102 protein-coding genes, 1 rRNA gene and 1 pseudogene (1 of these 104 running past the window's edge) are annotated in these 113,717 nt (G+C 72.7%); 64 read left to right on the plus strand and 40 right to left on the minus strand.

Translation table 11 applies throughout. The features are described from left to right. The first annotated feature begins 178 nt into the window (after nt 1-178). The 3 genes from rrf to ACIRPX_RS18790 all read left to right on the plus strand — a co-directional run bounded on the left by rrf (nt 179) and on the right by ACIRPX_RS18790 (nt 2,356). A 5S ribosomal RNA gene (rrf, locus tag ACIRPX_RS18780) occupies nt 179-295 on the plus strand. A gap of 169 nt (nt 296-464) precedes the next feature. Further along, nucleotides 465-1,637: a hypothetical protein gene (locus ACIRPX_RS18785; protein ID WP_404195955.1), complete on the plus strand. Its 1,173-nt coding sequence runs from the start codon at nt 465-467 to the stop codon at nt 1,635-1,637. Beyond that, a complete protein-coding gene (locus tag ACIRPX_RS18790) occupies nt 1,529-2,356 on the plus strand; it encodes a hypothetical protein (protein ID WP_404195932.1) in 828 nt (275 codons plus the stop codon). The genes ACIRPX_RS18785 and ACIRPX_RS18790 overlap by 109 nt, the downstream gene beginning before the upstream one ends. 87 nt (nt 2,357-2,443) lie before the next feature. Here the strand turns inward: ACIRPX_RS18790 and ACIRPX_RS18795 are convergent, their stop codons facing one another. Next, complete coding sequence (locus ACIRPX_RS18795) at nt 2,444-3,736, minus strand: DUF1015 domain-containing protein (RefSeq protein ID WP_404195424.1); 1,293 nt, start codon at nt 3,734-3,736, stop codon at nt 2,444-2,446. Nucleotides 3,737-3,808: 72 nt separating this feature from the next. Between ACIRPX_RS18795 and ACIRPX_RS18800 the strand changes: the two genes are divergently transcribed. The 4 genes from ACIRPX_RS18800 to ACIRPX_RS18815 are packed head-to-tail and all read left to right on the plus strand — an operon-like array spanning nt 3,809 to nt 7,894. Beyond that, complete coding sequence (locus ACIRPX_RS18800; protein ID WP_404195427.1) at nt 3,809-4,837, plus strand: HAD-IIA family hydrolase; 1,029 nt, start codon at nt 3,809-3,811, stop codon at nt 4,835-4,837. Between the two features lie 59 nt (nt 4,838-4,896). Continuing rightward, complete coding sequence (locus ACIRPX_RS18805) at nt 4,897-5,940, plus strand: FecCD family ABC transporter permease (RefSeq protein ID WP_404195430.1); 1,044 nt, start codon at nt 4,897-4,899, stop codon at nt 5,938-5,940. Then, nucleotides 5,937-6,974 (plus strand): FecCD family ABC transporter permease, encoded by a 1,038-nt coding sequence (locus tag ACIRPX_RS18810; RefSeq protein WP_404195432.1) that lies wholly within the window; start codon nt 5,937-5,939, stop codon nt 6,972-6,974. The genes ACIRPX_RS18805 and ACIRPX_RS18810 overlap by 4 nt, the downstream gene beginning before the upstream one ends. Further along, entirely contained in the window at nt 6,935-7,894 is a 960-nt protein-coding gene (locus ACIRPX_RS18815; protein ID WP_404195435.1) for an ABC transporter ATP-binding protein, read from the plus strand. Before ACIRPX_RS18810 ends, ACIRPX_RS18815 begins: the two co-directional genes overlap by 40 nt. Here the strand turns inward: ACIRPX_RS18815 and ACIRPX_RS18820 are convergent. Beyond that, entirely contained in the window at nt 7,878-8,225 is a 348-nt protein-coding gene (locus ACIRPX_RS18820) for a sterol-binding protein (RefSeq protein ID WP_404195438.1), read from the minus strand. The genes ACIRPX_RS18815 and ACIRPX_RS18820 overlap by 17 nt on opposite strands. Nucleotides 8,226-8,267: 42 nt before the next feature. Between ACIRPX_RS18820 and ACIRPX_RS18825 the strand changes: the two genes are divergently transcribed. The 6 genes from ACIRPX_RS18825 (at nt 8,268) to ACIRPX_RS18850 (ending at nt 14,335) form a co-directional block, all read left to right on the plus strand. Further along, nucleotides 8,268-8,555, plus strand: coding sequence for a hypothetical protein (locus ACIRPX_RS18825; protein ID WP_404195441.1), 288 nt, complete (start codon nt 8,268-8,270; stop codon nt 8,553-8,555). A 7-nt stretch (nt 8,556-8,562) separates the two neighbouring features. Then, the gene (locus ACIRPX_RS18830; RefSeq protein ID WP_404195443.1) at nt 8,563-9,378 is read left to right on the plus strand and encodes a TlyA family RNA methyltransferase; all 816 of its coding nucleotides are present in this window, start codon (nt 8,563-8,565) and stop codon (nt 9,376-9,378) included. After that, nucleotides 9,375-10,280: an NAD kinase gene (locus tag ACIRPX_RS18835; RefSeq protein WP_404195446.1), complete on the plus strand. Its 906-nt coding sequence runs from the start codon at nt 9,375-9,377 to the stop codon at nt 10,278-10,280. Before ACIRPX_RS18830 ends, ACIRPX_RS18835 begins: the two co-directional genes overlap by 4 nt. 144 nt (nt 10,281-10,424) lie before the next feature. Continuing rightward, complete coding sequence (gene recN / locus ACIRPX_RS18840; protein ID WP_404195935.1) at nt 10,425-12,143, plus strand: DNA repair protein RecN; 1,719 nt, start codon at nt 10,425-10,427, stop codon at nt 12,141-12,143. Nucleotides 12,144-12,199: 56 nt separating this feature from the next. Then, nucleotides 12,200-12,964, plus strand: coding sequence for a hypothetical protein (locus ACIRPX_RS18845; RefSeq protein ID WP_404195449.1), 765 nt, complete (start codon nt 12,200-12,202; stop codon nt 12,962-12,964). A 234-nt stretch (nt 12,965-13,198) separates the two neighbouring features. Continuing rightward, entirely contained in the window at nt 13,199-14,335 is a 1,137-nt protein-coding gene (locus tag ACIRPX_RS18850) for a glycosyltransferase family 4 protein (RefSeq protein ID WP_404195452.1), read from the plus strand. A 61-nt stretch (nt 14,336-14,396) separates the two neighbouring features. Here the strand turns inward: ACIRPX_RS18850 and ACIRPX_RS18855 are convergent, their stop codons facing one another. The 3 genes from ACIRPX_RS18855 to ACIRPX_RS18865 form a co-directional block, all read right to left on the minus strand. Beyond that, nucleotides 14,397-16,040: a PucR family transcriptional regulator gene (locus tag ACIRPX_RS18855; RefSeq protein WP_404195454.1), complete on the minus strand. Its 1,644-nt coding sequence runs from the start codon at nt 16,038-16,040 to the stop codon at nt 14,397-14,399. A 236-nt stretch (nt 16,041-16,276) separates the two neighbouring features. Then, nucleotides 16,277-17,659: an FAD-binding oxidoreductase gene (locus ACIRPX_RS18860; RefSeq protein ID WP_404195457.1), complete on the minus strand. Its 1,383-nt coding sequence runs from the start codon at nt 17,657-17,659 to the stop codon at nt 16,277-16,279. 100 nt (nt 17,660-17,759) lie between these two features. Further along, nucleotides 17,760-19,562: a glycoside hydrolase family 15 protein gene (locus tag ACIRPX_RS18865; RefSeq protein ID WP_404195938.1), complete on the minus strand. Its 1,803-nt coding sequence runs from the start codon at nt 19,560-19,562 to the stop codon at nt 17,760-17,762. Nucleotides 19,563-20,025: 463 nt separating this feature from the next. On the opposite strand from ACIRPX_RS18865, the gene ACIRPX_RS18870 reads away from it, so the two are divergent. The 13 genes from ACIRPX_RS18870 (at nt 20,026) to ACIRPX_RS18930 (ending at nt 34,076) form a co-directional block, all read left to right on the plus strand. Further along, complete coding sequence (locus tag ACIRPX_RS18870) at nt 20,026-21,687, plus strand: CTP synthase (protein ID WP_404195460.1); 1,662 nt, start codon at nt 20,026-20,028, stop codon at nt 21,685-21,687. A gap of 84 nt (nt 21,688-21,771) precedes the next feature. Continuing rightward, nucleotides 21,772-22,398 (plus strand): NUDIX domain-containing protein, encoded by a 627-nt coding sequence (locus ACIRPX_RS18875; protein WP_404195463.1) that lies wholly within the window; start codon nt 21,772-21,774, stop codon nt 22,396-22,398. Nucleotides 22,399-22,600: 202 nt separating this feature from the next. Then, nucleotides 22,601-24,670 carry a tetratricopeptide repeat protein gene (locus tag ACIRPX_RS18880; protein ID WP_404195466.1) on the plus strand — a complete coding sequence of 690 codons (2,070 nt, stop codon included), beginning with the start codon at nt 22,601-22,603 and terminating at the stop codon, nt 24,668-24,670. A 141-nt stretch (nt 24,671-24,811) separates the two neighbouring features. Beyond that, nucleotides 24,812-25,927, plus strand: coding sequence for an alanine dehydrogenase (ald, locus tag ACIRPX_RS18885; protein ID WP_404195941.1), 1,116 nt, complete (start codon nt 24,812-24,814; stop codon nt 25,925-25,927). Between the two features lie 368 nt (nt 25,928-26,295). Continuing rightward, nucleotides 26,296-27,471 carry a ParA family protein gene (locus ACIRPX_RS18890; protein WP_404195469.1) on the plus strand — a complete coding sequence of 392 codons (1,176 nt, stop codon included), beginning with the start codon at nt 26,296-26,298 and terminating at the stop codon, nt 27,469-27,471. Next, entirely contained in the window at nt 27,456-28,043 is a 588-nt protein-coding gene (locus ACIRPX_RS18895) for a hypothetical protein (protein WP_404195472.1), read from the plus strand. The genes ACIRPX_RS18890 and ACIRPX_RS18895 overlap by 16 nt, the downstream gene beginning before the upstream one ends. 18 nt (nt 28,044-28,061) lie before the next feature. Further along, a complete protein-coding gene (locus ACIRPX_RS18900) occupies nt 28,062-29,207 on the plus strand; it encodes a segregation and condensation protein A (protein ID WP_404195475.1) in 1,146 nt (381 codons plus the stop codon). Continuing rightward, the gene (gene scpB / locus ACIRPX_RS18905; protein ID WP_404195478.1) at nt 29,204-29,878 is read left to right on the plus strand and encodes an SMC-Scp complex subunit ScpB; all 675 of its coding nucleotides are present in this window, start codon (nt 29,204-29,206) and stop codon (nt 29,876-29,878) included. The genes ACIRPX_RS18900 and scpB overlap by 4 nt, the downstream gene beginning before the upstream one ends. Further along, nucleotides 29,878-30,963, plus strand: a complete 1,086-nt coding sequence (locus ACIRPX_RS18910) for a pseudouridine synthase (RefSeq protein ID WP_404195481.1) — start codon at nt 29,878-29,880, stop codon at nt 30,961-30,963. The genes scpB and ACIRPX_RS18910 overlap by 1 nt, the downstream gene beginning before the upstream one ends. Before the next feature lie 247 nt (nt 30,964-31,210). Further along, complete coding sequence (locus ACIRPX_RS18915; RefSeq protein WP_404195484.1) at nt 31,211-31,768, plus strand: TIGR03086 family metal-binding protein; 558 nt, start codon at nt 31,211-31,213, stop codon at nt 31,766-31,768. A 407-nt stretch (nt 31,769-32,175) separates the two neighbouring features. Next, nucleotides 32,176-32,922 (plus strand): NUDIX hydrolase, encoded by a 747-nt coding sequence (locus tag ACIRPX_RS18920; RefSeq protein ID WP_404195487.1) that lies wholly within the window; start codon nt 32,176-32,178, stop codon nt 32,920-32,922. After that, complete coding sequence (locus ACIRPX_RS18925; protein ID WP_404195490.1) at nt 32,919-33,938, plus strand: ADP-ribosylglycohydrolase family protein; 1,020 nt, start codon at nt 32,919-32,921, stop codon at nt 33,936-33,938. The genes ACIRPX_RS18920 and ACIRPX_RS18925 overlap by 4 nt, the downstream gene beginning before the upstream one ends. Before the next feature lie 3 nt (nt 33,939-33,941). Continuing rightward, nucleotides 33,942-34,076: a hypothetical protein gene (locus tag ACIRPX_RS18930; RefSeq protein WP_404195493.1), complete on the plus strand. Its 135-nt coding sequence runs from the start codon at nt 33,942-33,944 to the stop codon at nt 34,074-34,076. 109 nt (nt 34,077-34,185) lie between these two features. Here the strand turns inward: ACIRPX_RS18930 and ACIRPX_RS18935 are convergent, their stop codons facing one another. Genes ACIRPX_RS18935 through ACIRPX_RS18950 form a run of 4 tightly spaced genes read right to left on the minus strand, consistent with a single transcriptional unit; the run spans nt 34,186 to nt 36,636 of the window. After that, entirely contained in the window at nt 34,186-34,923 is a 738-nt protein-coding gene (locus tag ACIRPX_RS18935) for a DNA polymerase beta superfamily protein (protein WP_404195496.1), read from the minus strand. A gap of 21 nt (nt 34,924-34,944) precedes the next feature. Further along, nucleotides 34,945-35,355, minus strand: coding sequence for a Rieske (2Fe-2S) protein (locus ACIRPX_RS18940; protein ID WP_404195499.1), 411 nt, complete (start codon nt 35,353-35,355; stop codon nt 34,945-34,947). Further along, entirely contained in the window at nt 35,352-35,936 is a 585-nt protein-coding gene (locus ACIRPX_RS18945) for a DUF6529 family protein (RefSeq protein ID WP_404195502.1), read from the minus strand. The genes ACIRPX_RS18940 and ACIRPX_RS18945 overlap by 4 nt, the downstream gene beginning before the upstream one ends. A 28-nt stretch (nt 35,937-35,964) precedes the next feature. Further along, nucleotides 35,965-36,636, minus strand: a complete 672-nt coding sequence (locus tag ACIRPX_RS18950) for a hypothetical protein (RefSeq protein WP_404195505.1) — start codon at nt 36,634-36,636, stop codon at nt 35,965-35,967. Between the two features lie 259 nt (nt 36,637-36,895). On the opposite strand from ACIRPX_RS18950, the gene aroH reads away from it, so the two are divergent. From aroH to der, 5 genes are all read left to right on the plus strand, one after another. Continuing rightward, complete coding sequence (gene aroH, locus ACIRPX_RS18955) at nt 36,896-37,258, plus strand: chorismate mutase (protein WP_404195507.1); 363 nt, start codon at nt 36,896-36,898, stop codon at nt 37,256-37,258. After that, a complete protein-coding gene (locus ACIRPX_RS18960) occupies nt 37,255-38,340 on the plus strand; it encodes a prephenate dehydrogenase (protein ID WP_404195509.1) in 1,086 nt (361 codons plus the stop codon). The genes aroH and ACIRPX_RS18960 overlap by 4 nt, the downstream gene beginning before the upstream one ends. A gap of 135 nt (nt 38,341-38,475) precedes the next feature. Continuing rightward, the gene (gene cmk / locus ACIRPX_RS18965) at nt 38,476-39,162 is read left to right on the plus strand and encodes a (d)CMP kinase (protein WP_404195512.1); all 687 of its coding nucleotides are present in this window, start codon (nt 38,476-38,478) and stop codon (nt 39,160-39,162) included. A 53-nt stretch (nt 39,163-39,215) separates the two neighbouring features. Continuing rightward, on the plus strand, nt 39,216-39,803 hold the full coding sequence (locus tag ACIRPX_RS18970; RefSeq protein WP_404195943.1) for a lysophospholipid acyltransferase family protein: 588 nt from the start codon (nt 39,216-39,218) through the stop codon (nt 39,801-39,803). Nucleotides 39,804-39,883: 80 nt separating this feature from the next. Then, nucleotides 39,884-41,362, plus strand: coding sequence for a ribosome biogenesis GTPase Der (der, locus tag ACIRPX_RS18975; protein ID WP_404195514.1), 1,479 nt, complete (start codon nt 39,884-39,886; stop codon nt 41,360-41,362). Between the two features lie 57 nt (nt 41,363-41,419). Here der and ACIRPX_RS18980 read toward each other — a convergent pair whose 3' ends face one another. Together ACIRPX_RS18980 and ACIRPX_RS18985 are read right to left on the minus strand one after the other, a co-directional pair. Then, nucleotides 41,420-41,809, minus strand: coding sequence for a hypothetical protein (locus ACIRPX_RS18980; RefSeq protein WP_404195516.1), 390 nt, complete (start codon nt 41,807-41,809; stop codon nt 41,420-41,422). Nucleotides 41,810-41,883: 74 nt separating this feature from the next. Continuing rightward, entirely contained in the window at nt 41,884-42,663 is a 780-nt protein-coding gene (locus ACIRPX_RS18985) for a hypothetical protein (protein WP_404195518.1), read from the minus strand. 535 nt (nt 42,664-43,198) lie between these two features. On the opposite strand from ACIRPX_RS18985, the gene ACIRPX_RS18990 reads away from it, so the two are divergent. Then, nucleotides 43,199-43,879 carry a transglycosylase family protein gene (locus ACIRPX_RS18990; protein WP_404195520.1) on the plus strand — a complete coding sequence of 227 codons (681 nt, stop codon included), beginning with the start codon at nt 43,199-43,201 and terminating at the stop codon, nt 43,877-43,879. 113 nt (nt 43,880-43,992) lie between these two features. Further along, nucleotides 43,993-44,676: a transglycosylase family protein gene (locus tag ACIRPX_RS18995; protein ID WP_404195522.1), complete on the plus strand. Its 684-nt coding sequence runs from the start codon at nt 43,993-43,995 to the stop codon at nt 44,674-44,676. Here ACIRPX_RS18995 and ACIRPX_RS19000 read toward each other — a convergent pair. Genes ACIRPX_RS19000 through ACIRPX_RS19010 form a run of 3 tightly spaced genes read right to left on the minus strand, consistent with a single transcriptional unit; the run spans nt 44,576 to nt 48,431 of the window. Beyond that, nucleotides 44,576-45,286, minus strand: a complete 711-nt coding sequence (locus ACIRPX_RS19000) for an ATP-binding cassette domain-containing protein (protein ID WP_404195524.1) — start codon at nt 45,284-45,286, stop codon at nt 44,576-44,578. The genes ACIRPX_RS18995 and ACIRPX_RS19000 overlap by 101 nt on opposite strands. Further along, nucleotides 45,283-47,952, minus strand: coding sequence for a branched-chain amino acid ABC transporter permease/ATP-binding protein (locus ACIRPX_RS19005; RefSeq protein ID WP_404195527.1), 2,670 nt, complete (start codon nt 47,950-47,952; stop codon nt 45,283-45,285). Before ACIRPX_RS19005 ends, ACIRPX_RS19000 begins: the two co-directional genes overlap by 4 nt. Beyond that, a complete protein-coding gene (locus ACIRPX_RS19010; protein WP_404195530.1) occupies nt 47,952-48,431 on the minus strand; it encodes a hypothetical protein in 480 nt (159 codons plus the stop codon). Before ACIRPX_RS19010 ends, ACIRPX_RS19005 begins: the two co-directional genes overlap by 1 nt. 135 nt (nt 48,432-48,566) lie before the next feature. Between ACIRPX_RS19010 and ACIRPX_RS19015 the strand changes: the two genes are divergently transcribed. The 3 genes from ACIRPX_RS19015 to ACIRPX_RS19025 all read left to right on the plus strand — a co-directional run bounded on the left by ACIRPX_RS19015 (nt 48,567) and on the right by ACIRPX_RS19025 (nt 51,315). Then, nucleotides 48,567-49,157 (plus strand): hypothetical protein, encoded by a 591-nt coding sequence (locus ACIRPX_RS19015; RefSeq protein WP_404195532.1) that lies wholly within the window; start codon nt 48,567-48,569, stop codon nt 49,155-49,157. After that, entirely contained in the window at nt 49,126-50,424 is a 1,299-nt protein-coding gene (locus tag ACIRPX_RS19020; protein WP_404195535.1) for an ABC transporter substrate-binding protein, read from the plus strand. The genes ACIRPX_RS19015 and ACIRPX_RS19020 overlap by 32 nt, the downstream gene beginning before the upstream one ends. Nucleotides 50,425-50,505: 81 nt before the next feature. Then, nucleotides 50,506-51,315: a hypothetical protein gene (locus ACIRPX_RS19025; RefSeq protein ID WP_404195537.1), complete on the plus strand. Its 810-nt coding sequence runs from the start codon at nt 50,506-50,508 to the stop codon at nt 51,313-51,315. A 2-nt stretch (nt 51,316-51,317) separates the two neighbouring features. Here the strand turns inward: ACIRPX_RS19025 and ACIRPX_RS19030 are convergent, their stop codons facing one another. Continuing rightward, a complete protein-coding gene (locus tag ACIRPX_RS19030) occupies nt 51,318-52,451 on the minus strand; it encodes an epoxide hydrolase family protein (protein WP_404195539.1) in 1,134 nt (377 codons plus the stop codon). A gap of 63 nt (nt 52,452-52,514) precedes the next feature. Between ACIRPX_RS19030 and ACIRPX_RS19035 the strand changes: the two genes are divergently transcribed. After that, complete coding sequence (locus ACIRPX_RS19035) at nt 52,515-53,555, plus strand: helix-turn-helix transcriptional regulator (RefSeq protein WP_404195541.1); 1,041 nt, start codon at nt 52,515-52,517, stop codon at nt 53,553-53,555. Here the strand turns inward: ACIRPX_RS19035 and ctaD are convergent. Further along, nucleotides 53,461-55,128 (minus strand): annotated as a pseudogene (ctaD, locus tag ACIRPX_RS19040) (cytochrome c oxidase subunit I); the annotation flags it as partial. The gene ACIRPX_RS19035 and the pseudogene ctaD overlap by 95 nt on opposite strands. Nucleotides 55,129-55,554: 426 nt before the next feature. On the opposite strand from ctaD, the gene ACIRPX_RS19045 reads away from it, so the two are divergent. After that, nucleotides 55,555-55,770 (plus strand): I78 family peptidase inhibitor, encoded by a 216-nt coding sequence (locus ACIRPX_RS19045; RefSeq protein ID WP_404195544.1) that lies wholly within the window; start codon nt 55,555-55,557, stop codon nt 55,768-55,770. A gap of 100 nt (nt 55,771-55,870) precedes the next feature. Here the strand turns inward: ACIRPX_RS19045 and ACIRPX_RS19050 are convergent, their stop codons facing one another. Then, nucleotides 55,871-56,896 carry a phosphatase PAP2 family protein gene (locus ACIRPX_RS19050; RefSeq protein WP_404195546.1) on the minus strand — a complete coding sequence of 342 codons (1,026 nt, stop codon included), beginning with the start codon at nt 56,894-56,896 and terminating at the stop codon, nt 55,871-55,873. Nucleotides 56,897-57,135: 239 nt separating this feature from the next. Then, the gene (locus ACIRPX_RS19055; protein ID WP_404195548.1) at nt 57,136-58,395 is read right to left on the minus strand and encodes a hypothetical protein; all 1,260 of its coding nucleotides are present in this window, start codon (nt 58,393-58,395) and stop codon (nt 57,136-57,138) included. A 260-nt stretch (nt 58,396-58,655) separates the two neighbouring features. Between ACIRPX_RS19055 and ACIRPX_RS19060 the strand changes: the two genes are divergently transcribed. Further along, nucleotides 58,656-60,266, plus strand: a complete 1,611-nt coding sequence (locus ACIRPX_RS19060) for an MFS transporter (protein ID WP_404195550.1) — start codon at nt 58,656-58,658, stop codon at nt 60,264-60,266. A 96-nt stretch (nt 60,267-60,362) separates the two neighbouring features. Next, the gene (locus ACIRPX_RS19065) at nt 60,363-61,553 is read left to right on the plus strand and encodes an acyl-CoA dehydrogenase family protein (RefSeq protein WP_404195553.1); all 1,191 of its coding nucleotides are present in this window, start codon (nt 60,363-60,365) and stop codon (nt 61,551-61,553) included. A gap of 43 nt (nt 61,554-61,596) precedes the next feature. Here the strand turns inward: ACIRPX_RS19065 and ACIRPX_RS19070 are convergent, their stop codons facing one another. Further along, the gene (locus tag ACIRPX_RS19070) at nt 61,597-62,037 is read right to left on the minus strand and encodes a cell division protein SepF (RefSeq protein WP_016434536.1); all 441 of its coding nucleotides are present in this window, start codon (nt 62,035-62,037) and stop codon (nt 61,597-61,599) included. A 329-nt stretch (nt 62,038-62,366) separates the two neighbouring features. On the opposite strand from ACIRPX_RS19070, the gene ACIRPX_RS19075 reads away from it, so the two are divergent. The 4 genes from ACIRPX_RS19075 to ACIRPX_RS19090 all read left to right on the plus strand — a co-directional run bounded on the left by ACIRPX_RS19075 (nt 62,367) and on the right by ACIRPX_RS19090 (nt 66,959). Continuing rightward, the gene (locus ACIRPX_RS19075; RefSeq protein WP_404195556.1) at nt 62,367-63,542 is read left to right on the plus strand and encodes a DUF5685 family protein; all 1,176 of its coding nucleotides are present in this window, start codon (nt 62,367-62,369) and stop codon (nt 63,540-63,542) included. Nucleotides 63,543-63,640: 98 nt separating this feature from the next. Continuing rightward, nucleotides 63,641-64,276, plus strand: a complete 636-nt coding sequence (locus ACIRPX_RS19080) for a GTP-binding protein (RefSeq protein WP_404195558.1) — start codon at nt 63,641-63,643, stop codon at nt 64,274-64,276. Between the two features lie 670 nt (nt 64,277-64,946). Next, nucleotides 64,947-65,846, plus strand: a complete 900-nt coding sequence (locus ACIRPX_RS19085) for a S1 family peptidase (protein ID WP_404195561.1) — start codon at nt 64,947-64,949, stop codon at nt 65,844-65,846. A 180-nt stretch (nt 65,847-66,026) separates the two neighbouring features. Then, nucleotides 66,027-66,959 (plus strand): slipin family protein, encoded by a 933-nt coding sequence (locus ACIRPX_RS19090; protein WP_404195563.1) that lies wholly within the window; start codon nt 66,027-66,029, stop codon nt 66,957-66,959. Between the two features lie 171 nt (nt 66,960-67,130). On the opposite strand, the gene ACIRPX_RS19095 is transcribed toward ACIRPX_RS19090, so the two are convergent. Continuing rightward, nucleotides 67,131-68,159, minus strand: a complete 1,029-nt coding sequence (locus ACIRPX_RS19095; RefSeq protein ID WP_404195565.1) for a DUF3533 domain-containing protein — start codon at nt 68,157-68,159, stop codon at nt 67,131-67,133. Nucleotides 68,160-68,293: 134 nt separating this feature from the next. On the opposite strand from ACIRPX_RS19095, the gene ACIRPX_RS19100 reads away from it, so the two are divergent. Both ACIRPX_RS19100 and ACIRPX_RS19105 read left to right on the plus strand, forming a co-directional pair. Next, nucleotides 68,294-71,728, plus strand: a complete 3,435-nt coding sequence (locus tag ACIRPX_RS19100; protein WP_404195568.1) for a DNA polymerase III subunit alpha — start codon at nt 68,294-68,296, stop codon at nt 71,726-71,728. Next, nucleotides 71,725-72,699 (plus strand): DNA polymerase thumb domain-containing protein, encoded by a 975-nt coding sequence (locus tag ACIRPX_RS19105; RefSeq protein ID WP_404195571.1) that lies wholly within the window; start codon nt 71,725-71,727, stop codon nt 72,697-72,699. Before ACIRPX_RS19100 ends, ACIRPX_RS19105 begins: the two co-directional genes overlap by 4 nt. A gap of 3 nt (nt 72,700-72,702) precedes the next feature. On the opposite strand, the gene ACIRPX_RS19110 is transcribed toward ACIRPX_RS19105, so the two are convergent. Further along, nucleotides 72,703-73,077: a cupin domain-containing protein gene (locus ACIRPX_RS19110; protein ID WP_404195575.1), complete on the minus strand. Its 375-nt coding sequence runs from the start codon at nt 73,075-73,077 to the stop codon at nt 72,703-72,705. A 106-nt stretch (nt 73,078-73,183) separates the two neighbouring features. Here ACIRPX_RS19110 and ACIRPX_RS19115 point away from each other — a divergent pair, with 106 nt between their 5' ends. After that, a complete protein-coding gene (locus ACIRPX_RS19115; protein ID WP_404195578.1) occupies nt 73,184-73,630 on the plus strand; it encodes a MarR family winged helix-turn-helix transcriptional regulator in 447 nt (148 codons plus the stop codon). Between the two features lie 172 nt (nt 73,631-73,802). Continuing rightward, entirely contained in the window at nt 73,803-74,666 is an 864-nt protein-coding gene (locus ACIRPX_RS19120) for an esterase/lipase family protein (protein ID WP_404195580.1), read from the plus strand. A 61-nt stretch (nt 74,667-74,727) separates the two neighbouring features. On the opposite strand, the gene ACIRPX_RS19125 is transcribed toward ACIRPX_RS19120, so the two are convergent. Continuing rightward, on the minus strand, nt 74,728-75,765 hold the full coding sequence (locus tag ACIRPX_RS19125; RefSeq protein ID WP_404195583.1) for a lytic polysaccharide monooxygenase: 1,038 nt from the start codon (nt 75,763-75,765) through the stop codon (nt 74,728-74,730). Nucleotides 75,766-75,979: 214 nt separating this feature from the next. Between ACIRPX_RS19125 and ACIRPX_RS19130 the strand changes: the two genes are divergently transcribed. Next, nucleotides 75,980-76,429 (plus strand): GNAT family N-acetyltransferase, encoded by a 450-nt coding sequence (locus tag ACIRPX_RS19130; RefSeq protein WP_404195586.1) that lies wholly within the window; start codon nt 75,980-75,982, stop codon nt 76,427-76,429. Between the two features lie 6 nt (nt 76,430-76,435). Here ACIRPX_RS19130 and ACIRPX_RS19135 read toward each other — a convergent pair whose 3' ends face one another. Further along, the gene (locus tag ACIRPX_RS19135) at nt 76,436-76,570 is read right to left on the minus strand and encodes a hypothetical protein (RefSeq protein WP_384252941.1); all 135 of its coding nucleotides are present in this window, start codon (nt 76,568-76,570) and stop codon (nt 76,436-76,438) included. A gap of 139 nt (nt 76,571-76,709) precedes the next feature. Between ACIRPX_RS19135 and ACIRPX_RS19140 the strand changes: the two genes are divergently transcribed. After that, a complete protein-coding gene (locus ACIRPX_RS19140) occupies nt 76,710-77,327 on the plus strand; it encodes a class I SAM-dependent methyltransferase (RefSeq protein WP_404195590.1) in 618 nt (205 codons plus the stop codon). A gap of 39 nt (nt 77,328-77,366) precedes the next feature. Here ACIRPX_RS19140 and ACIRPX_RS19145 read toward each other — a convergent pair whose 3' ends face one another. Then, complete coding sequence (locus tag ACIRPX_RS19145) at nt 77,367-77,867, minus strand: DUF402 domain-containing protein (RefSeq protein WP_404195593.1); 501 nt, start codon at nt 77,865-77,867, stop codon at nt 77,367-77,369. Next, the gene (locus tag ACIRPX_RS19150) at nt 77,848-78,780 is read right to left on the minus strand and encodes a GNAT family N-acetyltransferase (protein ID WP_404195595.1); all 933 of its coding nucleotides are present in this window, start codon (nt 78,778-78,780) and stop codon (nt 77,848-77,850) included. The genes ACIRPX_RS19145 and ACIRPX_RS19150 overlap by 20 nt, the downstream gene beginning before the upstream one ends. Nucleotides 78,781-78,851: 71 nt before the next feature. Here ACIRPX_RS19150 and ACIRPX_RS19155 point away from each other — a divergent pair, with 71 nt between their 5' ends. Then, nucleotides 78,852-79,223: a GntR family transcriptional regulator gene (locus ACIRPX_RS19155; protein ID WP_404195598.1), complete on the plus strand. Its 372-nt coding sequence runs from the start codon at nt 78,852-78,854 to the stop codon at nt 79,221-79,223. 98 nt (nt 79,224-79,321) lie between these two features. Here the strand turns inward: ACIRPX_RS19155 and ACIRPX_RS19160 are convergent, their stop codons facing one another. Continuing rightward, nucleotides 79,322-80,416: a DUF5925 domain-containing protein gene (locus ACIRPX_RS19160; protein ID WP_404195601.1), complete on the minus strand. Its 1,095-nt coding sequence runs from the start codon at nt 80,414-80,416 to the stop codon at nt 79,322-79,324. 176 nt (nt 80,417-80,592) lie between these two features. Here ACIRPX_RS19160 and ACIRPX_RS19165 point away from each other — a divergent pair, with 176 nt between their 5' ends. Continuing rightward, nucleotides 80,593-82,023, plus strand: a complete 1,431-nt coding sequence (locus ACIRPX_RS19165) for a xylan 1,4-beta-xylosidase (protein WP_404195604.1) — start codon at nt 80,593-80,595, stop codon at nt 82,021-82,023. 39 nt (nt 82,024-82,062) lie between these two features. Here the strand turns inward: ACIRPX_RS19165 and ACIRPX_RS19170 are convergent, their stop codons facing one another. The 5 genes from ACIRPX_RS19170 to ACIRPX_RS19190 all read right to left on the minus strand — a co-directional run bounded on the left by ACIRPX_RS19170 (nt 82,063) and on the right by ACIRPX_RS19190 (nt 89,241). After that, on the minus strand, nt 82,063-85,869 hold the full coding sequence (locus tag ACIRPX_RS19170) for a lipopolysaccharide biosynthesis protein (protein ID WP_404195607.1): 3,807 nt from the start codon (nt 85,867-85,869) through the stop codon (nt 82,063-82,065). After that, nucleotides 85,862-86,662, minus strand: coding sequence for a polysaccharide deacetylase family protein (locus tag ACIRPX_RS19175; protein ID WP_404195610.1), 801 nt, complete (start codon nt 86,660-86,662; stop codon nt 85,862-85,864). Before ACIRPX_RS19175 ends, ACIRPX_RS19170 begins: the two co-directional genes overlap by 8 nt. Further along, complete coding sequence (locus ACIRPX_RS19180) at nt 86,655-87,644, minus strand: glycosyltransferase family 2 protein (protein WP_404195613.1); 990 nt, start codon at nt 87,642-87,644, stop codon at nt 86,655-86,657. Before ACIRPX_RS19180 ends, ACIRPX_RS19175 begins: the two co-directional genes overlap by 8 nt. After that, the gene (locus tag ACIRPX_RS19185) at nt 87,641-88,492 is read right to left on the minus strand and encodes a glycosyltransferase family 2 protein (protein ID WP_404195616.1); all 852 of its coding nucleotides are present in this window, start codon (nt 88,490-88,492) and stop codon (nt 87,641-87,643) included. Before ACIRPX_RS19185 ends, ACIRPX_RS19180 begins: the two co-directional genes overlap by 4 nt. A 344-nt stretch (nt 88,493-88,836) precedes the next feature. After that, on the minus strand, nt 88,837-89,241 hold the full coding sequence (locus tag ACIRPX_RS19190) for a hypothetical protein (protein WP_404195618.1): 405 nt from the start codon (nt 89,239-89,241) through the stop codon (nt 88,837-88,839). A gap of 252 nt (nt 89,242-89,493) precedes the next feature. On the opposite strand from ACIRPX_RS19190, the gene ACIRPX_RS19195 reads away from it, so the two are divergent. Then, a complete protein-coding gene (locus ACIRPX_RS19195) occupies nt 89,494-90,300 on the plus strand; it encodes an SGNH/GDSL hydrolase family protein (protein WP_404195620.1) in 807 nt (268 codons plus the stop codon). Here the strand turns inward: ACIRPX_RS19195 and ACIRPX_RS19200 are convergent, their stop codons facing one another. The 4 genes from ACIRPX_RS19200 to ACIRPX_RS19215 all read right to left on the minus strand — a co-directional run bounded on the left by ACIRPX_RS19200 (nt 90,301) and on the right by ACIRPX_RS19215 (nt 97,032). Continuing rightward, on the minus strand, nt 90,301-91,890 hold the full coding sequence (locus tag ACIRPX_RS19200) for a protein kinase (RefSeq protein WP_404195622.1): 1,590 nt from the start codon (nt 91,888-91,890) through the stop codon (nt 90,301-90,303). It lies immediately after the preceding gene. A 63-nt stretch (nt 91,891-91,953) separates the two neighbouring features. Then, nucleotides 91,954-93,645 carry a sulfite exporter TauE/SafE family protein gene (locus tag ACIRPX_RS19205; RefSeq protein WP_404195625.1) on the minus strand — a complete coding sequence of 564 codons (1,692 nt, stop codon included), beginning with the start codon at nt 93,643-93,645 and terminating at the stop codon, nt 91,954-91,956. Continuing rightward, the gene (locus ACIRPX_RS19210; protein ID WP_404195627.1) at nt 93,642-95,306 is read right to left on the minus strand and encodes a tetratricopeptide repeat protein; all 1,665 of its coding nucleotides are present in this window, start codon (nt 95,304-95,306) and stop codon (nt 93,642-93,644) included. Before ACIRPX_RS19210 ends, ACIRPX_RS19205 begins: the two co-directional genes overlap by 4 nt. 190 nt (nt 95,307-95,496) lie before the next feature. Then, on the minus strand, nt 95,497-97,032 hold the full coding sequence (locus ACIRPX_RS19215; RefSeq protein ID WP_404195630.1) for a DUF4331 domain-containing protein: 1,536 nt from the start codon (nt 97,030-97,032) through the stop codon (nt 95,497-95,499). A gap of 229 nt (nt 97,033-97,261) precedes the next feature. Between ACIRPX_RS19215 and ACIRPX_RS19220 the strand changes: the two genes are divergently transcribed. The 3 genes from ACIRPX_RS19220 (at nt 97,262) to ACIRPX_RS19230 (ending at nt 99,009) form a co-directional block, all read left to right on the plus strand. Beyond that, nucleotides 97,262-97,804, plus strand: coding sequence for a sigma-70 family RNA polymerase sigma factor (locus ACIRPX_RS19220; RefSeq protein ID WP_404195632.1), 543 nt, complete (start codon nt 97,262-97,264; stop codon nt 97,802-97,804). After that, nucleotides 97,801-98,613, plus strand: a complete 813-nt coding sequence (locus ACIRPX_RS19225; RefSeq protein WP_404195634.1) for an anti-sigma factor domain-containing protein — start codon at nt 97,801-97,803, stop codon at nt 98,611-98,613. Before ACIRPX_RS19220 ends, ACIRPX_RS19225 begins: the two co-directional genes overlap by 4 nt. A 126-nt stretch (nt 98,614-98,739) precedes the next feature. After that, the gene (locus ACIRPX_RS19230; RefSeq protein ID WP_404195637.1) at nt 98,740-99,009 is read left to right on the plus strand and encodes a hypothetical protein; all 270 of its coding nucleotides are present in this window, start codon (nt 98,740-98,742) and stop codon (nt 99,007-99,009) included. Between the two features lie 226 nt (nt 99,010-99,235). Here ACIRPX_RS19230 and ACIRPX_RS19235 read toward each other — a convergent pair whose 3' ends face one another. The 3 genes from ACIRPX_RS19235 to hmgA all read right to left on the minus strand — a co-directional run bounded on the left by ACIRPX_RS19235 (nt 99,236) and on the right by hmgA (nt 102,601). Further along, nucleotides 99,236-100,396, minus strand: a complete 1,161-nt coding sequence (locus tag ACIRPX_RS19235) for a type ISP restriction/modification enzyme (RefSeq protein WP_404195640.1) — start codon at nt 100,394-100,396, stop codon at nt 99,236-99,238. Nucleotides 100,397-100,422: 26 nt separating this feature from the next. Further along, nucleotides 100,423-101,172 carry a GntR family transcriptional regulator gene (locus tag ACIRPX_RS19240; protein WP_404195643.1) on the minus strand — a complete coding sequence of 250 codons (750 nt, stop codon included), beginning with the start codon at nt 101,170-101,172 and terminating at the stop codon, nt 100,423-100,425. Between the two features lie 82 nt (nt 101,173-101,254). Then, nucleotides 101,255-102,601 (minus strand): homogentisate 1,2-dioxygenase, encoded by a 1,347-nt coding sequence (gene hmgA, locus ACIRPX_RS19245; protein WP_404195646.1) that lies wholly within the window; start codon nt 102,599-102,601, stop codon nt 101,255-101,257. Between the two features lie 185 nt (nt 102,602-102,786). Here hmgA and ACIRPX_RS19250 point away from each other — a divergent pair, with 185 nt between their 5' ends. The 8 genes from ACIRPX_RS19250 (at nt 102,787) to ACIRPX_RS19285 (ending at nt 112,174) form a co-directional block, all read left to right on the plus strand. Further along, nucleotides 102,787-103,392: a hypothetical protein gene (locus ACIRPX_RS19250; RefSeq protein WP_404195649.1), complete on the plus strand. Its 606-nt coding sequence runs from the start codon at nt 102,787-102,789 to the stop codon at nt 103,390-103,392. Further along, nucleotides 103,389-104,006 carry a TetR family transcriptional regulator gene (locus ACIRPX_RS19255; protein WP_404195651.1) on the plus strand — a complete coding sequence of 206 codons (618 nt, stop codon included), beginning with the start codon at nt 103,389-103,391 and terminating at the stop codon, nt 104,004-104,006. The genes ACIRPX_RS19250 and ACIRPX_RS19255 overlap by 4 nt, the downstream gene beginning before the upstream one ends. Before the next feature lie 157 nt (nt 104,007-104,163). Next, entirely contained in the window at nt 104,164-106,416 is a 2,253-nt protein-coding gene (locus ACIRPX_RS19260; RefSeq protein ID WP_404195654.1) for a molybdopterin oxidoreductase family protein, read from the plus strand. 218 nt (nt 106,417-106,634) lie between these two features. Continuing rightward, entirely contained in the window at nt 106,635-107,306 is a 672-nt protein-coding gene (locus ACIRPX_RS19265) for a hypothetical protein (RefSeq protein ID WP_404195657.1), read from the plus strand. A 55-nt stretch (nt 107,307-107,361) separates the two neighbouring features. Beyond that, entirely contained in the window at nt 107,362-108,003 is a 642-nt protein-coding gene (locus tag ACIRPX_RS19270) for a class F sortase (RefSeq protein ID WP_404195946.1), read from the plus strand. A 181-nt stretch (nt 108,004-108,184) separates the two neighbouring features. Next, nucleotides 108,185-109,528 (plus strand): ABC transporter ATP-binding protein, encoded by a 1,344-nt coding sequence (locus ACIRPX_RS19275; RefSeq protein WP_404195660.1) that lies wholly within the window; start codon nt 108,185-108,187, stop codon nt 109,526-109,528. Nucleotides 109,529-109,681: 153 nt separating this feature from the next. Beyond that, entirely contained in the window at nt 109,682-111,070 is a 1,389-nt protein-coding gene (locus ACIRPX_RS19280) for an aldehyde dehydrogenase family protein (protein ID WP_404195663.1), read from the plus strand. A gap of 12 nt (nt 111,071-111,082) precedes the next feature. Then, nucleotides 111,083-112,174, plus strand: coding sequence for a zinc-binding dehydrogenase (locus tag ACIRPX_RS19285; RefSeq protein WP_404195666.1), 1,092 nt, complete (start codon nt 111,083-111,085; stop codon nt 112,172-112,174). Between the two features lie 75 nt (nt 112,175-112,249). On the opposite strand, the gene ACIRPX_RS19290 is transcribed toward ACIRPX_RS19285, so the two are convergent. Together ACIRPX_RS19290 and ACIRPX_RS19295 are read right to left on the minus strand one after the other, a co-directional pair. Then, entirely contained in the window at nt 112,250-113,200 is a 951-nt protein-coding gene (locus ACIRPX_RS19290; RefSeq protein WP_404195949.1) for a DMT family transporter, read from the minus strand. Nucleotides 113,201-113,301: 101 nt separating this feature from the next. Next, nucleotides 113,302-113,717 carry the 3' portion of an ArsR/SmtB family transcription factor gene (locus tag ACIRPX_RS19295; RefSeq protein ID WP_404195669.1) on the minus strand. 298 nt of this gene lie beyond the right edge of the window, so only the last 416 of its 714 coding nucleotides appear in the window; its start codon lies beyond the right edge, outside the window; the stop codon is at nt 113,302-113,304.

Genomic DNA, 113,717 nt, shown 5'->3' on the forward strand with positions numbered 1-113,717 from the left:
GTTGATAGGCCGGATCTGGAAGCCAGGTGACTGGTGGAGGTGACCGGTACTAATAGGCCGAGGGCTTGTCCTCAGTTGCTCGCGTCCACTGTGTTAGTTCTGAGACAACGACCGTTGTCGGCTTTTGAGCAGAACACATAACTGAAGAGTGTGCTTGTTCGCTCGAAACCATTAGGGTTTCGGTGGTTATAGCGTGAGGGAAACGCCCGGTTACATTTCGAACCCGGAAGCTAAGCCTTACAGCGCCGATGGTACTGCAGGGGGGACCCTGTGGGAGAGTAGGACGCCGCCGAACAATCTTTGGGAAGGACCCCTGGTCACCAGCGTTCAGCTGGGACCAGGGGTCCTTTCGTTTTTACAATGCTTGCGGTACCGAAGACAGGAGTCACCGATGTCCACCAACTCTCCCGACGATCGACCGGAGCGCGACCAGCGGCGACGGGACAGTGGGGACCGCGGCGAGCGTGGCGGCTACCGCGGCAATCGCGGTGGTTTCCGACGCGACGACCGCCGTGACGACCGTGACAACCGCCGCGACGACAACCGCGGTGGTGGCTACGGTCGGCGTGACGACCGCCGTGAGGGCGACCGCGGTGGCCGTCCGGCGTTCCAGCGGGACGACCGTGACCGCGGTTCGCGTCGCGACGATCGTGGTGACCGTCCGTCCTTCCGTCGGGATGACCGCCGCGACGACCGCCGCGACGACCGGCGGGACGACCGAGGGGATCGCCCGTCCTTCCGTCGGGACGACCGCCCGACGTACCGTCGGGACGACCGCGGCGAGCGTCGCGACAACGACCGTGGTGGTTTCCGGCGTGACGACAACCGCGGTGGTGGCTACGGCCGTAGGGACGACCGCAGGGGCGCGCCCGATCGTGGTGGTTACGGCCGGCGCGATGACCGTGACCGTGGCTTCCGCGGCGACGACCGGGGTGACCGCGGTCCGCGTCGCGACGATCGTGGTGACCGTCCGTCCTTCCGTCGGGATGACCGCCGCGACGACCGGCGCGAGGACCGCCGTGACGATCGTGATCGTGGCTTCCGTCGTGACGACCGGCGTGACGATCGTGGTGACCGTCCGTCCTTCCGTCGCGATGACCGTCGCGATGACCGCCCGACATACCGGCGTGACGACCGTCGCGATGACCGCCCGACCTACCGCCGTGACGACCGCCCGACCTACCGCCGTGACGACCGCCCGACGTACCGGCGTGACGACCGTCGTGATGACCGGCGTGACGATCGGCGTGACGACCGCCCGACCTACCGCCGTGACGACCGTGGTGAGCGTCGTGACGGTGACCGTGGTGGCTTCCGGCGTGATGACAATCGGGGCGAGCGCGGTGGGTTCCGTGGTCGTGACGACCGGGGCGGGCGCGGTGGTCCTCGCCGCGACGACCGCGGTGGGCGTCCCGGTGGCTTCCGGGGGCGCGACGACCGGCGCGGTGGAGGCGGCGGCCGGTTCCGCGACGATCGGCCGCGGGACCGTGACCGCGACAGGGACCGGGACCGGGAGCCCATCAAGCGGCTGCCGATCCCCGAGGACGTCACCGGCGAGGAGATCGACAAGGACGTACGGCAGGAGCTCCAGAGCCTGCCAAAGACGCTCGCGGAGGACGTCGCCAAGAACCTGGTGATGGTCGCCCGGCTCATCGACGAGGACCCCGAGGGCGCCTACGCCTACTCCCGGATCGCTCTGCGGCTGGCGTCTCGCGTCGCCGCCGTGCGCGAGGCGGCCGGGTTCGCGGCGTACGCGAACCAGAAGTACGCCGAGGCGCTGGCCGAGTTCCGTGCGGCGCGGCGTATGACCGGCACCGTGGAGCTGTGGCCCGTGATGGCCGACTGCGAGCGTGGGCTCGGGCGGCCGGAGAAGGCGCTGGACATGGCCGGGGCGCCCGAGGTGCAGAAGCTGGACAAGGCCGGGCAGGTCGAGATGCGGCTCGTCGCGGCCGGCGCCCGGCGCGACATGGAGCAGCTCGACGCGGCCATCGTGACGCTGCAGAGCCCGGAGCTCGCCTCCAACTCGGTCCAGCCGTGGACCGCGCGGCTGCGGTACGCGTACGCCGACGCCCTGCTCGCCGCCGGCCGTGAGGGCGAAGCCCGTGACTGGTTCGCCAAGGCCGTAGAGGCGGACCGGGACGGCAGCACGGACGCCTCGGACCGGCTTGCCGAGCTGGACGGCGTGGAGTTCGTCGATGTTTTCGACGCGAGCGATGCGAGCGACGCGGGCGACGAGGGCGAGGACGGCGAGGACGGCGACAGCGCGAAGGCCGAGGCGGACACCGGCACCGCTGTCGGCACCGACGCCGACGCCGATGCCGACATCGAGATCGAGGTCGACGACGACAAGGACTGAGGAGACATGCGCAGGGGGCGGGACCGTGCGGTCCCGCCCCCTGCGCATGTCCGGGCCCTTTGTCCGAGGCCCGCAGCAGCCGCCCGGTCAGCCGTCCAGCGTGCGCAGTACCAGTCCCGACGCCGGCTTCGGGCCGAACGACGTCGACTTGCGGGGCATCGTCACCCCCTGCCGGGCCAGGTCGCGGACGACGTCCTCGCGGACCGGGTGCAGCAGGACGGCCGTGCCGCCGTCGCGTTCGGCCTTCTCGACGGTGGCCGCCGTGTCGTGGATGTAGGCGATGCGGGCCGGGTCGTCCTCGGGGATGCCCCAGACGTGGTCGAGCAGCGCGGCGTGCAGGACCGTCGCGTCCAGGGTGCGCCAGGCGACGGGCCGGTCGACGGGGATCGTACGGGCCAGGAGATCCGGGTCCGGGCGGTCGACCAGGTGGAAGGCGCCGTCACCCGCCAGCAGGAACGCGTTGCCCGCGCACGCGCTGTCCGCCAGAGCCTCCAGGGCTTGCGGGAGGGAGACCGGCAGGCGCCGTATACGGAACCGGCCGTGCAGCGCGGCGAGTGCGTCGGCCACCGGCAGGCCGTGCAGGAGGCGATGGATGGCGCGGACGCGCAGCGGGTAGCGGGCGGTGTCGACGAGCAGCACGAGGCCGTAGTCCCACGGGCTCGGGGAGCCGTGTTCCGAGCGCAGGCGGCGATACGTCGCCCAGCGGTGGTGGCCGTCGGCGATCAGCGCCTGGTGCTGGGCCAGGTCGGACTGGACGCGGGCGAGGTCGGCCGGGTCGGTGACCGACCACAGGCGGTGGCTGTAGCCGTCCTCGGTCTTGGTGGCGAGGAGCGGCGGGTGGTCGGCGACCCGCTCCACGAGCTCGGCCGCGGACGACGCCGAGCCGTTGCCGCGGTAGGTCAGGAGCAGGGGTTCGAGGTTCGCGGAGGTGGCGCGCATCAGGTCGGCGCGGTCGGCGACCACGTGCGGCATGACGTCCTCGTGCGGCAGCACCACGCCCTCCGCCGGGTCCGAGACGCGCAGGGCGCCGATGATGCCGCGCTGGAGCATGCCGTCGCCGTCGCTCTGCTCGTAGACGTACAGGCCGGGTTCGGGATCGGCGGCCAGGACTCCCTCGGCGAGCCAGCGGCGCAGGGTGTCGGACGCCTGCTCGTTGCGGGCGACGGCCGTCGGGGCCTGCGGCAGGATCAGACGGACGATGTTGTACGGGTCGGCGGACTGGAGGTGGTGCAGGCCGTCGGGGCGTACGACGACGTCGTACGGCGGCGATGTCACGGCGGCGAGGCTGCCGACCCGGTCCGGGTCGTAACGAAGGCCGCGGAACGGGGTGAGTTCCAGGCCCCGGCGCGCCGTTGCTTCCGAGTGACCTGCTGTGTTCATCCCGGCATCGTACGTGTGCCGGAGGCGTGCGGGATGATCGGGGGAAAGCCGTCGAACGAGGAGCGATGTGGAATGAGCCAGAGCGTCAGGACGAGGCCCGAGGGCAGTGGCCAGGCCCTGAGCGAGGCGTACGACACGGCGCTGCTCGATCTCGACGGGGTGGTGTACGCGGGAGGGCAGGCCATCGCGCACGCCGTCGAGTCGCTGGAGACGGCCAGGGCGGGCGGGATGCATCTCGCATATGTCACCAACAACGCCCTGCGGACGCCGGACACGGTGGCGGAACACCTGACCGAGCTGGGGATACCGACCGGTGCCCAGGACGTCATCACCTCCGCGCAGGCGGTCGCGCGGCTGATCAGCGAGCAGGTGCCGGCGGGGTCGCGGGTGCTGGTCATCGGCGGCGAGGGGCTGCGGGTCGCGCTGCGGGAGCGCGGGCTGGAGCCCGTCGAGTCGGCGGAGGACGATCCGGCGGCGGTCGTGCAGGGATTCGGCGGGCCCGACCTGCCGTGGGGGCGGTTCGCCGAGGCGAGCTACGCGGTCGCGCGCGGGGTGCCGTGGTACGCGTCCAACACCGACCTGACGATTCCCAGCGGCCGTGGGATCGCCCCGGGCAACGGCGCCGCGGTGGAGGTCGTGCGGATCGCGACGGGTGCCGAACCCCAGGTCGCGGGCAAGCCGTTGCCGCCCATGCACCGGGAGACGATCCTGCGCACGGGTGCCGAGCGGCCGTTGGTGGTCGGGGACCGGCTGGACACGGACATCGAGGGGGCGTTCAACGGCGAGGTGGACTCGCTGCTCGTCCTGACCGGCGTGACCGACGGCGCGCAGCTGCTCACCGCGCCGCCGCAGCACCGGCCGACGTACGTCGACGCCGACCTGCGCGGCCTGCTCACGGGCCAGCCCGCGGTCGAGGAGGCGGGGGACGGCTTCCGGTGCGGCGGCTGGACGGCCACGGCGGCCTCCGACCGGCTGGAACTGGAGGGTGACGGCGCGGCCGTGGACGGTCTGCGGGCACTGTGCGCGGCGGCCTGGACGGCGGCCGGGGACGGCGTGTGCGCGCTGGACGCGGGGAAGGCGCTGGCGCGGCTGGAGTGGTGAGCCGTGGGGCGGGCGGCGCCCCATCCAAGCGGCATGCGAGGGTAGGCTAACCTAACTACGTGTTGGTCGACAGTCCTCCCGAACAGCGCGCGGAGACCGCCCCCGCGCCCCCGACCCGCCGGGCGATACGTGCCTTCGGGCTCCTCCTCGCGCTCGCCGTCCTGGTGCTCGTCGCCTCGGCGAGCATCGCGATCGGCGCGAAGCCGCTCTCCCTGGAACAGGTCTGGCACGGCCTGTTCCAGGACACGGGGACCTACGGCGACGTCGTCGTGGACGCGCGGCTGGCACGGACCGTCCTCGGGCTGCTCGCCGGCGCCGCGCTGGGACTTTCCGGCGCGGTGCTCCAGGCGCTGACCCGCAACCCGCTGGCCGATCCGGGCCTCCTCGGCATCAACGCCGGCGCCTCGGCCGCCGTCGTCACCGCCATCACGTACCTCGGCGTCACGAGCCTCGACGACTATGTGTGGTTCGCCTTCGCCGGAGCGGCCGCCGTCGGAGCCCTGGTGTGGTTCCTCGGCGGCAGCCGGAGCGCCACGCCGGTGCGGCTCGCGCTGGCCGGCACCGCCGTCAGCGCCGCGCTCTACGGCTATCTGCAGGCCGTGATGATCACGGACCAGGCGGCGCTCAACAAGATGCGCTTCTGGACGGTCGGTTCGCTCGCCTCGGCGACCGACTCGACCACCCTGCAGGTGCTGCCGTTCATCGCGGTCGGCACGGTCCTCTCCCTCGTGCTGGCCCGGCCGCTCAACGCCGTGGCCATGGGCGACGACACCGCCAAGGCGCTCGGCGCCCACCTGAACCGCACCCGGGCGCTGTCCATGCTCGCCGCGACCGTGCTGTGCGGCGCGGCGACGGCCGCCTGCGGGCCGATCGCCTTCGTCGGGCTGATGGTCCCGCACGTCGTACGGTCCTTCACCGGCCCCGACCTGCGCTGGATCCTGCCGTACGCCGCGATTTTGTCGCCCGTGCTGCTGCTCGGTGCGGACGTGCTCGGCCGGATCGTGGCCCGCCCCTCGGAGCTTCAGGTCGGCATCGTCACCGCGGTCGTCGGCGGGCCGGTCTTCATCTTCCTGGTACGACGGCGAAGGACGGCGCAGCTGTGAGGAGCAACCGTGTGGTGAGGACCCCGGGCGGGCTCTCCGTGCGCCTGGACGTGCGGGCCGCCGTCGTGGTCGCGGTGCTGCTGCTGGCCGCGCTCGCCGCGAGCGTCCTGCTGATCGGCACCGGCGACTTCCCGATCTCGGCCGGGGACGTGCTCAGGACCCTGGCGGGGAACGGCGACGCGGGGCAGGAGTTCATCATCGACGAGCTGCGTCTGCCGCGCGTCCTGGTCGGGCTGCTGGTCGGCGCCTCGCTCGGGCTCGGCGGCGCGCTGTTCCAGGCCGTCACCCGCAATCCGCTGGGCAGCCCGGACGTGCTCGGCCTCGGGCAGGGGGCGACGGCCGGGGCGCTCGTGATGATCGTGCTGTTCTCCGGCAGCGCCGCCCAGGTCACCATGGGCGCGCTGGTGGGCGGGCTGGCGACCGGGCTCGCCATCTATCTGCTCGCCTGGAAGCGGGGTGTGCACGGCTACCGGCTGGTGCTGGTCGGCATCGGCGTCTCCGCGATCGTCACGGCGGTCAACGGCTATCTCCTCACGGTGTCCGACCTCGTCGACGCGGCCCGCGCGGTCGTCTGGATGACCGGCTCCCTCAGCGGTCGTGACTGGGACCAGGTCTGGCCGCTGCTCGCGCTGTGCGCCGTGCTCGTCCCGCTCGTCCTCGCCCGCGCGCGCGAGCTGCGGCTGATGGAGATGGGCGACGACGTGTCGAACGCGCTCGGCGTGCGCGTGGAGCGGGTGCGGGCGCTGCTGATGGTGGCCGCCGTCCTGCTCACCGCGACCGCCACCGCCGCGGCGGGCCCCGTCGGCTTCGTGGCGCTCACCGCGCCGCAGCTCGCCCGCCGCCTGACCCGCTCGCCGGGTCCCAATCTGCTGTCGTCCCTGTGCATGGGTGCCGCCCTGCTGGTCACCGCCGACTGGGTCTCGCAGCGGATCTTCGGCGCCGACCAGCTGCCCGTCGGTGTGGTCACCGGAGTCCTCGGCGGCGCCTATCTGCTGTGGCTGCTGGTCGCCGAGCGCCGGGCGGGCCGGATATGAGCGCCGCCGCGAAGCCACCCACGCGCCGCTCCCCGAAGCCGCGCACGGACCGTTCCGTGAAGCCCCCCACGGACCGTTCCGTGAAGCCCCCCACGAACACCCGAAGGAGCAGCGTGAATCGCCTGTCCGCCGAGAACGTCACCCTCGCCTACGACCAGCGGGTCATCGCCGAGCAGCTCTCGGTGGAGATCCCGGACAACTCCTTCACCGTGATCGTCGGCCCCAACGCGTGCGGCAAGTCGACCTTGCTGCGGGCGCTTTCGCGCATGCTGAAGCCGAGCCGGGGCCGGGTGCTGCTGGACGGACAGGTCATCCAGTCGATGCCGGCGAAGAAGGCCGCGCGGACGCTGGGCCTGCTGCCGCAGTCGTCGATCGCGCCCGACGGCATCACCGTCGCCGACCTGGTCGGCCGCGGCCGGTACCCGCACCAGGGCGTCCTGCGCCAGTGGTCGGGCGAGGACGAGCGGGTCGTCCGGGAGTCGATGGCGCGGACCGGGGTCGCCGAACTCGCCGATCGCCATGTCGACGAACTGTCCGGCGGTCAGCGGCAGCGCGTGTGGATCGCCATGGCGCTCGCCCAGCAGACGCCGCTGCTGCTGCTCGACGAGCCGACGACGTACCTCGACATCCACCACCAGATCGACGTCCTCGACCTCTGCGCCGAACTGCACGAGGAACAGGGCCGCACGCTGGTCGCCGTCCTGCACGACCTCAACCACGCCGCGCGGTACGCCACCCACCTCGTCGCGCTGCGCGAGGGGCGGGTCGTCGCCGAAGGCGCACCGAAGGACATCGTCACGGCCGGGCTGGTCGAGGAGGTGTTCGGGCTGCGCTGCCAGATCATCGACGACCCGGAGACGGGGACGCCGCTGGTCGTGCCGGCGGCCCGCCGGGCGCGAGCCGCTACAGCAGCTTCCTGAGCAGGAACAGGTCGCGCAGGCCGGCCTCCAGCTTCACCCGGCCCGAGCCCCAGGCCCGGGCGAAGTGCAGCTGGCCGTCGACCATGGCGACCAGGTCGTCGCCCTTCATGGCCAGCCGGATCTGGGCCTTCTCCCGCGGAGGGCCCTGGACGGTGTCCTGCACCACGATCCGGCCACCGGTCATCCTGCCGACGAACGAGACGTCCAGGTCGGTGATCAGGCAGCTCACCGAGCGGTCCAGGGAGGCGGCCGAACGGACGTCCCCTTCGGCGCGGTTCATGTTGTCCGAGAGCTGTTCCAGCGCGGCGCGGCATTCTTCGATCGTGGCCATCGAGATCGACGGTACCCCAGGCCTTCGGGGTAGCGTCTGGGCATGAGCGACACTGTGCCCGAGGCCATGGCGGGGGACGGGACGGCCGAGGCCGGGCCCGACCACGATCCCGCCGCCCCGGCCCCGCTGAACGTGCCCCGCACCCCGACCGGCAACGCCGAGGTCGACGCGCGGCTGGAACGGCTGGGCGACGCCGACCACCTCGCCACCGACGGACACGTCGAGGTGTACGAGGATGTACACCGGGGGCTGCGCGACACGCTCACCGCGCTCGACGCCCGTCCGGGCCCTTCGGCCCCCTCACCGTCGTACGGACAACACAGGAGCTGAACCGAACGTGGCAGGAGTCGCACGCCGCCGTCTCGACGCGGAGCTGGTGCGCCGCAAGCTCGCGCGCTCGCGTGAGCACGCGAGCCAGCTGATCGCCGCCGGGCGGGTCAAAGTCGGCAAGACCGTGGCGACCAAGCCGGCCACGCAGGTGGAGACCGCGGCGGCGATCGTCGTCTCCTCCGACGACGGCGATCCCGACTACGTCTCGCGCGGCGGCCACAAGCTCGCGGGCGCGCTCGCGGCCTTCGCGCCGCGGGGGCTCGTCGTCGAGGGGCGGCGGGCGCTCGACGCCGGCGCCTCGACCGGTGGCTTCACGGACGTCCTGCTGCGGTCGGGGGCCGCGCACGTCGTCGCCGTCGACGTCGGATACGGACAACTCGCCTGGACTCTGCGGAGCGATGAACGCGTCACCGTCAAGGACCGTACGAACGTACGCGAGTTGACGCTCGAAGCGATCGATGGGGAGCCTGTGGATCTTGTCGTGGGGGATCTGTCCTTCATCCCGCTCGGCCTGGTGCTGCCTGCCTTGGTGCGGTGCGTGAAACCGGACGCCGACCTGGTGATGATGGTCAAGCCGCAGTTCGAGGTGGGCAGGGAACGGCTGGGCAGCGGAGGAGTGGTACGCAGTCCGCAGCTGCGGGCGGAGGCCGTGCGGGGGGTGGCCCACAAGGCGTCGGAGCTCGGGCTCGGGGTGCGGGGGGTCACCGCCAGCCCGCTGCCCGGCCCGTCCGGGAATGTCGAGTACTTTCTGTGGCTGCGGGCCGGTGCACCCGAACTGGACCCGGCCGACGTAGACCGTGCAGTGGCGGAGGGGCCGCGTTGACACCGAACCGAGCTCGTACTGTTTTCCTGCTCGCCCACACGGGGCGGCCCGCGGCCATCCGCAGCGCCGAGCTGGTCGTGAAGGGGCTGCTGCGTGAGGGCATCGGCGTACGCGTGCTGGAGTACGAGGCGAGCGATCTGCCGCTGCCCGAGGAGGTGCAGCTGGTCAAGGAGGCCACTCCGCAGTGCCTCGACGGCTGCGAGCTGCTGATCGTGCTGGGCGGCGACGGGACGCTGCTGCGCGGCGCCGAGTTCGCCCGGGCCTCCGGGGTGCCGATGCTCGGCGTCAACCTCGGGCGGGTCGGGTTCCTCGCGGAGGCCGAGCGCGACGATCTGGACAAGGTCGTCGACCGGGTGGTGACCAAGGCGTACGAGGTCGAGGAGCGGATGACCGTCGACGTCGTCGTCCACCGCAACGGCGACATCGTGCACACGGACTGGGCGCTGAACGAGGCGGCCGTGCAGAAGGTCTCCGCCGAGAAGCTGCTCGAGGTGGTGCTGGAGATCGACGGGCGGCCGGTCACCGGCTTCGGCTGTGACGGGATCGTGCTGTCCACGCCGACGGGGTCGACGGCGTACGCGTTCTCCGCCGGTGGGCCCGTGGTGTGGCCGGAGGTCGAGGCGCTGCTGATGGTGCCGATCTCGGCGCACGCGCTGTTCGCCAAGCCGTTGGTCACCTCGCCGGATTCCGTGCTGGCCGTCGAGGTGCTGCCGCACGTCCCGCCGGGGGTTCTCTGGTGCGACGGGCGGCGGACCGTCGAACTGCCGCCGGGGGCGCGCGTGGAGGTGCGCCGGGGTGCCGTGCCCGTGCGGCTGGCCCGGCTGCACCACGCGTCGTTCACGGACCGGCTGGTGGCGAAGTTCGCACTGCCGGTGTCCGGATGGCGCGGGGCACCGCACTAGCCGGCGGAGGCCGGGGTCTTGCACTCGCGTGGGTGACAATGTGACGGCGATACGCATTCGTCACCTGCACCTTCACACAACCGGGACGGGGGCCGTCGCACTTCCCGGTGCCGACCTCGTAAGGTCGTAGCCGTGCTGGAAGAGATGCGGATACGGTCGCTCGGAGTCATCGACGACGCGGTCGTCGAGCTGTCCCCCGGGTTCACCGCCGTCACCGGTGAGACGGGTGCGGGCAAGACCATGGTGGTCACCAGCCTCGGGCTGCTGCTGGGCGGACGGGCGGACCCTGCGCTCGTGCGGATCGGGGCCGGCAGGGCCGTGGTGGAAGGGCGGATCGCCGTCCCAACGGGCTCCTCGGCCGGGGTGCGCGCCGAGGAGGCGGGGGCCGAGCTGGACGACGGGGCGCTGCTGATCAGCCGTACCGTTTCCGCCGAGGGGCGGTCGCGGGCGCACGTGGGCGGGCGCAGCGTTCCGGTCGGGCTGCTGGCCGAGCTCGCCGACGACCTGGTGGCCGTGCACGGGCAGACGGATCAGCAGGGGCTGCTGAAGCTGACGCGGCAGCGGCAGGCGCTCGACCGGTACGCCGGGGACGCCGTCGCCGGGCCGCTGGCGAAGTACGGCGAGGCGTACCGGCGGCTGCGGGCCGTCTCCGCCGAGCTGGAGGAGATCGTCACGCGCGCGCGTGAGCGGGCCCAGGAGGCCGACATGCTGCGCTACGGCCTCGAGGAGATCGCCGGTGTGGAGCCGCGGGCCGGGGAGGACGTGGAGCTGGCGGAGGAGGCCGAGCGCCTCGGGCACGCGGAGGCGCTCTCGTCGGCCGCCACGGCCGCACACGCCGCGCTCGCCGGCAACCCCGAGGACCCCGAGGGGATCGACGCCGCCACGCTCGTCGCGGGCGCGCAGCGGGCGCTGGACGCCGTGCGCGCGCACGATCCGGCGCTGTCGGCGCTGGCCGACCGGATCGGCGAGATCGGGATCCTTCTCGGCGACGTCGCGGGCGAGCTGGCGGGGTACGCCGACGACCTGGACGCGGATCCCCTGCGGCTGGCGGCCGTTGAGGAACGGCGCGCCGCCATCGGCGCGCTGACGCGGAAGTACGGCGAGGACGTCGCCTCGGTGCTGGCCTGGGCCGAGCAGAGCGCCACGCGGCTGACCCAGCTGGACGGCGACGACGAGCGGATCGCGGAGCTGACCGCGGAGCGGGACGCGCTGCGCGGTGAACTGGGCGGGCTGGCCCAGGCGTTGACGGACGCGCGGACGGAGGCGGCCGAGCGGTTCGCGGCCGCCGTCACGGCCGAACTGGCCTCGCTCGCCATGCCGCACGCGCGGGTGTCCTTCGAGATCCGGCAGACCGAGGACCCGGAGGGCGTGGAGGTCGGCGGGCGCACCGTCGGCTACGGGCCGTCGGGCGTCGACGAGGTCGAGCTGCTGCTCGCGCCGCACCCCGGTGCGCCGCCGCGCCCGATCGCCAAGGGCGCCTCCGGCGGTGAGCTCTCGCGGGTGATGCTCGCCGTCGAGGTCGTGTTCGCCGGGACGGACCCCGTGCCGACGTACCTCTTCGACGAGGTCGACGCCGGTGTCGGCGGCAAGGCGGCCGTCGAGATCGGGCGCCGGCTGGCGCGGCTGGCGAAGAGCGCGCAGGTCGTGGTGGTCACCCACCTTCCGCAGGTGGCCGCCTTCGCCGACCGGCAGTTGCTGGTCGAGAAGACCAACGACGGGTCGGTGACACGCTCCGGCGTGAAGGTCCTCGAGGGCGAGGAGCGGGTGCGCGAGCTGTCGCGCATGCTGGCCGGCCAGGAGGACTCCGAGACGGCCCGGGCGCACGCGGAGGAACTGCTGGCCACGGCCAGGGGAGACGGCTAGGGGCGGGCGGTCGGGACGTGGGTCCGGCCGCCCCGCCCACGCACTAGGGTGGCCCGATGGCCAACCGTGCACGGAGAACAAGGTCGTTCGCGCTCGCCGCCGCGCTCACCCGGGCGGGTGTCGCCGGGCTGCGGGCCAAGGCCCCCGGCGGCCGCGGGCGTTGGGAGCGGACGAACCACCGCGGGCGGGCCGTCGGTCTGTACGCCGGTCCCGCGGCCGGGCTGGCCGCCGCGGCCGCGGCCGCACGGGTGCGGCCCGCCGCCGGGTTCGCGGTGCTCACCGCCGGCCTCTGCGGGGCCTACGACGACGTGGCCGGCGCCGGTGACCCCCGGCGCGGCTTCCGCGACCATCTGTCCGCGCTCGGGGACGGCGAGGTCACCAGCGGCGCGGTCAAGCTCCTCGGGATCTCGGCGGCGGGGCTCGCGGCCGGCGCCGTGCTCGAGGAGCGGGCCGTGGACAAGGTGCTCGCGGGGATCGTGATCGCCGGGGCCGCCCACTTCGTGAACCTCGTGGACGTACGGCCGGGGACGGCCGCCGCGGCGACGGTCGCGCTCGGGGCCCCGGGACTGCTGCGGTCCGGTCCGGGAGCGGAACTCGCCGCCGGCGCCACGGGCGCCGCCGCGGCCGTCCTGCCCGACGACCTGGGCGAGCGCACGATGCTCGGCGACACCGGCGCGCACGCGCTGGGCGCGGCGGTGGGCACCGCCGTCGTGATGAGCAACGGGCGCGCCGGACTGCTCGCCCACGCCGTGGCGTTCGTCACGGCGGCCGTGTACGGCGACAAAGTCAGCGCGACGGCGCGGTCGTTGAGCCTGGAGTGAAGCGTGTGACGCAATGGGCTCCGCCTTCACGGGCGCCGCCCCGTGCTTCACCCGTGTGAGTGACCAACCCCACCGTCGCGCGGCCCGCGCACCGCCGCCACGTTTCCGGAACACCCGTGCGTGCTGGCATCCTTGACGTCGTACGTGGAGGAAACCGAGCGGTACACCCCCTCCGCCCGTTCCCTCTGTACTTTCGTCGTGACCGCCCGACGCCGAACCAGGAGCCCCGGCCACGTGAGCCCCGTGAGCAGCCACTCACCGCACGGCCAGTCGTCGCTGCGCACCGTGCAGGTGCTGGGCGGCGGCAACGCCCACAGCAGCGCGCACGTGCGGTCGCTGGCGTCGGGTCTGGTCGCGCGGGGCGTGCGGGTCACCGTGTGCGCCCCCGGCGAGGCCGATCACACCTACGACTTCACGGGCACCGGCGCCGAACACGTGCACGTACCGCGCAGCAGCGACCCGGGAGCGGTGGCCGCGCTGCGGGCGGCCTGCGCCGACGCCGACCTGGTGCACGCGCACGGGCTGCACGCCTCCTTCCGCGCCGCGCTCGCGCTCAGCGGCCGGCGCACCCCGTTCGTCGTCACCTGGCACGACCGCGCCCACGCCGAGGGCGCCCGCGCCCATCTGCTGCGCCTCCTGGAGCGGCGGGTCGTCAAGGCGGCCACCGTGGTGCTCGGCGCCTCCTCCGACCTCGTGGACCGGGCCCGCAGGAGCGGAGCGCGGGACGCGCGGCTCGCCGCGGTCGCCCTGCCGGCGCCGCGCCGGTCCCCCGACGCGGAGGACCCCGACCGCCCGGGCCTGAAGGTCCGGGCCGAACTCGGCGCCACCGAGCGCCCGTTGCTGATGGCGGTCGGGTCCCTCGACCCGCACCGGGGCTACGGCACCCTGCTGGACGCCACGCGCGCGTGGCGGCGCCTCGACCCCGTGCCGCTGGTGGTGATCGCGGGCGAGGGCCCGCTGCGGCCGGTCCTGCAGCGCCGTATCGAGGACGAGGGCCTGCCCGTGCGGCTCATCGGACGGCGCGAGGACGCCGCGCAACTGCTCCGGGCCGCCGACGTCGCCCTGCTGCCCAGCAGTTGGGAGTCGCGCTCCGTGCTCGCGCAGGAGGCCCTCCACGCGCGCGTGCCGCTCGTCGCCACCCGTGTCGGCGGCATCCCCGAACTCGTCGGCGACGCCGCCGAACTCGTCCCGTACGGCGACGCCGAGGCGCTCGCCGACGCCGTGACCGGGCTGCTCGGCGACCCCGGCCGGTGCGAGGAACTCAGGGACAGGGGCACCCGCCAGGCCGCCACCTGGCCGACCGAGGACGAGACGGTCGCCCACGTGCTGAGTGTCTACGACGAGTTGACGCTGCCGCGGGTGCTGATCTGAGCCGTTCGGCCAGTGCTGTGGCCGGGAAGGTCAGCCGGTGAACCTTCCCGGCCACACGCCCCTAGGGCACGTGCCGGCGCGCTTGCAGGGCCAGGCTCAACGCCATGACCGTCTGCGGGTCGTCGAGGTCCGTGCCGAGCAACTCGCCGATGCGGGCGAGGCGGTTGTAGAGGGTCTGCCGGTTGAGATGGAGTTCCCGGGCGGTCTCCGCCTTGCGGCCCGCGTGCGCCAGGTACGTCTCCAGCGTGGGCAGCAGGGGCGGCCGGGAGCGGTCGTCGTGGTCGCGGAGCGGGCCGATCGCACGCTCCACGAAGGCCGCCAGGTCGGGGTGGTCGCGCAGCCGCCACAGCAGCAGGTCGATGTCCAGGCGGCGGGCGTCGTACCAGGGGCGGTCCGACAGGCCCTGAGCCGCCGTCGCCGTCTCCGCCGCGTGTCTCAGGCCCGCCGACGCCGCCGCCCAGCCGCCCGCCACCGCGACGACCACCACCGGCGGCCGGGCCCCGGGCCGGTGCATCCCGGCCCGCTCCACGCCCGCCCGCAGCGCCGCCGCGACCCGGTCCGCGACCGCCGGGCGCTCCGGCTCCGACCGCAGGCCCAGCAGGACGAGCACGCGGCCCTCGACGGGCCGTACGCCGAGCAGGACCGGGACGCCGACGGAGGCCAGCTCCTCGGAGACCGCGCGCGCCAGCACCGCCCAGCCGCCGCCCGGGGCGAGGGCGTCGCCCAGCCGCATCACGACGGGCAGCAGCGGGCTGTCGCCCGGCTTGAAGCCCAGCACGCGCGCCTGCGCGGGCGCGTCCTCGGCGGTGATCCGGCCCTCGGCGAGGTCGGTGAGGAAGTCGCCGCGGCCGCGCGCCGCCAGCTCCTCCTCCTGCCGTGCCTGCATCAGGACGACCGCCAGGATGCCCGCCGCCCGCTCGGCCGCCATGCGGTGCACCGGCGCCAGCGGGGCCCGTACCGGAAGCAGGACCAGGCGCGCCCGCACCGAACCCGTGCCGGGTCCGCCCCCGGGCACGTCCACGAGCACCGAACCGGACGGCGGCGGCGTGTCCTTGTGCTGGCCGCGCAGCCCCTCCCACACCTGGAGCGGGTCCGCGCCCTCGGGCCCGGAGCCGGCGGCGTACAGCAGCTGCCCGTCGGTCGTCTCCAGGAAGACGGGGTTGCCGCCGAAGCCGGCCAGGATGCCGAGCACCTGCGGCACCCCGCCACCGCCGAGCAGAGCCTCGGTGCAGCGGCGGTGCACCTCCTCCGCCTGCTGGAGCAGCGCGTAGTGGCCGTTGACGATCTCGGTGTGGATCTCCTCCGTGACCGTCACGAAGGGCACCTCGCGGTGCAGCTGGACGAGCGGGAGCCCGGCCGCGCGCGCCGTGTCGACGAGCGCGGCGGGCAGGCGGGCGAAGCGCGGGCCGAGCTCCACGACGAGGGCCGCGATGCCGCGCTCGGCCAGGGTGCGCACGAACGCCCGCTGGTCGGCCGGCCGCGTACCGAGCCCGTAACCCGTGGTCAGCAGCAGCTCGCCGCCCTTCAGCAGCGAGGCGATGTTCGGCACCTCGCCCGCGTGCACCCAGCGCACGGTGCGCTGCAGCCGGTCGGCGCCCGCGAGCACCTCCGGCAGCCCGCTGCGCAGACCGGGCAGCTCCAGCGCCCGCTGGACGGTGATCCCGGCGCCGTGGGACTCGAATCTGCGTTCCGTGCCGCTGTGCATAGCCGGACGCTACCTGCGCGGATGCCCGCACGACATCTCCGGGCGGTCACGGCGGTCACGGCCGGGCCGGCCGGATGGCGAGCGCTGCCCGCCGCGGCCGCCGCGGAAGCCGGCCCGGGCTGCGGCCCGGACACGGTGCGCGCGGGTCGCCGCCCACGCGGAGGCCGGGCTCGACGAGATCGCGCTGGTGCCGGCGACCGCCGCCGACCCGGCGGGGGAGCGGCCCCTGACCGCGCTCAGTCCGGCCTGATGTTGTGGTTGAAGCGGAACACGTTGTCCGGGTCGTACTGGCGCTTCACCTGGGCCAGCCGCCGGGTGTTCTCGGCACCGAGGCCCGCCACGACCCGCTCCGTGCCCTCGTCGCCGATGAAGTTGAGGTACACGTCGCCGGTGCTCCACGGGCGCACCGTCTCCCGCACACCGCGCACCCACGCGATGCAGCGCTCGTCGTCCGCCGGGTCCTCCCAGATCCCGAACGGATGCACGCCCCAGGGAGCGTCCCGGTAGGGCACGGGGTACTCGCGCGGCCCGTCGGCGATGGCGCCGCCCTGCGGCCACAGGATGTGCTGGCTGCCGGTCGGCACCGGCAGCGAGTCCGCCAGGGAGCAGAAGGCGCTCACGAAGTCGTCGGGGGCGCCGGTCAGGTACTCCGCCGACCAGTAGTTCCGCAGGCCGGGCGGATCGTCGAGCATGCACTGCACGTCGGCGTACGGCATCGCCCCGACGATCTCCGTCTCGTGCGGCAGCGCGAGCAGCGGCTCGGCCAGCTTGCGCAGGCCGTCCTCGGCGCCCGCGTAGGTCAGCAGCACCCCGCACAGCATCGTGCCGACCAGGTGGGGCGGTACGAACGCGTCGGGCGGGCCGGTGAAGTACAGCACCGCGCCGCTCGCCTCGACCGGCGCGGTCTCGATCACGTCGCGGTAGGTGCGTACCGCCTCGGGGCCGTGCTCCGGCAGGCACACGATCAGCGCGATGGAGAACCGGGGCAGCTCGTGCAGCTTGAGGGTGATCGCCGTGGCGACGCCGAAGTTGCCCCCGCCGCCGTGCAGCGCCCAGAACAGCTCGGGGTTCTCGTCGGCGCTCGCCTGCACGAGGGTCCCGTCCGCGGTGACCAGCTCGACGCCGAGAAGGTTGTCGACGGCCAGCCCGCAGCAGCGGTCCAGCCAGCCGGAGCCGCCGCCCAGGACGAACCCGCCGACGCCGGTGGTGGAGGCCCGGCCGCCCGTGGTGGCCAGGCCGTACGGCTGGGTGGCCCGGTCCAGCTCGCTCATCGTGGCGCCGCCCGCGACCCGTACCGCCTGGTCCGCGGAATCGACGGTGACCGCGCGCAGACGGCGCAGATCGATCACCAGTCCGTCGTCGTTGACCGCCATGCCGGCCACGCTGTGCCCGCCCCCGCGCACCGCCACCGGCAGGTCCAGCTCCCGCGCGAAGCGCACCGACCGCACCACGTCGGCCTCGTTCGCGCACTGGGCGATGGCCGCCGGACGGCGGTCGATCATCGCGTTGAAAACCGTCCGGGCCTCGTCGTAGCCCGGATCCCCCGGAGCGAACAGGTCGCCGACGAGATCCTCGCGCAGCGCGGCGAGAGCCGCGCCCGCCTTCGAGAGGGAAGCCATGGCCGCCCCCTTCCGGAAGGGGCAATAGGAATAATTCCACCCTAAGTGGGTACGAGGCGGCGGTCGCGCCGGACCACCGCCCCGTCACCGATCCGTAAGGTCAGCCGCCGTAGGCCCCGGACGCCGTCAGGCGCAGGGCGGTGTCGATCAGCGGCACATGGCTGAAGGCCTGCGGGAAGTTGCCGACCTGGCGCTGCAGGTGCGGGTCCCACTCCTCGGCGAGCAGGCCCAGGTCGTTGCGGAGCGCGAGCAGCTTCTCGAACAGCTTGCGGGCCTCGTCCACGCGGCCGATCATCGCCAGGTCGTCGGCCATCCAGAACGAGCAGGCCAGGAAGGCCCCTTCGTCACCGGGCAGGCCGTCGACGCCCTCGCTGGAGCCTTCCGTCGGGTAGCGCAGGATGAAGCCGTCCGTGGTGGACAGCTCACGCTGGATCGCCTCGATGGTCCCGATCACGCGCTTGTCGTCCGGCGGCAGGAAGCCCATCTGCGGGATCAGCAGCAGCGACGCGTCCAGCTCCTTCGAGCCGTACGACTGCGTGAAGGTGTTGCGCTCCTTGTCGTACCCCTTCTCGCACACGTCCCGGTGGATGTCGTCGCGCAGCCGGCGCCAGCGCTCCAGGGGGCCGTCGGCCTCCCCGGACTCCAGGAGCTTGATGGTGCGGTCGACGGCGACCCAGGCCATGACCTTGGAGTGCACGAAGTGCCGGCGCGGGCCGCGCACCTCCCAGATGCCCTCGTCGGGCTCCTCCCAGTGCTGCTCCAGGTAGCGGATCAGCTTGAGCTGGAGCAGCGAGGCGTAGTCGTTGCGGGCCAGGCCGGTCATGTGGCCGAGGTGCAGGGCCTCGGTGACCTCGCCGTACACATCCAGCTGGAGCTGGTGTGCGGCGCCGTTGCCGACCCGCACCGGCGCGGAGTTCTCGTACCCGGGCAGCCAGTCCAGCTCCGCCTCACCGAGCTCGCGCTCGCCCGCGATGCCGTACATGATCTGCAGGTTCTCGGGGTCGCCGGCCACCGCGCGCAGCAGCCACTCGCGCCAGGCGCGGGCCTCCTCGCGGTAGCCGGTGCGCAGCAGCGAGGAGAGGGTGATGGCCGCGTCCCGCAGCCAGGTGTAGCGGTAGTCCCAGTTGCGGACGCCGCCGATGTCCTCGGGCAGGGAGGTGGTGGGCGCGGCGACGATGCCGCCGGTCGGCGCGTACGTCAGGGCCTTCAGCGTGATCAGGGAGCGGATCACGGCCTCGCGGTACGGGCCGTGGTACGTGCAGTGCTCCACCCATTCGCGCCAGAAGTCCTCCGTGGCCTGGAGCGAGCCCTCCGGCTCCGGCAGCGCGGGCGGCTGCTTGTGCGAGGGCTCCCACGAGATCGTGAACGCGATCCGGTCACCCGGAGCGACCGTGAAGTCCGAGTACGTGGTCAGGGACTTGCCGTAGGTCTCGCACTCGGTGTCGAACCACACCGAGTCCGGGCCCGCCACGGCGACCGTGCGCCCGTCGTGCTTGTGCACCCACGGCACCACGCGCCCGTAGCTGAACCGCATCCGCAGGGCGGAGCGCATCGGGACGCGGCCCGAGAGGCCCTCGACGATGCGGATCAGCTGCGGCGCGCCGTCACGCGGGGGCATGAAATCGGTCACCCGGACCGTGCCGCGCGGGGTGTCCCACTCCGACTCCAGGATCAGAGAGTCGCCGCGGTAGCTGCGCCGGGCCGCGGTGGGCGGCTCCGCGTCGGAGGCGTGCGCCGGCCCGAGGCGCCAGAAGCCGTGCTCCTCAGTGCCCAGCAGGCCGGCGAAGATGGCATGCGAGTCGAAGCGGGGCAGGCACAGCCAGTCGACTGTGCCGTCCCGGCAGACCAGGGCAGCGGTCTGCATGTCTCCGATGAGTGCGTAGTCTTCGATGCGCCCGGCCACGTGCAACTCCAGTCGAACGGCCACGTCAGACCCCCATACGGGGGCTGTCGCCAAGTCGGTCAAGGGGTTTTTTCCATGCGTCGTTGAGCGGTGAAGCAAAGCAGGCGTCCAGCCGTGTGGCAAAACGACGATTTCTGCTCAACGAACTGACGAGCTCTCGTTGTTCCGGAGCAAACGGACGGGGGTGGTGCCGTGTTGCCGGCCGGGCTCGGCAGCGAGTGTCCGAGCAGGATACGACGCACGTAGATGATCTGTGTGCCCCTCGCGACAACCCGGGTAGGCCGAACGGGTGAGCAGCGGGTGAGAAACCAGGGAGACCGTGCGGGTCCGTGGTGACGCGTGTGCGGAGCGTGGCCGGAAGCCATCTCCTCCGGGCGCTGATACCCTGGTAGCCCGTGGACCGGTGGGCGAGAAAACCCCGGAACCGCACCCCAGACCGCGACCACGGGAGCCCCCTTTGGCCATGCCGCCCAAATCCTCGACGACCAAGCACATCTTCGTCACCGGGGGTGTCGCCTCCTCGCTCGGCAAGGGCCTCACCGCCTCCAGTCTCGGCATGCTGCTCAAGGCCCGCGGCCTGCGCGTGGTGATGCAGAAGCTCGACCCGTACCTGAACGTCGACCCGGGCACGATGAACCCCTTCCAGCACGGTGAGGTGTTCGTCACGAACGACGGCGCCGAGACGGACCTGGACATCGGACACTACGAGCGCTTCCTGGACCGTGACTTGGACGGCTCCGCCAATGTCACTACAGGCCAGGTCTACTCGACGGTGATCGCAAAGGAGCGGCGCGGCGAGTATCTGGGCGACACCGTGCAGGTCATCCCGCACATCACCAACGAGATCAAGCACCGTATCCGCCGCATGGCCACCGACGAGGTGGACGTCGTCATCACCGAGGTCGGCGGCACGGTCGGCGACATCGAGTCGCTGCCCTTCCTGGAGACCGTCCGCCAGGTGCGCCACGAGGTCGGCCGGGACAACGTCTTCGTCGTTCACATCTCGCTCCTGCCGTACATCGGCCCCTCGGGAGAGCTGAAGACGAAGCCGACGCAGCACTCGGTTGCGGCGCTGCGCAACATCGGTATCCAGCCGGACGCCATCGTGCTGCGCTGCGACCGCGAGGTGCCCACCGCGATCAAGCGCAAGATCTCGCTGATGTGCGACGTCGACGAGGCCGCCGTGGTGGCCTGCCCCGACGCCCGCTCCATCTACGACATCCCGAAGACCGTGCACGGCGAGGGCCTGGACGCCTATGTCGTCCGCAAGCTGGACCTGCCCTTCCGCGACGTCGACTGGACGACCTGGGACGACCTGCTCGACCGCGTCCACAAGCCCGACCACGAGGTCACCCTCGCCCTGGTCGGCAAGTACATCGACCTGCCCGACGCCTACCTCTCGGTCATCGAGGCGCTGCGCGCGGGCGGCTTCGCCAACCGGGCCCGGGTGAAGATCAAGTGGGTCACCTCGGACGACTGCAAGACCCCGGCCGGCGCCGCGGCGCAGCTCGCCGACGTCGACGGCATCTGCATCCCGGGCGGTTTCGGCGACCGCGGTGTGCTCGGCAAGGTCGGCGCGATCAAGTACGCCCGGGAGAACCGGGTCCCGCTGCTCGGCCTCTGCCTGGGCCTGCAGTGCATCGTGATCGAGGCCGCGCGCAACCTGGCCGGCATCACCGACGCCAACTCCACCGAGTTCGACTCGGCCACCGGCCACCCGGTGATCTCCACCATGGCGGAGCAGCTCGACATCGTCGCCGGCGAGGGCGACATGGGCGGCACCATGCGCCTGGGCATGTACCCGGCGAAGCTGGCCGAGGGCTCGATCGTGCGCGAGGTGTACGACGGAAAGGAGTACGTCGAGGAGCGGCACCGTCACCGGTACGAGGTCAACAACGCCTACCGCGCGGAGCTGGAGAAGAAGGCCGGCGTCCTGTTCTCCGGCACGTCGCCCGACGGCAAGCTGGTGGAGTACGTGGAGTACCCGCGCGAGACGCACCCCTATCTGGTGGCGACCCAGGCCCACCCCGAGCTGCGTTCGCGCCCGACCCGCCCGCACCCGCTGTTCGCCGGTCTGGTGAAGGCCGCCGTCCGGCGCCAGGACGAGGGCAAGAGTTCCGAGTAGCACGACAGTTGTACGGTGGCCGGGGCGCTCGCATTCAAAAGGTGAGCACCCCGGCTTCATTTTGCACGTGGGGAAGGACAGGGCATGACGATCAGGGACACCCCGCAGGAGTGGGAGATCCGGGCGACGGAGACCCCCTTCGTGGGCAACAAGACCTCCGTCCGAACCGACGACGTGGTCATGCCTGACGGCCACGTGGTCCGCCGCGACTACCAGGTCCACCCCGGATCGGTCGCCGTCCTCGCCCTCGACGCCGCGGGGCGGGTCGTGGTCATCCGCCAGTACCGCCACCCCGTGCGCCAGAAGCTGTGGGAGATCCCGGCCGGCCTGCTCGACATCCCCGGCGAGAACCCGCTGCACGCCGCCCAGCGCGAGCTCTACGAGGAGGCGCACGTCAAGGCCGAGGACTGGCGGGTGCTGACCGACGTCTACACCACCCCCGGCGGCTGCGACGAGGCCGTGCGGATCTTCCTCGCCCGCGACCTGTCCGAGGCCGAGGGCGACCGCTTCGAGGTCGAGCACGAGGAGGCCGACATGGAGCTCGCGCGGGTGCCCCTCGACGATCTCGTACGGGGCGTGCTGGCGGGCGAGCTGCACAACAACTGCCTTGTCGTCGGTGTCCTTTCGCTGGTCGCCGCGCAGCACGGGGACGGGCTCGGCGCTCTGCGCCCGGCGGAGGCGCCGTGGCCCGCGCGCCCCTTCGAGTCCTGAACGCACCGCTCCCCGCGCTGTTCCGCACCCGTTGCACCGTTCCCGCCCCGTCCTCCTGCCGGTGTGACCATCGGCTGATCCGATCGGGGGACCTGTCCGCCGCGCTCCGCACGGAACGTAGCAGAGCGTGAACTAGGCTCTGAACACGCCCGAACCGGAGTCCCGGCGGGCTTGCGCGTGCGGTGGGACGGGAGTGTGGCCCGTGACGGATCAGGCGGTGGACACAGACGGTGTACGGCCGGCGGGGCGCGCTGAAGAGAGCCGATTCCTCGGCCGTACAAGGGAGTTGAAGGAGCTTCGCGCGGACATCGAGCGCGCGGGGCTGGACACCCTCTCCGGCCGCAAGGCCCCACGCGCGCGCGTGCTGCTCATCGCGGGCAGGCCCGGTTCCGGCCGCACCGCACTCGCCGAGGAACTGGTGCGCCAGGTGGCGGACCGTTACGACGACGGAGTGCTCCGGGCGCGGCTGAGCGGCCACGACGGCACGCCCGTCCCCGTCGCCCAGGCCGCTCGCGAACTGCTCGCCGCGCTGGAGCTGACCGCCCCCGCCGGAGCCTCGGAGGACGACCTGGCCGGTGAGCTGCGCACGGCCCTCGCCGACCGCCGGGCCCTGGTCCTGCTCGACGACGCGGCCGACGCCGCGCAGGTCGACGCGCTGCTGCCGGACACGCCGGAGTGCCTGGTCGTGGCCGTATCCGGGGGCCCGCTCACGGGGATCTCCGACGTCCGCCCCTGCACCCTCGGCGGCCTCGACACCAAGTCCGCGGTGGAGCTGCTCAGCCGGCACACCGGCTCGGTCCGCATCACCGTCGACCCCCGGGCGGCCGAGAGCCTCGCCGAGGAGTGCCAGGCCCAGCCGGCCGCGCTCAGGCTGGCCGGCGGCTGGCTCGCCACCCGCCCCAAGGCGACCGTCGCCGACCTCGCCAAGCAGCTGCACACGGAGGGTGACGAGGGTACTCCGCTCAGCCGGGTCTTCCGGCTCGTCCACGCCTCCCTGCCCGCGGCGACCGCCCGGACGCTGCGGCTGCTCGCCCTCGCCCCGGCCGGCCAGGTCGACCCGCACACCGCCTCCGCGCTGGCCGGCTGCTCGGTGAACGACGCCCGCGCCGCGCTGGACGGCTTCGTCACCCTCGGCCTGCTGCGGCAGGTCCGGTCGCCGTTGCCCCAGTACGAGGTGCCGGGCTGCCTGTATCCCCTGCTGAAGCGGCTGACCGAGACCCTGGACCGGCCCGGTGAGCTGCAGCTGGCCCGCGCCCGCATGCTGGAGCGGACGGTGCGGCTGCTGCAGTCCTGCCGGACGATCACGGAGACCGACGACGCCGAGGCGCGCGAGAAGCTCCAGGCGATGCCGCCCTCCGTGCGCTTCCCGCATCCTCGGGCCGCCGAGGAGTGGCTGCGCATCCGCAGGCCCGCGCTGCTGGCCGCGGCCCGGCTCGCCGTCGCGGACGGGGAGCTGGACACCCTTGCCCGCCGGCTGATGTCGCAGCTGGTCAAGGCCATGGTCGCGCACTTCGGCACCCGGGCCGCCGCCCCCGATCTGTACGGCATCCACCGGCTGGTGCTGGACGTCGCCGAACGGCGGAAGCTGCCCCGGGAGCAGGCCGCGGCCCTGCTGAACCTCGGCGACCTGGACGCCCGGACCGGCCGTACCCGGGACGCGCTGGTGCGCTATCGGGCAGCGCTGGACGCCGGACGCAGGGCGAACGACCCGTATGCGACCGGTCGCGCGATGGAATCCGTAGGCGGCGCGCACCTGGAGCTCGGGGACTACGACCGGGCCGCCGACTGGTTCGGCCGCGCCCTCGCCGAGTGCCTGGCCCGGGAGCAGCGCGAGGGCGCGGCCCGGCTCTACGGACGGATCGCCGTGGCCCACACCTACGCGGGCCGCTACGGGGAGGCCCTGCGCGGCTGGCGCGCCGCGATCGCCGGGTACCGCAAGGGCGGCGACGTGGCCGCCCACGCGCGGGCGTTGAGCGAGGTCGCCCGGGTCCAGGAGTACGCCGGACGGCCCGAGGAGTCGCTGCTCACCTGTCACGAGGCGGTGGAGCTGGCCCGCCGGGCCGAGGACGTGCGGCTGCAGGCGGCGCTCCAGCTGCGGCTCGCGGACACGCTCGAACGCCTCGGTGACCCCGCCTCGGCACAGCTGCACCGCAGCGCCGCGGAGCGGCTGCTGGGCGAGGAGTCGCAGGACGCGGAGGGTCCGGCGAAGATCGAAGACGTGAAACAGGACGGTGATGCCTGCGAAATCCGCAGTGCATCCGCTGAAGATTGATGCAATGAAAGGCTAGACAGCGGGAACACCTTCATTAAACTGGCTCTGCCGCACCTTCTCCTGCGGTGTCTCCCGGTGTGCTCCTGCATGCCTGGGTATGTGTTGTATTGCCCCATCCACGAGCCAAGGACCGTGATCGACGTGAAGGTCGGCATTCCCCGCGAGGTCAAGAACAACGAGTTCCGGGTGGCCATCACCCCCGCCGGAGTGCACGAGCTGGTGCGCAACGGCCACCAGGTCGTCATCGAGCGCGGCGCCGGCGTCGGCTCGTCGATCCCGGACGAGGAGTACGTCGCCGCAGGCGGGCGGATCCTGGAGACGGCCGACGAGGTGTGGGCCACCGCGGACCTGCTGCTGAAGGTCAAGGAGCCCATCGCGGAGGAGTACCACCGCCTCCGCAAGGACCAGACGCTCTTCACCTACCTGCACCTGGCCGCCTCCAAGGAGTGCACGGACGCGCTCGTCGGGTCCGGCACCACGGCGATCGCCTACGAGACGGTCGAGCTCCCCAGCCGCGCGCTGCCGCTGCTCGCCCCCATGTCCGAGGTCGCGGGCCGGCTGGCCCCGCAGGTCGGCGCCTACCACCTCATGCGCTTCAACGGCGGCCGCGGCGTGCTGCCCGGCGGCGTCCCCGGCACCCAGCCCGCGAAGGCCGTCGTCATCGGCGGCGGCGTCTCCGGCTGGAACGCCACCCAGATCGCCGTCGGCATGGGCTTCCACGTCACGCTGCTCGACCGCGACATCAACAAGCTGCGCGAGGCGGACAAGGTGTTCGGCACCAAGGTCCGGGCGATCATGTCCAACTCCTTCGAGCTGGAGAAGGCCGTCCTGGACGCCGACCTGGTCATCGGCGCCGTCCTCATCCCGGGCGCCAAGGCCCCCAAGCTGGTCACCAACGAGCTCGTGGCGCGCATGAAGCCGGGAAGTGTCCTTGTCGACATCGCGATCGACCAGGGCGGCTGCTTCGAGGACTCGCGTCCGACCACCCACGCCGAGCCGACCTTCACGGTCCACGACTCGGTCTTCTACTGCGTCGCCAACATGCCGGGCGCGGTGCCCAACACCTCCACCTACGCGCTCACCAACGCCACGCTGCCCTACATCGTCGAACTGGCCAACCGCGGCTGGGTCGAGGCACTGCGCCGCGACCCCGCCCTGGCCAAGGGCCTCAACACGCATGACGGCAAGGTCGTTTACCGCGAGGTCGCGGAGGCGCACGGCCTGGAGCACGTCGAGCTCGAGACCCTGCTCGGCTGACCGGACGCTCTGCGGCCGCTAAGTCACCATTCGGTAAAAGGCGATACGTCAACACAGGTCGTCAACATCGCGCACACGGCCGGACCTTGCCCCACAAGGTCCGGCCGGATGTGTGTATGGTCACTTTGCGGCTCTCGGTCAACTCGCCTCGAACGTAACCCTTTGGTCGATTCGCACACCGGCGAAACCTGCCGTGCGACGGCCGTACGCCCTTGACAGAGGGATGTTTCATTGCCGACACATCCTGCCGGGTCCGGCGGATTGTGTTGCTGCGGACGCCCGACACGCCATAGAGTCGCCAACCGTCGGCATGATGCCACGCTGACCTGTCTAGAAGTTTCCTGGTCACCAAGGAGGTAAGACGACTTGTGAATGAGTCGACATTTTCTCCCGGGGGTGGTCAACCAGGAGCGCCTGTACGGGACCAGGGTCCCGCGGGGTTCGAGGCTGTCGGCTCCGTAGCTGTGCGCACCTTCGCAGCCCACCAGAGCCCGGGTCCGCAGATGACCCGGACTGCACACCAGAGCATGGATGGCCATCACGTGAACGCCATGGCCGGCGACGGAAGTGGCGCGCCCCACAACCATTTCGCCGACTACGACGAACTGCCCGAAGGGCACTTCTACGACCCCGACGCGGAGTACGAGCCCGACCCCGAGTACGCGGCCACGCTCGCGCCCGACGCTGCCCGGCAGCGCCGAGAGCGCGTCGGCCCGACCGGACGTCCGCTGCCGTACTTCCCGATCCCGGGCCCGCTGACCGACCACGGCCCCGCGAAGATCATCGCGATGTGCAACCAGAAGGGCGGCGTCGGCAAGACGACGTCGACCATCAACCTGGGTGCCGCGCTCGCGGAGTACGGACGGCGCGTGCTGCTCGTGGACTTCGACCCGCAGGGCGCGCTGTCGGTGGGCCTCGGCGTCAACCCGATGGAGCTCGACCTCACGGTCTACAACCTGCTCATGGAGCGGGGCATGGCGGCCGACGAGGTGCTCCTGAAGACGGCGGTCCCGAACATGGACCTGCTGCCCAGCAACATCGACCTGTCCGCCGCCGAGGTCCAGCTGGTGAGCGAGGTCGCGCGCGAGTCGACGCTCCAGCGCGCCCTGAAGCCGCTCATGGCCGACTACGACTACATCGTGATCGACTGTCAGCCCTCCCTCGGCCTGCTCACCGTCAACGCGCTCACCGCGGCGCACAAGGTGATCGTGCCGCTCGAGTGCGAGTTCTTCGCGCTGCGCGGAGTGGCGCTGCTGACCGAGACCATCGAGAAGGTCCAGGAGCGCCTCAACCCGGAGCTGGAGCTCGACGGGATCCTCGCCACCATGTACGACTCGCGCACCGTGCACAGCCGTGAGGTGCTCGCGCGGGTCGTCGAGGCGTTCGACGACCACGTCTACCACACGGTCATCGGGCGCACGGTCCGCTTCCCGGAGACCACGGTCGCCGGTGAGCCGATCACCACGTACGCCTCCAACTCCGTCGGTGCCGCCGCCTACCGCCAGCTCGCCAGGGAGGTGCTCGCCCGGTGTCACGCCGAGTGAGTCTGCCGGGGGCCGACGAACTCTTCCGTACGACAGGGGGAATGGCACTCCAGCCGTCCACTCCGCGGCGGGGGGCCAACGGCGAGGCCCGTGTGCCCGCGCCCGCCGGAGAGAGCGACGGGGCCGTGGCCCCGTCGCCCGAGGACGCCCCGCAATCGGTGCCCGCACAGGGCGGCGACGGCGAGGGCGCGGAGCACGTGGCGGCGGAGCCGGAGCCGGCCGGCACCGGTGAGTCGCGAAGCCGCGCCGCGTCCGGGGAGCGCCCCGCGCGACGTCAGGGGGCGCAGGAAGGTTCTGCCGCCGCCTCCGGCAACGCCCAGCCCCGCAAGCGCGGCCGCTCCTCCGCCTCGCGCCGGCCCAGTGGGCGCGAGCGGCACGACGAGAAGATCACCGTGTACGTCTCCGCCGAGGAGCTCATGGACCTGGAGCACGCGCGTCTGGTGCTCCGCGGCGAGCACGGGCTGGCGGTCGACCGCGGGCGTATCGTCCGCGAGGCGGTCGCCGTCGTGCTGGCCGACCTGGAGTCCCGCGGGGACGCGAGCATCCTCGTACGCCGGCTGCGCGGGCGGTAGCGATAGCCTGCGGGGGCCATGAGCTCGAACGACTCTCCCGCCCCCGGCGCCGGTGCCTCCGGCGGTCGGCGGCGTGTGCTCGGGCGGGGGCCGGGGGCGGCGCCCGTCGCTCCGCCGGTGGAGCCGGAGCCGGTACCTGCGGCTTTGCCGGCCGAGCCCGAGCCCGAGCCTGTGACCCCGCCGGTCGAGCCCGAGCCGGCGCCGGTGCCTGTGACCCCGCCGGTCGAACCGGAGAGCGAATCCGCTGCCGAGGTCGCGTCTCCGGCTGAGCCCGGTGAGCCGCCGGGCCCACCCGTCCCGCCGTACGGAACGCCTGCCCAGGACGGCGCGGCCGAGCAGGAGAGCGAAGCCGACGACGGCGTCTTCAAGGTCCGGCTGTCCAACTTCGAAGGCCCCTTCGACCTGCTCCTCCAGCTGATCTCCAAGCACAAGCTGGACGTCACCGAGGTCGCGCTGTCGAAGGTGACCGACGAGTTCATGGCGCACATCCGGGCGATGGGGCCCGACTGGGACCTGGACCAGACGACCGAGTTCCTGGTCGTCGCGGCGACACTGCTCGATCTGAAGGCCGCCCGGCTGCTGCCCTCCGCCGAGGTCGAGGACGAGGCGGACCTGGCGCTGCTGGAGGCGCGCGACCTGCTGTTCGCGCGGCTTCTGCAGTACCGCGCGTACAAGCAGATCGCCGACATCTTCAACGCGAGACTGGAGGAGGAGGCCCGCCGCTACCCCCGTACCGTCGGCCTCGAACCGCACCACGCCGAACTGCTGCCCGAGGTGGTCATCAGCATCGGCCCCGAGGGCTTCGCGAAGCTGGCGGTCAAGGCGATGCAGCCCAGGCCGAAACCGCAGGTCTACGTCGACCACATCCACGCGCCCCTGGTGAGCGTGCAGGAGCAGGCCGGGATCGTGGTCGCACGCCTGCGCGCCCTCGGGGAGGCCAGTTTCCGGGCGCTGGTGGAGGACACCGACGACACCCTGACCGTCGTGGCGAGGTTCCTGGCACTGCTGGAGCTGTACCGCGAGAAGGCCGTCGCGCTGGACCAGGAGACCGCGCTCGGCGACCTGATCGTGCGCTGGACCGGCGGGGAGGGCGACGGGACGCCGATGGTCACCGACGAGTTCGACCGGCCGCCCGAGGAGCCCAAGGAGGAGAAGAAGACATGACCGAGGAGACCGGGGAACTCCCGGCAGGGCTCCGCGGCGTCGCCGACCTCGACCTCAAGCCGGCCCTGGAGGCCGTCCTCATGGTCGTGGACGAGCCCGCGAGCGAGGAGCACCTGGCGAAGATCCTGGAGCGGCCCAGGCGGCAGATCGGGAAAGCGCTGCGGGAGCTGGCCGACGACTACGCGGTGCAGGGCCGCGGCTTCGAGCTGCGGTTCGTGGCCGGCGGCTGGCGCTTCTACAGCCGCGCCGAGTACGCGCCCGCCGTCGAGCGGCTCGTGCTGGACGGCCAGACGGCCCGCCTCACCCAGGCCGCCCTGGAGACGCTGGCGGTCGTCGCCTACCGCCAGCCGGTGAGCCGCAGCCGCGTCTCGGCCGTACGAGGAGTCAACTGCGACGGGGTCATGCGCACCCTCCTGCAGCGGGGTCTGGTCCAGGAGGCGGGCACGGAACCCGAAACAGGTGCGATCCTGTACACGACGACGAACTACTTCCTGGAGCGGATGGGCCTGCGCGGTCTGGACGAGCTCCCGGAGCTCGCGCCCTTCCTCCCGGAGGCGGAGGCGATCGAGGCCGAGACCCAGGAAGCCGTACCGTCGTTCGATCCGGATGCCCCGGACCCGGACGACGGACCCACGTCGGCCCCGACTGACACGACGACGACGGAACTTTGATGCGAAGCAGCGGCAGCGGTAGCGGTAGCGGCAAGAGCGGCGGGCGCGGTAACCACCGCGGTGCCGGCAACAACAGGGACCAGAAGCAGGGCGGCCAGGGCGGCCGTCCCCGCAAGCCCCGCCCCGAGGAGCGCCGCTACGACGTGGGCCCCGGGGCCAGTCAGGACGGGCCGAAGTCCGGGCGCGGCGGTTCCGCGCGCGGCGGCGCCAAGGGCGGCCCCAGGCAGTCCCAGCAGGGCGGACGCGGCCGTACCGCGCCCGGCAGCTCGCGCGAGTACGAGGCCCGGGCCGAGGAGCGCAACCGCGAGCGGTACGCGGGCAAGAAGGACGTCAAGCCGCCCAAGACCTTCCCGGGCGCCGAGCAGGAGGGCGAACGGCTGCAGAAGGTCCTCGCGCGCGCGGGCTACGGCTCCCGGCGCGCCTGCGAGGAGCTGATCGAGCAGGCACGGGTCGAGGTCAACGGCGAGATCGTGCTGGAGCAGGGCAAGCGGGTCGACCCGGAGAAGGACGAGGTCAAGGTCGACGGCCTGACCGTCGCGACGCAGTCGTACCAGTTCTTCTCGCTGAACAAGCCGGCCGGTGTCGTCTCCACGATGGAGGACCCCGAGGGCAGGCAGTGCCTCGGCGACTACGTCACCAACCGCGAGACCCGGCTCTTCCACGTCGGCCGGCTCGACACCGAGACCGAGGGTGTCATCCTGCTCACCAACCACGGCGAGCTGGCGCACCGGCTGACGCACCCCAAGTACGGCGTGAAGAAGACCTACCTCGCCGCCATCGTCGGCCCGATCCCGCGCGACCTGGGCAAGAAGCTCAAGGACGGCATCCAGCTGGAGGACGGGTACGCGCGCGCGGACCACTTCCGGGTCGTCGAGCAGACCGGCAAGAACTACCTGGTCGAGGTCACCCTGCACGAGGGCCGCAAGCACATCGTGCGCCGCATGCTCGCCGAGGCCGGCTTCCCGGTCGAGAAGCTGGTGCGCACGGCCTTCGGGCCGATCACCCTGGGCGACCAGAAGTCGGGCTGGCTGCGCCGGCTGTCCAACACCGAGGTCGGCATGCTGATGCAGGAGGTCGATCTCTGACGGTTCGCGTCGCGGCGGGTCGTGGCCGATGCGTTTGCGTCCTCTCGCCGGTCTGTACTGCGTGACCGGCGAGAGGAGTGGCAGACATGGCTGCGACGAGGGACCGCGACGATTCCGGCAGGATCGCCTCCCGGGCGGGTTCGGGGGCGCCGCGGGGCCCGGCGAGGTGTCCGGCGCCCGGCGGGCCGTCACCGGCGCCCGAGGGGCCGCCGAGGGCCCGTGACGCGCGTGCCGCGCGGGTGCTGCCGTGAACGCGGGGGAGCTGCTGGAGCGTTCGCTCGCCTACGCGCTCGGCAGCGTCGCCGACGTCGTCCCCGGACAGCTGGAACGCGGCACGCCGTGCCCCGGATGGGACCTCGGCGCGCTGCTCGGCCATCTCCACGACTCGCTGGACACCCTGCACGAGGGGCTGACGGGCGGGCGGATCGGGCTGTTCCCGCGGGAGCCGGAGGGGGCCGATCCCGCCTGTGCGTTCCGCACGCGCGCGTGCGCCGTGCTCGGAGCCTGGGCCGCCGGGCCGGGGGAGCGGGTCGTGGTGGGCGAACTGCCGCTGGAGACGCGGCTCATGGCCGCCGTGGGGTCCGTGGAGATCGCCGTCCACGGATGGGACGTCGCGCAGGCCTGCGGGCGTACGCGCCAGATCCCGGCCGCGCTCGCGGGCGCACTGCTGCCCGTCGCGCGGTGCGTGGTCGCCGACGAGGACCGGGGCGTGCGGTTCGCCTGGCCGGCCACCGTGCCGGCGGGTGCCGGGCCGGATGTGCGGCTGCTGGCCTTCCTGGGCCGGCGCGGCCAGGCCCTGTGCTGACCGTCGCGTCGTCCGCCCGGAGGGCGGGCCCGTCGGGGCCCGGTGCGGCAGCGGCGCGTGCCGGGCCCCGACGGGCAGGCGGGACCTTCGTCACCGGCCCCCGGGACCCTCACGTCTCGCCGGCCGCCCCGGCGGGCCGCGTGCCGGCTCCGCGGGCGGCGCCGAGCAGCCCTCGCATGCGCTCGGCGGCACGGACCGCGGCGGCTTTGCAGCATTTGCCGGACAGGACGTGGACCCGGTCGGCCCGCCGCGTCCGGATACCACCCGCTGCCGATCAGCGCCCGGTCCGTCCACGCACACGTGCCCACCAGGATCACGCCCATGGAAGCCCGCTCACCCCGGCCGGCCTTGTGGAAGCACACGGACCCTGTTTATAGTCGTAGTGACCATTAAGGGGGTGGGTGAGCGTGACCTTCGATCAGGCGGGCCATGACCACGCGGGCTACGACAAGTACGCCTACGAGCCCTTCGCCGTCACCGTCGACCTCGCCGTCCTCACCGTCCGCGACGGCGCCCTGCACGTCCTGCTGGTCGAGCGCGGGCAGGAGCCCTACGCCGGCCGCTGGGCACTGCCCGGCGGTTTCGTCGAGCCGCGCGAGTCGGCCGAGACCGCGGCGCGGCGCGAACTCGCCGAGGAGACCGGCCTGTCGGACGTCACCGGGCTCCACCTGGAACAGCTGCGGACGTACAGCGAGCCCGGCCGTGACCCCCGCATGCGGGTCGTGTCCGTCGCCTTCACCGCGCTGCTGCCCGACGCGCCCGAGCCGCACGCCGGCTCGGACGCGGCACGCGCGAGCTGGCTGCCGTGCGGCTCGGCCGGCCCGCTCGCCTTCGACCACGACGCGATCCTGGCCGACGCCCACGAACGCGTCGGCGCCAAGCTCGAGTACACCTGCCTCGCCACCGCCTTCTGCCCGCCCGAGTTCACCCTCGGCGAGCTGCAGCAGGTCTACGAGACGGTGTGGGGCACCACCCTCGACCGGCCCAACTTCCGCCGCAAGGTGCTCGCCACGCCCGGCTTCGTCGAACCCCTCCCGGGCGCCGCCCGGCTGACCGGCGGCCGCGGCAAGCCCGCCGCGCTGTACCGCGCGGGACCGGCCACGGTCCTGCACCCGCCCCTTCTCCGACCGTCCCCGGAAGGACGCCCCGCATGAACGGCCTCGTCGACAAGCAAGCCGCCACCGGGGCGCTGACCGGTCTCGCCCTCGGGGACGCGCTCGGCTTCCCGACCGAGTTCAACGATGTGCCCTCGATCCTCGCCAAGTGCGGGCCGTGGCGGCAGATGCGGCTGCCGCGGCCCGCCTTCGTCACGGACGACACCCAGATGACGCTGGCGCTCGGCCATGCGCTGCGCACGGCCATGGACCGCGGGGTGCTCTCGCCCACGGGGCTGGAGGGGCCGCTGCGCGAGGAGTTCGTGAAGTGGTACCGGTCGCCGGAGAACGACCGGGCGCCGGGCGCCACCTGCCTGCGCGCCTGCCACCTGCTCGAGGACGACGGCCGGCCCTGGCAGGAGGCGAGCCAGGTCCACTCCAAGGGCTGCGGCGCCAACATGCGTGTGGCCCCCGTCGGCCTCGTCCCCGGCCTCAGCGACGAACAGCGCGCGGGCGCGGCCCAGTTGCAGGCTGCGATGACGCACGGGCATCCGACGGCGCTCGCCGCGTCCGACCTCACCGCCCACGCCGTACGGCTGCTCGCCCAGGGCGTCGAGCCGACCGGACTCGTCGGCCGGCTGCGGTCGTACGCCGTCGAGAACCGCAGCCACTACCACCAGGCATGGCTCGGCGACCTGTGGACGCGCGCCGGCGACGTCTCGCCCGGGGCGTTCATCGCGCGGGGCTGGGACGAGTGCCTGGAGGTCCTCGGCCGCCTCGGGGACGCCGTGCGCACCGCTTCGCCCGAGACCGACCCGTGCCTGGCCACCGGCGCGGGCTGGATCGCCGAAGAGGCCCTGGCGACCGGTCTGCTGTGCTTCCTGCTGTTCGTCGGCGAACCGGTCACGGTCCTGCGGCGGGCCGCCTGCACCTCCGGCGACTCGGACTCCGTCGCCGCGCTCGCGGGTGCCTTCGCGGGCGCCTGGACCGGCGCGGACGCCTGGCCGGCCGAGTGGGCCGACCGTATCGAGTACCGGAGCGACCTGCTGACCCTCGGGGCCCTCTGGGATTCCTGAGCGATGACCGACGCCCCCGCCGTCGACCTCACACCGGTGATCACCGCCCAGCCGGACCCGGTCGCGGATGTGGGACCGGGACGGCGTCGAGAGGAAACCGACGCGCACCGCGAACTCAACTCCCAGCCCCCGATGTGACCGTTCGTCATCACGCCGACCATTGGCAGGGGTTCGCGGTCACGCCCGCGTGCGGGGTGACGTGGAGGGGCTGCACGTCGTGCTGGGCGAGGCGCAGGCCGCCTCGGCGCTACCCGCGGCCGCCACCGTCCACGACGCCCTGCACGACTTCCTCGTACGCGTCCGGCTGGAGTGCCGATGAGCGGCGGACCCGGACGAGGAACGCCTCGACGCGGCGCCGGTCCGGCTCCTCGGGCAGCGGGCTGCGGCGGGCGGCCTCGTCCGCCTCGTCCGCCAGCCGGTTCATCCGGGACTCGACCTCGGGCCAGGGGACCTCACCGCGTTTGACGGCCAGCAGCGACGCGCGCCGGTCGCCCGCGCCGATCGTCAGTTCGCCCGTGCGCAGCAGATCGCCGCAGCTCATCAGCAGGCGCAGCAGATGCATGGCGTGCTTCCAGCGCGGGTGGCCGTGGCGGCGGACGTGCGCCTCCAGCTTCCTGCGCTGGCCGAGCGCGTAGCGGGTGAAGGTCTCGTGGACCCGGCGGGAGAGGAACGCCTCGCGCAGCGCGAGGAGTTCACGGCCGGTGTCGTCGACGTGCTCCACGATCGGGGAGTGCAGGCACTCCAGGATGTTCGGGTTCGCGCGCAGGGCCAGCTCGCAGAAGCGCTCCAGCTCCCAGCTGAACTGCTCCTCGCCCGGCCCCTCGACGTGCCTCGGCGGCTTCGCGAGGCGCCAGAACAGCGGCGTGGGCGCGAGGAACACGCCCCGCCGGTCGGTGTCGCTGTCCTCCGTCGCCAGACCGAAGGCGCGCGAACCCATCACGCAGGCGTAGATCGTGTGGTCGCGTACCAGGGTCTCGGGGTGCATGCCGGGAGCGTACGCGGCGCCTCACGCCAGCCGGATCGAATTTCCCTGCACGTCGATCTGCTGCTCGGGCAGCGGCTTCGGCGCCGGACCACCCGCCACCGAGCCGTCCGCGATGCGGTACTTGCTGCCGTGGCAGGGGCAGTCGATGGTGCCGTCCGCGATGGTGCTCACCGTGCAGCCCTGGTGGGTGCAGATCGCCGAGAAGGCCTTGAACTCGTCCTTCTTCGGCTGCGTCACGACGATCTTCTCGGCCTTGAAGATCTTGCCTCCGCCGACCGGGATGTCGGCCGTCTTCGCCAGCTCCTGCCCGCCGGAGGCCTGCACGGACGACGAGCCCGAGTCGTTGCCGCTGCCGTACTGGCTGCAGCCCGCAGCGAGCGTCGCCGCGCCCGTCGCGAGGAGGACCGTGCGTCGGGTCGAGCGGTGGGTCATGTCGTCACTCCGAACGTACGGAAGAACCAGAGGGCCGAGGTCAGCCAGATGAGGGTGAGCGCGGTGAAGACCAGTCCGCCGACGAGCGGCAGCAACCAGCCCGGCAGCCGCTCCGAACGGAGCAGCAGCATCTTTGCACTGAAAACACCGAAGAAGAAACAACCCAGGACGGAATGGGCCATGACGCGTGTTTCATACGTCTGATACCCCAGCGCGTACAGGCAGTGGACGGCGACCGGGACGGCCACGACGAAGGCGATCCGTCCCGACCAGCGGTGCAGTCTCGGCGCCCAGCGCGGGCCGGGCAGCCTGCCGTACACCATGAAGGCGCTGACCAGCTGGACGAGCGCGAAGAAGAACGCGGTCGTCGCCAGCCACGACTTCACGGCGCCCGTGCTGCTGAAGCCCGCGATGTTGAAGGCGGTCCCGGCCGGGTCGTGCGTCCGGCCGTAGACCCCGAGGCCGACCGCGACCGCGGCGGCCACCAGGGCCGGGACGAGGTAGCGGGCGGCGCCCGGAGCCCGGCGGGCCGGCTCCGGGGGCGGGAAGCTCTGCGTGGCGGCGTTCGGGTCGACGGTCATGGTCGGCTCCCTGGGGCGGGCGGAGGTGTCAGGGGGTCACAGGGCGGGCGGTGAGCTGCTGCCCGTCGACCGTCACCGCACCCGTCCGCGGGTCGATGACGGGTGCGGCCGAGGGCTTCGCGTCCCGGGTGACGACGCCGACCTGCCTGCCGTTCTGCAGGACGATCCAGCCGCCGTCGATCTTCGCCCCGCGGACCGTGGCCGTCGCCCGGTACAGCCCGGACGGCTTCCTGGCCCTGTCGGCGGTGAACGCGTAGTGCCCGCCGCCGATGTCGACCGAGCCGCGGATGCGCTTGTTCTCCTTCACGGTGCCGTTGAGCTCGGCGCCGTCCGTGCCGGTCAGCCGCATGGTGCCGTCGTCCTTGACGTCGCCCTTCAGCCACGACTCCTTGGAGTGCCCGTCGCAGAAGTACGCGATCGCCCTGCCGTCGCGCACCGAGACGGAGACGGCGGAGGAGTCGTCGTCCGTGCGACCGGCGTAACTTGCGTCGGCCACCGCGGACGGTGACGGCGACGGCTTCGGCGACTGCTTCGGTGACGCGCCGGACTTCGTCGGAGCCGGCGGCGCCGAGGCGGCCGGCGGCTGCTTCCGGTCCGTGGACGAGGCCGTCTCCGTCCCGGTCGTCGTATTGAGAATCAGCATGAACAGGCCGAGCAGCAGTCCCGCGAGCAACGTGAGCAGCGGTCCAGGACGCTTCATACGGGCCTCCCCCGAGGCGAGTGTCCTGCCATCAGAGCGGACCGGGCGCCCGGCGTAAAGAGGCGCACAGGGGCGCCTGTCGCCCAGTGACGGAATCGGGTCGGTCCGGTGACATCGGCCAGGTCTCCGCTGCCCGCGGCGAGCGGGGTGCGGGACGCCCTCCCGTCTCAGCGGGCGGGCGCCGCCCACCCGCTCGCCGCGGGCTTGACTAGGCTGAAGGGCCGTAGAGCCGATCCGTAGCACAGCAAGGAGCCAAGCCGTGGCGGTACGAGCGGTCCGGGGAGCCGTCCAACTGGAACGGGACGAGGCCGGCCACATGGACGAACAGGTCGGGGCCCTGCTCACCGCCGTCCTCGAGCGCAACGCCCTGAGCGCGGACGACCTGATCAGCATCTGGTTCACCGCCACGCCCGATCTGCACAGCGACTTCCCGGCGGCCGCCGCCCGCAAGCTCGGCATCGTCGACGTGCCGCTGATCTGCGCGCAGGAGCTGGACATCGAGGGCGCCATGCCGCGCGTCGTGCGCGTCCTCGCGCACATCGAGTCCGACCGCTCCCGCGCGGAGATCGCCCATGTCTACCTCGGCGCCGCCGCCGCTCTGCGCAAGGACATCGCCCAGTGAGGACCGCGCTCGTCATCGGCACCGGGCTCATCGGCACGTCCGCCGCCCTCGCCCTGTCCCAGCGGGGCGTCGTCGTCCACCTCGCCGACCACGACCCGGAGCAGGCCCGTACGGCCGCGGCGCTCGGCGCCGGCACCGACGAGGCGCCCGCGGGGCCCGTCGATCTCGCGATCGTCGCCGCGCCCCCCGCCCATGTGGCCGGCGTGCTGGCCGACGCCGTGCGCCGGGGCGTGGCCCGCGGCTACCTGGACGTGGCCAGCGTCAAGGGCGGGCCGCGGCGCGAGCTGGAGGCGCTGGGCCTGGACCTGTCGGCGTACATCGGCACGCACCCCATGTCGGGCCGTGAGAAGTCCGGCCCGCTGGCGGCGACCGGCGACCTCTTCGAGGGCCGCCCCTGGGTGCTCACCCCCACCCGGGACACCGACACCGAGGTGCTGAACCTCGCCCTGGAGCTGGTCTCCCACTGCCGTGCCGTCCCGGTCGTCATGGACGCCGACGCCCACGACCGCGCCGTCGCCCTGGTCTCCCACATGCCCCACCTCGTCTCCAGCATGGTGGCGGCCCGGCTGGAGAACGCCGAGGAGGCGGCCGTACGCCTGTGCGGCCAGGGCATCCGGGACGTCACCCGGATCGCCGCCTCCGACCCCCGGATGTGGATCGACATCCTGTCCGCCAACCCCGGGCCGGTGGCCGACCTGCTCTCCGACGTCGCCGCCGACCTCGACGAGACGGTCCGGGCCCTGCGCTCCTTGCAGTCCTCCGACGAGGCCAAGCGGGTCGAGGGCACATCCGGCATCCGGGACGTGCTGCGGCGCGGCAACGCCGGACAGGTGCGGGTCCCGGGCAAGCACGGATCCGCGCCGCGGGCGTACGAGGTCGTGGCCGTTCTCATCGACGACCAGCCCGGTCAGCTGGCCCGGATCTTCGCCGACGCCGGGCGGGCCGGGGTCAACATCGAGGACGTGCGCATCGAGCACGCGACCGGCCAGCAGGCGGGCCTGGTGCAGCTGATGGTGGAGCCGCAGGCGGCGCCGGTCCTCACGGCGGCGCTGCGCGAGCGGGGCTGGGCGATCAGGCAGTGAGCGGGCCCACGCCGGCCGGGTGATCACCCGGATCATCCGCCTGTAAGAAGGGTGCCGGCTAGCCAGTAACCTGGTGCGGGGCGCCCTCGCTCCCCGCCCACCACTCGCCCCACCGCACCAGGAAGGTGTCCCCCCGTGGAAAACGGCGCCGCCCAGCCCGTGATTGTCGCCATCGACGGCCCCGCCGGCACCGGCAAGTCGAGCACGTCGAAGGCCGTCGCCGCGCAGCTCGGCCTGAGCTACCTGGACACCGGTGCCCAGTACCGGGCGATCACCTGGTGGATGGTGACCAACGGGATCGACGTCGAGGACCCGTCGGCGATCGCCGACGTGGCCGGCAAGGCCGAGATCGTCTCCGGTACGGACCCCGCGCACCCGACGATCACGGTCGACGGCGTGGACGTGGCCGGACCGATCCGTACCCAGGAGGTCTCCTCCCGGGTCAGCGCGGTCAGCGCGGTGCCCGAGGTGCGGGCCCGGATCACCGAGCTGCAGCGCTCGGTGGCCGCCGCCGCGGAGAAGGGCATCGTGGTCGAGGGCCGTGACATCGGTACGACCGTGCTGCCGGACGCCGATCTGAAGATCTTCCTCACCGCCTCTCCCGAGGCCCGCGCCGCCCGCCGCAGCGGCGAGCTCAAGGGAGCCGACGTGCACGCCACCCGCGAGGCGCTGATCAAGCGCGACGCGGCCGACTCCTCCCGCAAGGCCTCGCCGCTCGCCAAGGCGGACGACGCGGTCGAGGTGGACACCACCGAGCTCACGCTGGCCCAGGTCATCGAGTGCGTCGTCACCCTCGTCGAGGAGAAGCGGGCCGGGAAGTGACTGCTCCCTCCGAGAAGGGCGCCGAGGTCGGGCGGCGCATCGGCGTCGGCCTGATGTACGGCCTGTGGCGGCCGCGCGTGCTCGGCGCCTGGAAGGTGCCGGCGACCGGCCCGGCGATCTACGCCGTCAACCACTCGCACAACATCGACGGCCCGATGGTCCTCGGCGTCTCACCCCGGCCGCTGCACTTCCTGATCAAGAAGGAGGCCTTCGTCGGGCCGCTGGGGCCGTTCCTGACGGGCATCGGCCAGCTGAAGGTGGACCGTTCGGCCGCCGACCGCACGGCCATAACCCAGGCCCTGGAGGTGCTGTCCGAGGGCGGCGTCCTCGGCATCTTCCCGGAGGGCACCCGCGGCGAGGGCGACTTCGCCTCCCTCCGTGCCGGGCTCGCCTACTTCGCCGTCCGCAGCGGCGCCCCGGTCGTCCCGGTCGCCGTGCTGGGAAGTTCGGAGCGGCCCGGACGGTTGGTCAAGGGGCTGCCTCCGCTGCGCAGCCGCGTCGACGTGGTCTTCGGCGACCCCTTCGAGGCGGGCGACGGAAGCGGACGGCGTACGCGCAGGGCGCTCGACGAGGCGACCGAGCGCATCCAGAAGCAGCTCACCGCGCACCTGGAAAACGCCAGGCGGCTCACCAGCCGCTAGGCGACACTGAGTAGTGGATCAGCCCCCGGGGGAGACCCGGGTGATCCACCGACCACCACGATGAACGAGGTACGGACTTCATGAACGACCACATCCACTCCGAGGGCTCTTCCGAAGAGCACGACCACGGAGCACTTGGCGATGCCGAGTACGCGGAGTTCATGGAGCTCGCCGCGGAAGAGGGTTTCGACCTCGAGGACGTGGAAGGCGCCATCGAGGCGGCCGGTCACGGGCCGCTGCCCGTCCTCGCCGTCGTCGGCCGCCCGAACGTCGGCAAGTCGACCCTGGTCAACCGCATCATCGGCCGCCGCGAGGCGGTCGTCGAGGACAAGCCCGGCGTCACCCGCGACCGCGTGACCTACGAGGCCGAGTGGGCGGGCCGCCGCTTCAAGGTCGTCGACACCGGCGGCTGGGAGCAGGACGTCCTCGGCATCGACGCCTCCGTGGCCGCGCAGGCCGAGTACGCGATCGAGGCCGCCGACGCCGTCGTGTTCGTCGTCGACGCCAAGGTCGGCGCCACCGACACCGACGAGGCGGTCGTACGGCTGCTGCGCAAGGCGGGCAAGCCCGTGGTGCTGGCCGCCAACAAGGTCGACGGACCGAGCGGCGAGGCGGACGCGGCCTACCTGTGGTCGCTGGGCCTCGGCGAGCCGCATCCGGTCTCCGCCCTGCACGGCCGCGGCACCGGCGACATGCTGGACGCCGTCCTGGAGGCGCTGCCCGACGCCCCCGAGCAGACCTTCGGCGGCACCGGGATCGGCGGCCCCCGCCGGATCGCCCTCATCGGCCGCCCGAACGTCGGCAAGTCCTCCCTGCTCAACAAGGTGGCGGGCGAGGAGCGCGTCGTCGTCAACGAGCTGGCGGGCACCACCCGCGACCCGGTCGACGAGCTCATCGAACTCGGCGGCGTCACCTGGAAGTTCGTCGACACGGCCGGCATCCGCAAGCGCGTCCACCTCCAGCAGGGCGCGGACTACTACGCCTCGCTGCGTACCGCCGCGGCCGTCGAGAAGGCCGAGGTGGCGGTCATCCTGATCGACGCCTCCGAGTCCATCTCGGTCCAGGACCAGCGGATCGTCACCATGGCCGTCGACGCGGGCCGCGCCATGGTCATCGCCTACAACAAGTGGGACACCCTCGACGAGGAGCGCCGCTACTACCTGGAGCGGGAGATCGAGACCGAGTTCGGCCAGGTCGCCTGGGCGCCCCGGGTCAACGTCTCGGCGCAGACCGGCCGCCACATGGAGAAGCTGGTCCCGGCGATCGAGACGGCGCTCGCGGGCTGGGAGACCCGCGTGCCCACCGGCCGGCTGAACGCCTTCCTCGGTGAGCTGGTCGCCGCCCACCCCCACCCGATCCGCGGCGGCAAGCAGCCCCGCATCCTCTTCGGCACGCAGGCCGGCACCAAGCCCCCGCGGTTCGTGCTGTTCGCCTCCGGCTTCATCGAGGCGGGCTACCGGCGCTTCGTGGAGCGCAGGCTGCGCGAGGAGTTCGGCTTCGAGGGCACGCCGATCCACATCTCGGTGCGGGTGCGTGAGAAGCGCGGCAGGAAGAAGTAGCGGACAGGGTGAAGGGGCGGTCCCGGCCGGGACCGCCCCTTCACCCTGTCCGTGAGGTCAGTGGACGCCGCGCGGGCCGGGCGGCAGTGCCGCCGGCAGGTGGTGCAGCCCCGTGGTCTGCTGCCCGGCCGGTCCGATGCGCTGCCACTGCGACTGCTGCCGGGCGCTGACGGCTCCCGCGCTGTAGGCGCTGTAGGAGCTGCTGAAGGAGCCCGGCCGGTGTCTGGTGTACATCCCCGCGCCGTGCGGGATGTTCCCGAAGGCGGTGAACCCCAGCTCCTCCTCGCCGCTGCGGTCACCCGGCAGCGTACGGAAGGACTTGACGTACTCGGCGTAGAGGGCGTCGTAGATGGGCGTGGCCGAAGGGCCGCCCGGGACGTCCTGGGCCGACCGCGCGGACGGAATCGGCTGGAGGGACTGGCGGCGGGGAACGTCGTATGGGTGCACGTATGTCCAAACGACCCCGGACCTCAGGGGATGCGGTCAGCACCGGCCTCGTCGGGCGCACGCGCCGGGCGCACTCACGTCCCGGCGAGGGGCATGGCGACACCGACCAGCTTGCCGTTGGCCGCCGCCTTGTCCAGCGCGTCCCGCAGCAGGTCCTCGCGGGGCTGGCGCCCGATGGAGCCCACCGGAGCGGCGAACAGGAGCACCTGCTGGAGCTTGTTGGCGGCGGCCCGCCAGCCCTCGGTGACCTGGAGCGGCTGATGTGCCTGCCACCACGCCACCGGCTGCCCGCCGTTGCCGCCGGGCTGGAGCACGGCGTGCAGCTGGCCCATCGCGAGCAGCACCGACCAGCCGTGCAGCACCGGCGGCACCTCGGCCAGCTCGGTCAGCGGCATGAAGCCCTGCTCGATGAGCAGCGGCAGGAAGTCGTCGCCCGCCCCCGTGGTGCCGGGCCGCACGATCGGGCCGGTCGGCTCGACGACCAGCGCCGGGTACAACTCGTCGGAGATCAGGACCAGTCCGCTGGTCACGCCGAGCACGGCCTGCTCCGGGACCGCCTGCGCCGGGTCCATGTCCACGGTGTTGCCGGAGATGGAGCGGACCGCGCCCTGGAGCTGCTCCTCGGTGACCTGGACGACCTGTGAGGGCAGGCAGGTGGCGTGGGCGAAGGCGAGGACGGCGGTCTCCTCGCCGATGAACAGGACGGTGCTGGTGCGCTCCTGTTCGGAGTCGCCCGGGGTGCGGCAGGACGTGCAGTCGTAACTGCCCGGGTTCTCTCCGGCGAGCAGCCGGTCGGCTTCTTCGTCGCCGATCTCGGCGCGTACCTGGTCGCTGACGTCGAGCATGCGCGGCACGGGTGGCTCCCTCGGGGTCGTGGTGCGCGGCGGGGCCGGGTGGCTCCCGGCCCGTGAACCGGGTGGGCCCGGGCTCATGCAGAAGACAACGGGTGATCTGTGGCGGGAGTCACGCCCGACGGCGAACGGAATCGAACCATCCGACGCACAGGGTCACCGCAGGTGCGGAATCGGGCACTCACCGTCAAGTCCGCGGAAATCCAAGGAAGTTGGTTTCGTGAGGTGAGTCACAGATCGTCCGGTTCTCAGACCGACAAATCCCGAAATCGGCGAATGAAGTGGGTGGCCGGAAATAGCTGATACCAGCGGTAACGGCGAACTGGCCTGGAATGACAAGGAGTTGGTTGCTGACGGCTCGACAGGCTCTCTAGATTCCTCCGCCGTGTGCAACGAGCACCGCTCGGGTACGTCCGCCGGCCACGACACAACGGCTCGGCATCACCTCCGGCGGACGGGGCCTGGCGTGACGACCACTCAGGTGAGGGGGAGGGCACGCCCGGCCCGGGGGACCCCGGGTTGTTCGAGAGGGAACTTCATGTCCGAATGTGCCGATACCACGCACGGCAGCGCTCGTCACGACAACGCTCGCAGAACGCCGGCTCGTACGACGGCGGCCCTCGCCGGGGCCGCGCTGCTCGCCGCCCCGCTCGGCCTGCTGGCCGCGACCGGTAACGCCGCGGCTGCCGACAACGGCGTGTGGGACCGCATCGCCCGGTGCGAGAGCGGCGGCAACTGGCACATCAACACCGGCAACGGCTACTACGGCGGGCTCCAGTTCTCCGCCGGCACCTGGCGCGCATACGGCGGAGCGGCCTACGCCCCCACCGCCGACAAGGCCTCCAAGAGCCAGCAGATAGCGGTCGCGGGCAAGGTCCAGCGCGCCCAGGGCTGGGGCGCGTGGCCCGTCTGCTCGGCCCGGGCCGGGGCGTACGGAAGTGCGCCGGCCTCCTCCGGCCCGGTGACCACCAAGTCGGCCAAGACCCCGAAGACCACCAAGGCAGCCCCGTCGAAGAAGCCGTCGAAGGCGCCGGCACGCCCGACGGGCCACGTGAGCCGCGGCTCCTCCCGCGGTGACTACACCGTGCGCCCGGGCGACACCCTGAGCGGGATCGCCGCCCGGCACGGGACCACCTGGCAGAAGCTGTACGCGGCCAACAGGACCGTCGTCGGCGGTGATCCCGACATGATCGTGCCCGGGCAGCAGCTCCAGCTCTGAGCCGCTTCCCTCACCGGGCACGGGCCCCTTCCGGTCGTCCGACCGGGTGGGGCCCTTCGGCGCCGCGGACGCGCCGGAGCGGTCACGGGCCGCCCAGTGCTTACCTTGGGCCGATGTTGCGCACGCACCACAGGTACGGCACGCCCCGCAGGCACCGCACGCTCCGCAGGTGTCGCATCCGCAGGCCCGGCGTGCCGATCGCACTGGTCCTGGCCGCCGCCCTCGCCGGCCTCCTCGCCCCTCCCGCCGCCCGGGCCGCACCCGCGTCCCCGCTTCCGCGCGTCCTTCCCGCGGGTGCGGCTCGCGGCTGCGCCAAGGACCACTGGCCATGGGGCTGCCTCGCCGAGTGCGAGAGCGGCCGGCGCTGGCACGCCAACACCGGGAACGGCTACTACGGGGGCCTGCAGTTCGCGCAGTCCACCTGGAAGGCGTTCGGCGGGCTGAGGTTCGCCGCCCGCGCGGACCTCGCCTCGCGCGAGGAGCAGATCGCCGTCGCCAAGAAGGTGCTGGCCGAGCAGGGCTGGAACTCCTGGCCCGTGTGTGCGGACCGGTACCGGCTGCGGGGGCGCAAGCTCACCGCGCGGCCCGGCCGGACGCTGGCGTCGATCGTGGAACTGCTCGGCCTCCACGGCGGTCTGCCGGGGCTCCACCGGCCCGACGACGAGATGAGCGCCGGCGCCCCCGAGGCGCTGCCCCTCACCCCGGAGGACCCGGACGGCGGCCCGGAGCCGCACCGGGCCCGCGCGGAGTTCGGCCCGCCCCTGGCCGACGCTCCCGCTCCCGCGCCTCGCCGCTGAACACGACGGCGCCCCGGCGCAGTTCGTACACCAGCACCCCGGGGCGGCGCCGGAGGCCGGGCGGCAGCCGCTGCTCGGCCACCACCACGCAGGCGTCGAGGGCGCCCAGGAGTTCGTACGTGCGCGCCGCCACCGCCGGCGACATGCCCTGCGCGGGCTCGTCGGCGAGCACCACGCGCGCGCGTGCCAGCAGGGCGCGGGAGAGGGCGAGCATGCGCTGCTCGCCGCCGGACAGGGTGCCGGCGCGGCGCGGGAGCAGCGGCACCAGCTGCGGATAGGCGTCCAGGGCGGCGGCGTGGTCGCGGGCCGTCAGCTCCAGGTTCTCGCGCACCGTCAGGGAGCCGAAGACCGCCTGCCGCTCGGGGACCAGGCACAGTCCGCGGCGCGCCCGCTCGAAGGCCGGCATCCGGCTGACGTCGACGCCGTCCCACACCACCGCGCCGCCGGACAGCGGCACCGTGCCGGCCAGTGCGCGCAGGGCCGTCGTACGGCCGGAGCCGTTGCGGCCCAGCAGGACGGTGAGGCCGGGGCCGGGGGCGGCGAGCGTGACACCGTGCAGGGCCTCCAGGGGGCCGTAGCGCACGCGCGCGTGGCGCAGCGAGAGGGTCATGCCTCCGCCCCCGTGGTGCCGAGGGCGTCGAGCACCTGACCGGGCGGGCCCGAGGCGACGATGCGGCCCGCCGTCATCACGTGCACGACGTCCGCGAGGCCGGCGACCAGGTCGAGGTCGTGCTCGACGACGAGGAGGGCGGTGCCGTCGGCCGCGAGCGCCTTCAGCAGGCGGGCCAGCGCGGTGACCTCGGCGCTGTCGAGGCCGGCGGCCGGTTCGTCGAGCAGCAGGACGCGGGGGCCGCCGGCCACGGCCCGGGCGAGTTCGACGCGGCGGAGTGTGCCGGTGGGGAGTCCGGCGGCGGGCAGGGACCGCAGCGGCCCGTCGAGGGCCAGGAGCCGCAGTGCGCGGTCCACGGCCGCCGGGTCGCGCAGGCGGCCCTGTTCGGCGCCCACACGGACGTTCTCGGCGACGGTCAGGGAGGGGAAGACGGCCAGCTGCTGGAAGGTACGGGCGATCCCGAGGCGGGTGCGGGCGTGGGCGGGCAGGCGGGTGATGTCGCGTCCGCCGAGGGCCACTCGGCCGTGGGTGGGGCGCAGGGTGCCGGCGAGGCAGTGGAACAGGGTGCTCTTGCCCGCGCCGTTGGGGCCGACGATCGCGGTGACACGGCCGGGGGCGACGTCCAGGTCCACGCCGTCGAGGGCGGTGAAGGTGCCGTAGCGGGCGCGCAGGGCTCGGGCGGTGAGAGCCGGCGCGGGTGCGCGGTCGTGCACCCGGGCTTCGGCCGGGCCCGTGCTCCCACCCGCGTCACCCGTACTCGTTTCGACGCCGGGCGCGGGTGGCCCTTGTGGGGGCCCGGCGCCGTCGGCGGCCGCCGGTCGCAGCCTCCCGCGCACGCGCGACCCCGTCGGCGTCAGCGTCGCCGTCCTGCGCGGGCGCAGGCGTTCCGCCGCCGCGCGCAGCGCCTCGTACGGACCCCCCGGGAACCGTCCGACCAGGACCGCCAGGACGCCGATCAGGGCCGCCGCCACACCGCCGCGCGCCCCCGCGTCCAGACCCACCAGCAAGGCCGCCGCCAGCAGGGCGCCCAGGGTGCTGTCGGCGCCCAGGACCACCACCGCGGCGAACCACAGCAGGCCGCGGACCGGGTCGAAGGCGGTGGGGTCGAAGGCGCGTACGCCCATGCCGAGCATGCCGCCGCCGAGGGCGGCCAGCGCGGCGCCCGAGACGAAGGCCAGGAGCTTGAGCGAGGGGACCTGGACGCCCGCGGCGGAGGCGCCCGGCTCGTGGTCCCGCATGGCCGCCAGGGCCCGGCCCGTGCGGCCCCGGCGCAGCGCCCGGATCGCCAGCGACGCGGCCGCCAGCACGACCAGTTCCAGGACGTAGTAGGCGCGGTCGCCGTCGAAGCCGGCGGGGCGGTCCAGCGCGAGTCCGGAGGTGGCGTACGGCTGGGCGAAGACGAAGCGGCTCACGCCGACGCCCACCGCGAACGTCGCGAGCGCGAGGGCGAGACCCCGGCGGCCGATCGCCGGCCAGCCGGTCAGCAGGCCGAGGGGGGCGACCAGGACCACCGCCGCGGCGAGCGCGGCCAGTTCGGGCAGGCGGGGCAGTCCCGGGATGCGGCCCGCCGCGAGCAGCGCCGTGAACAGGGCGCCCAGACCCGCGTACGCCGCCTGCCCCAGGGAGATCTGGCCGCCCCGGCCGGTGACCACCACCAGCGAGAGCAGCACCACGCCCAGTGCCGGCACCTGGACGGACGTGTGCAGGTCGGGGCCGGCGAAGCCGAGCGGCAGCAGGAAGAGGACGACCGCCACTATCCAGGCACCCTGCGGCGTCGGCACGCGCGCGGAGGCGGTGCGGGGCAGGGCGTCGCGGCTGCCGACGCGGGGGAGGGCCAGGGCCGCGACCAGCAGGGCCACCACGAACAGGTTCGCGCCCACCGCCTGCAGCAGGGGTTCGGCCCAGCCGGAGGGGTGCAGCCGCGTCAGCTGGCTCTGCGCGACCCCGATCCCCAGGGCCACGGCGACGGCCACCGGCAGGCTGCGCATCCGCGCCGCCACCGCGACCGCCACCACCTCCATCACGAGCAGCGGCAGACCGTACGGGTCGAGGCGGACGTACGGCGCCAGCAGCACGCCCGTCAGGCCCGCCGTGAACGAACCGAACGCCCAGCCCGCGGCCGCCACCCGGTCCGCGTCGATCCCGCCGAGCACCGCGAGCTGCCGGTCGTCGACCACGGCCCGCAGCTCCGTGCCGAACCGTGTCCAGCGGATCACCGCCCCCACCCCCACGGCGAGCAGCATTGCCACGCCCAGCTGCCCCCACGGGTCGGCCGGCACCAGCTCCGGCGCGTCGTCCCGCGCGCCCTGCCCCCACAGCACCGCCGCGCCGCCGACCAGCAGCACGAAGACCCCGATGGAGGCGACGAGGGTCTGCGCCGGATCGCCGCCGAGGACCGCCAGCGGCCGGAAGACGAACCGCTCCAGCGCCACGCCGATCCCCGGAGCCAGGAACACGAGCGTCACCGCCGCGGTCGGCCACAGCGGCCACCCCCACTCGACCACGCACTGGCGCAGCACGTACGCGCACACCATGGCGATCGCGCCGTGCGCGAAGTTCAGCACGCCGGTCGCGCGGTACGTCACGATCAGGCCGATTCCGGTGAGCGCGGCCGCGCTGCCGACGGAGAGGCCGGCCAGGGTGAGGTCGTAGGTCAGCGAGGACATCAGTCGGTGTCGCCGGTGGGTTCGCAGATCGGGCACGGGCCCAGTTCGCCGCTCGTGATCAGCTTGGTGTCCACCGGCACGGCCTCCACCTTCCCGGCGACCAGCGGGCAGTCCGCGCGATGCCAGAGCGTGCCGCCCGGAACCATCAGCAGGTCGCCGCTGACCGCGAGGGGCAGCGCGGCCGCGGCCGGTCCGGACTCCTCGGCCTCGGCGGAACCGGCGGCGACCAGAAGGCCGTACAGCTCCTCCACGCGCGCGGCGGCCAGCGCGTTGCGCCCCTGGGTGAGCAGTACCGCCCCGGCGACGATCAGCGCGGCGCCGGGGACCGTGCAGGAGGCGAGGTAGGGCAGCTGGCGCTCGGCGTAGCGCTCGCCGGAGATGCCGTACCAGCCGATGACGCACAGCACGGCGCCCGCGGCGAGCGCGGCCCAGCCGGCCCACAGCACGGGGTGCACACTCCGCAGCCGGCCTGTCCGCATCACTGGCTCCCACACGTCGCGTTCTGGTGCATGTGTCTGTCCATGTCAGCCAATGGCTTGCACTATGCCCTCTGGAAGCTGACCCTGAAAGCACCGGGCGCACCTTGCCCGGACCGACACCCGGTGGTGAGCCAGATGGTTCTCGGGAGCGACCTCAGGTGGGGGAACGCGGGCGGGGGGCGCGCCCCACGGGCGGCGGGCCGGGGCACGGCGGGCCGGGGCACCGCGGCGCTGGCCGCCCTGGTCTTCGTCCTCGCTCCCGTTCTCGCGGCGTGCAGCGACAACAGCGGCGGCGGCAGCGCGAGCACGCCCCCCACTCCGTCCGTGCAGAGGACGACGAGCGCCCCGGCGACGGCACCGGCCGATCCCGCGGCCGCCACGCAGGAGATCCGGCAGAACTGGAAGAAGTTCTTCGACCCGGCCACCTCCACCAGGGACAAGCAGGCGGTCCTGGAGAACGGCGACAGGATGGCCCCGGTCATGCAGGCCTTCGGCGGTGACCAGCGCGGCGGTGAGGTGCAGGCCACGGTGACGAAGGTCGAGTTCACCTCGCCGACCCGGGCCACCGTGACCTACGACCTGACGCTGAAGGGCGCGACCGCGCTGCCGAACGCCTCCGGGACGGCCGTCGAGCAGGACGGCACCTGGAAGGTCTCCGTCAACACCCTGTGCGCACTGGTGGGCATGAGCGGAAATGCCTCGGCTTCGGCGCTCCCGGGCTGCTGAGACCGCGGCCGCGGTGCTGCTGCTCCTGGTGGGCACGGCCTGCGGCAGCCGGCTGCCGCAGAGCGACTTCGAGCACGACGGCCGGACGAACGCGCCCGCGCCGAGCAGTGCCGCGCCCATCCGCGTCGGCATCGTCACGAGCGCCACCAGCCCGGTCGGGGGCGACGCCTTCACCGGCCCGCGCGACGGCGCCAAGGCGTGGTTCGACCGGCTCAACGCGGAAGGAGGCGTCGGCGGCCGCCCCGTCGAGGTGCGCGAGTGCGACGACGGCGGCAGCGGCGTCGGCAACAACACCTGCGTGCACCGGCTGATCGACGAGGACAAGGTGGTCGCCCTGGTCGCCACCACGGCCCTGGACTACGCGGGCGCCTCCCGCGTCGCACGGGCCGGCGTGCCCGACATCGGCGGCCAGCCCATCGGGGCGGCCTACGACACCTGGCCCCACCTGTACGGCATCTACGGCAGCCTCGCCCCCCGCGACGGCACCCCCGGATGGAACGGGAAGCTGTACGGCGGCACCGAGGTCTACCGCTACTTCAAACGCGAGAAGGGCGCCCGCACGGCGGCCGTGGTGTCGTACAACCAGGCGTCGTCCGCGGCCTACGCCCGCCTCGTCGAACAGGGATTGAAGGCCGAGGGCTACAAGGTGGTCCCCGAGGAGGTCGACTTCGCGCTGCCCAACTTCCGTGCCGCCGCCGCCGACCTGAAGCAGCAGGGCGCCGACCTGGTCTTCGACGCCATCGACACGCACGGCAACGCCCAGCTGTGCAGGGCGATGGACCAGGTCGGCGCCAAGGTGACCGCCAAGGTCACCAACGTGCAGAACTGGACGTCCACCGTCGCCGACGACTACAAGGACTCCCCGCGCTGCCGCAACGCCCTCTGGGCGACCGGCTCCAGCCGCAACTACCAGGACACCGGCAACGCGGCCGTACGGCGGTTCCGGGACGCCACCAAGGGTCTGAGGACGCACTCCCAGTGGCAGCTGGAGGGCTGGGCGGCCGGCATGTGGTTCACGGACGCCGCCGAGTCCTGCGCGCGCGAGGGCATCACGCGCGCGTGCGTCGACGCCTTCATGAACCGCAGCGAGGGCTACACCGCCGACGGACTGCTGATCCCGGTCACCTTCGAGCGGCTGGCCGAGCCGCCGCAGCACCGCAGGACGTGTCTGTCGGTGGCCCGCTGGCGCGACGGCAGGGGCTGGGTGTCCCAGGGCGACATGAACAGCACCTGCTTCGACGTGCCCCAGTTGCCCTACCGGCCGTAGATCCGCGGGCACGGAACGCAACCAAAGGGCCGGGCCGCGGGTCTGACAGGGCAGCACAGGCCGAGGAAGGATCTTGACCGGATGAGGACGCTGGCTCCGCGGGCCACACCGCTGCGCGCCGACTGCGTCGCCGACTCGGCGGGCGGGCTGACCTTCGACGTCCCCGCCGCCGGCGAGGTCGCGGGCGCGCACGTGGTGCTGCACCGGCGCGACGGCCACGAGGAGGTGTGCCTGCCGCTGACCCCGGCCGGTGACGGCCGGCTGCGCGCCGCGCTGCCCAGCAGCGTCGCCCTCTCCGAGGGACGCTGGGAGGCCTTCGCGCGCGTGGACGCCGGCGAGCCGCGCCGCCTGCAACTGGGCACCACCGACCTGCGCTCGCTCGCCGCGCGCAACCCCAGCGGCTCCCGCGGCCATGTCGCCGTCCGCATCCCGTACGCCACCCGGCAGGGCAGGCTCGTCGTCCGCAGCTGGCTGCGCGCCCCGCACGCCGAGGCGGGCGAACCGCTCGTCGCGCGGGGCGTGCTGACCGTGTCGGGGCGGATGTACGGCACGGGAGTCGGCCCGCACGCGTACGCCGAGGTCCACGGCCGGCACGCGTCCGTTCCGGTGCGCCGGGCCGCGGTCCTCGCCGACCGCGCCGCGTTCCGTTTCCAGGTGGCCTACGCGGCCCTGGAGCCGGGCGTGTGGGACCTGTGGCTGCGGCCCGCGGGCGAGGCCGGACCGGCGGTGCGGGTCGCGCGGCTGCTCGACGACGTGGCCGACAAGAAGCCCGTGTTCACCTATCCACGCGTGCGCGTGGATACGCCGTACGGCCCGGTGGAGGCCGGGCCGTACTACACACGCGACAACGACCTGTCGGTGTCCGTCACCGCGTGCGCCTCGGCCCGGTGACCTCACCGCAGTGAGCGGAAGAACCCCCTGACGTCGCCCGTCAGCAGCTCGGGGACCTCCAGGGCGGCGAAGTGGCCGCCGCGGTCGAACTCCCTCCAGCGGACGACGGTGTTGGCCTGCTCGGCCCAGCGGCGGATCGCCACGTCCTCGGCGAAGTTCGCCACCGCGGTCGGCACACCGGACGGCGCGGCCGGGAACCAGTCGGGGACATGGCTGTTCTCGTAGTACATCCGTGCCGCCGAGCCCGCCGTGCCGGTCAGCCAGTACGGCATCACGTTCGTCAGGAGGGTGTCGCGGTCGATCGCGTCCTCGGGCAGCGGTGCCGAGGAGTGCGTCCACGCCTGGAACGTCTCCATGATCCAGGCGAGCTGGCCGACCGGCGAGTCGGTCAGGGCGTAGGAGAGGGTCTGCGGGCGGGTCGACTGCAGGGCGTTGTAGCCGAAGCCGTCGGTGGTGAACCCGGCAATCCGGGCCAGGCGTTGCCGCTCCCGTTCGGTCAGCTCCCGCCGCGTCGCGTCGTCGACCGGGCCGAGCGGGATGAAGCCCACCGACGCGGCGTTCACATGCACGCCGGCCACGGCCTCGGGGGCGACGCGGGCGAGCGCGGGGGAGATCAGCGCGCCCAGGTCGCCGCCCTGGGCGCCGTAGCGGGCGTAGCCGAGCCTGCGCATCAGCTCGGCCCAGGCACGTGCCGTGCGCGCGACGTTCCGGCCCCTCTCGCGGGTCGGCCCCGAGAAGCCGAAGCCGGGGATGGACGGGACGACGAGGTGGAACTCCTCGCCGAGCGGGCCGATCAGGCCGAGGAACTCCACGACGGAGCCCGGCCAGCCGTGCGTCAGGATCAGCGGCAGCGCGTCCGGCTCGGGGGAGCGGACGTGCAGGAAGTGCACCGTGGTGCCGTCGATCTCGGTGGTGTACTGCGGGATCTCGTTGAGCGCGGCCTCGTGCTTGCGCCAGTCGTAGCCGTCGCGCCAGTACGCCGCCAGGTCGCGGAGGTACGGCAGCGAGGCACCGTACTCCCAGCCCGCGTCCGGGAGTTCGTCCGGCCAGCGGGTCAGGTCCAGGCGGGTGTGCAGGTCGTCGAGGTGGGCCTGCGGGATGTCGATCCGGAAGCCGTGCACGCTGTTGTCTGCCATGAACCCCACGCCAGGGACCCTTGCGGACGACTTCTGTCCGCGATGCCTGGCAGACTCACCACCATGTTGGAGACCTCGGCACGACTCCTGCGGCTGCTCTCGCTCCTCCAGGCCCACCGCGAGTGGTCGGGCGCCGACCTCGCCGAGCGCCTCGGCGTCACCGCGCGCACCGTGCGCCGCGACGTCGACCGGCTGCGCGAGCTGGGTTACCCGGTCAACGCCAGCCCGGGCACCGGCGGCGGCTACCGGCTGGGCGCGGGCGCCGAGTTGCCGCCGCTGCTGCTGGACGACGACGAGGCGGTCGCCGTCGCCGTCGGGCTGCGCACCGCCGCCGGCCAGGGCATCGAGGGCATCGGCGAGACCTCCGTACGGGCCCTCGCCAAGCTGGAGCAGGTCCTGCCGGGCCGGCTGCGCCGCCGGGTGGGCGCCCTGAACGCCTTCACCGTGCCGATGCTGCGCGGCCCGCAGGCCGCCGCGGTCGACCCGGGCGTCCTGACGGAGCTGGCCAACCTCTGCCGGGACGCCGAGCGCCTGCGCCTCGACTACAGCGACCACGGCGGCACGGCCACCCGCCGCACCGTCGAACCGCACCGCCTGGTGTGCAGCGAGCGCCGCTGGTACCTGGTCGCCTGGGACCTGGACCGCGACGACTGGCGCACGTTCCGCGTCGACCGCATCACGCCGAGGCCGCCGCACGGCCCGCGCTTCACGCCGCGCACCCCGCCCGCCGAGGACCTCGCCGCCTACGTCTCCCAGGGCGTCTCCACGCGCGCGTACGCCTCGCAGGCCGTCGTCAGGCTGCTGGTGCCCCTGGAGGAGGCGGTGGAACGGGTCTCGCCCACGGCGGGCCGCCTGGAGGCGGACGGCCCGGACGCCTGCATCCTGCGCACCGGGGCCGCGAGCCTGGACGTGATGGTCATCCACGTCATGCTGATGGGCTTCGAGTTCGAGGTGCTGGAGCCCGCCGAGCTGACCGGGGCGATCAGGACCGCCCGGGACCGGCTGACCCGTGCTCTGCGCCGTGGGGCTCCGCGGCGGCCGCCGCGAACTCGGGATGGTGCAGATCGAACGCCGGGGACTCGGAGCGGATCTTCGGCAGGGTGAGGAAGTTGTGCCGCGGCGGCGGACAGGAGGTCGCCCACTCCAGGGAGCGGCCGTAGCCCCAGGGGTCGTCGGTGTCCACCGGCACGCCGTACCTGGCGGTCTTCCAGACGTTGTAGAGGAACGGCAGCGTCGACATGCCCAGCAGGAACGCGCCGATCGTCGAGACCGTGTTCAGGGCCGTGAACCCGTCCGCCGCGAGGTAGTCGGCGTACCGGCGCGGCATGCCCTCCGCGCCCAGCCAGTGCTGCACCAGGAACGTGGTGTGGAAGCCGACGAACAGCGTCCAGAAGTGGACCTTCCCGAGGCGCTCGTCGAGCATCTTGCCGGTGAACTTGGGCCACCAGAAGTAGAAGCCGCCGAAGATCGCGAAGACGACCGTGCCGAACACGACGTAGTGGAAGTGCGCCACCACGAAGTAGGTGTCGGAGACGTGGAAGTCCAGCGGCGGCGACGCGAGGATCACCCCGGTCAGACCGCCGAACAGGAACGTCACCAGGAAGCCGCACGCCCACAGCATCGGTGTCTCGAAGGACAGCGATCCCTTGATCATCGTGCCGATCCAGTTGAAGAACTTCACGCCGGTCGGTACGGCGATGAGGAAGGTCACGAACGAGAAGAAGGGCAGCAGCACCGCGCCGGTGACGAACATGTGGTGCGCCCACACCACCACGGACAGTCCGGTGATCGCCATCGTCGCGCCGACCAGCGTGAGATAGCCGAAGAGCGGCTTGCGGCTGAAGACCGGGAGGATCTCCGTGACGATGCCGAAGAACGGCAGCGCGATGATGTAGACCTCGGGATGGCCGAAGAACCAGAACAGGTGCTGCCACAGCAGCGCCCCGCCGTTGGCCGCGTCGAAGACGTGCGCCCCGAACCGCCGGTCCGCCTCCAGGCACAGCAGCGCGGCCGCGAGCACCGGGAAGGCCATCAGGATCAGGATCGAGGTGAAGAGGGTGTTCCAGGTGAAGATCGACATCCGGAACATCGTCATGCCGGGGGCGCGCATCCCGATGATGGTGGTGATGAAGTTGACCGCCCCGAGGATCGTGCCGAAGCCGGCCAGCGCGAGGCCCATGATCCACAGGTCGGGTCCGACGCCGGGCGAGCGCACCTCGCTGTTGAGCGGCGCGTAGGCGAACCAGCCGAAGGCGGCGGGACCGCCGGGCACGATCAGCGAGCCGAGCACGATCAGGCCGCCGAACAGGAAGAACCAGTACGACAGCATGTTCAGGCGGGGGAAGGCGACGTCCGGGGAGCCGATCTGCAGCGGCATCAGCTCGTTGGCGAAGCCCGCGAACATGGGGGTCGCGAACAGCAGCAGCATCACCGTGCCGTGCATCGTGAACAACTGGTTGAACTGGTTGTTGTCCATGATCTGCAGCCCCGGCCGGGCCAGCTCGGCACGCATCAGCAGGGCCATCACCCCGCCGATCAGGAAGAAGACGAACGACGTGATCAGGTAGAGGTGGCCGATCTTCTTGTGGTCGGTGGTCGTCAGCCAGTCGACGACCAGCCGCCCGTGCTCACTGATCTGCGCGGGTCGCGCCGCCGCCTGCACGGTCTGGGTCCCCATCGCTCGCTCGCCCCTTCGCTCGTCGCGCCCCGGGTCCGCCGACGCCCGCGCACTTCCTGTCGCGAGCTCACGCCATGATGCTCGCGCCTCGCACGCTCCGACAGGGGGCGTGCGGGGGTTCTGTGCCGAAGTCGTGTATTTCCTATGCGGTGTCAGCTTCCGCGGACCCGTCCGGATTCGGCCGGGAAAGAAGTCCGGGGCAGTTCTTGGGGCACTTTCCGACGGGTTATTTCGAAGTGCCGGCGCGACACGCGGGAATTACGTTCGAATGCCTGCGGAAGGCGTACGAAACCGTCCGTTCGGGTGACGCCGACCAGCCGAAACGCGTGTCGTGATCCTGTGACAGAAGCGTGACCGGAGGGGGACGCGGGGGGCGTGGGACGGCCTCCGCTTCCCTGCCCGGCGGACAGGGCCTAGCGTGGCGGCATGGCACCGATTCCCACTCCGCAGGCGGAGCCCCAGGACGATCCGGACGCGTACGTCGGCCTCGACGCGGCCGGTGCCGAGCGGCGCGCACGCGAGCGCGGATGGTCCACGGTGCGCTCGCTGCCACCGGGGGCGATCATCACGATGGAGTACCGCGTGGGCCGGCTGAACTTCGAGGTGGAGGACGACCGCGTGGTGCGGTCCTGGAAGGGCTGACACAGGGTGAGCAGCGCGAAGGCCCCGGTTCCGTCCAGGAACCGGGGCCTTCGCCCTGCGGGGGTGGGCCGTGCGTACCGACCCCGCTGCCGGTGAGCTCTCAGGCGCCCGTCACGGGCCGGGCCGTCGAGGTGGTCGCGCCGCGCGGGACGCGGTCCGAGTGCGGCGGTCGGCGGCTGCCGGCCGGGGTGACCGGCGTGCGCTCCGAACGGGTCGTGTGCGGGCCGGGGGCCAGATAGGCCGGCTGCCGGGCAGCACGGGCCGCGGACGTCCCGTGCGCGGCGGCCTCGTCCTGCGACGCCGTGGCGCGCGGCTGGAGCAGCACCGGTGTGCCGACCGGAGCGGCCGGGGCCGGGGCCGGGGCGGTGCCGCGGGCGCGCCAGCGGTCGCGCAGGTCGAAGAGACCGACCTCGGCGCGGGCGATCAGCGGCTCGCACCAGGGCAGCGCCAGCAGGATCAGCAGGCCGGCGGCCCAGCCGAGCAGCACGTCGCTCAGCCAGTGCGTACCGAGGTAGACCGTGGCCATCCCGACGCCCAGCGCGGTGAGCGCGGACAGGGCGGACAGCCAGCGGCGGGCTCTGGGGGTGGAGGCCAGATAGGCCAGGATTCCCCAGGTCACCACGGCGTTCGCGGTGTGACCGCTCGGAAATATATCGCCGCCCAGGCCCATCTCGTTCGAGCCGATCGTGGTCGCGTAGTGCGGTCCCAGGCGGCCCATGCCGAGCTTGGCGGCGCCGACCGTGATGTTCAGCAGCAGCAGCGCGGTGCCCAGCGTCAGCAGCGGGCGCAGCGTGTGCTGCCGCCAGGAACGCCAGCCCAGCCAGGCCGCGACCATCACCGCGGTGGGGCCGCGCTGGCCGAGCACCACGTAGTAGTCGACGAACCAGTGGATATGCGACCACTGCTGGTACGGCCGGAAGAACATGACCTGCCAGTCCAGGCGGACCAGCCAGGAGGTGGTCACCACGGCCCACACGATCGCCAGGTAGAAGGCAAGGGTCCCGGTCAGCAACGCGACCCGGTGCCTGCTCATCCTCGGCACATCGACGAGGGCCGGTCGTTCCGGCTCCCGGTCCAGTCTGGCGAACACCCGGTCCAGACGGGTGAGCTTTCGTTCGGTACGCACCCAATCGACGTTACAGCGAGTGAGCTCAGTTCTCCGGCGAATCAGCGGCTTTGTGATGACGATGTGATGTGGGATTCCTCTCAGTGGCCGCGTTATTTCCAAGGAATCCGCAATGCGGGGCCCCAGGGCCCTTCAATTCCTTTGATCATTCCGCGGATCAGTTTTATGGGACTTATGAATTCGTTCACCGAATGCTGGGGTGGATTTCCCCGTGCGCTCACCGGCCCCCGGCGAGTCGATCATGGAGGACCGGAGCCGTTCAGCCAGAACGCCCCGTAGGCGGCCGACAGCGCTGCGGCACCGGCCACCACCAGCGCCGACCGCGCGACCCGCAGCCGGGCCAGGGGCAGGGCGAGCGGCAGCAGCAGGGGGAAGGCCGGCAGCAGCAGCCGCGGTTTCGAGCCGAAATAACTCGACGCGCACAGGGCCAGTGCAGTGACGACGCCCGTGTACACCAGCATCGACAGCGGCTGGCGCTGCCGTACACAGGTGGCATACAGCCAGACCACCAGGGCGACCCCGGCGAGCAGGCCGGCGCCCGCGAGGGCCGAGGGGAACGACGTGAACTTGCCGCCGACGAAGCGGGCGAAGGCGGCCCCTCCGTCGAAGCCGTTGCGCCAGCCCGCCTGGACGTCCAGATAGCCCAGCGGGCCCCTGCCGGTGCGGTGGCCGACCCACAGGACGTAGCCCGCGGCGCCCAGCGGGGCCACGGCCATCGCCGTGACGCGGCGTGCGACACCGGGGGCGCGCGGGAGATCCGGCGAGCCCCCGGATGCCGTGGCGCGCCCCGAGGGGCCGTGCGCGGACAGCGCGGGGGCGCGTTCGCCGCCCCGGGCGACGCCCAGGCCCGCGGCGCTCCGCTCTCGCCCGAACGAGGCGATGCCGGCGGCCCACACCGCGGCGACGACGGCGAGCCCGACCGGCCGGGTCAGCCCCGCCAGCGCGGCGAGCACGCCCGCGGCCGGCCAGCGGCCGGTCAGGACCGCGTACAGCGACCAGGCGGCGAGGGCGGTGAACAGCGACTCGCTGTACGCCATCGACTGCACGATCCCGACGGGCAGCACGGCCCACAGCAGCACCGCGCAGATTCCCGCCCTGCGGCCGTACACATGATCCGCGACCGCGAAGATCCCCCAGGCCGCCGCGAGCGAGGCGAGCAGGGCGACGGCGAAGCCGGCGTCCGCGTACGACAGCGGCGTGGCCGCGTGCAGCAGCCGCTCGAGCCACGGCAGCAGCGGGAAGAAGGCCAGGTCGGAGTGGACGTCGCCGTCGGGCAGCCGTACCTCGTAGCCGTACCCGAGATCGGCGACGCGGGTGTACCAGAGCGCGTCCCAGCGGGCCGTCAGCAGGGTGTGCGCGCTCTTGCCCCGCGCGGCGCTCCACACCGCCAGCACGACCAGGCCCAGGGCGCGCACCGCCGCGTACCCGAGGAGGGCCGGGGCCGCGCGGCGCAGGGCCCCGGCGCGGGCCGGTGCGGTACGCCTCGCAAGATCGGTCACGGGCTCGATTATCGGCGCCACCCGCACCGGCGAACCGGGCGGGGCGGGGACGAAAGGGAAGGAGAAGTGGCGTATGCCACACCAGCCGGTGCGAACTGTGAGAGGTCCGCCACGTGACCCCGGCGCGAATGCGCGTACGCTGACGTGTCACTCGCCTTCGATGCGCGGGCCGGAGACCACCGCTTCTCTCCGGCCGAGTCCCGGGGAGTCCCCACCCCGTGTGCCCGCCGACCGCGAGGGAACATCTGGGAGGTACGTACATGTCCGGGACGACCACGGCCGCCGCTGCGCTGCGCCGCCGGGCGGCCGGGGCCGGTGCCAACCGCTGGGTCGTCCTCGTCGTCCTCTGCGTGAGCCTGCTGCTGGTCGCGGTCGACGCGACCGTGCTGCACGTGGCGGTGCCCGCCGTCACCGAGGACCTCAAGCCCGGCGCGATAGAGCTGCTCTGGATCGTCGACGTCTACCCCCTCGTCTGCGCCTCGCTGCTGATCCTCTTCGGCACGCTCGGCGACCGGGTCGGACGCAGACGCATCCTCCTTCTCGGCTACGGCCTCTTCGGCCTCGCCTCCGCCCTCGCGGCGCTCGCCCGCGACCCGCAGATCCTGATCCTCGCCCGGGCGCTCCTCGGCGTCGGCGGCGCGATGATCATGCCCGCGACGCTCTCGATCCTGCGCCAGGTCTTCCCCGACCGGCGCGAGCGGGCGCTCGCGATCGGTGTCTGGAGCGCGGTCGCCGCGGTCGGCGCGGCGGTCGGCCCGCTGCTCGGCGGCTTCCTGCTGGAGCACTTCTGGTGGGGCTCGGTCTTCCTCGTCAACATCCCGCTGATGCTGGTCAGCCTGCCGGTCGGCCGGCTTCTGCTGCCCGAGTCGAAGGGCGCCGGCGACGGCCCCTGGGACGTGGCCGGCGCGCTGACGGCCGCGGCCGGCCTCTTCGGCGTGGTCTTCGGCGTGAAGCGGCTGGGCGGCGGTGAGCCGGGCGTGCTGACCGTGGCACCGCTCGTCCTGGGCGCGGTGCTGCTGGTCCTGTTCGTACGGCGGCAGCGCCGCCGGGCGCAACCACTGGTGGACCTGCGCATGTTCGCCCGGCCCGCCTTCAGCACCTCCGTGGGCTGCATCGTCCTGGCCATGCTGGCCCTGGTCGGACTGGAACTGATCGCGGCGCAGTACCTTCAGCTGGTGCTGGGGCTGTCGCCGCTGGAGACGGGCCTGCGGCTGCTGCCGCTGACGTTCGCCGCGATGGCCGCGGGCCTCGCCGGAGCCCGCATGCTGCGGCGGTTCGGGCCGCGCCTGATGGTGAGCTTCGGCTTCGGCCTGACGGCCGTGTCGGTGCTGCTGCTGACGGCGATGGGCGGCACGGACAACCCGAGCCTGCTGGTGTCCGCCTTCGTCGTCCTGGGCTTCGGCCTGGAGACCACGCTCTTCGGCGCCTACGAGTCGATGCTCAGCGAGGCGCCGCCGGACCAGGCCGGCGGGGCCGCGGCCGTCGGCGAGACGTCGTACCAGCTGGGCGCGGGCATCGGCATTGCGCTGCTGGGCAGCGTGATGAACGCCGCGTACGCGCCGGGGCTGTCGCACGTCCCCGGTGTCCCCTCGGACGCCTCGACCGCGGCGGGTCACTCGCTGGGGGAGGCGTACGACGTCGCCGGGCGCCTCGGCGGGCCGGTCGGAGTGGCGCTGCGCCGGGCCGCCCAGGACTCCTTCGTGCACGGACTGCATGTGACGCTGCTGGTCAGCGCGGGCCTGCTGGTCCTGGGCGCGGCCATGGCGCTGCGGCTGCCGCGGACCATGCAGTGCGGTGAGGAGGCGGCGCCGAAGCTGGAGCTGCCCGCGCCGCGGGAGCGGGAGATGGCGGACTCCCGCGTCTCCGTGTGAGCCGGAGGCACTGGACGTGCGGGACACTGCGTCGTAACGTCGGCTCCGGAATCTAACTAGCGCTGCTAGTTTTTATGAGTGTCGGAGGGTGTCCCCATGGCCGCGTCCGCGAAACTGCCCCCGTTCGACCCCGCCGACCCGCTCGGCATCGACGACCTGCTGGAGCCGGAGGACCTCGCCGTCCGGGACACCGTGCGCTCCTGGGCCGCCGACCGCGTGCTGCCTCACGTGGCCGAGTGGTACGAGCGGGGCGAACTCCCCGCCATCCGCGAGCTCGCCAAGGAACTGGGCGCGCTGGGCGCGCTCGGCATGTCGCTCACCGGGTACGGGTGCGCCGGCGCGAGCGCCGTGCAGTACGGCCTCGCCTGTCTGGAGCTGGAGGCCGCCGACTCCGGCATCCGCTCCCTCGTCTCCGTGCAGGGCTCGCTCGCGATGTACGCCCTCCACCGCTTCGGCAGCGAGGAGCAGAAGCAGCAGTGGCTGCCGCGCATGGCCGCGGGCGAGGTCATCGGCTGCTTCGGGCTGACCGAGCCGGACCACGGGTCCGACCCCGCCTCGATGCGGACCTACGCCAAGCGCGACGGCGGGGACTGGGTGCTCAACGGGCGCAAGATGTGGATCACCAACGGTTCCGTGGCCGGTGTCGCCGTCGTCTGGGCACAGACCGACAACGGCATCCGCGGGTTCGTGGTGCCCACCGACGGCGCCGGGTTCTCGGCGCCCGAGATCAAGCACAAGTGGTCGCTGCGCGCCAGCGTCACCAGCGAACTCGTCATGGACGACGTACGGCTGCCCGCCGACGCCGTGCTGCCGGAGGTCGTCGGGCTCAAGGGCCCGCTCAGCTGTCTCTCGCACGCCCGCTACGGCATCGTCTGGGGAGCCATGGGCGCGGCGCGCAGCTGCTTCGAGGCGGCCGTCGACTACGCGAAGTCGCGGGAGCAGTTCGGGCGCCCGATCGGGGGCTTCCAGCTCACCCAGGCCAAGCTCGCCGACATGGCGGTCGAACTGCACAAGGGGATTCTGCTCGCCCACCATCTGGGGCGGCGCATGGACGCCGGCCGCCTGCGTCCCGAGCAGGTCAGCTTCGGCAAGCTCAACAACGTACGAGAGGCCATCGAGATCTGCCGTACGGCGCGCACCGTCCTCGGCGCCAACGGGATCTCGCTCGAATATCCCGTCATGCGGCACGCGACCAACCTTGAGTCGGTGCTGACGTACGAAGGCACCGTCGAGATGCACCAGCTCGTGCTGGGCAAGGCGCTCACCGGACTCGACGCCTTCCGGTGAAGGTGAACCCTGCGCGAGGGCAGGGCCGGCGAGCGGCCCTGCCTCAGCTCTGGTTGAAGAATCCGTCCGCCCGGTGCGCCGCCGGGTCCTGGCTGACGATCTCCGTGTCGGCCGGAGTCAGCAGGAAGACGCGGTTGGAGACGCGGTCGATCGAACCGCGCAGCCCGAAGATCAGCCCGGCCGCGAAGTCGACGACGCGCTTGGCGTCGGAGGCCTCCATGGCGGTGAGGTTCATGATGACCGGAACGCCCTCGCGGAACAGCTCGCCGATGGCGCGGGCGTCCCGGAAGCTGTCGGGGGTCACCGTGCCGATACGGCGACCCTTTTCCTCGGCGGTGTCCGAGGCCACCTTGACCCGCGGGTCGGTGACCCAGGCATCCCCGGGCTGCTCGGTCCCTTCGGAGTAGTCGTCGTCGTAGTAACGCTCGTCATCGTTGTCGTCGACGAGGCCAAGCCAGGCACTCGCCTTGCGTACCGATCCCATGGACGCCTCCTCTCACAGCGGTCCTTCTGCTTTCCGCATCCCTATGGTCATCCATGATGCGGTCGGCGCGCCAAGTGGATAGACGCCGCGCGGGGGGTTTGTGACGGTACTGGTGCAGAGCGAATCCGTCGAGAGGCCGGGTGCCCCAAGGGTCGTGCAGTATGCGGATGCTGACTGTGAGTGAAATATGATTCTTCGCGGCGTACGGGTGACGGGCGGGGCGTACGGGTGAACGGAGCGGTCGATACGATGCGGCAGTTCAACGCCGTATCGGCGGTAAGCGCCCTGGGCGGCCGCATCGAATGGCGTATGTCACGGGGGAGATCGTCATGTTCGGAATCGTCAGGCCCTGCCGTCATCGGCTCGGTGAAAGCCTCAAGTCCCAGTGGATGGCCCATTTGTGCGGGCTGTGTCTCGCGCTGCGCAAGGATCACGGGCAGTTCGCGCGGATCGTGACCAACTACGACGGCCTGCTGATCTCGGTTCTGACGGAGGCTCAGACCGAGCGGGCGGGCAGTCTGCGGCGTACGGCGGGGCCGTGTCCGCTGCGCGGGATGCGGACGGCGTCCGTCGCGCAGGGCGAGGGCGCGCGGCTCGCGGCGGCCGTCTCGCTGGTGCTCGCCTCGGCCAAGGTGCGCGACCACGTCGCCGACGGGGACGGGCTGCTGGCGCGCCGGCCGGTGGCGCTCGCGGCGCGCCGGGTGGCGTCGACCTGGGGTGCGGCGGGCGCGCGTACGGGATCCGACGTCGGGTTCGACACGGCCGTCCTGGTGGACGCCGTGGACCGCCAGCTCGGCATCGAGACGCTCGCCGGGCCCGGCACGCCGCTCCTCACGGTGACCGAGCCGACCGAGACGGCCACCGGCGCGGCCTTCGCGCACACCGCCGTGCTCGCCGGGCGGCCGGGCAACGCCGCGCCGCTCGCCGAGGCCGGGCGGCTGTTCGGCCGGCTCGCGCACCTGCTGGACGCCGTGGAGGACCAGGAGGCTGACGCCGCGTCGGGTGCCTGGAATCCGCTGACCGCGACCGGGACCTCGCCGGAGGAGGCCCGGCGGCTCGCCGGAGACGCGCTGCACGGGATACGGCTCGCGCTGCGCGAGGTGGAGTTCACGGACGGCCGGCTGGCGCACCGGCTGCTCGTGCACGAACTGCGCAGCTCCGTGGACCGCGCCTTCGGTACGGCCGCGTGCGGGCACGCACCGGCGCCGTCGCTGGCGGGGCCGTACGCACCGCCCGGCGGTCCGGGTGGGCCGGGGCTGCCCCCTCCGCCACCGCCTCGGCGCGACCGGCGCGGGCTGCTGGCGGGCTGCGCGGTGTGGGTGGGGCTGGCCTGTACGTGTCAGATGTGCTGCGGCGAGTACCACGACCCGTGGAGCCGGGAGCGCAGGGAAGGTCTCTGCAGGGACGCGGACTGCGGCGATTGCTGTGACTGCGGCGACTGCTGTGACTGCGACTGCTGTGACGGGTGCGACTGCTGCGACTGCGGGTGCGACTGCAGTTGCTGACGGGGTGTCCGGTGCCGTGGTGAACGGTGAACTGCCCTGAGACGTAGAGCTGGTTGAGGACGTCAGGACCGTCCGGCCGCTCGAAAGGATCTGGGACCATGCCCGGCCGCTGTGACAGGACCGTTCCGCTCGCCGTGAAGGTCGTCGTGAGCGGCGGACTCGGGGTCGGCAAGTCCACGTTCATCAAGGCGATCTCGGAGATCGAACCGCTCGACACGGAGGCGGCGATCACACAGGTGTCGATGGGTGTCGACTCGCTCGACGGGGTGGAGTGGAAGACGACCACGACCGTCGCGCTCGACTTCGGGCGGATCACGCTCGATCCGTCGATCGCGCTGTATCTGTTCGGGACGCCGGGGCAGCGGCGGTACTCGTTCATGTGGGAGGAGCTGGCGGAGGGCGCGCTCGGGACGGTGGTGCTCGCCGACACCCGGCGGATCGAGGAATGCTTTCCGGCCCTCGACTATTTCGAGGACCGGGGTGTGCCGTTCGTGCTGGCCGTGAATCGGTTCGACGGCGCCGAGCGGATCGGACTGAAACGCGTCCGGGAGGTTCTGGGACTCCGCCGTGACGTGCCGGTGCTCGAATGCGACGCGCGCGAAAGGGATTCGGTGCGGGATGTGCTGGGTGCCTTGATGGACCGGGCACTGGGGGTTCGGACCGAGCCCGGGAAAAGGACGGTGACAGCGCCTCGGCGGGTGCGGCCGGCCGAGGTCCGGTCGGTGAGTTCCTGAGTCCCTGAGTCCCTGAGTCCCTGAGTTCCGATAGGAAGATCCGCGACTTCTGACCGTGGGCGATCATCGTGTGGACGGCGGACCGGAATGCGGTGGCCGATTTCGTGGCCCTGAGCCCGTCCAGGTGCGCGAGTTCGGACCCGCCTTCACCGACCCGATCCCGCGGCTGCCGGAATTCTTCGATCCGTGCCGAGCCGATCCGAGCTGCCCGAGCCGAGCCGTGCCGGGCTGGGCCGATCCGCGCCGGGCCGATCTGGGTCGAGCCGAGCTGCCCGTGCCGGGCCAGGTCGAGCCGACGCGAGCCGCCCGAGCCGGGTCGAGGTGAGTTGCCCGAGTCGGGGTGGGGCGGGGCGAGGGGGGTGGCGCGTTTGCGGGGCCGGAGGGCTGCGGTGTCCGGCGGGGCGGTGGTCCCGTTCCGGCGCCGCGGCCCGTTCCGCGCCCGCTGTGCGCCCGGGGCGCGCCGGGTCCGGGACGGCCGGAACCCGTACGTCGTACAACACTTGACGGCTGAAAGGCACTCTTGCGCCTACCGGCCGGTCGGCCGAATACTCCCGGCAAGCGCTTGTCAGGTGCACGGCTTGTCCGAAACCCGGACGGTGTGCGCCCCGACTGCGCCTCACGGGGCCCCGACCCCACGCGGGCCCCCCGACTTCCCCCACGGAGGAACGAAGTGAGGATCAAGCGCACCACCCCCCTCAGCGGCACCACGAGACGGAGCCGGCTGATCGCCGTCACCACCGGTCTCGTGGCCGCAGCCGCGTTCGCGGTCCCCAGCGCGAACGCGGCCACCGCCACGCCCTTCAGCACCGCCCAGCTCAAGAGCGCCGACGCCTCGGTGCTCAAGGCCGATGTCCCGGGCACGGCGTGGGCCGTGGACAGCAAGACCAACCGTGTCGTCGTCACCGTGGACAGCACGGTCTCCAAGGCCGAGATCGCCAAGATCAAGCAGCAGGCCGGCGGCAACTCCGGTGCCCTGACCATCAAGCACACGCCGGGCACCTTCAAGAAGCTGATCACCGGTGGCGACGCGATCTACGGCGGCCAGTACCGCTGCTCCCTGGGCTTCAACGTGCACAGCGGAAGCACCTATTACTTCCTGACCGCCGGTCACTGCGGTCAGGTCGCGTCCACCTGGTACTCCAATTCCAGCCACAGCACGGTGCTCGGCACCAACGTGAGCTACAGCTTCCCGACCAACGACTTCGCCCTGGTCCGCTACACCAACTCCTCGATCGCGCACCCGAGCGCGGTCGGCAGCCAGACCATCACCCGTGCGGCCACCCCGAGTGTCGGCACGACGGTCTACCGTCGCGGCTCCACCACCGGTACCCACAGCGGCCGGGTCACCGCGCTGAACGCCACCGTCAACTACGGCGGCGGCGACGTCGTCTACGGCATGATCCAGACCACGGTCTGCGCCGAGGGCGGTGACAGCGGCGGCCCGCTGTACGGCGGTTCGACGGCGTACGGTCTGACCTCCGGCGGCAGCGGCAACTGCAGCTCCGGCGGCACGACCTTCTTCCAGCCGGTCACCGAGGCGCTCAACTACTACGGCGTGAGCGTCGGCTGACGGACCCACCCGGCACACGCACCAGGCAGCAGGCGAGCCCCCGCAGCAACTGCAGTGCGGGGGCTCGCCCTTGTCCGCACCCCGGAGTTACCTTCGAGGTACAGGCGATACGCCTCTGTACCGGCGTACCGACGCCTCTGCAACACGCCCATACGCCCACTCGGACCCTGGGGGGCCGACATGGTCGAGGAGCTGGTGGCCACGGGAGTGGTCCTCGCGTCCGCCGGAACGGTGTACCTGATGGCCGCCGCACGCGTCGTCAAGCAGTACGAACGCGGTGTCGTGTTCCGGCTCGGCAAGCTCCGCAGCGAGGTGCGCGGGCCGGGCTTCACGATGGTCGTGCCCTTCGTGGACCGGCTCCAGAAGGTCAACATGCAGGTCGTGACGATGCCGGTGCCCGCGCAGGAGGGCATCACCCGGGACAACGTCACGGTCCGGGTGGACGCCGTCGTCTACTTCAAGGTGACGGCGCCGGCCGAGGCGATCGTACGGGTCGAGGACTACCGATTCGCGGTCGCGCAGATGGCGCAGACCTCGCTCAGGTCCATCATCGGCAAGAGCGAGCTGGACGACCTGCTCTCCAGCCGCGAGAAGCTCAACCAGGGGCTGGAGCTGATGATCGACAGCCCGGCGGTGGAGTGGGGCGTCACCATCGACCGGGTCGAGATCAAGGACGTCTCCCTGCCGGAGACCATGAAGCGCTCCATGGCGCGGCAGGCCGAGGCCGACCGGGACCGCCGGGCCCGCGTGATCAACGCGGACGCCGAACTGCAGGCCTCCAAGAAGCTGGCCGAGGCCGCGCAGCAGATGGCGGACACGCCCGCCGCGCTCCAGCTGCGGCTGCTGCAGACGGTGACGGCGGTCGCCGCCGAGAAGAACTCCACCCTCGTGCTGCCCTTCCCGGTCGAGCTGCTGCGGTTCCTGGAGAAGGCGCAGCAGGTCTCCGGGGTGCCGCAGCAGCCGGTCGCGGCACCGCAGCAGACGCCGGCGCAGATCGCGCAGCAACCGGTACGGGAGCAATCGGCGCGGGAGCAACCGGTGCAGGAGCAACTTCCGCCGCCGGAGACCCTCGTGGACGCCGATCCCGGAGGGGCGAATTCCGGTCAGGGCTAGACCGGACCCGGCGCGCGTCCGCCACGCGTCCGTGGCGCTCGCGCAGCGCACGCCCAGGTGATCGCGGACTGCCGGCGGGGAGCGACCGCCGTGGCCGCCCGGACTGTTCGTGCGCGACGCGATCGACGCGATCGACGCGGCCGATGCGCGGACCGGCGCGGTTTCCCGGTCCTACGTCACCGCCGTGCCGCCTTGCGTGCGCCGCCCCCGCAGCCTCGCCGCCAGCAGCGTGACCACGATCCCGGCCGCCGCCCACGCGGACAGCACCAGCAGGGCGCCGGTCACCGCGTTGCCCTGGAAGTAGGCGATGGAGCGTGCCACCCAGGTGCCGGCTCCCGGTGGCAGCGCCGGCCCGATCGCCTTCCAGAACGGCGGCAGCATCGGCAGCGGGAAGGCACCGCCCGCGCTCGGATTGCCCAGGACCACCACGATCAGGATCGCCAGGCCGATGCCGACGATCCCGAACAGCCCCTGGAGGGCGAGGGTCGCGGCCCCGACCGCGAAGGTGACCAGCGAGCCGAGTCCCCAGAAGGCCATGACGCCGCCCGGCAGGGCGCCCAGGACCGGGCCCACGATCACCGCTCCGCCCAGCCCGCCGACGATCGCCACCAGCGCCAGGACGAGCAGCCGGATCGCGGCCCGGCTCGGGTTGGCGGGCCGTGCGCCCGAGCTGATCGCCAGGATCGAGGCGCACAGGTAGCCGCCCACGCACCAGCCCACGACCAGATAGAAGGACGACAGCCCGTCGAAGTCCTCGGACGAGGCCGGCGCCACGTCGACGGTCCGCAGGGTCCGCTGCTGGGAGGTCTCCAGCGCGGTGAGGTACTTCTCCAGGGTGTTCGCGAGGACCGTACCGCCACCGCTCGCGACCAGCAGCGTGTCGGTGGTGCGGGCCGGATCGATCAGCAGCGCGCCGTCGATGTCCCGGTTCAGGATCTGCTCCCGGGCGGTGGCCTCGTCGGCGACCACGCGCGGGTCCAGCGGCCCGCCGGGCAGTTGCTCCAGCCGGGTCACCGCCTGTTGCGCGGCGGCCGCGGGCGCCACCACGCCGAAGGGCACGTCCTTGGGTGCGGGGTTGTGCAGCGCGCCCACGTAGGAGGCGATGAACAGCAGCTGGAGTGCGATCACGCCGATGACCAGCAGGGTGGCGCGCGGGCTGACCGCGTCCCGCACCTCGGCGAGAAAGGTCCTCTGTGTCATGTCCCCACAGTCCGAGGTGGCGGACGTTTCCGCAGGTGGGAAGGGGCCGAACGGTTGTCGTACATGCATTCGAATTTTGGTCTATGGTGGGGGTGGGGCAGTAGGGAACAGATGTTCGACAGCGGGAGGTGCGGGTGCCAGGCTTCACCCATCTGCACACCGTCTCCGGGTTCTCCCTGCGCTACGGCGCCTCGCATCCGGAGCGGCTGGCGGAGCGCGCCTCCGAGCGGGGCATGGACGCCCTCGCGCTCACCGACCGCGACACCCTCGCCGGCGCGGTCCGCTTCATCAAGGCCTGTGCGCGGGCGGGTGTCCGCCCGCTGTTCGGTGTCGACCTGGCGGTGGAGCGGCCCGCACGGACGCGGGAGGACGATGCCGTACGACGGGAGAGGCGCCGCACCCCCGTGCGCGGCGGCGCCTTCATCGACGAGTCGGCGCCCCGCGCCACCTTCCTCGCCCGGGACGGCGCCCGCGGCTGGGCCGACCTGTGCCGGCTGGTCGGCGCGGCCCACGGTGGCGAGGGCCCGCCCCTGCTGCCCTGGGCCGGCAACCGCGCCGAGGGCCTGACCGTCCTGCTCGGCCCCGCCTCCGACGTCGGCCTCGCGCTGGCCGCGGGGCGTCCGGACCGGGCCGCGAAGCTCCTCGCCCCCTGGCGTGAGATCTACGGCGACGCCCTGCGTCTGGAGGTCGTCTGGCACGGCCGCGAGGGCACCGGCCCCGGCTCCCTGCGCCTGGCGGCCCGCACCGTCGGCTTCGCGGCCGAGCAGCACGTCCGCCCGGTGCTGAGCAACGCCGTCCGCTACGCCGACCCGGGCCTCGGCCCCGTCGCCGACGTCCTGGACGCGGCCCGCCGGCTGGTCCCGGTCGACCCGGCGAAGGAACTGGACTTGGGGGAGGCCTGGCTCAAGGACGCGGGCGCCATGCGGCACGCCGCCGAGCGGATCGTGGAGGCCGCCGGCTACCGGCGCGACACCGCCGGCCGGCTGCTGGAGCAGACGCGGGCGACGGCCGCGGAGTGCCTGGTGGACCCCGACGACGACCTCGGCATGGGCACCGTGCACTTCCCCGAGGCGCACCTCGTCGGTGCGGGCCGCCGCACCGCGCAGCGGGCGCTGGCCTCCCGGGCGGCGGCCGGGATGGTGCGGCACGGCTACGCGGGCAGGCGCGCCTACTGGGAGCGGATGCACCACGAACTGGACATCATCGCCCACCACGGCTTCGCCTCGTACTTCCTGACGGTCTCTCAAGTGGTGGACGACGTGCGGAACATGAGCATCCGGGTCGCCGCGCGCGGCTCCGGTGCCGGCTCCCTGGTCAACCACCTCCTCGGCATCGCGAACGCCGATCCGGTCGAGCACGGGCTGCTGATGGAGCGGTTCCTGTCCAAGGAGCGTGTCGTGCTCCCCGACATCGACATCGACGTGGAGTCCGCGCGCCGTCTGGAGGTCTACCGCGCGATCATCGGCCGGTTCGGCCAGGAGCGGGTCGCGACCGTCGCGATGCCGGAGACCTACCGGGTCCGGCACGCGATCCGCGACGTCGGCGCGGCCCTGTCCATGGACCCGGCCGAGATCGACCGCGTCGCCAAGTCCTTCCCGCACATCCGCGCCCGCGACGCCCGCGCGGCCCTCGACGAACTGCCCGAACTCAAGGCGCTGGCAGGGGAGAAGCAGCGGTACGGGCGGCTCTGGGAGCTGGTGGAGGCGCTCGACGCCCTGCCCCGCGGAGTCGCCATGCACCCCTGCGGAGTGCTGCTGTCCGACGCCTCCCTCCTCTCCCGTACGCCGGTCGTGCCGACCAGCGGCGAGGGGCTGCCCATGTCGCAGTTCGACAAGGACGACGTGGAGGACCTCGGGCTGCTCAAGCTCGACGTGCTCGGCGTGCGGATGCAGTCGGCGATGGCGCACGCGGTCGCCGAGGTGGAGCGGGCGACGGGGGAGCGGGTCGACCTGGACGCGCTGCCGGACGGCGACCCGGCGACGTACCGGCTCATCCGTTCCACCGAGACGCTGGGCTGCTTCCAGATCGAGTCGCCGGGCCAGCGGGACCTGGTGGGACGGCTCCAGCCGGCCACCTTCCACGACCTGGTCGTGGACATCTCGCTCTTCCGGCCCGGTCCGGTCGCGGCCGACATGGTGCGGCCGTTCGTCGAGGCGCGGCACGGCCGGGCGCCGGTCCGCCTTCCGCACCCGGACCTGGAGGAGCCGCTGAAGGGGACGTACGGCGTCGTCGTCTTCCACGAGCAGATCATCGACATCGTCGCCGTCATGACCGGCTGCGGGCGCGGCGAGGCGGACCGGGTGCGGCGCGGGCTGTCCGACCCGGAGTCGCAGGGGCGGATCAAGGTGTGGTTCGCGCAGCACGCGGCGGCCGGCGGATACGACGCAGAAACGATTCGGCGCACCTGGGAGATCGTCGAGGCCTTCGGCAGCTACGGCTTCTGCAAGGCGCACGCGGTCGCCTTCGCCGTGCCGACCTACCAGTCCGCCTGGCTGAAGGCGCACCACCCGGCCGCCTTCTACGCGGGCCTGCTCACGCACGACCCCGGGATGTATCCCAAGCGGCTGCTGCTGGCGGACGCGCGGCGGCGCGGGGTGCCGGTGCTGCCGCTGGACGTGAACCGGTCGGCGGTCGCACACTCTATCGAACTGGTGTCTGAATCTCCCGTGCGGTGGGGGCTGCGGCTGGCCCTCTCCGACGTGCACGGCATCAGCGAGGCCGAGGCGGCACGGATCGCGGACGGGCAGCCGTACGCCTCGCTCCTGGACTTCTGGGAACGGGCCCGGCCGAGCCGTCCCCTCGCCCAACGGCTCGCCCAGGTCGGCGCGCTGGACGACTTCGGAGCCAACCGGCGCGATCTGCAACTGCACCTGACCGAGCTCCACCGGGGCGCGCGGGGCGCGGGCGGAGGCCAGCTGCCGCTGACGGGCGGCCGACGGACCGCGCCGGCCGGCCTGCCGGACCTGTCGGAGGCGGAGAGGCTGAGCGCCGAGCTGGGGGTGCTGTCGATGGACGCCTCGCGCAACCTCATGGACGACCACCGGTCCTTCCTCGACGAGCTGGGCGTGGTCTCCGCGCGCCGGCTGCGCGAGGCCCGGCACGGCGAGACGGTGCTGGTCGCGGGCGCCAAGGCGGCGACCCAGACCCCGCCGATCCGCTCCGGGAAGCGGGTCATCTTCTCCACCCTGGACGACGGCACGGGCCTGGTCGACCTCGCCTTCTTCGACGCCTCCCACGACGCCTGCGCCCACACCGTCTTCCACTCCTGGCTGCTGCTGGTGCGCGGGGTGGTGCAGCGGCGCGGCCCGCGCAGCCTCAGCGTGGTGGGCTCCGCCGCGTGGAACCTCGCCGAACTGGTCGAACTGCGCGCCGAGGGCGGCCTCGACGAGGTGGCGGCGCGGCTCGCGGAGCCCGTGCCGGAGGGGACGGGCGGGGATCCGGCGCGCGGACGGCGAATCCAGATGCCCACCGGCTACGAGATGAACCCATGGGCGGATCTGCGACCGGCCGGTCAAGAGCCCTCACGAGTACGGAAGTTGTGGCACCAGAGCCCGGGGAGTGCGGGATGACCATTCTGTGCGTACGTTTCCAGCCCGCCCCGGCGGGCGAGGCGGCCCTGCCGGGGCTGCTCGGACTCCTGGAGGAGTTCACGCCGGTCGTCGAGGCGCTGCCGCCGGACGGGGCGCTCGCCGATCTGCGCGGCGCCGAACGGTACTTCGGGCGCAGCGCGGTCGAACTGGCGTCGGTGATCCGGGTGCGCGCCCTGGCCCTGCACGGCGTCGACTGCGTGATCGGCGCCGGGCCGGGCCCGACGCTGGCCCGTGTGGCGCTGCGCGACGCCCGGCCGGGGGTGACGCGCGCGGTGCCCGAAGACCCCGGCGGCATCGCGGAGTTCCTCGCGGACCGGCCGGTCACCGCCCTGCCCGGCGTCGGCGCCGCCACCGCGCGCACCCTCGGCGACTACGGCCTCGACACCCTGGGCCGGGTCGCCGCCGCGCCGCTCGCCACGCTCCAGCGCCTGATCGGTGCGAAGGCGGCCCGCGACCTGCACGAGAAGGCCGCCGGCGTCGACCGCGGCCGGGTCGTCCCCAATGCCGTCTCACGTTCGCTCGCCACCGAACGCCCCTTCAGCCGTGACGAGTTGTCCCCGGAACGGCACCGCCGCGCGCTGCTGTCGGCCGCCGAGGAACTGGGCGCCCGGCTGCGCGCCCTCGACACGGTCTGCGGAGCGCTCGGCCTCACCGTGCGCTACGCGGACCGCACCGCGACCACCCGCACGCGCACCCTGAAGGAGCCCACCGCCCACTCCGCCGCCCTGACCAGGACGGCGTACGACATGTACGAGAGCCTCGGTCTCCAGCGCGCCCGGGTCCGGGCCCTGGTCCTGCGCGCCGAGTCCCTCGCCCCCGCCGAGCAGTCCTCCTACCAGCTCACCTTCGACCCGGTGGACGAGAAGGTCCGCCGCGTCGAGGAGGTGGCGGACCGGGTGCGGGCGAAGTTCGGACCGCACGCGGTGATGCCGGGGGCGATGGTGGCGTAGCGCTCAGTTGGCCCAGGGCGGGGCGATCCGGGTGCCGTCGGCCAGTTCCGCCTCCAGGCCGATGGACGTGGTGACCCAGGAGATCGCCGTCTGGCCGGTGGGGTTCTCGACCTCCAGGGTGGCTCCCGGGTTGACGACGACCGTGTCGCCCGCGGTGACGCGGTCGGTGCGGCCGTCGAGGGTGATGAGCAGTTCGCCGATGAGCAGATGGAAGATCTCCTCGCGGCTGACGGTGTGCGCGGGCGCCTTGGTGCCGGGCGGTATCTCGCCGCGCCAGGCGCAGAGCTCCGTGCTGCCGGTGAGGGGGGTGGCGTACGAGACGAAGCGGGCGCCGTGGATCTCGTGCGTGACGGCATCGGACGTGTGGATGACGGGCATGGCTGCCTTTCGGTGACGGGGAACGGTCAGATGGTCAAGCAACTTGACTATCTGGCTCTATGGTCAAGCAGCTTGACCAATACGTCAAGGGTGTTTCAATGCCTCCGTGCACAACTCCGAGGCCATGGCCCTGTCCGCCGCCCTGCTCGCCGCCGCCGGTGAGCTCACCCAGCGCATCCATGAGGGGGTGCTCGCGCGCGGCTTCGAGGGAATCCGGCCCGCGCACGGGTTCGCCTTCACCCGGCTCGCCCCGGACGGTGCGACCGTGACCGAGCTGGCCGTCCATCTCGGGGTGACCAAGCAGGCCGCGAGCCAGCTCGTCGACGAGATCGTGCGCAAGGGGTATGCCGAGCGGCGGCCGCACCCCGGCGACGCCAGGGCGCGGCTGGTGGTGCTGACCGAGCGGGGGTGGGCGTGCACCCGGGCCGCGGAGGAGGCCGCCGCGGAGGTCGTGCAGGCATGGGCGCGCCTGCTGGGAGAAGGGCAAGTGCGGGCGCTGCGCGACCAGTTGACGCGGATTGCGCCCTATGGCCCCATCAGGCCCGCCTGGTGACGGTGTGTCATCGGCTACCGGTGAGTCGGTTATCACTGGAAGTTTTTACTGACGCGTAACTTCACACTTGCACTACTCGCCCGTAACTTGACGAGTGAACAGCATCCTTCGTGATCCGGATCACAGGGCGTAAGGCCATCGCAACTCCCTTGAGCCGCAAGGAGATCGCACGATGCTGCCCTGGAAACGACTGCTCAGACCCCTCGCCGCCCTGCTGCTGGCGGCCTCGGTCGCCATCGTCCCCGCCGCCACCGTCGCCCGTGCCGCCTCCGCTCCGAGCTCCGGCTGGAACGACTACTCCTGCAAGCCCTCCGCCACCCATCCGCGCCCCGTGGTCCTGGTCCACGGCACCTTCGGCAACTCCGTCGACAACTGGCTCGCCCTCGCCCCCTACCTGGAGCACCGGGGCTACTGCGTCTTCTCGATGGACTACGGCCAGCTCTCGGGCGTCCCCCTGTTCTACGGCCTCGGCCCCATCGACAAGTCGGCCGAGCAGCTCTCCGCCTACGTCGACAAGGTGCTCGCCGCGACCGGTGCCGCCAAGGCCGACGTCGTCGGTCACTCCCAGGGCGGCATGATGCCCCGCTACTACCTCAAGTTCCTGGGCGGGGCCGCCAAGGTGAACGCCCTCGTCGGCATCGCGCCCGACAACCACGGCACCGACCTGGACGGCCTGACCAACCTGCTCCCGTACTTCCCGGGCGCCGCCGACCTCCTGTCCAAGAACACGCCCGGCCTGGCCGACCAGATCGTCGGGTCGGCCTTCCTCACCAAGCTCAACGCGGGCGGCGACACCGTCCCCGGAGTCCACTACACGGTGATCGCCACCAAGCACGACGAGGTGGCCACGCCGTACAGCAGCCAGTTCCTGAGCGGATCCGACGTGCACAACGTCCTGATCCAGAACCTGTGTTCGCTCGACCTCTCGGAGCACGTCCTGATCGGCCTCGCCGACCGGATCGCCTTCCACGAGGTGGCCAACGCGCTCGACCCGGCCCATGCCACCGCGACCACCTGCGCGTCGGTACTGAGCTGACGCGCACTTCGGGGCCTGTCCGGCCTGAGCCGCCGGACAGGCCCCGCCCCCCGTGGGGCCCCTACGGCCGGCCGTGCCGCCCGGCGCCGGTCGCGCGCCTGCGGACGGAGGCGAACAGGGCCGCCGCGCCGAGGGCCAGGGCGGCCGCTCCGCCCATGGCGAGGTACGGGGTGCTGCCGCCGCCCCCGGTCTCGGCGAGGTTCTGCGGGGCACCGGCCGCCGACGGTTCGCCGCCACCGGCCGCCTCGGCGGTGGTCCGGGGCTCGGCCGACGTGGCGGCGTCCTGGTCACCGTGGCCGTGGTGCCCGATCGTCGACTTGTCCGCGCCCGCCGCGATCTGCGCGTCGGAGGGCGCGGAGGCGGTCGGAGCCGGCGTCGAACCGGCCGCCGTACCACCGCCGTTGCCGCTGGTGCCGGTGTTCCCACTGCTGCCGGTGTTTCCGCCGCCGCTCGCGGTGGCGCCGCCGAAGGTGACGTCCGAGCAGGAGTAGAAGGCCTCCGGGCTGTCCGAGCGCTGCCAGATCGCATACAGCAACTGCTTGCCCGAGCGCTGGGGGAGCGTGCCGGAGAAGGTGTAGAAGCCGCCCGAGGCGACCGGGTCGGTGGCCGTCGCCACCGGGTGCTCCAGGTCCAGGTCCGACCAGGCCAGCGGCTTGGCCGGGTCGTAGCCCGCCTTGGTCAGGTACACCGTGAAGGTGCCCTTGTGGGGAGCGGTCACGCGGTACTCGAAGGTGTACGCGCCGCTCTTCACACCCGTCGCGGGCCAGTCGGCGCGCGCCAGGTCGAGGCCCTTGAACTCCTCGTTGTTCGCGCTGCACAGCTTGCCGTCCGGGATCAGCTTCCGGTGCTGCCCGGCGGCGTCGCCGATGCGGATGCCGTTCCAGTCGTAGAGCGCCTGGGTGCCGCCGGCCGCGACCACCGCCTTGCACGCGGCCGACCTGGGGTGCTCCGGGCCCTCCGCGTAGCACTGCGAGACCCGGCTGACCGGGTCGCCCATCGTGCCGTGCGCCGACGCCGGGGTGGTGGCGAGCGCGGTCAGGGCGAGCGGGGCGGCGCCGAGGGAGGCGAGCGTGGCGACCGTGCGGCGGCGTGCGGGCATGCGGAATCTCCTCGGAGCGGTCCTGACGCGTGGGGTGGAGCCCGCGGACGGGAGACCCGCGTGGGCGGGTCCCGGGCCGGGCGGATCCCGTGGGGTGCGATCAGAAACTAGCCCCAGGAACGCGTGAAATCGCCTGCTGGAGGCGGGTGATGGAGATCCTTATGGTCGCGTTAAGGGAGTGCTCAGACTGAGATCAGGTAATACCGTGCGCGCCATGGGAGACGACGAGATCCGGCCGGCCGTCGCCGGCGACGCGGCGGCCGTGAAGGCCGTGACCGACGCCGCGTACCACCGCTACGTCGCACGCATCGGGGTGGTGCCGGTGCCCATGGAGGCCGACCACGCGGCGAACGTGGCCGCGGGGAAGGTGTTCGTGACGGGGGACCCCGTCGTGGGGCTCGTGGTGCTCGAGGAGCACGACGACCATCTGTTCCTCGACAGCATCGCCGTCCACCCCGACGCGCACGGCAGGGGAGTGGGACGGCGGCTGCTGCTGTTCGTGGACGCACGCGCGCGGGCGCTCGGCCTGCCCGAGGTCAGGCTCTACACCAACGCGATGATGTGGGAGAACCGGAAGATCTATCCGAAGTTCGGCTACGAGGCCGTGGAGCAGCGCGTGGACGGTCCCTACGACCGCATCCACTACCGCAAGCGGCTGGACTGACCGGCGTCAGCCGTCCGGCCACCACGTCCGTGCGATGTCTCGGCGCACCTCCGGACGTCCGGAAGGACGCTCGTCGGCCTCGTCGCGGACCCTGCGCGAGTCCGTCTTCTTCAGGGGCTTCTGCACAGTGGTCCGGCGCATGGCTGCCTCCTTCGGTGCCCACCGAGTTCCGCGCTCTCACGGAGGTAGACCCTTTTCGGGAGGGTGACTCATCGGTGCGGGTCTGTCTGTGGCGGCTGTCACCATTCGACTGTCAGTGGCGGGTGTCACTCTTGGGCGCATGACGGATGACAATGTGGACCTGACCGGCGCGGACGTCGACTGGGACGCGCAGGCCGCCTCCTTCGACGACGAGCCGGACCACGGACTCGGCGATCCGGAGGTCCGGGGGGCGTGGGCCGCCCGGCTCGCCTCCTGGCTGCCCGGCCGGGCGGGCGACGTCCTCGATCTCGGCTGCGGCACGGGCAGCCTGTCACTCCTCGCGGCCGAGCAGGGGCACCGGGTGACCGGAGTGGACGCCTCCGCGGCGATGGTCGGCCGCGCCAGGGCCAAGCCGGCCGGACGCGACGCCGTGTTCCTCGTCGGTGACGCGGCGGCACCACCGGTGGGGGAGCAGCGCTTCGACGCCGTGCTCGTACGGCACGTGCTGTGGACCCTGCCCGGCCCCGGCCGGGTGCTGCGGCACTGGCGCGGGCTGCTGCGGCCGGGAGGCAGGCTCGTCCTGGTCGAGGGTGTCTGGGGCACGGTCGCCCCGGTGGGTCTGTCGGCCGACGTCCTGACCGGTCTGCTCGCCCCGCTCGGGATGGGCGAGGTGCGGGTGGAGCGGTTGTCCGAGGAGACGGCGCTGTGGGGCAGGGAGGTGACGGACGAGAGGTATGCGGTGGTGGCCGTGGTGTGACGCCGGCCGCCCGGCGCCGGCACCGCGTCCGGGCGGTGCTCAGCGCACCAGCGCCTCGAAGTCACCGCCGCGCGCCAGCGTCTCCAGCGCGTCCAGCGCGGCGACCGCCGCCGCGGCGGACCGCGGGTCCCGCTCCGCCAGACCGCTCGCCGCGAACTCGTCCTCGTCCAGACGGCGCACGTCGCTGCCGTCGGCCGAGCGCCACAGGTCGAGGTCCAGGTCCTCGACGACCAGCTCGGTGCCGGAGAGCACCGCGGGGCGGGTGATGTCGCAGTACCAGCCCTTCCGCACGCCCGCCGAGTCGCGGACCTCCTTCACCGAGTACCAGCGGTCCCGCCAGTAGTGCTCCGTGAAGACGTCGCCCTTCTCGAAGCGCACGAAGCCGAAGTCACGGACGCCCTCGCCCGCCCAGGGGGCCCGCACGGCGATGTGCGTGCCGTCGTCGCCGAGCAGCCGGGCCTCGTAATGGATCTTCGTCCGGCCCGCCTTGACGAGGACGACGTCCAGCCGGGCGCCTCGCTCAGCCGAGTTCACGGACATACCGCACCTCCGTCGCGCAGATCTCGTACCCGAACCACTTGTTGATCGCGAGCATCGGGTCGTTGCCCGCGTCGTTGCCCGTGAGCGCCTGGGTGTAGCCGGCGGCGCGGGCACGGTGCAGGGAGTCGTTCTTGGCGAGCTTCGCCAGGCCCCGGCCGCGGAAGGCGCGGGCGGTGCCGGTCATGGCGGTGACGTAGCGGCCGGTCGGGGCGTCCGTGTACGCCACGCTGAAGGCCGCCGGGCGGCCCTCGACGAAGACGACCGTGGTCAGCTCCCGGTCGAGCAGCGGGTGCCGCCAGTTCTCCGCGATCCAGTTCTCGTAGTCGGTGAACTCGGTGTCCACGTCGCTCGGTTCGTCCCGCGTGGTCTCCGCGTCCAGCTCGAACAGCGGGCGCGGGTCGTCCGCGAGGTCGGCCGCCGAGCGCAGCACGGCACAGGGCGGCGGGGACGGGAGCGGCGGCAGCGTGCCCCCGGCCAGGTCGAGGCGGAGGAAGTGGGCGGCGCGGCCGGCGCCGTAGCCGTGCCGCTCGGCGAAGGCCCGGTCGGCGGGCTCGTCCAGCACCCACGCGTACAGGGTCGTCGCGCCGTGCGCGGTGAGGTGCTCCTCGGCGGCGCGGACCAGCAGATCGCCGGCGCCGCGGCGCCTTCGGTCCGGGTGGACGTAGATGTTGAGCGTCCCCACGCCCGGTCTTGGGCTGTCGTGCGCCAGTTGCACCTGCGCCGTGCCGATCACCTCGCCGTCCTCCTCCGCCACGAGCGACCTGAAGCGCGCGTCCGGGTGGCTGTGGACGAGGTGGTGCAGGACGGCGTCCGGGGTCCACAGGATGTACGGCAGGGCGAGGTGGCGTACCCGGGCGAAGGCCTCGACGTCGGACCTGTCCTCGGAGCGCAGGTCGCGCACGATCACAGTCATGTGGGCGCACGCTACGTGGGGACACGCCCCCGCGCCTCTCATTTACCGGCGCGTGCGGGAGAATCGGCAGCGTGACCTTGAAGATCCACATCGACGACAGTGCCGCGCCGTACGAGCAGGTGCGGGCGCAGATCTCCGAGCAGGCGCGGTCGGGCGTGCTGCCGGTGGGCTACCGGCTGCCGACCGTGCGCGGGCTCGCCGAATCGCTCGGTCTCGCGGCGAACACGGTCGCCAAGGCCTACCGCGCCCTGGAGGGCGACGGGGTGATCGAGACCCGGGGGCGCAACGGCACGTACGTCGCCGCCGCGGGCACCGCGGCCGAGCGGGAGGTGGCGTCGGCCGCGCAGGCCTACGTGGAACGGGTCCGGCGGCTGGGCCTGGACCAGGACGCCGCGCTCACGGCCGTGCGGGACGCCCTGCGGGCGGTCTACGGGGAGCGCTGAACGGCGCCGGGGGACACGGACGGCGCGGGGGGACACCGGGCGGCAGCGCGCGAGCGCGGGCCGCGCCCGCTCACCGCTCTGCTGGTACGGCCCCGCGACTACAGGTACAGCCCCGCGTCCGCCCCGTCCCGCGGCTCCGGCAGCGCCGTCGGGGACGTGCCCCGGCGCAGTGCGTACAGTTCGGCCAGCGTGGCGCCCTCACGGCCCACGCCCTCCTCGGTGCCGAGCCAGTCGACCGCCTCACGGCGGGTCAGCTGCCCCACCTCGATGCGGGCCAGACAGCGTCCGGGGCGGACCACGGCCGGGTGCAGGCGCTCGAGGTCCTCGTTGGTCGTCACACCGACCAGCACGTTGCGCCCCTGGCCCAGCAGGCCGTCGGTCAGGTTGAGCAGGCGGGACAGGGCCTGGCCGGCCGTGTGCTTGGCCTCGCCGCGGATCAGCTCGTCGCAGTCCTCCAGGAGCAGCAGCCGCCAGCGGCCCTTGCCGGTCCCGTCCTCCTCGCCGATCGCGATGTCCATCAGATAGCCGACGTCGGAGAACAGCCGCTCGGGGTCGAGCACGCAGTCCACCTGGCACCAGTCCCGCCAGGAGCGGGCGAGGGTGCGCAGCGCGGAGGTCTTGCCGGTGCCGGGCGGGCCGTGCAGCAGGAGCAGCCGGCCCGCGATGTCCTGCGGTGTCGTCTTCATCAGACGGTCCATGGCCGCGGCCACCGGGGCGGTGTAGTTCTCCCGGACCTCGTCCCAGGTGCCCGCGGAGATCTGCCGGGTGGTGCGGTGCGGGCCGCGCCGCGGGGAGACGTACCAGAAGCCCATCGTCACGTTCTCCGGCTGGGGTTCGGGCTCGTCCGCCGCGCCGTCCGTGGCCTGGTCGAGGACCTTCTGCGCCAGCTCCTCGCCGGTCGCCGTCACCGTGACGTCCGCGCCGCGGTTCCAGCGGGAGATCAGCAGCGTCCAGCCGTCGCCCTCCGCGAGCGTCGCGCTGCGGTCGTCGTCGCGGGCCACGCGCAGCACGCGCGCGCCCGGCGGCAGGAGCGTCGCCCCCGGCCGGACGCGGTCGATGTTCGCTGCGTGCGCGTACGGCTGCTCGCCCGTCGCGAACCGGCCGAGGAACAGCGCGTCGACGACGTCCGACGGCGAGTCGCTGTCGTCGACGGTGAGCCGGATCGGCAGAGCTTCGTGCGGGTTCGCAGACATGGCGTCCATGATCCGTCACGAGGACGCCCCATGCACCCGGTTTCCGCCGTGCGCCCGGTGTGCCCGGTGTGTCGGCCGCGTCCGCCGAGCCGGATGCTTCCGGTTCGCCCTGTTACAGACCTGTGCATGCACAACATCTGCCCTAGCCCGCGGCCGCACGGATACTGTGGAACTCGATGGGACGTCATGGGTGGACTTCGGGGGCACGGCGGTGGCGGCTCACCGCGCTGCTCGGGGTGGGTGTGGCAGCGCTGGCGCTGATCGTGACCCTGATCAACACGCTGCCGGGCGGCGGTGGAAGCACGGCGGGCACCTCGCGCAACGGCGACTCGGTCCACGGCACCCCGGTGACCCCGCCCGACCAGGACAGCCCCGACGTGGGCTGGGGCTTCACCCACACCCAGTACAGCGCCGACGAGGGCGACCCGGCCGCCACCGACCGGGTGCAGCAGCTGATCTCGGATGCCGGGGGCATGCCGCAGGACCAGGCGCTCATGGGCTGGGGCGCGGACAACCCCGAGCCGGTGAAGGGGCGTTACGACTTCGGCGCGATGGACCGCCGTATCGACTTCATCCGCAAGTCCGGCGGCACCCCGGTCGTCACGCTGTGCTGCTCCCCGGACTGGATGAAGGGCGGCAAGGCCGGCGTCGACAACACGAACTGGAGCCAGTCCGCGCTGGAGACGGCCCCCGAGCCGCAGCACTACGCGGACTTCGCCGCGCTGGCCGCGACCGTGGCCAAGCGCTATCCGGACGTACGCCACTTCATCGTCTGGAACGAGTTCAAGGGCTTCTGGAACGACGCCGAGGGCCGCTGGGACTACGAGGGGTACACCAAGCTCTACAACATGGTCTACAAGGCCCTGAAGAAGGTCGACAAGAAGATCATGGTCGGCGGGCCGTACCTGGTCATGGACAGTGTCGACCCGCGCGCGGGCGAGGCCTCCGCGACCTTCAAGGGACCCTGGGGCGCCATGGACCAGCGCGTCCTCGACGCCTTCGACTACTGGAACAAGCACAAGGCGGGCGCCGACTTCGTCGTCGTGGACGGTTCCAGCTACACCAACGACGACGAGATGCTGCCGAACGAGTTCGCGGCGACCGACAAGTTCACCGCCGTCGGCACCTGGGTGCGCAAGCGGACCGGCGGCCTGCCGCTGTGGTGGTCCGAGTACTACGTCGAGCCCGCCGACGGCAAGGACGAGCGCACGGGCTGGTCGGAACCCCGCCGCGTCGCCGTCCAGGCCGCCGGGATGATCGCCATGGTCAAGGGCGGAGCCTCCTCCGGCTTCTACTGGAACCCGGAGGACGAGAAGGGCGACGGCTGCGCCGGCTGCCTGTGGACGCCCACCGGTCGCTCGGACGGCGGCCGGAAGCTGCCCATGTTCGACCTGGTCTCCCGCTTCCACCGGGCGTTCCCGCCCGGCACCGGGTACACCCGCGTCTCCGTCGCCGCCGACGACGTGCCCAACGTCCGTGTCCTGGCCACCGACCGGACCGTCCTGGTGGTCAACACGCTGGGCCGGTCGATCAGCGCCAAGGTCGACGGGAGGCGGTTCGACATGCAGGCCTACGAAGTGAAGTGGCTCAACCGCACGGGTGGTTGAGCCACTTCACCGACCGAGCCGACCGAGCCGGCCGAGACCTCACTTCATGGTCAGGAACCGCTGCACCAGCGAGGCCAGGAACACCGCCAGCAGCGGCAGCGAGAACCAGTAACTGCTCTGCAGCCACCGCAGTTGCCGCACACTCGGCCCGAACGCGATCCGTACGACCTCGCGTGCCGTCAGCAGCACGATGAGCGCGAGGGCCGCCAGGGCGCCGACGACCGACCAGGGCGTCCAGGTGATCTGCGGCCCGATCGGACCCGGGTCGGGCGCCGGGACCTTGCCCGCGGGCTGCCTGGCCAGGGCGTAGATCGTCGCGTCGGCGTTGACGTAGACCTTCTCCAACTCCGGCCGCCGGTCCAGGTTCTGGATCAGCCGGGGCTCCCAGGTGTCCGAATAGCCCACGTCCATCCGCAGGTAGGTCGTCTGGCTCTCGTTGACCATCAGGTACGAGTTCGGGCCCGCGTCCCTGAGCGCCTTGACCAGGCCGGACACCAGCACCGGATCGGCCGGTGCCAGCGTGGGCACGTAGTCCACCCGCTCCATGTCCTTCGCGCCCCACGGCATCGCCGGCGTCACGTCGTTGACCGTGTCGTTGCTGAGCCACAGCAGGCGGACGGTCGGCCGGTCATGGGCGTACACGTAGTCCATGGCCGCGACCTCGCCGGGCCGGACCCGCTCGAAGGGCTCGTTGCCCCAGCGGGCCACCAGGAAACCGCCCATGAGGAGCAGCCCCGCCATGAGCGCGGCCAGCGGCGCGAGGCTCACCCGGTCCTTGTCCCGCTCCTCGGCGGTGACGCCGGTGCGCGGGAACAGGGCGAGACCGGCCAGCAGCGCCGCGCCCGGCACGGCGAACATGAAGACGCGCAGCGCCATCTCGCCGCCGTAGGACTGCATGCCGAAGCCCAGGAACGGCACGAACGTCACGACCAGCAGCGACCGCTCGCGGTACTTGTGGTCGCGCCGGCGCCACCAGCCCCAGCAGGCGAACGCCATCACCGCGCCGGCCAGAAGCACGCGCGTGTACAGGACGAGCTTGTGCGTCGAGTCGCCGCCCTGGATGCGGCCGGAGACCGAGGTGGAGACGTTGCTGCCGACACCGCCGACTCCGCCGAACAGGTCGTTGAAGTGCCCGGACCAGTACGGCTCGGCCATGAAGCCCAGCCAGGCCGCGACCACGACGCCGAACAGGACGGGCAGGCCGCGCAGTTCGGACCGGCCGATCAGGACGAGCACCGCGAGCACGCCCAGCATCATGAACGGCGTGAGCTGGTGGGCGGGGACGCTCGCCGCGTACAGGCCGATCAGCACCCCGAGCAGGGCGGCCTTCTGGCGCCGGCTCGTCGGCTCGACCTCCGCCTCGCCGGGCCGCCGCCTGGCCCACAGCATCCGCGGCTCGCGGAACCAGACCAGCAGGATCGCCACGAACGCCAGGTAGAGGAGGTAGGTGAAGCCCTGCGGTGAGAAGTAGTCCTGGCCCACCCAGCCGCTGAGCACGAAGATCCAGATGCCGGTCCACCGGGCCCGCCAGCTCGCCCGCATCGAGCGCACGAGCAGGAACATCGGAGCCAGGTAGAGGAGCTGGATGGCCAGTGGCCACCAGCGGATGACCTCGGTGAGGTCGGTGACCCCGCAGGCCTTCGCGACGAACGCGGCCACCGCGAAGAACCCCGGCCAGCTCCAGCGCGCGTCCAGGTCCGGTACGGCGGAGCCGGTCCGGTCGATGTAGTCGAGGAAGCCGAGGTGCTGCCAGGCGGTCGGGAAGCGCGGCTCGGTCTCGATCACGGCGGGCAGCGCGTGCAGCGAGACCACCGTCGCCAGCAGCGTGACCAGGAGCAGCGCCTTGTGCTCCCGTCCCGTCCAGAGCAGCGAGGCGAACACCGCCACCAGCAGCGCGGCCCCGATCAGCGTCGGCAGCGGCAGGACCGAGATGAGGCCCAGCCCGCCCATCGCGTCCAGGTCGGCCTCGCCGAGCCCGAGCGCGGGCACCCAGTACAGGAGCAGCGCGGCGGTCAGCACACAGGCGAGGACGACGCCCAGGCGGCTCGGCCGCAGGCGCTCGCGCCAGGAGAGCGCGGGCGGTTCGGGCGCGCGCACCTCCTCGGCCGGTTCCTCCGGGACGGGGGGCGCCTCCGTCTCCCGTACGGCGTCCTCACCACCGAAGGCCGCTCCGAACGGCGCGTCCACCTCGGCGGGCTCCAGCGAGGCCTCGGACCCCGGCTCCCGCTCCTCGACGGGCAGGCCGAGCTCCGGCTTCTTCGCCCAGTCGGGCCGCTGGTCCGCCGGCAGGACCGGCGTCCCGGTGGGCGGGGTCCCGGGCCCCGGCCGCACGTCCGGCCGCCGCTCCACGTGGTCGAAGTCGACGTGGATGCCGAGCGCGAGGGTGTCGGAGTCCAGCGCCCAGGCGGGCCCGCGCCGGCGCGGCGCGTCGGTGGCCGGGACCTCGCGCGCCCCCAGGTCGGCGAGGTCACCGTCGGGTGCCGCGTGCTCGGGCACGTCGGCGGCCGGAGCGGCGCGCAGGATGCGGTACAGCTTCGGGGCGGCGATCGTGACGATCACCGCGAGCGAGGAGATCTCGGCGACCCCGGCGCCGGTCAGCCCCATGCGGGGGAGCAGCAGCAGCGTCAGGCCGAGCACCAGGACGCACAGCAGGCCCTGGAGCCAGGCCAGTCCGGCGGTGCGGCTCTGCGCGCGCAGCACCGCGAAGTACGTCTCCATGACGACCCGCAGCAGCGCGCCCACCGCGAACCAGCGCAGCAGCGGCGTCGCCGCGTCCGCGTAGCCCGCGCCGAAGATGCCGAGGATCCACGGCGCCCCGATGAACAGCACCCCGCAGATCGGCAGCATGATCCGGGCCATCCGCCGCAGCGCGGCACGGGTGTTGGCGGCCAGCCGGGCCGGGTCGTGCGAGCCCTCGACGGTCAGCGAGGCGCCCATGTTGATGGCCAGCAGATTGACCGTGCCGCCGATGGTGGTGGTGATGTAGAAGTACGCGTTGTCCTTGGAGCTGACCTGCGAGGCGATGATCACCGGGATCAGGTAGACGACGGCGAGCGAGAACAGCGAGCCCGTGTAGTCGCCGGCCAGGAACGTGCCGATCTCCCGGAGGTTCGGCGGCTTCGCGTGGTCCTCGGTGGCCTTGACGTGCCGCGGCACCAGGCGCCGGAAGACCAGCCAGCCGAGCGGGACCACCGAGGTGGCGATCGCGGCGACCCAGGAGACGAAGACGCCGGTGGTCGGGATCGCCACGGCGAACGCGACCAGCAGCGCCAGCTTCACCGCGGAGAACACGGTGTTGCCCACCGGGACCCAGGGCGCGCTTCTGAGCCCGGTCAGCACGCCGTCCTGGAGCGTGAGCAGGTTCCAGGCCATGACGGCCACGATGAACCCCAGGCCGTGCAGCGGCCCGTGCAGGAAGCGGTACGACGGCCCCCAGAGGTTCAGCGTCAGCAGGAAGATCCCCGCCGCGAACGCCACGACCAGCGAACTGCCCGCGTACGTGCGGAAGATCAGCCGTCCGGTGGTGCGCCCGGCGACCGGGATGAACCGGGCCAGGGCGCCGGTCAGGGTCACCGCGGTGAGGCCCGCGAGGAACTTCATCGCGGCGATCGCGGCCGAGCCCTGGCCGACCGCGTCCTCGGAGTAGTAGCGGGCCGCGGCCAGCCAGAAGCCGAGGCCGAGCACGGCGGAGATGCCCGTGTTCAGCATCAGCGCATAGGCGTTTCGGAACAGCTGGCTGCCGCCCTTTTTCCGGCCCAGCCCGGGCAGGCGAAGGCGGCGCCCCGGCTGCTCGGGCGCCTGGGCCGGGGACGACGCCGCCTCGGTCGTGGTCGTCGTGTCAGACACGGGAACGGATGGCCTTCCGGCGGACCTGGCGTGCTCTGCGGACCATCGCGTACCCCTTGGTGAGCACGCGGTCCCTGGCGAAGGTGCGGGCGATCGCGCGGCCCTCGACCAGCCGCTCGAACTCCTCGATGCCCGTGGCGCGGCGCACGGTCACCCGCTGCACCGCGTACGGGCCCTGGCGGCGGCGGGCGAGGCCGTTGCCGACGGCGAGCGCCTGGGCGTATCCCGTCTCGCGCACGGCCTCGCGCACCCGGCGGCTGGAGTAGCCGTACGGATAGGCGAACGAGACCGGGGCGGAGCCCAGTTCACCGGCGACGATCTCCTTGCAGTGGATCAGCTCGTGGCGCAGGGCGCCGTCGTCGAGCTGGTCGAGCTGCGGATGGGTGTGGCTGTGCCCGCCGATCTCCACGTCGGCGGCGGCGAGTTCGCGCACCTGGTCCCAGTCCAGCATGGTGTCCAGGCCGCCGCCCGTGTCGTGGGCGCCCCTGATCCAGCCGGTGGAGACGAACAGCGTGGACGCGAAGCCGTGCTTGGCGAGCACGGGCAGGGCGTGCCGGTGCACGCCCTCGTAGCCGTCGTCGAAGGTGATCAGCACGGGCCGCGGCGGCAGCGGGCGCCCCCAACGCCAGCCCGCCGCCAGCTCGGCCGTGCTGACCGGGGTCAGCCCGCGGTCCCCGACGCACGCCATCTGCTCGGCGAACGCCTCGGGCGCCACCGACAGCTCGCGGGTGGCGTCGTTCGGGGCGGTGGCGACCGAGTGGTACATCAGGATCGGCACCGGTGCTTCAGTCATGAGATCCCCCCTCGATCTCGACGACGGAGAAGACGGCTCCGCCACGGCGCGCCCGCAGGCTCCCGACCACGTACCCCCCGGCCGCGGTGAGCACCCCGGCGACGATCGCGCCCGCCCGGCCCGCGCCCCCCGGGCGGACCAGCACGGCGTCGCGCAGCCCCCGGACCACGCCGGCCGGCAGCACTCGGGTGGCGTACCGGCGCTCGGACTCAAGTCCCTTGTCCGCGCCGACACTTCGCGCCACCAGAGCCTTGGACAGGCCCTCCGCGTAGGCGCGGGTGCGGAAGTACCCGAAGTGCTCGCGCGCCTCGGGCACCCGGTGGTGGATCACCGCGCGGTCGTCGATCAGCAGGATCGCGTCCGGTCTGGCGCGGGTGAGCCGGATGCACAGCTCCGTCTCCTCGCAGCCCAGCGGCCGCTTGTCGCCGTCGCGTCCGATGCCGGTCGCGAAGCCGCCGGCCGCGTCGAACGCCGTACGGCGGAAGGAGGCGTTGCCCCCGAGCACGTTGCGCACCCGGACCAGGCCCCGCGGCAGGCCCTTGTAGGTGCAGCCGACCACCCAGTCGAACTCCTCGGGGAACCAGGCCGGACGGCGGCCCGACGCCCAGATCGGCATCGTGCGCCCGCCGACGGCCATCACCCGCGGATCGGCGTAGCCCTCGGCGAACCGGCGCAGCCAGTCCCGCTCGGCCACGGCGTCGTCGTCGAGGAAGGCGATCACCTCGCCGCGGGAGGCCGCGATCCCGGTGTTGCGGCCCGCGGACAGTCCGCGGGGCCCCGCGTTGGCGAGCACCCGGACGTCGTGGGCCTCCTTGTACTCCTTGGCCAGCCGGTCCAGCAGCGCCGGATTGTGGTCGACGGCCAGCAGTGTCTCCAGGGCGGGGTGCGACTGCGCCCGCACCGAGGAGACCGCCGCGAGGATGTCCTCCCAGCGGTCCTCGGTGTACACGCAGATCACGACGGAGATGCCGAGACCGCTCAAGACACCTCTCCCTGGACCGAGTCGAGAGGGACCGGGTCGAGCGGAGCCGATGCGAGCATCGGCGAGTGGTGTTCCTGGCGGCGCAGCTCCTTCCGGTTCGACCGTTCCTTGAGGATGACCTTGAGCACCCGGAACCCGTCGCGCACGGCCCGCAGATTGCTCGCGCCGTGGATGCGCAGATACTCGTGGCTCGGGATCTCCTGCACCTTCAGACCGGCCTTGACCACACGGATGTTGATCAGGGTCTCGATCTCGAAGCCGGTGCAGTCGAGGGAGATCTTGTCCAGGCAGTGCCGCCAGAAGGCGTTGTATCCGTAGCAGAGATCCGTGTAGCGGGCGCCGAACTTGCGGTTGACGATCGTGCACAGCGCCCAGTTGCCGAGCTTGCGGATGAACGTCATGTCGTCGGTGCCGCCGCCGTTGGCGAAGCGGGATCCCTTGGCGAAGTCGGCGCCGGAGACCAGCGCGGAGACGTAGCTGACGATCTCGTTGCCGTCCGCCGAACCGTCCGCGTCGACCATCACGACGATGTCGCCGGTGCAGGCCTCGAAGCCGGTGATCAGCGCGTCACCCTTGCCCTTTCCGCGCTGTTCGACGACCTTGACCTCCGGCCACAGGCCGCGGGCCACGTCGACGGTGTCGTCCGTCGAATTGCCGTCCACCAGGACGACTTCGTGTATCCAGTCCGGAAGTGTCTTGAACACGTAGGGGAGATTCTCCGCCTCATTCATGGCGGGAATCACCACGCTCACCGGTGGCGCGATGGCCAGGTGAGAAGAGATCGGCCGGTATTTGCTGGCAATTAACGGATCCTGGCCCGTGTTCGCCGGCCGAAGAACAGAACTCATGAGTCTGGTCCCTCTCGTCCGGTGGACCGCCCGCCCCTGGGCGGCCCGGTTATGTGTCCGGTTCGAAAGGGGGGTTCACGCCTCTGACATGACGAAATGAATCTCCGTGCATGCCGAGGCGAGCTGGCATAGCTTGCCGCCTGCCGTGCGACAGCAGTCGGTCTCGCGGCACGACTCGGTCACAAGTGCGGTCACCGAGCACGGCACCCCCCTACCGCGCCCCACGCCGGATCCATCGCGGTCCTTGAGCCCTCCCCTAGAGCCGCTTGGTGACGGACCGATGCGGGTGAGATGTACGACGGTATTGACGATTGAACCCCTATGGCAAGGCCTGGAACGAGACCTCACGTTTTTGTTGGTTTGACCGTTACACAGCCCATCAAAAGACAGAAACTGATCACGGTCACCGCGATGATTCCTCCGTTCACCGACCATCGGTGAACGGCCAACATGCCCTGCGCCACGAGCATGTCGAGGGCGATCGCACCCCCGATCGCGCCGATCGCGCGACCGAAGGGCTCCAGCCCGCGCAGCGCGGCCCCGATGGCCGTGGTGGGCGCGGCGAGCAGGAAGAACAGGGTGAACGGGCCGCGCAGGGGTGAGTCCGAGCCGGCGAGCGCGAGTAGCGCGCCGCAGCCCCCCACGGCCGTAGCGGCGCCCGCGAGCAGTGGCGACAGGTCCCTCCCCGGTCCCGTCCGCTCCCGCTCGGTGCCCGCTGTTGGTGGTCTCTTGAGACGGATGGTCTGCATTGGCGACTTTGCCCCCCGACGCGCCGGATGCCGGGCTTCAGAGTCGCGCAGCCCGTCCGTGGCCGTCAAGGTCCGAAGGGGGTGCGGGGGCAGTTCTTGTGCTTTCTTGAACCGGCCGTCACCGGGGCCCCGAGCGCGGAGAAGTCCGGATTCGAACGGTAGTTGGCCTGAAATTCTTGACATGAACACTTCCCGTCGACACGCGTAGTTGGTACGACGGTTACGGCAGAGATCCTGCTAAAGGGAGGTTCCATGAGACGTTCCCGAATTGCGGTCTTCGTGAGCTCGATCCTCCTCGCCGCCGGCGCGGCCCTCACCGGGGCCACCGCGGCGCAGGCGTCCCAAGACGCCGCGGCCACCGGCTATGTGGCCCTCGGCGACTCCTACTCCTCGGGGGTCGGGTCGGGCAGCTACATCAGCTCCAGCGGCGACTGCAAGCGCAGCACGAAGGCCTATCCCTACCTCTGGGCCGGCGCCCACTCACCCTCGACGTTCGACTTCACGGCCTGCTCGGGCGCCCGAACGGGTGATGTCCTGTCCGGGCAGCTGGGTCCGCTCAGCACCGCCACCGGCCTGGTCTCCATCAGCATCGGCGGCAACGACGCCGGTTTCTCCGACGTCATGACGACCTGTGTGCTCCAGTCCGACAGCACCTGCCTCTCCCGGATCGACACCGCGAAGGCGTACGTCGACTCCACGCTCCCCGGACAGCTGGACACCGTCTACTCCGCGATCAGCGCCAAGGCCCCGAACGCCCATGTGGTCGTCCTCGGCTACCCCCGCTTCTACAAGCTCGGCACCACGTGCATCGGCCTCTCCCAGACCAAGCGGCAGGCGATCAACGGCGCGGCCGACTACCTCGACACGGCCATCGCCAAGGCCGCCGCCGACCACGGCTTCACCTTCGGTGACGTCCGCTCCACCTTCACCGGCCACGAGATCTGCTCGGGCAGCTCCTGGCTGCACAGCGTCGAGTGGTTCAACATCGGCGAGTCCTACCACCCGACCGCGGCCGGCCAGTCCGGCGGCTATCTGCCGGTCCTGACCAGCGCCGCCTGATCACGGCGACGGAGACGCACTGGAGGAGGCCCCGCCCGTCGGGGTCTCCGCCACGCAGGTCACCGAGAACGGGACCGAGTTGGACGTCGTCCGCACCGGCGAGCGCACCTCGACACTGATCGCGTTGCGGAACGTCCCCGCGCTGTCGTAGGTCGTCACGAAGGCCCTGTCCTGCTTGGTCCTCGAACCACCCTCCGGGAAGGACAGGGTCCGCCACCCCTGGTCCATCACCTGGCCGTCCTGCGACACCCAGCGGTAGCTCACCTCCGCCGGCAGCTTCCCCACCGTGAACGTCGCCGTGAAGGCGGGTGCCTGGCCGCTCGCGGGCGGACAGCCGCCGGAGTAGGAGGTGTTCGAGCCCGCGAGGGTGACCCGCACGGACTGCGGCGCCGCCGTCGTAGGGCTGCTGCTCGGGCTCGGCGTACGGCTCGCGGCGCCGCCGTCGGCCGGCTTCGTGGTGGTGGGCGCGGGCGACGTGCTGCTCGCGGAACGGGTGTCGGCACCGCTCGCGTTCCCGTTGCCGCCACCGTGGTTGAGCAGCGCGTACGTCAGTCCGGCCAGCGCCAGCGCGAGCACCACCAGGCCGGCGACCAGTACGGCCGCGGCCTTGCGGTTGCGCCTGCCCGGCTCGGTGTCGGCCGTCGGGGCGGGCCCGGACGGTACCGTCCCGTACGGCGCCGGCGGGGTCGCCGCCGGCCCGTCCGGGTAACCGGCGATCGTCGGGGTGTACGGGACGGTCGGCGCGCCGTACACCCCGGGGGTGCCTCCCGCCGCGACGAGCCGCAGATCCTCCTCGGCCCGGTCGGCCGGCATCCGCTCGGCCGGGTCCTTGCGCAGCAGCCCCTCGATGACGGGGGCGAGCGGACCGGCCTGCCGGGGCGGCGGCAGCTCCTCGTCGACGACGGCCCGCAGGGTGTTGAGCGGGGTGTCCTGGCGGAACGGCGAGTGCCCCTGGACGGCCGCGTACAGCAGGACGCCCAGCGACCACAGATCGGACTCCGGGCCCGGTGTGCGGCCCAGCGCCCGCTCCGGCGCGAGGAATTCGGGCGAGCCGATGACCTCTCCGGTCATGGTCAGCGCGGAGCTGCCCTCCACCTGGGCGATGCCGAAGTCGCTGAGCACCACCCGGCCGTCGTTCGACATCAGCACGTTGGCCGGCTTCACGTCGCGGTGCAGCACGCCCGCCGCGTGCGCCGCCCGCAGCGCGGACAGCACCTCGGCACCGATGTGGGCGGCGCGCCGCGGCGGCAGCGGTCCCTCCGACTCCAGCACGTCGGCGAGGGAGACGCCGCGGACCAGCTCCATGACGATCCAGGGCCGGCCGTCCTCGGTGGCCACGTCGTACACCGTGACCACGTTGCGGTTGGCGACCCGGGCGGCCGCCCACGCCTCGCGTTCGAGCCGGGCGTACATCCGCCCGACGTCCGAGGCGTCCACCCCGGCGGGCGCGCGCACCTCCTTGACGGCGACCTCGCGGTGCAGCACCTCGTCCCTGGCGCGCCACACCGTGCCCATGCCGCCCTGACCGAGCGGGGTCAGGAGGCGGTAGCGGCCGGCGATCACACGTTCACCGCCCGGTTCTTCGGACACGGGCTTCCCCCATTCGCATCCGCGGGTCTTCTCCACTCCGTGTGATACCTCCCCCAACGTAGCTCAGCCGAGTGCGGATGCGGCCCCCTTGAGCACCAGTCCGACGCCCAGGGCCACGACGAGGAACGCCGACCCCAGCGGGGCGGTCCGGCGCACCAGGGACGCGAGGGGGTGCTCGCTCCAGCGGGGGCGCCGCTCCAGCAGCCGGTTCATGCCCGTGCCCAGCTTGACCACGGCGAACCCGGCCGCGGTGAGCGTGAGGGCGAGCCCGATGCCGTACGCGACGACGAGGAGCAGGCCGAACCAGGCCTGGCCGAGCGCCGCGGCACCCACCAGCACGACGACGGCGGAGGGGCTCGGCACGAGCCCGCCGGCGAAGCCGAGCAGGAGCGTGCCGCGCAGGGTGGGGGCGGTGGAGTGGGTGTGGGTGAAGCCGCCGTGGGTGTGCTCGACGGTGTGGGGGTGGCCGTGGCCGTGCGGATGATCGTGGTCGTGCGTGTGATCGTGGTCGTGCGCGTGGTCGTGGTCGCGGGGGTGCGCGTGGTCGTGGCCGTGCGTGTGGGGGTGCGCGGGGGCGTCCGCGGTCGCCGGGGCGGGCTCGGTGCGGGCGGCGACCGAGACCAGGGCGCGCTCCTCGGGCCGGCCCGCCTCGTGCGGGTGCGTGTGGCCGTGCGGATGGGGATGGGGATGGTCGTGCGCACGGCCGTGCGGGTGGCCGGGGCCGCGGTTGCGCCAGGCACGGCGTACGAGCGTGGCGCCCGCCGAGGCGACCATGACGCCGCTCGCGACGCCCAGCCAGGCGATCACCGAGGGCGCCGCCCCCGAGCCGGCCGTGACCAGCAGGCCGAGCGCGACCACGCCGAGGGTGTGAGTGACCGTCACCGAGGCGGCCAGGGGCAGCACGTCCCTGAGGCGGGCCCGGCCGCCGCGGGCGGCGGCCGTCGCGGCCATCAGGGTCTTGCCGTGGCCCGGGGCGAGCGCGTGCATCGCGCCCAGCACGATCGCGATCAGCAGGGCGAGCGCGGCGAAGCCGACGGTGAGGTCGTGCCGGGCCACCAGCGCGTCCAGGGCGCGGGTCCAGCGGTCGGCGCCGCGCGGCAGGACCGAGGCGGCGGGGGCGTCCTGCCGCTCCCCGGCCAGGGCCGGTCCGCCGGGGCGTACGCGCAGGGAGGCGGCCGAGGTGTCGGCGGGGGAGGAGAGCAACTCCTTCGGGTAACTGGTCAGTTCGTGGGACACCGACGTCCTCGGTACGTCCGTCGCGGTGAGCGTCATACGGTCGCCGCGCGCGGTGATCTCACGCCAGCCGGGCCCGGAGGACGCGCCCGCGCTGTGGAAGCCGAGGCTCACTGTGCCGTGCGCGGGGAGCGGCGCGGTCAGCGAACACTCCACGCGGAGGGTGTTCAGGCCCGCCTGCCCCGGCCGCAGGCGCGCCGTGCTGCGGCGGACCGTCAGCGCGGTGGCCCGTCCGTCGACGGTGACCCTGCTGCCGTCCGCCGCCCTCGCGCACCGCTGGCGCGCCCACTCGGTCATGCCGAGCCGCTCGATGCCCGGCTTGGCCTGCGTGGCCGGGATCTCGGCGAGGTCCTCGACGTGGTCGACGCGCAGCGTGCCGGGCGCGGCGACCAGGCCGTCGTAGCGGTTGACGGTGAAGTTGCCGAGGGGGTGCGCGCTCGCGCTGGTGGAAGGGAGCAGCGCGAGCGCGCAGGCCGCCGTGAGGACGGCCCCGGTGGAGGCGAGCAGCCGACGAGGGGTCACCGCTCGGCCTCCAGGTCCTTCATGGCCCTACGGGCCTCGTGGGCACCCAGCGGCGAGAAGCCGGGGTTGAGCCGAAGTGCCGCCGTCAGGGAGGCGTGGGCGTCCGTCAGGTGGCCCGTGGCGCGCTCGATCATGCCGCGGTGGTAGAGGAACGCGGCGTTTCGGTAACCGGTCGCCGTCGCCTGCCGGGCGTACGGAAGGGCCTGCGCGTCCTTGCCGTTGACGTGCAGCGCCCAGGCCAGCGCGTCGGCCGTGTGCACGGTGTGCCGGCGGGCCCACTCGGCGCGGGCGGCGCGCAGCGCGGACGTCCTGCTGCCGTGGTCGGCGGCGGCGAGCGCGGTGTCGAGGTCGGCGTTGACGCCGTAGGCGCGGGCGAGCTTGATCCAGGCGTCGACCAGGGCGTACTGGTCGCGGGCCCGCGCGCCGTCGCCCTTCGCGCCCCGGTCCTCGTACATCTCGCCGAGCGCGACCAGCGGCCGCGGCAGCGGGTAGCGGGCGACGACCTGCTCCATGTCCCTGATCGCGGCGGCGTGGTCGCCGCTCGCGTACAGGGACCGGGCGCGGCCCTCCAGCGCGGGGAGGTAGTTCTCGTCGGCGGCGAGCGCGCGGCCGTAGTAGGTGAGCGCGCTCTTGTAGTCGCCCTGGTTCCAGGCGAGTTGGCCGAGCTGCCCGGCGACGTAGGCGATGTCGCCGCGGGCGGTGGAGGTGGCGAGCGCCTGCCGCAGGACCTGCCCTGCCGTCTTCACGTCCCCGCGCAGCTCGTGCACGTACGCGTACCGCGTGAAGACCGGGACGCCCGGGCGCCGGGAGTCGGCGGTGTCGGCCGCCTTCGACGCCTCCGCGTAGCGGCCGAGTTCGACGAGGGCGTCGATGCGGGAGGACAGGGCGCGTTCGCTGTAGGGGTTCTCCTCGAGCACGTCGTCCGCGTACGTCAGGGCGTGCGCGAAGTCGTGCCGGGCCGCGGCGAGGGCGGCCTGGCCGGCGAGGGCCTGCTCGTTGCCGGGCTTCAGGCCGAGCGAGCGCTTCAGGGCCTTCGCGGCCTGCGGGTAGCGCGAGGGGTCGCCCTTCGTGCGGGCCTGCTCGACATAGGCCAGACCGAGCGTGGCCCAGCTCCCGAAGTCCTGCGGCTGCGCCTTGAGCTGGGCCTGCAGCGCCGCGATGCTCGCGTCGAGGCTGCCGCTGGTCAGCAGCGCCGGGGACGCGGCACTCGGGGCGGCCGCGACGGTCGTGTCCGCGCGGTCCCGCAGCGCCCCGACGGCGACGGACCCGAAGGTCAGCGCGACGGCCAGCAGCACCACGGTCCCCCCGAGCTGTGCCGCCCTCAGCCGCCGCCCGGCCTCCCCCACGCGCCGTACGGCGGCGACCCGGGGGTCGACGGCGCTGTCCCCGCCGGGAACGGCGCGGCTCTCGGACGCGGCGGGGCCGCCGGGGCGTGACGGCTTCTCCCGCGCCGCGCCCTCGGCGTCCGCCGCGCGGGATCCCGCGGCGCCGGCGGGCTCCGCCTCCCGCGAGGGACCGTCCTGCGGGGCGCCGGCCGTCCTCGCCCGGGTGACCGGAGTGCGCGCGGCAGGCACGGTCGGGGAGGGCTCGGATGCCGGTGGGGAAGGCGGCGGGGCGCCCTGCTCCCTCTCCGGGTCGGTGCCGTTCGTGCGCGGGGCCATGCCCTCTCCTCAATCGACGTGCTGGCTTGGGACGTTGTGCGGCGCGGCCCGGCCGTGGGGGATGGTACGGACGGGCCGCGCCTGTCGGTGGCCGGGCTGTGCCGGAGCCCGGCCGACGGGGCGCGGGGCCTGCGCGGCCGGTCACGACGCCGCTGCGGGCGGGCGACGGCCGGCAGTCCCCGTGCGGGTGTCAGTACGCACGCCCCCGCATCCGGCGCCACCACATCAGCGCGGCGCCGATCAGGGCGATCCCGGCCGCGCCGGCGCCCGCGGAGGCGGCGATCAGGCCGGAGTTGCTCATGCCGCCGGAGGAACCGGCCGGCTGGAGCGCGTCGCCCAGCTGGTTACGGACGTCGTTGCCGCTGCTGACGCCCTTGGCGGTGGCGCCGCGCGAGCCGGCCGTCGGGTTGGCCAGGTACGGGAAGGAGTGGCCGAAGCCCTTGTCGTTCTTGTCGACCGCGTCGCCCAAGTCGTTCTTGGAACCGACCAGTTCGCCCTCGACGACCTGCAGCGCCTCGTCGATCACGTCGTCGGTGAGACGGCGGCCGTTCGGGAAGCCGGCGTTGTCGCCGTCGAGCACCCCGAGCCGCTTCGGGCTGGCGGCGGGCTTGATCGAGGTGTTCAGGCGCAGCTCCTCCGCCGGGCGTACCTTCGGCGGCTGGTTGAGTCCCTTCACGCCCTTGAGGAAGACGTCGACCAGGTCGTTGCGCGGCTCGGCCGGCGCCTTGATCTTGTAGATCGACTCGATGAGCTTGGGCAGCTCGGGATGGGTCACGTTCTTCAGGAACTGACCGTCGTTCCAGGGCGAGGACGCGTTGAACCTGTCCTTGTCCTTCAGCGGGTTGACCACCTCGTTGACCAGCGGATTGCCCAGGCGCGAGACCTGCTCGTAGTAGCCCTGGGCGTTCCTGCGCTGGGTCGTCGACCAGATGCCGACGATCGGCTGGTCCTTGGACTCCGTGATCATGTCGGTCGGGACCTGCAGGGCGATGGAGTTGACGTTGTAGCCCTTGAGGGTGTCCCGTCCTACCTCCGACAGGTTGCCGCCGTACAGCAGGTCGAAGACGCGCAGGTCCAGGAAGAACGGGTCGTCGGCCTGGCCCGCGAAGGTCTGGGCGCCGTTGGGCAGCTTGTAGATCGCCTGCTTGCGCAGGGTGCCGTAGTCCGGCATCGACGCCTTGCCGACGTTCGACGGAGCCACGGCCAGGTTGTCCGCGAGCTTCGTCCTCGACACGACCTTCTGGTGGTGCAGCTTGATCAGGTCGATGTCGTAGGTCTGCGTGACGTTCAGGTCCGGGTCGTCCAGGCTGGTGACCGCGCCCGTGTTGTAGAGGAACGTCTTCTTGTTCTTCGTGTGTGTCTTGAAGGTGTAGCGCAGCAGCAACTCGCCTTGCGCGTCACCGTTGTTGTCGATGTGGATGTCGTACTGCGCGTCGTCGGCGAACGTGTAGAAGTTCGGGCCGCCCGCCGGGTCCTCGAACGGGATCCAGTTGGCGATGATCGTCGTCGTGTCCGGCTTGTCCGGGCTCACGAACGCGTACACGTCGGTGTTGTCGTACTGCGGCTGCCCCGAGATCAGCGGGGCCTCCCGGTGGCTGGAGGCGGAGGCCGCCCCCGGTTCCAGCGTGGCCACGCCGGCGGCCGCGAGCCCCCCGGCGGCCAGCGCGCCGGCTATCAGGGTCGCGATGCTCCTGCGTCCCGCACCGCTCCTGGAGATAGGTGTCATGCCGTCCGTCCTCAGTCCCAACTTGCCTGACGCACGCTGATTCGGAGCGCTCGGCAGAGTGGATTGGTCGCATCCCGAAGGTCTTTACGGCGGGCGGGGAATCTTGTTTCACCGCGCGGCGGACTGGCGTTTTCGGCCCTCCCATCCGTAACCCCATCCGGAGGTGCGTTCGTTGCGAATGCCTGGTGTGACGGGACGGGGCCCTTGCGGCCGTGGAGAGGGGGACCGAGTGGAGGCGGACGAGCTTCTGCTGCGGGTGGCGGGTGGCGACCACACAGCGTTCGAGGAGCTGTACGGACTGGTGTCCGGGCCGGTGTTCGGACTGGTGCGCCGGGTCGTGCGCGACCCCGCGCAGTCGGAGGAGGTGGCCCAGGAGGTCCTGCTCGAACTCTGGCGGTCCGCCGCCCGCTTCGACCCGGCCCGCGGCAGCGCCCTGTCCTGGATCCTCACCCTCGCCCACCGCCGGGCCGTGGACCGGGTGCGCAGCGCCCGCGCGGCCGGCGAGCGCGAGCAGCGCGAGGCACGCCGGGCCCACCACCCCGCCTTCGACCAGGTCACCGAGGAGGTCGAGGCGGGCCTGGAACGCGAATGGGTACGCCGCTGCCTGGACCGGCTCACCGACCTCCAGCGCCAGTCCGTCACCCTCGCCTACTACGACGGCTACACGTACCGTGAGGTGGCGGAGCGCCTGTCGCTGCCGCTGGGCACGGTCAAGACCCGGATGCGCGACGGACTCACCCAGCTGCGCAAGTGCCTGGGAGGTGTCGCATGAGTCTGCTCAAGAGACTGCTGGGCAGCGAGGATCCGCACTCGCTCGCGGCCCCCTACGCGCTCGACGCCCTGGCGCCCGCCGAGCGGGTCCGCTTCGAGAAGCACCTCGCCTCGTGCGAGATCTGCGACGCCGAGGTGCGGGCCCTGTCCGAGGACGCCGTCCGCCTCGCCTGGTCGACGGCCGCCCCGGCGCCGGCCGCGCTGCGCGAGCGGGTGCTGGCCGCCGTCCGCGCGACGCCGCAGGAGCCCGCGCACGAGCACACCCCCCAGCTGCCGCCGCACGTCTGGGGCACGCAGCCGCTGCCGGCGCGCTCCCGTGCGCCCCGTGAGCGCCGCCCGCTCTTCGTGCCCTTCGCCACGGCGACCGCCGCCGCGGCCCTCGTGGTCGCCTCGCTCTTCGCGGTGCAGGCGAACCGGACGCAGGACCAGCTGGACGCGGCGAACGCCCAGTCACGTGAGATCGCCCACGTTCTCGCAGCTCCCGACGCACGCGCGACCGCGGGACAGGACAAGCAGGGCCGCGCCCTCGCGGTGGTCGCCTCCGCGTCCGAGGGGCAGGCCGTCGTCACCCTCAGCGGATACGGCACTCCGCCCGGCGGACGCGTGCACCAGCTCTGGCTCATGCGCCCCGGCGCGCGACCACGCTCGCTCGGGCTGTTCCGGGGCGGCGACACGCCCTTGGTCGCGACCGGCCTCGACCAGGCGGCCACGTCACTCGCTGTGACCGTGGAGCCCGGCGGCGGGTCGCCGCAACCCACCAGCCAGCCGATTGTCCAACTCACCCTGAAATCGGTCGGATTCGGAGAGTGACGAACGTGGAGTCGTCAACCTCCTTACGGGGAAGGTGAATCCTGTGACCGCGATACACGAGTGCCCCGAGGGAGCGATAGGGTTACTCTGCCCGGGCCGGGTGGACTCGTACGGGTGGGGAGTGACATGGAACAGATAACAGTGCGCAGCAGGGCGAGGGTCCCTGCGATCACGTGCGGGAGCAGCGCGACCAGCTCGCGCCTCGACCGGCATCTCTCGGTGCTGTCGGGTCCCGCCGTGCCGCAGCAGAAGGTGGCCGAGGCGACCTCGCTGATGCGCGAGCTCACCACGCGCGACACCCCGCAGGAGCGCAGCGCCCGGGGCGCGCGGATCAGCCGCGTCCTGCTCTTCGCGCCGCTGCGCAGGCTGCGCCGTTCGCTGTTCGGCGGGCGCTGAGCCGCACCGGCGCTCCTCGCGGACCCCAGCCCCGGTGACCGCATCGTCCCGGCACGTCGCTGCTCACTCGTCACCGTCATCCCCGGCACTGCGGCGACAACCAGGTGCGACACCGGGCGCGGGTCCGCGCCGACCGTGGCAGGCCGTCCCCACCCGGCTCCGACGGCTGCCAACTCCCCCCAGGGGGAAGTGTGTTCACCGCCCGCCGGTGTCTCCCCGCCCGCGGTCACAGCAGCGCGAACTGGCCCTCCGGGCCCTCCTCGTGGTGATCGAGGACCGAGGCGGGCCTGCGCGCCGCCGCCGGCGGCGGCAGGACCCCCGCCGCGCGCAGCTCGGACGCCGTGACGGGTGAGGTCACCGTCAACTCCTCCTGCTGCGGCCGCAGTTCGGCGAGCAGGGCGAGGACCGTGATCAGTTCCAGCAGCTCCGAGGTCCAGTTCTGCGGCCAGGTGGCCGGGCGGATCGCGGCCAGCGTGCCCGGCTCGGGGTCCGCGGTCCGTGCGCCGAACCACTCCTCCAGGACCCGGACGCCGGCCGTCTCGAAGTCCCAGGCCTCGGGCGGCACCGGGGAGATGCGGCCCTCGTCGAGCAGCAGGGCCTCCTCGTCACGGTCGTAGTCGACCACGAGCGGGCGGGACGGCAGCGGGGCGCGGACGTACGGGCGGCGGCCGCCGGGCAGCTTGGGGCGGTCCCCGTCGCGGCGCATCAGCCACAGCACTCGGCGGCCCAACTCCACTCCGCGTGCGAAGAGTTCCGCGTCCTCGGTGAGCGGTACCGTCAGGTCCGGGCGGGTCACCGCCATGATCCAGGCCAGCACGTCCGGCGGGGTGGGGGAGTGGCCGAGGAGGGTGCCCAGATGGTCTAGCAGGCCCGGCGCCAGGTTGGGCTCCAGGCCGCCGGGGCGGCGGTAGAGCGGGCGGATGCGGCCGGGGCGCAGGAGCGGGAGGCAGGACGTGGCCAGCAGCTGCGGGCCGCCCGTCCCGGAGGGGCTCTCGGCGACGAAGATCTGGTGCTGGTCCGCCACCCGCCACAGCTCGGGGCGGGCGCTGTCGATCAGGCGGTGGTCGGGCAGCAGCCACTGCTCGTCGAAGGGGGCGAGCAGGACGCGCACCGGCTCCGGGCCGGGGCCGGTGGCGCGGATCAGCTTCTGGGTGCCGCCCGGCCGGCCCGGCAGCTGGCCGACGGCCGAGTGCAGGGTGCGCGAGCGGGTCGGCTCGAACAGGACCTCGCGGTCCGGGCCCTCGGCCTTCATCAGCGCGTCCCAGCGGGCCTTGAGGGATGTCGCGTCGGGGCCCGCCGGCCACCTCCGGCCGAGCCGCGGCGGTGCGACGGACCACGGCATGAGGTCCGCCAGCGGCGGAGCGTCGTCGTGCGTCACGCTGGGCATCGTACGGCCTGGCCCCGACAGAAGGTTCAGGTGGCGTCGAGGGTCACCGAGAAGGAGAAGCGGTCGCCGCGGTAGTGGATCACCGCGACGTCCAGCACCTGCCCTGCGGCGTCGTACGTGACGCCCGTGTAGTGCAGGATCGGGCTGAGCAGCGGGACGTGCAGCAGCCGTGCCGTCTCCGGGTCGGCCAGCCGGGCCTGAACGGTGTCCGTGATCCGGCTGATGTCCGCCCGCACGACGTCGCGCAGCACCCTGGTCATCGGCCAGCGCAGCAGGTCGGCCGGGTCGATGCGGGCCGCCACGTCCGGCCGCACGTGGTTGAGCGCGTGGTTGGTCGGCTCACCCGTCTTCTCGTCGCTGCGCAGGCGGTGGTAGGTGGCCACCTCCCCGATCTCCGGGAAGAACTCGGCGAGTTCGGGCGGGACGGGTGCGTGGCCGTAATCCAGCAGTTCGGTCGTCATACCGGACTGCTGGGCCACGATCGCGTCCACCGAGCCGAGCAGCCGGACCGGGGCGCCCCGGCGGGCGTCGGGCTCGATGAAGGTGCCCCGGCGCCGGTGCCGGGTGATCAGGCCCTCCTCCTCCAGCTCCTTCAGCGCCTGCCGCATGGTCAGCACGCTCACTCCGTAGTGCTCCGCCAACCGCTCCTCGGTGGGCAGCCGCAGGGGGTCCTGGGGCGAGCGGCCGAGTATCGAGGCGCGCAGGGACTGCGACACCTGGTACCAGAGCGGCAGCTTGCGGTTCAGGACGATCGAGTCCGGGGCGAAGGAGGTCACGGGCCATCCGTACCGGTCGGGGATCTCCGGTGCAACCGGGCCGGCCGCGGGGGCCTCGCGGCGCCCTGCACCCGGTCGACGGTCAGTGCGGGCGGAAATGCCGTTCCAGGCCGCGCCACACGTCGTCGTAGTGCGGCTGGAGGTGGTCCGCGTCCGCCGCGTGCGCGGTGAGCGTGACCGGCCAGCGGGTCTCGAACATGAAGGCCAGTCCGTCGTCCACCTTCTGCGGCCCGAGTGCGGCCGCGCTCGCCCGGTCGAACGTCTCCCGGTCCGGTCCGTGCGCCGACATCATGTTGTGCAGCGAGCCGCCGCCGGGCACGAAGCCCCCCTTTCCGGCCGTCTTCGCGTCGTAGGCGCCCTCGATCAGGCCCATGTACTCGCTCATCACGTTCCGGTGGAAGTACGGCGGCCGGAAGGTGTCCTCGCCCACCAGCCAGCGCGGCGCGAAGACCACGAAGTCGACGCCGGCCAGGCCCGGGGTGTCCGACGGGGACGTCAGCACCGTGAAGATCGACGGGTCGGGATGGTCGTAGGAGATGGTGCCGATGACGTTGAAGCGGCGCAGGTCGTACACGTAGGGCACATGGCTGCCGTGCCAGGCGACCACGTCGAGCGGCGAGTGCTCGTACGTCGCCTTCCAGAGGTTGCCGCAGAACTTGTTGACCACCTCCACCGGTCCCTCGACGTCCTCGTACGCGGCGACCGGGGCCTTGAAGTCCCGGGCGTTGGCCAGTCCGTTGGCGCCGATCGGGCCGAGGTCGGGGAGGCGGAAGGGGGCGCCGTAGTTCTCGCAGACGTAGCCGCGGGCGGTCGGGCTCGGCCCGCCGTCGGCGTCGGTGTCCAAAAGCTCCACCCGGAAGCGCACCCCCCGCGGAACGAGCGCCATGTGTCCGGGCTCCACGTGCAGCAGCCCGAACTCGGTGTGCAGCAGCAGCCCGCCCTGCTCCGGGACGATCAGCAGCTCGCCGTCCGCGTCGCTGAAGACGCGGTCCATCGAGGAGTTGGCGTGGTACAGGTGCACGGCCATGCCGGAGCGCTGCGTGGCGTCGCCGTTGCCGCCCAGGGTCCACAGGCCGGCCAGGAAGTCGGTGCCGTCCGCGGGGTCGGGCAGGGGGTCCCAGCGCAGCCGGTTGGGGTCGGGGACGGACTCGGTGAAGGGGGCCGTGCGCACCCAGCCGTTGTGGGTGTGCGTGAACGCCGGGTGCGCGGCCGACGGGCGGATGCGGTACAGCCAGGAGCGGCGGTTGGCGGCGCGCGGCTCGGTGAACGCCGATCCGCTGAGCTGTTCCGCGTACAGCCCGAGCGGTGCGCGCTGGGGTGAGTTGCGGCCTTCCGGAAGGGCACCGGGCACGGCCTCGGAACTGTGTTCGTTGCCGAAGCCGGAGAGGTAGGTCAGCCCCTCGGCCGTCTTGCGCGCGTCCCCGCTCATCGTCGCTCCCTTGCGGACTGATGCGGACTGATTCCTATGTAACACCATAGGATTGCGCTCCGGTCGGCGCAAGAGGGTCCCGGGCCTCCTCACCGGGCATTCCGGCGGGCGTACCCGTCAGGGTGGAGCGAGAACCCGACTCCAGGGGGATCCGGCTGTCGGAGCGGTGTTCTAGTCTCCGGGGCATGTCGTGGACGCGGGGGCCGTGCGCCGCGCTCGCGGTCTGTGTCCTGCTGCTGACCGGATCCGCGGGCTGTGGTTCCAGTGCTGCGCACGAGGGGAGGAACGGGGAGTCGGCGTCACCGGTGGGCAAGGTCCTGGACGAGACGGACAAGGAGGGGCGGCACTACCGTGAGGTGCAGAAGAAGGGCGCGCCCGAGGTCGGGATCCAGGTGCAGCCGGACACCGGCGACACCTGGGACGTGCACCTGACCGTCCGCAACTTCCGGTTCTCGCCGGCCGGCACGAGGACGCGGGCGGCGGCCGGACACGGCCTCGCGTACGTCTTCGTCGACGACCGGCTCGTCAGCCGGCTCCGCGGCCTGAACTGCCGCCTGCCGGCCCGGCTCGTCCCGCGCGGCACCCACCACGTCACCGCGCGGCTCTACGCCGACGACGGCACCGTGTGGGCCGTGAAGGGGCGGCCGATCGAGAGCACGGCCGACATCACGGCGTCGGAGGCGGCGGGCCGGCCGGGGGGCTCTTCGGACACGACCGCACTGAGCGCAACCGACCGTCGTGCGCGGACCGGGGGGCGAGGTTCTCCGGAGCGCGCCGGAAAGGCATCATGAAGTCCGTGCCCCACGCGACATCGCTACGCCGCGCGCCCGTGCAGCGGCGCAGCGCCGAACGACTGACCCGTATCCTCGACGCCTGCGCCGAACTCCTCGACGAGGTCGGCTACGACGCCCTGAGCACCCGGGCCGTCGCCCTGCGGGCGGAGGTCCCCATCGGCTCGGTCTACCGCTTCTTCGGCAACAAGCGGCAGATGGTCGACGCCCTCGCCCAGCGCAACCTCGAGCGGTTCAGCGAGCGGGTCACCGAGCGGCTGAAGCGGGCCGGCGACGGAGGCTGGCGCTCGGCGATGGACGCCGTGCTCGACGAGTACCTGGCCATGAAGCGCACGGCGCCCGGCTTCTCCCTCGTCGACTTCGGCAACCAGATCCCGGTCGGCGCCCGCAGCGCCGAGCCCAACCACCGCGTCGCCGACCGGCTCACCGACCTGCTCTCCGGCTACCTCGACCGGGAGCCGGACGAGGATCTGCGCCGCACCTTCCTGATCGCGGTGGAGACCGCCGACACCCTCGTCCACCTGGCCTTCCGGATGGCGCCGGACGGCGACGAGAAGATCATCGAGGAGGCGCGGGGGCTGCTGCGGGCCTATCTGGCGCGAGTGCTGGACTGAGGCCCGGCCCCGTGTGCCGGGTCCGTGGCGAACACGCGATCCCCCGGCGAACGGCCCGCGAATTTCCGGCCTCACCCCCGAGGGGCCTCCCCAGCATGCCAACCGGTCGGTATGCTCGGCCGTGCCCAGGCGCCGTCATCGCCCACCGGGAGGACCCGTGTCCCGCACCGCTCTGCGTATCTGCCCCCTGTGCGAGGCCACCTGCGGGCTGACCCTCACCATCGAGGGGACCCGGGTCACCGGCGCCCGCGGTGATCGCGAGGACGTCTTCAGCAAGGGGTTCATCTGCCCCAAGGGCGCCTCCTTCGGCGCCGTCGACGGCGACCCCGACCGGTTGCGCACCCCCCTGGTGCGCAAGGACGGCGAGCTGCGCGAGGCCACCTGGCAGGAGGCCTTCGACGCCGTGGCGGAGGGCATCCGTCCCGTCGTCGAGCGCCACGGCCCGCACGCGGTCGGCGTTGTCCTCGGCAACCCGAACGTGCACACCATGGCAGGCGCCCTCTACCCGCCGGTGCTGCTCGCCGGCCTCGGCACCCGCAGCGTCTTCACCGCCTCCACGGTCGACCAGATGCCCAAGCACGTCTCCAGCGGACTGCTCTTCGGCGACGCCAACGCCATCCCCGTGCCGGACCTCGACCACACCGGCCATCTGCTGCTCATCGGTGCCAACCCCCTGGAGTCCAACGGGAGCCTGTGCACCGCCGCCGACTTCCCCGGCAAGCTCAAGGCCCTCAAGGCGCGCGGCGGCACGCTCACCGTCGTCGACCCGCGCCGCACCCGCACCGCCAAGCTCGCCGACCGCCACATCGCGATCCGCCCCGGCACCGACGCGCTCCTGCTCGCGGCGATGGCGCACGTCCTGTTCGAGGAGGAGCTCGTCGATCTGGGCGAGCTGACCCCGCACGTCCAGGACCTCGACGAACTGCGCGCAGCCGTCGGGGAGTTCACGCCCGAGGCCGTCGCCGCCGCCTGCGACGTCGAGGCCGGGGTGACACGGACGCTCGCCCGTGAGCTCGCCGCCGCCCCCACCGCCGCGGTCTACGGCCGCATCGGCAGCTGCACCGTCCCGTACGGCACCCTCGGCAGCTGGCTCGTCGACGTCCTCAACATCCTCACCGGCAACCTCGACCGGCCCGGCGGTGCCCTCTTCCCGCAGGCGGCCACCGACCGGACGCCCCGCCCGGCCGGTCCGAGCCACGGCTTCGCGCTCGGCCGCTGGCACTCCCGGGTCAGCAAGTACCCCGAGGCGAAGGGGGAGTTGCCGCTCTCCGCGCTCGCCGAGGAGATCGACACCGCCACCGCGGAGGGCGAGCCGGTCCGGGCGCTCGTCTCCGTCGCCGCCAACCCCGTGCTGTCCGCGCCCGACGGCGACCGGCTCGACAAGGCCCTGGACTCCCTGGACTTCATGGTCAGCGTCGACCCGTACCTCAACGAGACCTCACGCCACGCCCACGTCGTGCTGCCGCCGCCCCCGCCCTCGCAGAGCCCGCACCACGACTTCGCGTTCAACACGCTCGCCGTGCGCAACCAGGTCCGCTACACGCGCCCCGCCGTGCCCCTGGAGCCCGGCTGCATGGCCGAGACCGAGATCCTCGCCCGGCTGATCCTGGCGGCGACCGGCATGCACGGCGCCGACCCGTCCGCCGTCGACGACATGGTGATCGGCCAGACCCTGGGCAAGGCGGTCAGGGAGCCCCACTCTCCCGTGCACGGCCGCGACCCGCAGGAACTCGCCGCCGCGCTCACCGGAGCGAGCGGCCCCGAGCGGCGCCTGGACATGATGCTGCGCCTGGGCCCCTACGGCGACGGCTTCGGCGCACGGCCGGACGGGCTGTGCCTCGAGCGGCTGCTCGCGCACCCGCACGGCATCGACCTCGGCCCGCTCGGCTCCCGCCTCCCGCAGCCGCTGAAGACCCGCAGCGGCAGGGTCGAGCTGCTCCCACGGCCCCTCGCGGACGACCTGCCGCGGCTGCGCGAGGCGGTGCACCGGCTCCCGGACGAGCTGGTCCTCGTCGGCCGCCGCCATCTGCGCTCCAACAACAGCTGGATGCACAACGTCCCCGCCCTGACCGGCGGCAGCAACCGCTGCACCCTGCACATCCACCCCGAGGACGCCGAGCGCCTCGGCGTGCGGGACGGGGCCGCCGTCCGCGTCAAGGGCGCCGGCGGCGAGGTGACCGCCCCCGCGGAGGTCACCGACGGGGTGCGTCCGGGTGTGGTGAGCCTGCCGCACGGCTGGGGGCACGACCGGCCCGGCACCCGGATGAGCCATGCCGCGGCCGATCCCGGTGTCAACGTCAACCAGCTCCTCGACGGCAGCCTGCTCGACCCGCTCTCGGGCAACGCGGTCCTCAACGGAGTGCCGGTGGAGGTCACCGCCGTGGCCGCACCGATCACGTCGCCGGCCTGAGCACATCGCCGAACCGCCGCCCGCGCCGTCCGCCCCGGGCGGTGGCCGGGTGGCCCGGGGGCGCCGCCGGGCGGTGGCCGCAGGAGACGCGGTTGCGCCGGTCGGGCGACATCCGACGGCGCGTCGGGCCGTGGTCGCGCCGGTCCCGGGACGGATGTGAAAGAGAGTCAGGTGAAAGAGCGATTTGTATGAAAATCGTCTGACTCGGAGGAACATCCATGCCCACCTTGATGCCCCCGTCCGCCGGCGCCCGTCTCGGAGCCGCGGCCCTCACCGTACTGACCGCGGCCGGCGCCTCCTGGTTCGCGGCGACGGCCGCCGTCGCGGCCCCCGGCGACGGTGCCGACATCAGGATCCACAATGAGCGGGTGCCCTACGGCGTCTCCAAGGACGATCCCGAGGTCTGCAAGTTCTACCTCGACGCCGCCAACTTCGGCACGGTGGCGAGTGTCAACTACACCATCACGGCGCAGCCCCCGCTGCCCACGGCGGCCACGGTGAGCGGCACGATCTCCCTGGCCGGCGGCGCCGGTCACACCGACACGCTGGGCCTTGCCGACGGCAGGTACACCTTGCAATGGACCATTCCGCCGACCCTGCCCGGCGCCGCGGCCACCCCGCCCAAGGAGAAGGTCTTCACGGTCAGCTGCCACGGCAGGAACGACCGCGGGCAGCAGGGCCCGAACCGGACGATCGAGGACCACGGCCCCGGGGCCGGGCACGAGGGCGGCGGGCCGAAGGGCGGTGTCCACGCCGGCGGCGGCGGCCTGGTCGACACCGTGCAGTCGTACACCCCGCTGAGCGCGGCGGCGGGCGTCGGACTGGTCGCGGTCGGCGGTGCCGTGTACGTCCGCACGCTGATCCGCCGCCGCTCGCACGGTGCCTCCTAGGCGCAGACGCAGGCCCTGGCACCGGACCCGCGCGTACCGTCTCACCAGGACGGCCCTGATCGTGGCCGTCCTGGTGACGGTCGTCCGGTGCGGGGGGCACCACCCCCCGGTCCCGTCCGTCCGGGCCGGGGCTCCGGCCGCCGGCGCGCCTGCCGGCCCGGTGCCCGGCGCCGCCGACGAGCGTCCCGGGGCCGCCGAGCCCGGCCCGTCGGCCCGGCACACCCCGCCGCCCGACCCGCTGCCCCGGTCGCCGGCGACCGGCCTGCGCGTACCGTCCCTGGGCATCGACGCGCCGATCGTCGCCGTGAGGGTCGGCGCCGACCGGCAGCTGGAGACACCGCCGCTGGACAAGCCCAAGCTCGTCGGCTGGTACCAGGACGGCGCCTCGCCGGGCGAGCGGGGCACCGCCATCGCCGTCGGGCACCGGGACACCAGAACCGGCCCTGCGGTCTTCGCCGCCCTCGCGCAGGTGCGCCCCGGCAAGACCATCGAGGCCCGGCGCCTGGACGGCCGCACGGCGGTCTACACCGTGGACCGGGTGCGCGTCTTCGACAAGTCCCGCTTCCCCGACAAGGAGGTCTACGGCCCCAGCAAGCGCCCCGAACTGCGGGTGCTCACCTGCGGCGGGCTGTTCAACCGCAGGACGGGCTACACCAGCAACGTCGTTGTCTTCGCCCATCTGACCGCGACCCGCTGACGCGGCGGTGCGGCGCGTCCGGTTTCTCACTGGGCGGAACGGAGCGGCCGATTCTGTCGTGTGTCTTCCGTTGGGTCCGTACGGTCCGTTAACTTCCGTGACTCACAGCCCGTACGGCCCGCACGGGCCGTTCCGCCGCCGAGTACCAGCACTCGCTCAGAACGCCCCCGGGGGCAGTGTCATGACGCGCGCCATCTCCCTGCACGACGTGAGCAAGACCTACACGCGCGGTGTCCGCGTGGTGGACCGGCTGTCGCTGGACATCAGGCCGGGCGAGTTCCTCGTGCTGCTGGGGCCGTCGGGCTGCGGCAAGTCCACCGTGCTGCGCATGATCGCCGGGCTGGAGGAGATCACCGAGGGCAGGCTCCTGCTGGACGGCGAGTACGGCAACGACCTGGTCCCGTCCGACCGGAACATGGCGATGGTGTTCCAGAACTTCGCCCTCTATCCGAACATGACGAGCCGGGGCAACATCGGCTTCCCGCTGCGGGTGGAGAACCCCGGGGAGGACCCGCGCCCGCGGGTGGACGCCACCGCCCGGATGCTGGGCATCGAGGACCTCCTCGACCGCTTCCCCAGCCAGCTCTCCGGCGGTGAGCGCCAGCGCGTGGCGATGGGCCGGGCCATCGCCCGCCACCCCTCCGCCTTCCTGATGGACGAGCCGCTGTCCAACCTGGACGCCAAGCTGCGCAACCATCTGCGGGCGGAGATCTCCAAGCTCACCCGGGAGCTCGGCGTCACCACGGTCTACGTCACCCACGACCAGGCCGAGGCCATGTCGCTCGGCGACCGGGTCGCCGTGCTGCGCGGCGGGGTGCTCCAGCAGGTGGGCACCCCGCGTGTGGTCTACGCCCTGCCCCGCAACGTCTTCGTCGCCGCCTTCATCGGCACCCCGCGCATCAACCTGCTGCGCGGGATGGTCCGCGCCCCGCTCGACGGCGCGATGACCGTCAGCCTCGGCAAGCAGTACCTGCGGCTGCCCGAACCCCTCACGCTGGACCACCAGTTGCTGCGGGTGCAGCAGGGCCGGGAGGTGATCGTCGGGCTGCGCTCGGAGGCCGTCCGCATCGCCAAGCACGCCTCCGCCCGCGTCGGCGAGGTGCCGCTCACCGGGCTGGTGGAGCACGTGGAGTTCCAGGGACATGAGGTCCTGGTGCACTTCAACACCGGTTCCCGGCCCGCCGTCGTACCGGATCTGGAGGCCCCGCGTCCCGCTCCCCGGCCCTCCCGGCGCCGTCGCCGGGACGGCGGCACGACGGTGCTGGCGCGCATCCGGGAGCGGGCGGAAGCCCTGCGCGCCGGACCGGTGGTGGTCATGGACGACGCCGCGGACGCGCGTCCCGAGCCCGCGGCCTCCGAGGCCCGCCTGCCGGGCGACCTGGTGGTCCGCACCACCCCGGACATCGAGCTGCGCCACGGCATGCAGGTCCCGCTCCTGGTCGACCTGGCCCACCTGTTCGTCTTCGACCAGCACGGCGAACGGATCTGCCCGTCCCCGGCGCGGCTGCCGGACCTGGACGCCTAGGTGTTGTGTCCGGGGCGGGTTTCGAAGGTTCCGCCCGCCCTGTGACGCCGCTCCTGGCGCGGGGACGTCTGGCGCCGGAAAACTATCGTCGCTAGTTTATGTGGCGTCGGTAGGTTTGACGCGCACCACGCACCCCGCCCCCGGAGGAGCACCATGAAGGCACACGACGGCATGTACATCGGCGGCGCCTGGCGCCCCGCCGTCGGCACGGAGACGATCGAGGTCGTGAACCCGGTCGACGAGCAGGTGGTCGCCCAGGTGCCGGCGGGCACCGCCGAGGACGTCGACCAGGCCGTACGGGCCGCCCGCGCCGCCTTCCCCGCCTGGGCCGCGACCCCGCCGGCCGAGCGCGCCGGCCGGCTGGCCGCGCTCCGGGACGTCCTCGCCGCGCGCAAGGACGAGATCGCCGAGACGGTCACCACCGAGCTCGGCTCGCCACCGGCGTTCTCGCGGAACGTGCACGCGGCCGTGCCGGTCGCGGTCGCGGGCTCCTACGCGGAGCTGGCGGCGACGTACACCTTCGAGGAGAAGACCGGGAACTCGACCGTCCGTCTGGAGCCGGTCGGCGTGGTCGGCGCGATCACGCCCTGGAACTACCCCCTCCACCAGATCGTCGCGAAGGTCGCCCCGGCGCTCGCGGCGGGCTGCACGGTGGTGCTCAAGCCCGCCGAGGACACCCCGCTGGTCGCCCAGCTCTTCGCCGAGGCGGTGCACGAGGCGGGCGTCCCCGCAGGCGTGTTCAACCTGGTCACCGGGCTCGGCCCGGTCGCGGGACACGCCCTGGCCGAGCACCCGGAGGTCGACCTCGTCTCCTTCACCGGCTCCACCGCGGTCGGCCGGCGGATCGGTGCGACGGCGGGTGCCGCGATCAAGCGCGTCGCCCTGGAGCTGGGCGGCAAGTCCGCCAACGTCATCCTGCCGAGCGCCGACCTCGCGAAGGCGGTCAACGTCGGTGTGGCCAACGTCATGTCCAATTCCGGCCAGACGTGCAGCGCCTGGACCCGGATGCTGGTGCGGCGGGACCAGTACGACGAGGCGGTCTCACTCGCGGCGGCCGCCGCCGCCAAGTACGGCGAGCGCATCGGCCCGGTGGTCAACGCCAAGCAGCAGGCCCGGGTGCGCGGTTACATCGAGAAGGGGATCGCGGAGGGCGCCCGGCTGGTCGCCGGAGGCCCCGAAGCACCGCGCGAGCGGGGCTACTTCGTCGCGCCCACCGTCTTCGCCGACGTCACGCCCGGGATGACGATCGCCCAGGAGGAGATCTTCGGCCCCGTCCTGTCGATCCTCGCCTACGAGGACGAGGAGGACGCCCTGCGCATCGCCAACGGCACCGTCTACGGCCTCGCGGGCGCCGTCTGGGCCGGCGACGAGGACGAGGCGGTGGCCTTCGCCCGCCGGATGCAGACCGGCCAGGTCGACATCAACGGCGGCCGGTTCAACCCCCTCGCCCCCTTCGGCGGTTACAAGCAGTCGGGCGTCGGCCGGGAACTCGGCGCGCACGGCCTGTCCGAGTACCTGCAGACCCAGTCCCTCCAGTTCTGAAGGAGCCTTCCCGTGGTTCGCGCAGCAGTTCTCCCCGCCGTGGGCGCCCCTTTGGAGATCACCGGGATCGACCTCCCGGACCCCGGCCCCGGCCAGGTCCGCGTCCGGCTCGCCGCGGCCGGGGTGTGCCACTCCGACCTGTCCCTGTCCAACGGCACCATGCGGGTGCCGGTCCCCGCCGTCCTCGGCCACGAGGGCGCGGGCACCGTCGTCGCCGTCGGCGAGGGCGTCACCCATGTCGCGCCCGGCGCCGAGGTCGTCCTCAACTGGGCCCCCTCCTGCGGAAGCTGCCACGCCTGCTCGCTCGGCGAGGTGTGGCTGTGCGCCAACGCCCTGAACGGCGCCGCCGACGTCTACGCCCGTCGCACCGGCGACGGCTCGGACCTGCACCCCGGCCTGAACGTCGCCGCCTTCGCCGAGGAGACCGTCGTCGCGGCGGGCTGCGTCCTGCCGCTGCCCGACGGCATCCCGCTGACCGACGCCGCCCTGCTGGGCTGCGCGGTCCTCACCGGCTACGGCGCCGTCCACCACTCGGCGCGGGTGGAGGCCGGCGAGACCGTGGCGGTGTACGGCGTCGGGGGAGTGGGCCTGGCCGCACTCCAGGCGGCCCGGATCGCGGGTGCCGCGCGCATCGTCGCCGTGGACGTCTCGCCGGAGAAGGAGGAACTGGCGCGTGGCGCGGGCGCCACGGACTACGTCCTCGCCTCCGACACGACGGCCCGTGAGATCCGCGGCCTGACGGACAAGCAGGGGGTCGACGTCGCGATCGAGTGCGTCGGCCGGGCGGCCACGATCCGCACGGCCTGGGACTCCACCCGGCGCGGCGGCCGTACGACGGTCGTCGGCATCGGCGGCAAGGACCAGCAGGTCACCTTCAACGCCCTGGAGATCTTCCACTGGGGCCGGACCCTGGCCGGATGCGTGTACGGCAACGCGGACCCCGCGAAGGACCTGCCGGTGCTGGCCGAGCACGTCCGCGCGGGCCGGCTGGACCTCGGCGCCCTGGTCACGGAGCGGATCGGCCTGGACGGCATCCCGGCGGCGTTCGAGAACATGCTGGCGGGCAAGGGCGGCCGGGCACTGGTGGTGTTCGAGGGCCGGTAGCGGGAGCGCCGGGCGGTCGGGGGGCTCGCGCCGGGCCCTGGCACCGTCCGGCGATTCCGTGCGGGCGGGCCGCGTTCACGCGGGGTCGCGGGCGCCCTCGGGCCGCTGCTTCGGCGCCTCCCGCGGCGTCGCGGGAGGCGGGGCCGTCCGGCTCCTGGGCCGGGACCGCGACACCGCCACGCCCGCCAGGCACAGCACACCGCCGCCGAGCGTGACCGGCCCCGGCACCTCGCCGAGCGCCAGCCACGACATCAGGACGACCAGCGCGGGCACCGCGTAGGTGGTCGCGCCCATGCGGGAGGCGGTCGTACGGGCCAGGGCGTAGGCCCAGGTGGTGAAGGCGAGCGCGGTCGGGAAGACGCCCAGGTAGACCATGTTGAGGGTCGCGGAGACCGGCGCGCCGGCCGCCTCGCCGACCAGCTGCCCGGCGAACGGCAGACAGGCCACCGCGCCGACCAGGCAGCCGAACGTCGTCGTCTGCAGCGCGCTCGCGCTGCCCAGGGCCGGCTTCTGCGCGACGACCCCGGCCGCGTAGCCGACCGCCGCGAGCAGGCACAGCACCACCCCGAGCACCGACGAGCCGCCGTCGCCCGACATCGACAGGCCGACCGTCACCGCGCCCGCGAAGGACACCGCCATGCCCGCGAGCAGCCGCGGCGGCATCGGGTCGCCGAGCAGCCGCGCACCCAGCAGCGCGATGAGGACGGGTCCGATGTTCACGACCAGGGCGGCCGTACCGGCGTCCACCTGCTGCTCGCCCCAGTTCAGGACCACCATGTAGAAGCCGAACCACAGCAGTCCGGAGACCGCGATCCCGCGCCAGGCCGACCGCGGCGGCAGCCCTTCCCCACGGATCACCAGCATCAGCCCGAGCACCAGTGCCCCCGACAGCAGCCGCCCGAGCGCGAGCGCCCCCGGCGAGTACGCGGCACCCGCACTGCGGATCGACACGAAGGCGGAGGCCCACAGCACGACGGTGACGGCCGCGGCCCCGGGGGCCAGCAGCTCGCTTCGACGGGAGTTCATCATGCTCCAGAGGCTAGGAGGGAGGAGGGGGAGCGGGCTCGCGGATTTCGGACGGGGCCCCGGCACGACGGCACCGGGACCGAGAGCGGCCTGACGGAGTCCTACCGGCGCAGGGCCGCCGCCGGCACGCCCAGCAGGTCTTCCAGCGCACGTGCGCCGGACGGCGTCACCTTCACGGCACGCTCGGAGCCGACGCGTACGCACCAGCCCGTCTCCAGGGCGTGCCGGCACAGCGCCGCTCCCGCGGCTCCCGCGAGATGCGGCCGCCGCTCGGTCCAGTCCAGACACGCCCGCGCCAGCGGCCGCCGCCCCTTGCGGTCGAGGGCGATGCCCGTGCTGCCGAACCACGCGACGCCCGCGTCCGTCAGGGCGAACCCCGTGTCCTGGCGCAGCAGCCCGCGCAGCGTCATCGCGTCGGTGACCGCGATGCCGAGCCGCCCCGCCAGATGGTCGTAGCACGTCCGGCCCCACGCCATCGCCGACGCCGCGCTCGACTCCCGCAGACCGCGCGGCCGTA

It is taken from the genome of Streptomyces sp. NPDC101225, from assembly GCF_044767585.1.
Classification (GTDB): Bacteria; Actinomycetota; Actinomycetes; order Streptomycetales; family Streptomycetaceae; genus Streptomyces.

Coding starts and splice junctions, on each gene's coding strand:
- ACIRPX_RS18795 (WP_404195424.1), bottom strand. CDS start 3,736: ATGAACACAGCAGGTCACTCGGAAGCAACGGCGCGCCGGGGCCTGGAA.
- ACIRPX_RS18800 (WP_404195427.1), top strand. CDS start 3,809: ATGAGCCAGAGCGTCAGGACGAGGCCCGAGGGCAGTGGCCAGGCCCTG.
- ACIRPX_RS18820 (WP_404195438.1), bottom strand. CDS start 8,225: ATGGCCACGATCGAAGAATGCCGCGCCGCGCTGGAACAGCTCTCGGAC.
- ACIRPX_RS18825 (WP_404195441.1), top strand. CDS start 8,268: ATGAGCGACACTGTGCCCGAGGCCATGGCGGGGGACGGGACGGCCGAG.
- recN (WP_404195935.1), top strand. CDS start 10,425: ATGCGGATACGGTCGCTCGGAGTCATCGACGACGCGGTCGTCGAGCTG.
- ACIRPX_RS18845 (WP_404195449.1), top strand. CDS start 12,200: ATGGCCAACCGTGCACGGAGAACAAGGTCGTTCGCGCTCGCCGCCGCG.
- ACIRPX_RS18855 (WP_404195454.1), bottom strand. CDS start 16,040: ATGCACAGCGGCACGGAACGCAGATTCGAGTCCCACGGCGCCGGGATC.
- ACIRPX_RS18860 (WP_404195457.1), bottom strand. CDS start 17,659: ATGGCTTCCCTCTCGAAGGCGGGCGCGGCTCTCGCCGCGCTGCGCGAG.
- ACIRPX_RS18870 (WP_404195460.1), top strand. CDS start 20,026: ATGCCGCCCAAATCCTCGACGACCAAGCACATCTTCGTCACCGGGGGT.
- ACIRPX_RS18875 (WP_404195463.1), top strand. CDS start 21,772: ATGACGATCAGGGACACCCCGCAGGAGTGGGAGATCCGGGCGACGGAG.
- ACIRPX_RS18900 (WP_404195475.1), top strand. CDS start 28,062: ATGAGCTCGAACGACTCTCCCGCCCCCGGCGCCGGTGCCTCCGGCGGT.
- scpB (WP_404195478.1), top strand. CDS start 29,204: ATGACCGAGGAGACCGGGGAACTCCCGGCAGGGCTCCGCGGCGTCGCC.
- ACIRPX_RS18910 (WP_404195481.1), top strand. CDS start 29,878: ATGCGAAGCAGCGGCAGCGGTAGCGGTAGCGGCAAGAGCGGCGGGCGC.
- ACIRPX_RS18925 (WP_404195490.1), top strand. CDS start 32,919: ATGAACGGCCTCGTCGACAAGCAAGCCGCCACCGGGGCGCTGACCGGT.
- ACIRPX_RS18930 (WP_404195493.1), top strand. CDS start 33,942: ATGACCGACGCCCCCGCCGTCGACCTCACACCGGTGATCACCGCCCAG.
- ACIRPX_RS18935 (WP_404195496.1), bottom strand. CDS start 34,923: ATGCACCCCGAGACCCTGGTACGCGACCACACGATCTACGCCTGCGTG.
- ACIRPX_RS18940 (WP_404195499.1), bottom strand. CDS start 35,355: ATGACCCACCGCTCGACCCGACGCACGGTCCTCCTCGCGACGGGCGCG.
- ACIRPX_RS18945 (WP_404195502.1), bottom strand. CDS start 35,936: ATGACCGTCGACCCGAACGCCGCCACGCAGAGCTTCCCGCCCCCGGAG.
- ACIRPX_RS18950 (WP_404195505.1), bottom strand. CDS start 36,636: ATGAAGCGTCCTGGACCGCTGCTCACGTTGCTCGCGGGACTGCTGCTC.
- ACIRPX_RS18970 (WP_404195943.1), top strand. CDS start 39,216: ATGTACGGCCTGTGGCGGCCGCGCGTGCTCGGCGCCTGGAAGGTGCCG.
- der (WP_404195514.1), top strand. CDS start 39,884: ATGAACGACCACATCCACTCCGAGGGCTCTTCCGAAGAGCACGACCAC.
- ACIRPX_RS18990 (WP_404195520.1), top strand. CDS start 43,199: ATGTCCGAATGTGCCGATACCACGCACGGCAGCGCTCGTCACGACAAC.
- ACIRPX_RS18995 (WP_404195522.1), top strand. CDS start 43,993: ATGTTGCGCACGCACCACAGGTACGGCACGCCCCGCAGGCACCGCACG.
- ACIRPX_RS19000 (WP_404195524.1), bottom strand. CDS start 45,286: ATGACCCTCTCGCTGCGCCACGCGCGCGTGCGCTACGGCCCCCTGGAG.
- ACIRPX_RS19005 (WP_404195527.1), bottom strand. CDS start 47,952: ATGTCCTCGCTGACCTACGACCTCACCCTGGCCGGCCTCTCCGTCGGC.
- ACIRPX_RS19010 (WP_404195530.1), bottom strand. CDS start 48,431: ATGCGGACAGGCCGGCTGCGGAGTGTGCACCCCGTGCTGTGGGCCGGC.
- ACIRPX_RS19015 (WP_404195532.1), top strand. CDS start 48,567: ATGGTTCTCGGGAGCGACCTCAGGTGGGGGAACGCGGGCGGGGGGCGC.
- ACIRPX_RS19020 (WP_404195535.1), top strand. CDS start 49,126: ATGCCTCGGCTTCGGCGCTCCCGGGCTGCTGAGACCGCGGCCGCGGTG.
- ACIRPX_RS19025 (WP_404195537.1), top strand. CDS start 50,506: ATGAGGACGCTGGCTCCGCGGGCCACACCGCTGCGCGCCGACTGCGTC.
- ACIRPX_RS19030 (WP_404195539.1), bottom strand. CDS start 52,451: ATGGCAGACAACAGCGTGCACGGCTTCCGGATCGACATCCCGCAGGCC.
- ACIRPX_RS19035 (WP_404195541.1), top strand. CDS start 52,515: ATGTTGGAGACCTCGGCACGACTCCTGCGGCTGCTCTCGCTCCTCCAG.
- ACIRPX_RS19045 (WP_404195544.1), top strand. CDS start 55,555: ATGGCACCGATTCCCACTCCGCAGGCGGAGCCCCAGGACGATCCGGAC.
- ACIRPX_RS19060 (WP_404195550.1), top strand. CDS start 58,656: ATGTCCGGGACGACCACGGCCGCCGCTGCGCTGCGCCGCCGGGCGGCC.
- ACIRPX_RS19065 (WP_404195553.1), top strand. CDS start 60,363: ATGGCCGCGTCCGCGAAACTGCCCCCGTTCGACCCCGCCGACCCGCTC.
- ACIRPX_RS19070 (WP_016434536.1), bottom strand. CDS start 62,037: ATGGGATCGGTACGCAAGGCGAGTGCCTGGCTTGGCCTCGTCGACGAC.
- ACIRPX_RS19075 (WP_404195556.1), top strand. CDS start 62,367: ATGTTCGGAATCGTCAGGCCCTGCCGTCATCGGCTCGGTGAAAGCCTC.
- ACIRPX_RS19080 (WP_404195558.1), top strand. CDS start 63,641: ATGCCCGGCCGCTGTGACAGGACCGTTCCGCTCGCCGTGAAGGTCGTC.
- ACIRPX_RS19090 (WP_404195563.1), top strand. CDS start 66,027: ATGGTCGAGGAGCTGGTGGCCACGGGAGTGGTCCTCGCGTCCGCCGGA.
- ACIRPX_RS19095 (WP_404195565.1), bottom strand. CDS start 68,159: ATGACACAGAGGACCTTTCTCGCCGAGGTGCGGGACGCGGTCAGCCCG.
- ACIRPX_RS19105 (WP_404195571.1), top strand. CDS start 71,725: ATGACCATTCTGTGCGTACGTTTCCAGCCCGCCCCGGCGGGCGAGGCG.
- ACIRPX_RS19110 (WP_404195575.1), bottom strand. CDS start 73,077: ATGCCCGTCATCCACACGTCCGATGCCGTCACGCACGAGATCCACGGC.
- ACIRPX_RS19120 (WP_404195580.1), top strand. CDS start 73,803: ATGCTGCCCTGGAAACGACTGCTCAGACCCCTCGCCGCCCTGCTGCTG.
- ACIRPX_RS19125 (WP_404195583.1), bottom strand. CDS start 75,765: ATGCCCGCACGCCGCCGCACGGTCGCCACGCTCGCCTCCCTCGGCGCC.
- ACIRPX_RS19130 (WP_404195586.1), top strand. CDS start 75,980: ATGGGAGACGACGAGATCCGGCCGGCCGTCGCCGGCGACGCGGCGGCC.
- ACIRPX_RS19135 (WP_384252941.1), bottom strand. CDS start 76,570: ATGCGCCGGACCACTGTGCAGAAGCCCCTGAAGAAGACGGACTCGCGC.
- ACIRPX_RS19140 (WP_404195590.1), top strand. CDS start 76,710: ATGACGGATGACAATGTGGACCTGACCGGCGCGGACGTCGACTGGGAC.
- ACIRPX_RS19145 (WP_404195593.1), bottom strand. CDS start 77,867: ATGTCCGTGAACTCGGCTGAGCGAGGCGCCCGGCTGGACGTCGTCCTC.
- ACIRPX_RS19150 (WP_404195595.1), bottom strand. CDS start 78,780: ATGACTGTGATCGTGCGCGACCTGCGCTCCGAGGACAGGTCCGACGTC.
- ACIRPX_RS19160 (WP_404195601.1), bottom strand. CDS start 80,416: ATGTCTGCGAACCCGCACGAAGCTCTGCCGATCCGGCTCACCGTCGAC.
- ACIRPX_RS19165 (WP_404195604.1), top strand. CDS start 80,593: ATGGGACGTCATGGGTGGACTTCGGGGGCACGGCGGTGGCGGCTCACC.
- ACIRPX_RS19175 (WP_404195610.1), bottom strand. CDS start 86,662: ATGACTGAAGCACCGGTGCCGATCCTGATGTACCACTCGGTCGCCACC.
- ACIRPX_RS19185 (WP_404195616.1), bottom strand. CDS start 88,492: ATGAGTTCTGTTCTTCGGCCGGCGAACACGGGCCAGGATCCGTTAATT.
- ACIRPX_RS19190 (WP_404195618.1), bottom strand. CDS start 89,241: ATGCAGACCATCCGTCTCAAGAGACCACCAACAGCGGGCACCGAGCGG.
- ACIRPX_RS19195 (WP_404195620.1), top strand. CDS start 89,494: ATGAGACGTTCCCGAATTGCGGTCTTCGTGAGCTCGATCCTCCTCGCC.
- ACIRPX_RS19210 (WP_404195627.1), bottom strand. CDS start 95,306: ATGGCCCCGCGCACGAACGGCACCGACCCGGAGAGGGAGCAGGGCGCC.
- ACIRPX_RS19215 (WP_404195630.1), bottom strand. CDS start 97,032: ATGACACCTATCTCCAGGAGCGGTGCGGGACGCAGGAGCATCGCGACC.
- ACIRPX_RS19225 (WP_404195634.1), top strand. CDS start 97,801: ATGAGTCTGCTCAAGAGACTGCTGGGCAGCGAGGATCCGCACTCGCTC.
- ACIRPX_RS19230 (WP_404195637.1), top strand. CDS start 98,740: ATGGAACAGATAACAGTGCGCAGCAGGGCGAGGGTCCCTGCGATCACG.
- ACIRPX_RS19235 (WP_404195640.1), bottom strand. CDS start 100,396: ATGCCCAGCGTGACGCACGACGACGCTCCGCCGCTGGCGGACCTCATG.
- hmgA (WP_404195646.1), bottom strand. CDS start 102,601: ATGAGCGGGGACGCGCGCAAGACGGCCGAGGGGCTGACCTACCTCTCC.
- ACIRPX_RS19250 (WP_404195649.1), top strand. CDS start 102,787: ATGTCGTGGACGCGGGGGCCGTGCGCCGCGCTCGCGGTCTGTGTCCTG.
- ACIRPX_RS19255 (WP_404195651.1), top strand. CDS start 103,389: ATGAAGTCCGTGCCCCACGCGACATCGCTACGCCGCGCGCCCGTGCAG.
- ACIRPX_RS19265 (WP_404195657.1), top strand. CDS start 106,635: ATGCCCACCTTGATGCCCCCGTCCGCCGGCGCCCGTCTCGGAGCCGCG.
- ACIRPX_RS19275 (WP_404195660.1), top strand. CDS start 108,185: ATGACGCGCGCCATCTCCCTGCACGACGTGAGCAAGACCTACACGCGC.
- ACIRPX_RS19280 (WP_404195663.1), top strand. CDS start 109,682: ATGAAGGCACACGACGGCATGTACATCGGCGGCGCCTGGCGCCCCGCC.
- ACIRPX_RS19290 (WP_404195949.1), bottom strand. CDS start 113,200: ATGAACTCCCGTCGAAGCGAGCTGCTGGCCCCCGGGGCCGCGGCCGTC.